This is a genomic window from Brevibacterium sp. UBA7493, from assembly GCF_002479565.1.
In the GTDB taxonomy this organism is placed as follows: Bacteria; Actinomycetota; Actinomycetes; order Actinomycetales; family Brevibacteriaceae; genus Brevibacterium; species Brevibacterium luteolum.
In genome coordinates, this window is record NZ_DLOD01000015.1 from 171,756 (window position 1) to 287,098 (window position 115,343).

The 115,343-nt window shown below is 67.0% G+C and carries 94 protein-coding genes and 2 tRNA genes (2 of these 96 cut by a window edge); 46 read left to right on the forward strand and 50 right to left on the reverse strand.

The genetic code is table 11. From position 1 onward, the window contains the following. Positions 1 to 307: the end of an HAL/PAL/TAL family ammonia-lyase gene (locus B4E96_RS09650; protein WP_286957374.1), read on the forward strand. The gene continues 1,436 nt to the left of window position 1, outside the view; only the last 307 of its 1,743 coding nucleotides appear in the window; the start codon falls outside the window, past its left edge; it ends in the stop codon at positions 305 to 307. A gap of 186 nt (positions 308 to 493) precedes the next feature. After that, positions 494 to 1,717, forward strand: a complete 1,224-nt coding sequence (locus tag B4E96_RS09655; RefSeq protein ID WP_286957375.1) for an MFS transporter — start codon at positions 494 to 496, stop codon at positions 1,715 to 1,717. A 2-nt stretch (positions 1,718 to 1,719) separates the two neighbouring features. Here B4E96_RS09655 and B4E96_RS09660 read toward each other — a convergent pair whose 3' ends face one another. After that, complete coding sequence (locus B4E96_RS09660) at positions 1,720 to 2,889, reverse strand: PDR/VanB family oxidoreductase (protein ID WP_286957376.1); 1,170 nt, start codon at positions 2,887 to 2,889, stop codon at positions 1,720 to 1,722. Positions 2,890 to 3,068: 179 nt separating this feature from the next. Here B4E96_RS09660 and B4E96_RS09665 point away from each other — a divergent pair, with 179 nt between their 5' ends. Continuing rightward, a complete protein-coding gene (locus B4E96_RS09665) occupies positions 3,069 to 4,124 on the forward strand; it encodes a nitronate monooxygenase (protein WP_286957377.1) in 1,056 nt (351 codons plus the stop codon). Between the two features lie 3 nt (positions 4,125 to 4,127). On the opposite strand, the gene B4E96_RS09670 is transcribed toward B4E96_RS09665, so the two are convergent. Further along, positions 4,128 to 6,002, reverse strand: a complete 1,875-nt coding sequence (locus B4E96_RS09670; protein ID WP_286957378.1) for a gamma-glutamyltransferase family protein — start codon at positions 6,000 to 6,002, stop codon at positions 4,128 to 4,130. 169 nt (positions 6,003 to 6,171) lie between these two features. Between B4E96_RS09670 and B4E96_RS09675 the strand changes: the two genes are divergently transcribed. After that, the gene (locus B4E96_RS09675) at positions 6,172 to 6,906 is read left to right on the forward strand and encodes an HdeD family acid-resistance protein (RefSeq protein WP_286957379.1); all 735 of its coding nucleotides are present in this window, start codon (positions 6,172 to 6,174) and stop codon (positions 6,904 to 6,906) included. A 149-nt stretch (positions 6,907 to 7,055) separates the two neighbouring features. Here B4E96_RS09675 and B4E96_RS09680 read toward each other — a convergent pair whose 3' ends face one another. Genes B4E96_RS09680 through B4E96_RS09690 form a run of 3 tightly spaced genes read right to left on the reverse strand, consistent with a single transcriptional unit; the run spans position 7,056 to position 10,917 of the window. Beyond that, complete coding sequence (locus B4E96_RS09680) at positions 7,056 to 8,591, reverse strand: sodium:solute symporter family protein (protein WP_286957380.1); 1,536 nt, start codon at positions 8,589 to 8,591, stop codon at positions 7,056 to 7,058. Positions 8,592 to 8,620: 29 nt separating this feature from the next. Next, positions 8,621 to 9,760, reverse strand: a complete 1,140-nt coding sequence (locus B4E96_RS09685; RefSeq protein WP_259800269.1) for an acyl-CoA dehydrogenase family protein — start codon at positions 9,758 to 9,760, stop codon at positions 8,621 to 8,623. A gap of 2 nt (positions 9,761 to 9,762) precedes the next feature. Further along, positions 9,763 to 10,917: a CaiB/BaiF CoA transferase family protein gene (locus B4E96_RS09690; RefSeq protein WP_286957381.1), complete on the reverse strand. Its 1,155-nt coding sequence runs from the start codon at positions 10,915 to 10,917 to the stop codon at positions 9,763 to 9,765. A 419-nt stretch (positions 10,918 to 11,336) separates the two neighbouring features. Between B4E96_RS09690 and B4E96_RS09695 the strand changes: the two genes are divergently transcribed. Next, positions 11,337 to 12,404 (forward strand): glutathione S-transferase family protein, encoded by a 1,068-nt coding sequence (locus B4E96_RS09695; RefSeq protein ID WP_286957382.1) that lies wholly within the window; start codon positions 11,337 to 11,339, stop codon positions 12,402 to 12,404. Positions 12,405 to 12,460: 56 nt separating this feature from the next. Here the strand turns inward: B4E96_RS09695 and B4E96_RS09700 are convergent, their stop codons facing one another. Genes B4E96_RS09700 through paaA form a run of 6 tightly spaced genes read right to left on the reverse strand, consistent with a single transcriptional unit; the run spans position 12,461 to position 17,406 of the window. Continuing rightward, positions 12,461 to 13,282, reverse strand: a complete 822-nt coding sequence (locus B4E96_RS09700; protein ID WP_286957383.1) for an enoyl-CoA hydratase/isomerase family protein — start codon at positions 13,280 to 13,282, stop codon at positions 12,461 to 12,463. A 60-nt stretch (positions 13,283 to 13,342) separates the two neighbouring features. Further along, positions 13,343 to 14,515 carry a 1,2-phenylacetyl-CoA epoxidase subunit PaaE gene (gene paaE / locus B4E96_RS09705; protein WP_286957384.1) on the reverse strand — a complete coding sequence of 391 codons (1,173 nt, stop codon included), beginning with the start codon at positions 14,513 to 14,515 and terminating at the stop codon, positions 13,343 to 13,345. Next, on the reverse strand, positions 14,515 to 15,078 hold the full coding sequence (gene paaD / locus B4E96_RS09710; RefSeq protein WP_286957571.1) for a 1,2-phenylacetyl-CoA epoxidase subunit PaaD: 564 nt from the start codon (positions 15,076 to 15,078) through the stop codon (positions 14,515 to 14,517). Before paaD ends, paaE begins: the two co-directional genes overlap by 1 nt. A gap of 39 nt (positions 15,079 to 15,117) precedes the next feature. Continuing rightward, positions 15,118 to 16,047 (reverse strand): 1,2-phenylacetyl-CoA epoxidase subunit PaaC, encoded by a 930-nt coding sequence (gene paaC, locus B4E96_RS09715; protein WP_286957385.1) that lies wholly within the window; start codon positions 16,045 to 16,047, stop codon positions 15,118 to 15,120. After that, complete coding sequence (gene paaB / locus B4E96_RS09720) at positions 16,044 to 16,394, reverse strand: 1,2-phenylacetyl-CoA epoxidase subunit PaaB (protein WP_102162204.1); 351 nt, start codon at positions 16,392 to 16,394, stop codon at positions 16,044 to 16,046. Before paaB ends, paaC begins: the two co-directional genes overlap by 4 nt. A 1-nt stretch (position 16,395) precedes the next feature. Continuing rightward, a complete protein-coding gene (gene paaA, locus B4E96_RS09725; RefSeq protein WP_286957387.1) occupies positions 16,396 to 17,406 on the reverse strand; it encodes a 1,2-phenylacetyl-CoA epoxidase subunit PaaA in 1,011 nt (336 codons plus the stop codon). Between the two features lie 195 nt (positions 17,407 to 17,601). Here paaA and paaI point away from each other — a divergent pair, with 195 nt between their 5' ends. The 3 genes from paaI (at position 17,602) to B4E96_RS09740 (ending at position 20,171) form a co-directional block, all read left to right on the forward strand. Further along, entirely contained in the window at positions 17,602 to 18,048 is a 447-nt protein-coding gene (paaI, locus tag B4E96_RS09730) for a hydroxyphenylacetyl-CoA thioesterase PaaI (RefSeq protein ID WP_217007477.1), read from the forward strand. 53 nt (positions 18,049 to 18,101) lie between these two features. Next, on the forward strand, positions 18,102 to 19,472 hold the full coding sequence (paaK, locus tag B4E96_RS09735) for a phenylacetate--CoA ligase PaaK (RefSeq protein ID WP_414632689.1): 1,371 nt from the start codon (positions 18,102 to 18,104) through the stop codon (positions 19,470 to 19,472). Positions 19,473 to 19,544: 72 nt separating this feature from the next. Beyond that, on the forward strand, positions 19,545 to 20,171 hold the full coding sequence (locus B4E96_RS09740; protein WP_286957389.1) for a TetR/AcrR family transcriptional regulator: 627 nt from the start codon (positions 19,545 to 19,547) through the stop codon (positions 20,169 to 20,171). Here B4E96_RS09740 and B4E96_RS09745 read toward each other — a convergent pair whose 3' ends face one another. Beyond that, positions 20,172 to 21,374: a PucR family transcriptional regulator gene (locus tag B4E96_RS09745; protein ID WP_286957390.1), complete on the reverse strand. Its 1,203-nt coding sequence runs from the start codon at positions 21,372 to 21,374 to the stop codon at positions 20,172 to 20,174. It abuts the gene before it with no gap. A 267-nt stretch (positions 21,375 to 21,641) separates the two neighbouring features. Between B4E96_RS09745 and solA the strand changes: the two genes are divergently transcribed. The 4 genes from solA (at position 21,642) to B4E96_RS09765 (ending at position 25,709) form a co-directional block, all read left to right on the forward strand. Then, a complete protein-coding gene (gene solA, locus B4E96_RS09750) occupies positions 21,642 to 22,811 on the forward strand; it encodes an N-methyl-L-tryptophan oxidase (RefSeq protein WP_286957391.1) in 1,170 nt (389 codons plus the stop codon). Then, the gene (gene dctP, locus B4E96_RS09755) at positions 22,808 to 23,830 is read left to right on the forward strand and encodes a TRAP transporter substrate-binding protein DctP (protein WP_286957392.1); all 1,023 of its coding nucleotides are present in this window, start codon (positions 22,808 to 22,810) and stop codon (positions 23,828 to 23,830) included. Before solA ends, dctP begins: the two co-directional genes overlap by 4 nt. Before the next feature lie 74 nt (positions 23,831 to 23,904). After that, positions 23,905 to 24,363, forward strand: a complete 459-nt coding sequence (locus B4E96_RS09760) for a TRAP transporter small permease (RefSeq protein WP_286957573.1) — start codon at positions 23,905 to 23,907, stop codon at positions 24,361 to 24,363. After that, complete coding sequence (locus tag B4E96_RS09765; protein ID WP_286957393.1) at positions 24,363 to 25,709, forward strand: TRAP transporter large permease; 1,347 nt, start codon at positions 24,363 to 24,365, stop codon at positions 25,707 to 25,709. The genes B4E96_RS09760 and B4E96_RS09765 overlap by 1 nt, the downstream gene beginning before the upstream one ends. Before the next feature lie 126 nt (positions 25,710 to 25,835). On the opposite strand, the gene paaZ is transcribed toward B4E96_RS09765, so the two are convergent. Beyond that, complete coding sequence (gene paaZ, locus B4E96_RS09770; protein ID WP_286957394.1) at positions 25,836 to 27,926, reverse strand: phenylacetic acid degradation bifunctional protein PaaZ; 2,091 nt, start codon at positions 27,924 to 27,926, stop codon at positions 25,836 to 25,838. Positions 27,927 to 28,061: 135 nt separating this feature from the next. On the opposite strand from paaZ, the gene B4E96_RS09775 reads away from it, so the two are divergent. The 4 genes from B4E96_RS09775 (at position 28,062) to B4E96_RS09790 (ending at position 32,440) form a co-directional block, all read left to right on the forward strand. Beyond that, positions 28,062 to 28,514, forward strand: coding sequence for an Lrp/AsnC family transcriptional regulator (locus tag B4E96_RS09775; RefSeq protein ID WP_165884162.1), 453 nt, complete (start codon positions 28,062 to 28,064; stop codon positions 28,512 to 28,514). Between the two features lie 238 nt (positions 28,515 to 28,752). Next, on the forward strand, positions 28,753 to 29,865 hold the full coding sequence (pdhA, locus tag B4E96_RS09780) for a pyruvate dehydrogenase (acetyl-transferring) E1 component subunit alpha (protein WP_259800235.1): 1,113 nt from the start codon (positions 28,753 to 28,755) through the stop codon (positions 29,863 to 29,865). Between the two features lie 8 nt (positions 29,866 to 29,873). Next, complete coding sequence (locus B4E96_RS09785; protein WP_414632695.1) at positions 29,874 to 30,923, forward strand: alpha-ketoacid dehydrogenase subunit beta; 1,050 nt, start codon at positions 29,874 to 29,876, stop codon at positions 30,921 to 30,923. Next, the gene (locus B4E96_RS09790; RefSeq protein WP_286957397.1) at positions 30,920 to 32,440 is read left to right on the forward strand and encodes a dihydrolipoamide acetyltransferase family protein; all 1,521 of its coding nucleotides are present in this window, start codon (positions 30,920 to 30,922) and stop codon (positions 32,438 to 32,440) included. Before B4E96_RS09785 ends, B4E96_RS09790 begins: the two co-directional genes overlap by 4 nt. 217 nt (positions 32,441 to 32,657) lie before the next feature. On the opposite strand, the gene selB is transcribed toward B4E96_RS09790, so the two are convergent. The 3 genes from selB to B4E96_RS09805 form a co-directional block, all read right to left on the reverse strand. Next, positions 32,658 to 34,466 carry a selenocysteine-specific translation elongation factor gene (selB, locus tag B4E96_RS09795; protein WP_286957398.1) on the reverse strand — a complete coding sequence of 603 codons (1,809 nt, stop codon included), beginning with the start codon at positions 34,464 to 34,466 and terminating at the stop codon, positions 32,658 to 32,660. Further along, positions 34,463 to 35,815, reverse strand: coding sequence for an L-seryl-tRNA(Sec) selenium transferase (gene selA, locus B4E96_RS09800; protein WP_414632696.1), 1,353 nt, complete (start codon positions 35,813 to 35,815; stop codon positions 34,463 to 34,465). The genes selB and selA overlap by 4 nt, the downstream gene beginning before the upstream one ends. A gap of 21 nt (positions 35,816 to 35,836) precedes the next feature. After that, positions 35,837 to 35,931 (reverse strand) — tRNA-Sec (locus tag B4E96_RS09805). Positions 35,932 to 35,965: 34 nt separating this feature from the next. On the opposite strand from B4E96_RS09805, the gene selD reads away from it, so the two are divergent. Together selD and recQ are read left to right on the forward strand one after the other, a co-directional pair. Next, positions 35,966 to 37,015 (forward strand): selenide, water dikinase SelD, encoded by a 1,050-nt coding sequence (gene selD / locus B4E96_RS09810; protein WP_414632690.1) that lies wholly within the window; start codon positions 35,966 to 35,968, stop codon positions 37,013 to 37,015. Positions 37,016 to 37,079: 64 nt separating this feature from the next. Continuing rightward, entirely contained in the window at positions 37,080 to 38,972 is a 1,893-nt protein-coding gene (recQ, locus tag B4E96_RS09815; RefSeq protein ID WP_286957399.1) for a DNA helicase RecQ, read from the forward strand. A gap of 107 nt (positions 38,973 to 39,079) precedes the next feature. Here recQ and nrfD read toward each other — a convergent pair whose 3' ends face one another. Genes nrfD through fdnG form a run of 3 tightly spaced genes read right to left on the reverse strand, consistent with a single transcriptional unit; the run spans position 39,080 to position 44,728 of the window. After that, positions 39,080 to 40,228 (reverse strand): NrfD/PsrC family molybdoenzyme membrane anchor subunit, encoded by a 1,149-nt coding sequence (nrfD, locus tag B4E96_RS09820; RefSeq protein WP_286957400.1) that lies wholly within the window; start codon positions 40,226 to 40,228, stop codon positions 39,080 to 39,082. Positions 40,229 to 40,238: 10 nt separating this feature from the next. Next, positions 40,239 to 41,372, reverse strand: a complete 1,134-nt coding sequence (locus B4E96_RS09825; protein WP_414632697.1) for a 4Fe-4S dicluster domain-containing protein — start codon at positions 41,370 to 41,372, stop codon at positions 40,239 to 40,241. 8 nt (positions 41,373 to 41,380) lie between these two features. Further along, positions 41,381 to 44,728, reverse strand: coding sequence for a formate dehydrogenase-N subunit alpha (fdnG, locus tag B4E96_RS09830; protein ID WP_286957402.1), 3,348 nt, complete (start codon positions 44,726 to 44,728; stop codon positions 41,381 to 41,383). 130 nt (positions 44,729 to 44,858) lie between these two features. Here fdnG and B4E96_RS09835 point away from each other — a divergent pair, with 130 nt between their 5' ends. The 3 genes from B4E96_RS09835 (at position 44,859) to B4E96_RS09845 (ending at position 49,957) form a co-directional block, all read left to right on the forward strand. Continuing rightward, entirely contained in the window at positions 44,859 to 45,287 is a 429-nt protein-coding gene (locus B4E96_RS09835) for a (deoxy)nucleoside triphosphate pyrophosphohydrolase (RefSeq protein ID WP_102162184.1), read from the forward strand. Continuing rightward, positions 45,284 to 48,484 (forward strand): DUF3427 domain-containing protein, encoded by a 3,201-nt coding sequence (locus B4E96_RS09840; RefSeq protein ID WP_286957403.1) that lies wholly within the window; start codon positions 45,284 to 45,286, stop codon positions 48,482 to 48,484. Before B4E96_RS09835 ends, B4E96_RS09840 begins: the two co-directional genes overlap by 4 nt. A gap of 222 nt (positions 48,485 to 48,706) precedes the next feature. After that, positions 48,707 to 49,957, forward strand: a complete 1,251-nt coding sequence (locus tag B4E96_RS09845; RefSeq protein ID WP_219722612.1) for an ATP-binding protein — start codon at positions 48,707 to 48,709, stop codon at positions 49,955 to 49,957. A gap of 59 nt (positions 49,958 to 50,016) precedes the next feature. On the opposite strand, the gene B4E96_RS09850 is transcribed toward B4E96_RS09845, so the two are convergent. Both B4E96_RS09850 and B4E96_RS09855 read right to left on the reverse strand, forming a co-directional pair. Beyond that, complete coding sequence (locus B4E96_RS09850) at positions 50,017 to 52,488, reverse strand: transketolase-like TK C-terminal-containing protein (protein WP_286957405.1); 2,472 nt, start codon at positions 52,486 to 52,488, stop codon at positions 50,017 to 50,019. A gap of 135 nt (positions 52,489 to 52,623) precedes the next feature. Next, a complete protein-coding gene (locus tag B4E96_RS09855; protein ID WP_286957407.1) occupies positions 52,624 to 53,643 on the reverse strand; it encodes a 1-aminocyclopropane-1-carboxylate deaminase in 1,020 nt (339 codons plus the stop codon). A 181-nt stretch (positions 53,644 to 53,824) separates the two neighbouring features. Between B4E96_RS09855 and B4E96_RS09860 the strand changes: the two genes are divergently transcribed. The 3 genes from B4E96_RS09860 to B4E96_RS09870 all read left to right on the forward strand — a co-directional run bounded on the left by B4E96_RS09860 (position 53,825) and on the right by B4E96_RS09870 (position 55,623). After that, positions 53,825 to 54,460, forward strand: coding sequence for a GntR family transcriptional regulator (locus tag B4E96_RS09860; protein ID WP_286957408.1), 636 nt, complete (start codon positions 53,825 to 53,827; stop codon positions 54,458 to 54,460). A gap of 110 nt (positions 54,461 to 54,570) precedes the next feature. Beyond that, a complete protein-coding gene (locus B4E96_RS09865; protein ID WP_102162179.1) occupies positions 54,571 to 54,780 on the forward strand; it encodes a hypothetical protein in 210 nt (69 codons plus the stop codon). Between the two features lie 93 nt (positions 54,781 to 54,873). Further along, the gene (locus B4E96_RS09870; RefSeq protein WP_165884126.1) at positions 54,874 to 55,623 is read left to right on the forward strand and encodes a sulfite exporter TauE/SafE family protein; all 750 of its coding nucleotides are present in this window, start codon (positions 54,874 to 54,876) and stop codon (positions 55,621 to 55,623) included. A gap of 102 nt (positions 55,624 to 55,725) precedes the next feature. Here the strand turns inward: B4E96_RS09870 and B4E96_RS09875 are convergent, their stop codons facing one another. The 10 genes from B4E96_RS09875 to B4E96_RS09920 all read right to left on the reverse strand — a co-directional run bounded on the left by B4E96_RS09875 (position 55,726) and on the right by B4E96_RS09920 (position 68,624). Next, on the reverse strand, positions 55,726 to 57,408 hold the full coding sequence (locus tag B4E96_RS09875; protein ID WP_286957409.1) for an alanine/glycine:cation symporter family protein: 1,683 nt from the start codon (positions 57,406 to 57,408) through the stop codon (positions 55,726 to 55,728). A 245-nt stretch (positions 57,409 to 57,653) separates the two neighbouring features. Further along, entirely contained in the window at positions 57,654 to 58,409 is a 756-nt protein-coding gene (locus B4E96_RS09880) for a type 1 glutamine amidotransferase (RefSeq protein WP_286957410.1), read from the reverse strand. A gap of 146 nt (positions 58,410 to 58,555) precedes the next feature. Beyond that, a complete protein-coding gene (locus tag B4E96_RS09885) occupies positions 58,556 to 59,932 on the reverse strand; it encodes an NAD-dependent succinate-semialdehyde dehydrogenase (protein ID WP_286957411.1) in 1,377 nt (458 codons plus the stop codon). 86 nt (positions 59,933 to 60,018) lie between these two features. Continuing rightward, positions 60,019 to 61,464: a TIGR01777 family oxidoreductase gene (locus tag B4E96_RS09890; protein WP_286957412.1), complete on the reverse strand. Its 1,446-nt coding sequence runs from the start codon at positions 61,462 to 61,464 to the stop codon at positions 60,019 to 60,021. Positions 61,465 to 61,559: 95 nt separating this feature from the next. Continuing rightward, on the reverse strand, positions 61,560 to 62,957 hold the full coding sequence (locus B4E96_RS09895) for an NAD(P)/FAD-dependent oxidoreductase (RefSeq protein WP_259857037.1): 1,398 nt from the start codon (positions 62,955 to 62,957) through the stop codon (positions 61,560 to 61,562). Between the two features lie 2 nt (positions 62,958 to 62,959). Beyond that, positions 62,960 to 63,802 carry an ABC transporter permease gene (locus B4E96_RS09900; RefSeq protein WP_170273856.1) on the reverse strand — a complete coding sequence of 281 codons (843 nt, stop codon included), beginning with the start codon at positions 63,800 to 63,802 and terminating at the stop codon, positions 62,960 to 62,962. Continuing rightward, complete coding sequence (locus B4E96_RS09905; RefSeq protein ID WP_170273855.1) at positions 63,799 to 64,728, reverse strand: ABC transporter permease; 930 nt, start codon at positions 64,726 to 64,728, stop codon at positions 63,799 to 63,801. The genes B4E96_RS09900 and B4E96_RS09905 overlap by 4 nt, the downstream gene beginning before the upstream one ends. Continuing rightward, entirely contained in the window at positions 64,725 to 65,912 is a 1,188-nt protein-coding gene (locus B4E96_RS09910) for a polyamine ABC transporter substrate-binding protein (protein WP_286957414.1), read from the reverse strand. The genes B4E96_RS09905 and B4E96_RS09910 overlap by 4 nt, the downstream gene beginning before the upstream one ends. After that, complete coding sequence (locus B4E96_RS09915) at positions 65,905 to 67,119, reverse strand: ABC transporter ATP-binding protein (RefSeq protein WP_286957416.1); 1,215 nt, start codon at positions 67,117 to 67,119, stop codon at positions 65,905 to 65,907. The genes B4E96_RS09910 and B4E96_RS09915 overlap by 8 nt, the downstream gene beginning before the upstream one ends. Further along, the gene (locus B4E96_RS09920) at positions 67,116 to 68,624 is read right to left on the reverse strand and encodes a gamma-aminobutyraldehyde dehydrogenase (protein WP_286957417.1); all 1,509 of its coding nucleotides are present in this window, start codon (positions 68,622 to 68,624) and stop codon (positions 67,116 to 67,118) included. The genes B4E96_RS09915 and B4E96_RS09920 overlap by 4 nt, the downstream gene beginning before the upstream one ends. 226 nt (positions 68,625 to 68,850) lie before the next feature. On the opposite strand from B4E96_RS09920, the gene B4E96_RS09925 reads away from it, so the two are divergent. Together B4E96_RS09925 and B4E96_RS09930 are read left to right on the forward strand one after the other, a co-directional pair. Continuing rightward, the gene (locus tag B4E96_RS09925; protein ID WP_217007433.1) at positions 68,851 to 69,321 is read left to right on the forward strand and encodes an Lrp/AsnC family transcriptional regulator; all 471 of its coding nucleotides are present in this window, start codon (positions 68,851 to 68,853) and stop codon (positions 69,319 to 69,321) included. 15 nt (positions 69,322 to 69,336) lie between these two features. Further along, positions 69,337 to 70,707, forward strand: coding sequence for an aspartate aminotransferase family protein (locus B4E96_RS09930; protein WP_414632691.1), 1,371 nt, complete (start codon positions 69,337 to 69,339; stop codon positions 70,705 to 70,707). Between the two features lie 87 nt (positions 70,708 to 70,794). Here B4E96_RS09930 and B4E96_RS09935 read toward each other — a convergent pair whose 3' ends face one another. The 5 genes from B4E96_RS09935 to B4E96_RS09955 are packed head-to-tail and all read right to left on the reverse strand — an operon-like array spanning position 70,795 to position 75,289. After that, entirely contained in the window at positions 70,795 to 71,586 is a 792-nt protein-coding gene (locus tag B4E96_RS09935) for an amino acid ABC transporter ATP-binding protein (protein ID WP_286957418.1), read from the reverse strand. After that, positions 71,579 to 72,502, reverse strand: coding sequence for an amino acid ABC transporter permease (locus B4E96_RS09940; protein WP_286957419.1), 924 nt, complete (start codon positions 72,500 to 72,502; stop codon positions 71,579 to 71,581). The genes B4E96_RS09935 and B4E96_RS09940 overlap by 8 nt, the downstream gene beginning before the upstream one ends. Positions 72,503 to 72,504: 2 nt before the next feature. Beyond that, complete coding sequence (locus B4E96_RS09945) at positions 72,505 to 73,440, reverse strand: ABC transporter substrate-binding protein (protein WP_286957420.1); 936 nt, start codon at positions 73,438 to 73,440, stop codon at positions 72,505 to 72,507. A 32-nt stretch (positions 73,441 to 73,472) separates the two neighbouring features. After that, entirely contained in the window at positions 73,473 to 74,303 is an 831-nt protein-coding gene (locus B4E96_RS09950; protein ID WP_286957421.1) for a nitrilase-related carbon-nitrogen hydrolase, read from the reverse strand. Beyond that, the gene (locus B4E96_RS09955) at positions 74,300 to 75,289 is read right to left on the reverse strand and encodes a hypothetical protein (RefSeq protein ID WP_286957422.1); all 990 of its coding nucleotides are present in this window, start codon (positions 75,287 to 75,289) and stop codon (positions 74,300 to 74,302) included. Before B4E96_RS09955 ends, B4E96_RS09950 begins: the two co-directional genes overlap by 4 nt. Positions 75,290 to 75,381: 92 nt before the next feature. Between B4E96_RS09955 and B4E96_RS09960 the strand changes: the two genes are divergently transcribed. Next, complete coding sequence (locus B4E96_RS09960) at positions 75,382 to 76,752, forward strand: aminotransferase class I/II-fold pyridoxal phosphate-dependent enzyme (protein ID WP_286957424.1); 1,371 nt, start codon at positions 75,382 to 75,384, stop codon at positions 76,750 to 76,752. A gap of 60 nt (positions 76,753 to 76,812) precedes the next feature. On the opposite strand, the gene B4E96_RS09965 is transcribed toward B4E96_RS09960, so the two are convergent. The 4 genes from B4E96_RS09965 to B4E96_RS09980 all read right to left on the reverse strand — a co-directional run bounded on the left by B4E96_RS09965 (position 76,813) and on the right by B4E96_RS09980 (position 80,093). After that, a complete protein-coding gene (locus B4E96_RS09965) occupies positions 76,813 to 78,021 on the reverse strand; it encodes a M20 metallopeptidase family protein (protein WP_286957425.1) in 1,209 nt (402 codons plus the stop codon). Further along, positions 77,984 to 78,397, reverse strand: coding sequence for a hypothetical protein (locus tag B4E96_RS09970; RefSeq protein ID WP_286957426.1), 414 nt, complete (start codon positions 78,395 to 78,397; stop codon positions 77,984 to 77,986). Before B4E96_RS09970 ends, B4E96_RS09965 begins: the two co-directional genes overlap by 38 nt. Positions 78,398 to 78,528: 131 nt before the next feature. Then, the gene (locus B4E96_RS09975) at positions 78,529 to 79,812 is read right to left on the reverse strand and encodes a metal-dependent hydrolase family protein (protein ID WP_286957428.1); all 1,284 of its coding nucleotides are present in this window, start codon (positions 79,810 to 79,812) and stop codon (positions 78,529 to 78,531) included. 197 nt (positions 79,813 to 80,009) lie between these two features. Further along, positions 80,010 to 80,093 (reverse strand) — tRNA-Leu (locus B4E96_RS09980). A 295-nt stretch (positions 80,094 to 80,388) separates the two neighbouring features. Between B4E96_RS09980 and B4E96_RS09985 the strand changes: the two genes are divergently transcribed. The 7 genes from B4E96_RS09985 to pknB are packed head-to-tail and all read left to right on the forward strand — an operon-like array spanning position 80,389 to position 90,127. Next, positions 80,389 to 81,333 (forward strand): FhaA domain-containing protein, encoded by a 945-nt coding sequence (locus B4E96_RS09985; protein WP_286957430.1) that lies wholly within the window; start codon positions 80,389 to 80,391, stop codon positions 81,331 to 81,333. Then, entirely contained in the window at positions 81,333 to 81,833 is a 501-nt protein-coding gene (locus B4E96_RS09990) for an FHA domain-containing protein FhaB/FipA (RefSeq protein WP_286957432.1), read from the forward strand. Before B4E96_RS09985 ends, B4E96_RS09990 begins: the two co-directional genes overlap by 1 nt. Continuing rightward, the gene (locus B4E96_RS09995) at positions 81,830 to 83,377 is read left to right on the forward strand and encodes a PP2C family protein-serine/threonine phosphatase (RefSeq protein ID WP_286957433.1); all 1,548 of its coding nucleotides are present in this window, start codon (positions 81,830 to 81,832) and stop codon (positions 83,375 to 83,377) included. Before B4E96_RS09990 ends, B4E96_RS09995 begins: the two co-directional genes overlap by 4 nt. A 2-nt stretch (positions 83,378 to 83,379) precedes the next feature. Beyond that, on the forward strand, positions 83,380 to 85,017 hold the full coding sequence (locus B4E96_RS10000; protein ID WP_286957434.1) for an FtsW/RodA/SpoVE family cell cycle protein: 1,638 nt from the start codon (positions 83,380 to 83,382) through the stop codon (positions 85,015 to 85,017). Next, entirely contained in the window at positions 85,014 to 86,483 is a 1,470-nt protein-coding gene (locus B4E96_RS10005; RefSeq protein ID WP_286957435.1) for a peptidoglycan D,D-transpeptidase FtsI family protein, read from the forward strand. The genes B4E96_RS10000 and B4E96_RS10005 overlap by 4 nt, the downstream gene beginning before the upstream one ends. Next, on the forward strand, positions 86,480 to 88,150 hold the full coding sequence (locus B4E96_RS10010; RefSeq protein WP_286957436.1) for a protein kinase domain-containing protein: 1,671 nt from the start codon (positions 86,480 to 86,482) through the stop codon (positions 88,148 to 88,150). The genes B4E96_RS10005 and B4E96_RS10010 overlap by 4 nt, the downstream gene beginning before the upstream one ends. Positions 88,151 to 88,168: 18 nt before the next feature. Further along, positions 88,169 to 90,127 (forward strand): Stk1 family PASTA domain-containing Ser/Thr kinase, encoded by a 1,959-nt coding sequence (gene pknB / locus B4E96_RS10015; RefSeq protein ID WP_170273844.1) that lies wholly within the window; start codon positions 88,169 to 88,171, stop codon positions 90,125 to 90,127. Between the two features lie 135 nt (positions 90,128 to 90,262). Here pknB and B4E96_RS10020 read toward each other — a convergent pair whose 3' ends face one another. From B4E96_RS10020 to B4E96_RS10035, 4 genes are read right to left on the reverse strand one after another with little or no spacing between them, the layout of a single operon-like run. Further along, complete coding sequence (locus B4E96_RS10020; RefSeq protein WP_170273843.1) at positions 90,263 to 90,907, reverse strand: anthranilate synthase component II; 645 nt, start codon at positions 90,905 to 90,907, stop codon at positions 90,263 to 90,265. Then, a complete protein-coding gene (locus B4E96_RS10025) occupies positions 90,907 to 91,137 on the reverse strand; it encodes a hypothetical protein (protein ID WP_102163227.1) in 231 nt (76 codons plus the stop codon). Before B4E96_RS10025 ends, B4E96_RS10020 begins: the two co-directional genes overlap by 1 nt. Beyond that, positions 91,137 to 92,219 (reverse strand): class E sortase, encoded by a 1,083-nt coding sequence (locus B4E96_RS10030; RefSeq protein WP_286957437.1) that lies wholly within the window; start codon positions 92,217 to 92,219, stop codon positions 91,137 to 91,139. The genes B4E96_RS10025 and B4E96_RS10030 overlap by 1 nt, the downstream gene beginning before the upstream one ends. Then, complete coding sequence (locus B4E96_RS10035; RefSeq protein WP_286957438.1) at positions 92,219 to 92,929, reverse strand: DUF881 domain-containing protein; 711 nt, start codon at positions 92,927 to 92,929, stop codon at positions 92,219 to 92,221. Before B4E96_RS10035 ends, B4E96_RS10030 begins: the two co-directional genes overlap by 1 nt. A 238-nt stretch (positions 92,930 to 93,167) precedes the next feature. On the opposite strand from B4E96_RS10035, the gene B4E96_RS10040 reads away from it, so the two are divergent. The 4 genes from B4E96_RS10040 to B4E96_RS10055 all read left to right on the forward strand — a co-directional run bounded on the left by B4E96_RS10040 (position 93,168) and on the right by B4E96_RS10055 (position 97,268). Beyond that, positions 93,168 to 94,826, forward strand: coding sequence for an HsdM family class I SAM-dependent methyltransferase (locus B4E96_RS10040; protein ID WP_286957439.1), 1,659 nt, complete (start codon positions 93,168 to 93,170; stop codon positions 94,824 to 94,826). Beyond that, positions 94,816 to 95,829: a hypothetical protein gene (locus tag B4E96_RS10045; protein ID WP_102163229.1), complete on the forward strand. Its 1,014-nt coding sequence runs from the start codon at positions 94,816 to 94,818 to the stop codon at positions 95,827 to 95,829. The genes B4E96_RS10040 and B4E96_RS10045 overlap by 11 nt, the downstream gene beginning before the upstream one ends. A gap of 151 nt (positions 95,830 to 95,980) precedes the next feature. After that, positions 95,981 to 96,610 carry a cell division protein CrgA gene (locus tag B4E96_RS10050; protein WP_257995242.1) on the forward strand — a complete coding sequence of 210 codons (630 nt, stop codon included), beginning with the start codon at positions 95,981 to 95,983 and terminating at the stop codon, positions 96,608 to 96,610. 49 nt (positions 96,611 to 96,659) lie between these two features. Beyond that, positions 96,660 to 97,268, forward strand: coding sequence for a YczE/YyaS/YitT family protein (locus B4E96_RS10055; protein WP_286957442.1), 609 nt, complete (start codon positions 96,660 to 96,662; stop codon positions 97,266 to 97,268). A 2-nt stretch (positions 97,269 to 97,270) separates the two neighbouring features. Here the strand turns inward: B4E96_RS10055 and B4E96_RS10060 are convergent, their stop codons facing one another. Together B4E96_RS10060 and B4E96_RS10065 are read right to left on the reverse strand one after the other, a co-directional pair. Further along, positions 97,271 to 98,071 (reverse strand): rhomboid family intramembrane serine protease, encoded by an 801-nt coding sequence (locus B4E96_RS10060; RefSeq protein ID WP_146004423.1) that lies wholly within the window; start codon positions 98,069 to 98,071, stop codon positions 97,271 to 97,273. Between the two features lie 81 nt (positions 98,072 to 98,152). After that, complete coding sequence (locus B4E96_RS10065) at positions 98,153 to 98,686, reverse strand: peptidylprolyl isomerase (RefSeq protein ID WP_286957443.1); 534 nt, start codon at positions 98,684 to 98,686, stop codon at positions 98,153 to 98,155. Positions 98,687 to 98,852: 166 nt separating this feature from the next. Between B4E96_RS10065 and B4E96_RS10070 the strand changes: the two genes are divergently transcribed. Together B4E96_RS10070 and B4E96_RS13340 are read left to right on the forward strand one after the other, a co-directional pair. Further along, on the forward strand, positions 98,853 to 99,776 hold the full coding sequence (locus B4E96_RS10070) for a hypothetical protein (RefSeq protein WP_146004424.1): 924 nt from the start codon (positions 98,853 to 98,855) through the stop codon (positions 99,774 to 99,776). A 184-nt stretch (positions 99,777 to 99,960) separates the two neighbouring features. Continuing rightward, complete coding sequence (locus B4E96_RS13340) at positions 99,961 to 102,300, forward strand: DapH/DapD/GlmU-related protein (RefSeq protein WP_311200229.1); 2,340 nt, start codon at positions 99,961 to 99,963, stop codon at positions 102,298 to 102,300. 81 nt (positions 102,301 to 102,381) lie between these two features. On the opposite strand, the gene B4E96_RS10085 is transcribed toward B4E96_RS13340, so the two are convergent. Further along, positions 102,382 to 103,134 (reverse strand): ABC transporter ATP-binding protein, encoded by a 753-nt coding sequence (locus B4E96_RS10085; RefSeq protein WP_286957444.1) that lies wholly within the window; start codon positions 103,132 to 103,134, stop codon positions 102,382 to 102,384. Beyond that, positions 103,134 to 104,255 (reverse strand): ABC transporter permease, encoded by a 1,122-nt coding sequence (locus tag B4E96_RS10090; RefSeq protein WP_286957445.1) that lies wholly within the window; start codon positions 104,253 to 104,255, stop codon positions 103,134 to 103,136. The genes B4E96_RS10085 and B4E96_RS10090 overlap by 1 nt, the downstream gene beginning before the upstream one ends. 109 nt (positions 104,256 to 104,364) lie before the next feature. On the opposite strand from B4E96_RS10090, the gene B4E96_RS10095 reads away from it, so the two are divergent. The 6 genes from B4E96_RS10095 to B4E96_RS10120 all read left to right on the forward strand — a co-directional run bounded on the left by B4E96_RS10095 (position 104,365) and on the right by B4E96_RS10120 (position 112,447). Beyond that, on the forward strand, positions 104,365 to 105,681 hold the full coding sequence (locus tag B4E96_RS10095; protein ID WP_259798319.1) for a sensor histidine kinase: 1,317 nt from the start codon (positions 104,365 to 104,367) through the stop codon (positions 105,679 to 105,681). Further along, positions 105,678 to 106,319 carry a response regulator gene (locus B4E96_RS10100; RefSeq protein ID WP_286957446.1) on the forward strand — a complete coding sequence of 214 codons (642 nt, stop codon included), beginning with the start codon at positions 105,678 to 105,680 and terminating at the stop codon, positions 106,317 to 106,319. Before B4E96_RS10095 ends, B4E96_RS10100 begins: the two co-directional genes overlap by 4 nt. A gap of 159 nt (positions 106,320 to 106,478) precedes the next feature. After that, positions 106,479 to 107,519, forward strand: a complete 1,041-nt coding sequence (locus B4E96_RS10105; RefSeq protein ID WP_286957447.1) for an isopenicillin N synthase family dioxygenase — start codon at positions 106,479 to 106,481, stop codon at positions 107,517 to 107,519. Beyond that, positions 107,516 to 108,502 (forward strand): methylenetetrahydrofolate reductase, encoded by a 987-nt coding sequence (locus B4E96_RS10110; protein ID WP_257995244.1) that lies wholly within the window; start codon positions 107,516 to 107,518, stop codon positions 108,500 to 108,502. The genes B4E96_RS10105 and B4E96_RS10110 overlap by 4 nt, the downstream gene beginning before the upstream one ends. Further along, positions 108,499 to 110,868 carry a 5-methyltetrahydropteroyltriglutamate--homocysteine S-methyltransferase gene (gene metE / locus B4E96_RS10115; protein ID WP_259855478.1) on the forward strand — a complete coding sequence of 790 codons (2,370 nt, stop codon included), beginning with the start codon at positions 108,499 to 108,501 and terminating at the stop codon, positions 110,866 to 110,868. Before B4E96_RS10110 ends, metE begins: the two co-directional genes overlap by 4 nt. 163 nt (positions 110,869 to 111,031) lie before the next feature. Beyond that, the gene (locus B4E96_RS10120; protein WP_102163239.1) at positions 111,032 to 112,447 is read left to right on the forward strand and encodes a flotillin family protein; all 1,416 of its coding nucleotides are present in this window, start codon (positions 111,032 to 111,034) and stop codon (positions 112,445 to 112,447) included. An 84-nt stretch (positions 112,448 to 112,531) separates the two neighbouring features. On the opposite strand, the gene B4E96_RS10125 is transcribed toward B4E96_RS10120, so the two are convergent. Both B4E96_RS10125 and B4E96_RS10130 read right to left on the reverse strand, forming a co-directional pair. Continuing rightward, positions 112,532 to 114,094, reverse strand: coding sequence for a GMC family oxidoreductase (locus tag B4E96_RS10125; protein WP_170273837.1), 1,563 nt, complete (start codon positions 114,092 to 114,094; stop codon positions 112,532 to 112,534). 9 nt (positions 114,095 to 114,103) lie between these two features. Further along, positions 114,104 to 115,343, reverse strand: the 3' portion of a protein-coding gene (locus B4E96_RS10130) for an aldehyde dehydrogenase family protein (protein WP_170273836.1). 233 nt of this gene lie beyond the right edge of the window; the window shows 1,240 of its 1,473 coding nt (coding positions 234-1,473); its start codon lies off the right edge, out of view — the gene reads right to left on this strand; it ends in the stop codon at positions 114,104 to 114,106.

The following is a 115,343-nucleotide window of genomic DNA, read 5'->3' on the forward strand; positions in this document are numbered from 1 at the left end:
GCGTCACCTGCGCCAGATCGTGGCCAATATCGAGGCCGTCGTCGGCATCGAACTCCTCATGGCCGTCCAGGCCCTCGAGCTGCGCGTAGCCGCCGGGCGCCCCGACGGCCGGCCCGTGACCCGCGAGGAGATCTCGTCTGCCGGCCGGCGCGTCATCGACATGCTGCGCTCGACGACCGACACGCAGGGCCGCACGATCGCTCACCTGACCCAGGACGTCGTGCTCTACCCGCAGGTCCGCACCGCCACTGCCCTCGTCAAGGATGGGGCTGTCGTACGCGCCGCCGATGCTCAGGCGGCACGCTGAGACCTGTGCTGAGCCCGGCATTCAGTCTCGGGCTGTCTCCTGCCAGCAGCGGGGAGCGGAATCCTCAGCTGCCAGCCTGGTGACCGGATACGATGGACTGTCGCCTGCCGCGCTGCGCACACCAGTCGCACGGCGCGCACCGGCGCACCAGAACCCACGGCTGAGAGAAGGAGCGCGCTGCCTCCAATGACCGCCCAGAGCACGCCGTTTCGCACCAGCCGGGGCCTTGATGCGCTCGCGCTGGTCTGCCTCGTGCTCATCGCCGCGAGTCTGCGCCCAGCGGCCACGTCGCTGGGCCCAGTGCTGGCCGAGGTCACCGACGCCTTCGGCCTGACGGCCTGGCAGTCCGGGCTGCTCACTGCCTTCCCCGGCCTTGTCTTCGCCGCCTGCGGACTCATCGCCTTGCCGCTGCTCGCACGGGCGGGCCTGTTCGGTGCGCTGACGATCTCATGTGCGTGCACGGCCACCGGTGTCATCGCCCGCGCCCTGTCGCACACCTGGCCGGGTTTCGCGACGCTGACGGTGCTCGCGCTCATCGGCATGGCGCTGGGCAACGTCGTCCTCCTCGTCTACGTCAAGGCCCGCTTCCCGGCCCGCGGCCAGCTCGCCGCGACCGTCTTCACCGTCTCGCTCGGTCTCGGCGCCACCCTGCCCTCGCTGCTGACCGCCCCGCTGACCGTCCAGGCCGGCACATGGCGGGTGGGCCTGGGCTTCTGGGCGGTCATCCCCGTCACTGCTCTGCTCGCCTGGCTCGTGCTCCGGGCTGCCGGCTCGGTGCCGCGCCTGGCTGGCCCTCCCGCTTTCGAGGCGGGCGGCACCCGCGTGCGCAAACGCATCGTGGCCTCGACGAAGGCCCGCTGGATGGCGCTGTTCTTCGGCTTCCAGTCCGTCAACGCCTATGTGCAGTTCGGGTGGCTGCCCCAGATCTACCGCGACGGCGGCCTCGATCCTGTCACCGCCGGGATCATGATCGGCATCGTCGCCTTCTCCGGCATCCCCGGCGGGTTCCTCGCCCCGCAGATCATCGTCCGCGACTTCTACCCGCGCACCTTCATCATCAGCTTCGCGGCCGCCTCGACCGCCGGCTACACCGGCCTGCTCATCAGCCCCGCTGCCGCACCGGTGCTGTGGGCGGTGCTGCTGGCCTACGGCGGCTTCGCCTTCCCGGCCGTGCTCGCGCTCATCACGCGGCGCACGACCGATGTCGCCGTCACCGCCTCGACCTCGGCATTCGTCCAGTCCGGCGGCTACATCCTCGCGGCCGTCTGCCCGATGCTCGTCGGTGCGCTGCTCGGCCTGACCGGCGGCTGGACGGCCCCGATCGTGTTCATGATCGGCATCAGCGTGCTCATGGGGCTGACCGGTGCTCTGGCGGCAGCGCCGGGCAGCGTCGATGAGGAGCTCATCTGACCTCAGATGTCGAGGACGAGCCGGTCGGTCTGGGCACGCGAGACGCAGATCATCATCGTCTCCTGCGCCTCCTTCTCCTCATCGCTGAGCACATGGTCACGGTGATCGGCCCGCCCCTGCAGGATCGTCGTCTCACACGTCCCGCACGTGCCCTTCTGACATGAGCTCAGCGTCCGCACCCCGGCAGCACCGAGGGCTGCGAGGATCGACTGGCCGCGGGCTACCTGCACTTCATCGCCGCTGGTGGTCTCGACGGTGAAGGCGGTGTCCGCACCCGAGGCGCCGGCCGCCTCGGCCTGACCAGTGCCGGTGGCCTCGGCTGCCGGTGGGGCGTCGTCGTCGAAGTCCTCGAAGATCACCTCGATGCCCTCAGCCTCCATCCCGGCGGCGAGCGCGCGCATGAGCGGAACCGGGCCACAGGTATAGATGACCGGGCCGCACGTGGAGACGACGGGACTGCCGCAGGTGCCCTCCGCCTCCGGCGCGGTCCCGCCGGAAGGATGCGGACCGGCGGTGGCGAACCAGTCGCGGGCCAGGGCAACGACATCGGGCCGGCCGGTCTCGGCGGTGATGCGCACATCGACACGCTCGGAGCCGTGGGAGTCGATGAGGTCGTCGGCGAAGGCCATGAGTTCGTTGCGGCGGCCGACGTAGATGAGGTGCCAGTCGAGGCCAGCGTCCTCGGCGTCGTGGATCATCGCGGAGATCGGGGTGATGCCGATCCCGCCGGCAACGAACAGCATCGGCGAGCGGCGCTGGTAGCCGAAGGTGTCGCGCGGGCCGCGGATGAGCAGGCTGGTGCAGTCGGTGAGGTGCTCGTGCAGCCAGTGGGAGCCGCCGCGGCCGGTCGGCTCGTTGAGGATGGCGACCCGCCAGCCGTGGCTGCCATCGGGTTTCGAACACAGCGAGTAGTGGCGGATCGCCGGGCCGTCGGGCAGCGGGATCGCGACTTCGAGGTGCGCGCCGGGGGTGAACGCCGCGTCAGCGCCCAGCGGCGGGGCAAAGGTGATGGACAGGATGTCGCGGGCGACGGTCGCCAGTGATTCGATGCGGGCGGGCCTGAAGCCCTGCCGGATGAGCATGTCGATGTCCGGTCCGTCGAAACTCGTGATCGACGGGCTGCCGGCCACCGGCTGCGCTGGTTCGGTGCTGGTGTCTGCGAGTGCTCTCACGCCTGTCCCCTCCTGCCGGCCGGCGGTCGCGGCGGCATCTGTGATCTGCCTCTCGGTGCTGTTCATTCTCAGCGATCCGTGCCCACGGAGGCGACGCCGGTTCCCGAGCCCTGAGAAACTCTCGTCCACCTGCACCCGAGCCCGTTCCCCCGGGCCGATTGCGCTGTTACCGTTGCGACATGACCACGCCCGACGCCGCCACCCCAGCTGTCACCGCGCTGCTGGCCACCGACCGTCCACTTGTCGGCGCACCGATGGCCGGCGGCGCCACCACACCCCGGTTGGCGGCGGCGATCGCTGCCGCAGGCGGGTTCCCGTTCCTGGCCGGCGGCTACCTCACCGCCGAGGCCCTGAGCGTCCAGATCGATGAGTTCCGCCAGCTGGCTGGTGATGTGGCTTTCGGCGTCAATCTCTTCGTGCCCGGGCAGGCTGTCGTTGATGAGGCTGCGTTCGCTGCCTATGCCGGCCGGCTCGCCCCGCTGGCCGATGAGCTCGACGCGCCGATCGACGCCCGCCCGGTGATGGACGATGACCATTTCGAGGAGAAGCTCCAGGCGCTGCTGGCCGACCCGGTTCCGGTGGTCTCGCTGACGTTCGGGCTCCCCGCGCCCGAGACGGTTGCGCGTCTGCATGCGGTCGGCACCTGCGTGCTCGCCACGGTGACGGACGCGCCTGAGGCCGAGGCGGCGGCGGGGATCGGCTGCGATGGTCTCATCGTGCAGGGCAGCCGGGCCGGCGGGCATGCCGGCACCCATGATCCGCTGCGGGCGGTGGCCGAGGTTGAGACCGCTGATCTGGTGCGCGAGGTGCGTGAGCGGGTGGATCTGCCGGTCATCGCCGCTGGTGGTGTCGACGGCCCCGAGTCGGTGGCTGCTCTGCTCGAGGCCGGTGCGCTGGCCGTGCAGGTCGGCACGCTGCTGCTGCGCACGCATGAGGCAGGCACCTCGGCGGTGCACCGGCAGGCCCTCGCCGACCCCCGTTTCACCCAGACCGCACTGACCCGGGCGTTCACCGGGCGGCTGGCCCGGGGTCTGCGCAACCGGTTCATCGACGACTACGCGGCCGCTGCTCCGCCTGCCTATCCGCAGGTCCATCACCTGACGAAGCCCATCCGCACCGCGGCGGCGAAGGCCGGCCAGTCCGACTGGGTGCACCTGTGGGCTGGGACCGGCTGGCAGTCGGCGCGCGAGGAGCCGGCTGCTGAGACGCTCGCCCGGCTGACCCCGCCGCGCTGAGGGTCACCGTCCGGCAGCGTATCCCTGCATGCCGCGCGGGTTCGCGGCCGCCTGCAGGATCCCGGTCTCCGGGTCGCAGGTGACGCAGGAGAGCCGGCCGAGTGACCAGTTTCCTGCCCGGGAGACGACGTGGCCGCGGGCGATGAGCCCGTCGATGACCTCATCGCCGAGCCGATCCTCAACCACAACGCCGCCGGGAGTCCAGGTGCGCGGCCAGAAGGAGCCGGGAAGCGCGGTCGTGTGGAACGCCGGTGCGTCGATCGCCTGCTGCGGGGTGTAGCCGCCCACGAGCATCCGCAGGATCGCCAGCAGCTGCCACTGATCCTGCTGATCTCCACCCGGCGTGCCGAGTGCCATGACCGGCTTCCCGCCGCGGCTGATGAGAGTCGGGGTCAGCGTGGTGCGCGGCCGCTTGCCGCCCTCCAGCCGGGAGGGTGAGGTCTCGTCGAGCCACATCATCTGCAGTCGGGTGCCCAGGCAGAACCCGAGAGCCGGGATGAGCGGCGAGGACTGCAGCCACCCGCCCGAAGGCGTGGCGGAGATGATGTTGCCCCACCGGTCGACGACATCGAGGTGGCACGTGTCCCCGCGGACGGCCCGCGGGGTGCCGTTCGTCTGCATCGTCGGCTCCCCGGATCCGGCTGCGGAACCGACCGAAGCACCGGCATCGGAGCCGACCGCCTCGGCCGGCAGCTCGAACTCATCACTGGTCACAAGGGGCGGGAGAAAACCAGCCTCGCCTTTGTCGCGCAGACCGGGCCGGAAGTCCAGCGAGGCCCAGTCTGTGATGAGCTCGCGCCGGCTGGCGGCGTACTCCTCGCTCAGCAGAGTCTCCAGATCGACCTCTCCATGCCCGTAGTGGGTATCGCGGTCGGCGAGCGCGAGCTTGAGGGCTTCGAGGATCGTGTGCGCACCCCGCTCGGTCGAAGGGTCGAGGTCGGCGTCGTCGAAGCCGTCGAGGATCCGCAGGGTCTGCAGCAGCACCGGTCCCTGACCCCACGGCCCGGTCTTGGCGATCGTGTGGCCGCGGAACTCGATCGACACCGGCTCCTCGTACCCGGCTGAGAACCCAGCGGTGTCCTCAACGGTGAGCACCCCGGCGTGTATGGTGCCGCTTGAGTGCATGTGGGGTTCGCGGATGAACGCGGCGGCTTCTTCGGCGACGAAGCCTTCGCGCCACTGGCGCCTCACCGCCTCGATGCGGGCCACCCACACGTCGCTATCAGCCCCGCCATCACCAACAGCCCTGGCCTCATCGGCAGCCACGAGCAGCCGCCTGAGCGTCCTCGCATATCCGGGCATCCTCACGAGGTCACCGGGTTCGGGGACCTGGCCTCCGGGCAGCCACTGCTCGGCTGAGCTGGGCCAATGCGCCCGGAACATCTCAGCGGCCGAGGCGATCGCAGCGCAGGTGCCGGCATGGATCGGGTGGCCGTTCTCGGCGTAGCCGATCGCGTATGCGAGGACCTCGGCGATGTCCCAGCTGCCGTGATCGCGCAGCAGCACCAGCCACGCATCGACCGCACCCGGTACGGCCGCAGCGAGCGCCCCGGCGCCGGGGACCATGTCGAGGCCCTCGGCACGGAGGTGCTCGAGCGTCGCACCGGCCGGGGCTGGGCCCTGACCCATGAGCACCTGCGGCATCGGCACCTCGGCGGTGGCGAACAGGCCGGTCATGTCCCCGCCGGGACCGTTGAGGTGGGGTTCGACGACGTGGAGGACGAACCCTGCCGCGACCGATGCGTCGAAGGCGTTGCCGCCGCGTTCGAGCACCGCCTGCGCGGTCTGGGTGGCCAGCCAGTGGGTCGAGGCGCTCATGCCGAAGGTGCCCTGCAGCGTGGGGCGAGTGGTGGGATCCGGCGGCGGGGTGAACGTCACGGCAGCTCCTTCGCATCGGCTGCCTTCAGCCTACCGGTCACACAACCGCACCGCTTCGAGCTGCCTGGCAGCCGTCCCATCAGGGAATACTCCCGACACCTGCATCGTTTTCCCGTGCAGGAGAACCGTCGGCCGCAGTCCCTCACCGGCCGGAGAACAGGAGCAGCCCGTGACTCGCCACTCCGCTGACAGCCACAGCAACCCGCTGGCCGCCCTGCAGCGCCGCGCCCGCAACGGCCTCGTCATCCAGGGAGTTCTCGCCCTGCTCACTGGCGTCATCATGATCGTCTGGCCGGGCGCCAGTCTGCAGGTCTTCGCCTGGCTCATGGCCGCCTGGCTCATCATCAACGGCATTCTGGGACTCGGTGCCTGGCTGCGCGGGCGCGCCACCGGCGTCCGCAGCGGCGGGACGCTGGCCTTTGCCGGAGCCCTCTCCCTCGTGCTGGGCATCATCGTCGGGCTGCTGCCGGAGACCGCAGTGGTCGCGATCGTGGTGTTCATCGCCTTCTGGGCGCTTGTGCTCGGACTCATGCAGGTCTTCGGCGCATTTGCCTTCCGGCGCATGGGCGCGCCCAGCTGGTGGGTCATGCTCATCAGCGGCATCGCAGGCCTTGCGATCGGTCTTTTGCTCGTCATCAACCCCATCGCCGGCGCGGTCTCGCTGCTGTGGCTCATCGCCGCATTCCTCATACTCGCCGGCGTCATTGCGATCGTTCTCGGTGTGCGCATCGGCCGCGCCACCCTGCCGACTGCTTCCGCCGGGTTCGGCCCGGCAGGCTTCGGTGCGGCAGGCTTCGGCCGCAGTGGAGGTTTCGGTGCCAGCGGCCCAGTCGTGCAGTCCGAAACCGTTGACCCCGATGACGAGGATCGCGAGGACCCCGGCACCCCGCCTCAGCTGAGGTGACCCTCCCCGGCCCAGGTGACCGGAGCCTCCGGCACGGTCAGCGCGAACGCCGCCGCAGAAAGATTCCTGCGGCGGCGTTCGCCATCTCACGTCCGCGTGCTGCGATCCGCGCCCGAGGCGATGGACCCGGTTCCCGCAGCCGGTCCGGTTCAGCTGGTGCGGCCGTTGCGGGACTTGCGTGCAGCCTCAGCAGCAGCATCGTCAGCGGCCTCGTGCTCGGCCACGATCTGCTCGGCGGACTCGTCGGTGCCGTAGCGCGACTGGTGCATGAAGCGCTCGATGCGCTCGGTGTCCGGCTTGGTCATGAGCGAGACGACGACGTAGAAGATGAAGCTCAGGCCCAGGCCGATGAAGATCCGGGTCGGTCCGTCGTTGGGCCAGAAGTAGGGTAGCGGCAGGCCGAGCTCGACGAGGAATCCGTAGATCGTGAAGCTCGATCCGGCGATGATGCCGGCGACTGCGCCCTTCTGGGTGGCCCGGCGCCAGAACATGCCCATGATCATCGGGAAGAACATGCCGGCTGCCAGGATCTCGCTGGCCAGGCCGAGCAGGATGAGCGCTTCGGGCAACTGGATGGCGATAAGGAAGCCGAGCACCGAGGCGATGAGGGTGCCGATCATTCCCACGCGCACCTTCTGCTTATCGGAGACGTTGTTGCGCTTGATCTTCGTGTACAGCTCAGTCATGTACAGCGACGACAGGTTGAGCGTCGTACAGATCGTCGACATGATCGCTGCGGCGATGCCGATGAAGACGAGCACACCGAAGATCGGCCAGAAGCGCTCACCGGCGAGGGTGGCGACGACGCCGTTCTCCGGAACTTCGGGGAACACGCCGATCGAGGCGATGCCGGCGGCCACGACGAGGAAGTACAGCGGAATGAAGTACGACAGCGCAAAGCCGGCGGTCTTGCGCGCGTCACGCGGAGTGCGCCCGGCCTGCATGCGCTGCCAGGCCGCACCCTCGATGAGGAAGGCGAGAGCGAAGCTGACGACGAAGGCGATGTTCGGAGTGAAGCCGGCGAACAGGTTGAAGAAGTCATCGGGCCGCTCGGTCGCTGCGCGCTCCATCACCGGGTCGATGCCGCCGGAGAGGATGAGCGCGCCGACGAGCGTGATGATGAGGCCGAGCAGCAGCAGCCCGAACTGGATGGTCTCGGTGAGCACAACGGCGCGGAAGCCGCCGATGGTGGCGTAGAAGATCGCGACGACGATGCCGATGAGCACCGCGAGGACGAAGTTGATGCCGAAGAACGCGGCGAAGAACTTGCCCAGCGCCACCATCTGGGAAGCGCCCCAGACGACCATGTAGATGCCCATGACGAGCGAGAGCAGCGTGCCGGTCAGCCGCCCGTAGCGCATGTTCATGACGCCGTCCTGGCTCAGCACACCGATGCGGCGGATGATCGGGCCGATGAAGATGAGGGCGACGACTGCGATGACCGTCGGGCCACCGAGCACCCACCAGGAGCCCATGCCCTGCGAATTGGCTTCATCGATGGAGATGAGCGCGGAGTTGCCGCCGTACCAGGAGGCGGCAAAAGCCATAGCGAGCATCCAAGCGGGCATAGTCCGCCCGCCGAGGAAGTAGTCCGTGCCGGAGTCGGCGCGCCGACGGTAGAACGACAAGGCGATGAGCACGCCGAAATAGACGAGCAGTGCGAGGACGAACCAGATCGGATTCATCAGTTGTTCCTTTCAGAGCCGGTGCCCGGCTACTTTGCCAGGGCCCGGGAGATGATCGTGCGCTGGATCTCGGAGGAGCCCTCGTAGATCCGGTAGATGCGCACGTCGCGCGCATAGCGCTCAAGCGGGAAGTCACGGGTGAACCCGTAGCCTCCGTGGATCTGCAGCGCTTCATCGGTGATGAAGCCGGCAGCTTCGCTGGCGACGAGCTTCGCAGTGGCCGATTCCAGGGTGAAGTCCTCCCCGGAATCGCGCACCGCTGCGGCCTCCATCGTCAGCAGCCAGGCAGCACGGTACTTGGCATGCATATCGGCGAGCTTGAAGGCGATGCCCTGCAGCCGGTTGATCGGCTTGCCGCCGATCTTGCGCTCCTTGGCCCAGGCGATTGCGGCGTCAAGTGCCGCACGGCTGATGCCCAGGCTCATCGCGGCGACTTCGATGCGGCCTCGGTCGAGCACCCGCATCGCCGTGGCGAATCCCTGCCCTTCCTCGCCGAGGAGGGCCTCGGCGGGCAGTTCTGCGTCGATGACGAATTCGTAGATCGGGCTGCCGCGCAGGCCCATCGTCTTCTCCGGCGGGTTGAAGCTGATCGCCTCGCCGAGTTCAGCCGGCTTGACGAGGAAAGCGGAGATGCCGCGGTGGGCGGCCTCAGGGTCGGTGATGGCGAAGACGACGATGAAGTCGGCGAAGCCAGCGTTGGTGATGAAGTGCTTGGTTCCCTTGAGGTGCCAGCCGGTTTCGGTGCGCACGGCACGGGTCGACATCTCCGCGGGGTTGGAGCCGGCGCCGGGCTCGGTCAGTCCGAAGGCGCCGATGAGCTTGCCTTCGGCTGCAGCGGGCAGGATCTCCTCGCGCTGGGCTTCGGTGCCGCCGAGCAGCACGGCATCGGTGGCGAGGTACTGGGCGGTGATGATCGAGGCGGTCGATCCGCAGCCCTCGGCGACGGCGGCGACCATGTGGCTCATCGCCACCGAGCCGACACCGGGCCCGCCGTACTCTTCGGGCAGGTTGAGACCGAGCACCCCAACCTCGCCGAGGGTGGCGATGACGTCATCTGAGACCCGCTCATTCGCGTCAGCCTCGGCGGCCTGCGGGGCGAGCACGTCGCGCGAGACGGCACGTACAGCGTCGATGAGCTCCTGTTCATCAGCGGTGGGTTCGAGGTTCATCCTCACTCCTCGTCAGTCGGGTTCGCGGCAGCGGTCAGGGCGTCGTTGTGCTCGCCGAGCTGCGGGACCGGCAGGTCGGTCGCCGCTCTGGTTCCGTCGACAAGCAGGGGGTGGGCGATGAAGCCGTGCCCGAGGCGGGGGTCGCGGGCGTGCAGATCGCGTTCGGTTCCGAGGTCGCTGGTCAGTGCTTCGGCCATGTTCCACACTGGGGAGGCCGGCACGCCTGCGGCGTCGAGCAGCGCGCACATGTCTGCGACAGTGCGCGAGGCGGAGACCCCTTCGATCTCGTTGCGCAGAGCCTCATCATTGGCGCTGCGGTCGGCGTCGGTGGCGAAGCGGGGGTCGGCGGCGAGTTCGGGCTTGCCGAGTGCCTCGGCGAGCACGGCGAAGAGCCGGTCATTGGCCACCGCGATGACGAACAGGCCGTCGCTGGCTTCATAGGTGTCGAAGGGCGCCGACACCGGGTGCCGGTTGCCCACCCGCGTGGGGGCGGTGTTCGTGGCGGCGTACATGGCGGAGTTCGTCGGCTGCATGGCGAGCATGACGTCGAACATCGGGATGTCGATGTGGGCTGGCGCGCCGGTGCGCTCACGGCGCACAAGGGCTGCGGAGATGCCGAAGGCGGCGAAGACGCCGGCGGAGACATCGGCGATCGATTCGCCGACGCGGGTCGGCGGCCCGTCGGCGAAGCCGGTGGTGGCCATGAGTCCGGAGAGCGCTTGGATCACGGTGTCGTAGGCCGGACGCTTCGTCTGGCTGCCCGTCTGGCCGAACCCGGAGATCGAAGCGTAGACGATATCGGGTTTGATCGCTGCGACGTCGTCGTAGGACAGGCCGAGCTTGGCGGCGACGCCGGGCCGGAAGTTCTCAACGACGACGTCACAGGTTGTGATGAAGGCGCGCAGCCGCTCAAGGCTTTCGGGGTCTTTGAGGTCGGCTTCGATGCTGTGCTTGCCGTGATTGAGGCCGGAGAAATAGGTGCTCTGCCCGTCGATGAACGGACCAAGATGCCGGGAGTCATCACCACGGCCGGGCATTTCGATCTTGAACACCTCGGCGCCGTGGTCGGCGAGCATGCGGGTGCAGTACGGGCCTGCCAGCACGCGGGAGAAGTCGGCGATTCGAATGCCGTCGAGAAGCGGAGGTGATGCAGTCATAGGCATATGCTGACCGGCGCACACAAAGCCTGGGAAGACATACCTGCGGTGAATAGTCCAGCATGTCGGACACGCAGTGGTCGACGCCACATATGCCACTCAAGCCCGCAGACCTCGCCAGCAAAATCCCCAAGCTGCAAATGGCCGCCCGGCCATGACGGGCCGCCCGCCGGAAGCAGGCCGCCCGCTGCGGGCGGAGCCGCCGGCGGCAGCAGAGAGGCACCGCCGCAGACAGAGATGCACCAGGGAAACCCATGCCGGAGTAGCGAAATGCATGGGCTTCCCTGGTGCGGCAACCTCACTCCACGATCCACTCTAGCACCTAAGGTTAGGCTTACCTATAGCGCTGAGAAGAAAACGTCGTGATGTCAGTCATCATATGATTTAAATTTAAATTATATGATGGTAACGTCGGGTGTATGTCTGAGAACCCCACCCCCCGCAATCACGACGGCACCCAGCCCGACGAGAATCCCGAGCATTCGACTGCCGGCGTTTATGTCTCCAAGGGCAAGGCATTCACCCGGGACATGAACTACATCGACGACCGCATTGTCGCTGACCCGCAGACAGCTGAGAAGTCCCACGCCGATCAGCAGCTGTGGCCCGTTGAGGCCGGCCGCTACCGGCTGGCGGCCGCCCGGGCCTGCCCGTGGGCCAACCGCACGCTCATCGTCCGGCGGCTGCTCGGCCTCGAGGACGCGCTCTCGCTCGCCTTGGCAGGACCCACCCATGACGAGCGATCGTGGACCTTCGACCTTGACCCTGGCGGAGTGGACCCGGTGCTCGGCATCGAGCGCCTTCAGCAGGCCTACTTCGCCCGCTGCCCAGACTACCCGCGCGGCATCACGGTGCCGGCGATCGTCGAAATCGAAAGCGGCCAGGTCGTGACCAATGACTTCAACCAGATGACCCTCGACTTCTCGACCGAGTGGACCGCCCACCACCGCGAGGGCGCCCCCGACCTGTACCCGGAGGCGCAGCGGGAGGAGATGGACGAGCTCATGCAGTGGGTGTTCACCGAGGTCAACAACGGCGTCTACCGGTGCGGGTTCGCAGGATCCCAGGAGGCCTATGACGAGGCCTTCGAGCGGTTGTTCTCCGCACTCGACACGCTTGAAGCCCGCCTGCAGGACCAGCGGTTCCTCATGGGCGCAGCCATCACCGAGGCCGATGTCCGCCTGTTCACCACGCTCGCCCGTTTCGACGTCGTGTACTACTCGCACTTCAAGTGCAACCGCCAGCAGCTGCGCGACTTCCCGAACCTGTGGGCCTACGCCCGCGACCTGTTCCAGATGCCCGGCTTCGGCGACACGGTCGACTTCCAGCAGATCAAGGACCACTACTACATCGTCCAGACGTCGGTGAACCCGACCGGCATCGTCCCGCTCGGCCCCGATACCTCCGGCTGGCACACCGCCCACGGCCGCGAATCGCTCAGCGACCGTCCGTGGGGTGAGGGCACCGCCCCCGAACCGATCAGCTGAGGCAGTCGCTCGGCTGAGGCGAGCCCTGAGCTGCGGCAGTCCCTGAGCTGAGCCGCTCAGCCGAACGTCGGCTTGCGGCGCTCCTGGAAGGCGGTGAATCCCTCGCGATAGTCATCGCTGGTGCGGGCGCGCTCCTGCAAGAACGCCTCGGTGTCCCACACCTGGCCCAGGCGGGTGCGCTCATCGGCGAGGTTCTGGGTGAAGTGCTTCTCCATCCGGAACGTCTCGGCAGGACCTGTGGCCATCTTCGCGGCCTTGGCGCGGGCGAAGTCGAGCAGCTCACCGGCGGGGACCGCACGTGAGACGACCCCGGTGGCCGCCGCCTCGGTGCCGGTCATGAAGTCGCCGGTGAGGATCAAGTCCATGGTGCGGTGGTAGCCGAGCCGGTCGAGGAACACGGCGTGGGCGCCGGAGTCGAGGATCGCGCCGATCGCGGCGAACGGCGAGCCGAACTTCGCATCCTCAGCCGCGTAGATGACATCGGCAGCTGCAGCCAGCCCGTAGCCCAGACCCAGGGCTGCGCCCTGCACGACGGCGATGACCGGGATCTCGAGCGAGCGGATGGTGTCGAAGACCGGCCAGAAGTCGCTGTTGAGGAACTCGTAGGCGTCATCGGTCTCGACGTCGACGCCTGCGATGTCACGGCCGGAGCAGAACACCGTGCCCTCTCCGCGCAGGATGAGCGCGCGCACGGCCCCTTCGTCGATGAGCGGCAGCAGCGCCTCGACGTGGTCGAGCAGCGCACCGAGGGCATCGGCATCAAGCGCGTTGCGCGAGGCGGCGCCGTCAAGCACGATCTCAGCGACCGGCCCGATGGCTTCGGCCGGCGCGCTCGTCGTGTCCTCGGGGTTGGAGTGGGTTGAGGTGATGGTCGTCATCGGGTTCCTTTCAGCCCTGCGGGGATCTGCCTGCGGCGCCCGTTCCAGCCGCCGGTGCTCTCACTGGTCGTAGTCGACTTCGACGCTGTCGCTGGTGGGCACCGACTGGCAGGTGAGCACATAACCGGCATCAAGCTCATCGGGTTCGAGCGCGTAGTTATCGGCCATGTCGACGGTGCCGGTGATGAGCTTGGCCTTGCAGGTGCCGCACACCCCGCCGGCGCACGCGTACGGCACGTCGGGCCGGGTGGTGAGTGCGGTCGAAAGGATCGTGTCGGGGTTGTCCTGCGGGGTGGTGGCCTTGCCGGTGCGGCCGTCGAGGGTGAAGGTCACGGTGCGCACCGGTCCCGAGGTGGTGGTCGGCCTGCGCGGCCGGCGCGGGCCTGCGCGCCCCTCGCCCTCCTTGCCGGTGGTGAAGAGCTCGAAGTGGATCCTCGAGCGGTCGACGTCGTGGGCGTCAAGCGTGGTGCGGGCCATGTCGACCAGGGGCAGGGGGCCGCAGAGGAACCATTCGTCGACGGTCTCAGGCGGGATGACGAGTTCGAGCAGCCGCTTGAGCTTGTCCTCATCGATCCGCCCGGAGTACAGCTCGGCGCTGCGCCCTTCGCCGGAGAGGAAGTGGTGGACGTCGAAGCGGCCCATGTGGGCGTCTTTGAGGTCGGCGAGGTCTTCTAAGAACATGACGTCGGTGCTCGTGCGGTTGCCGTAGATGAGCGTGAAGTGCACTCCCGGGTGGGTGCGCAGCACCGAGGCGGCCAGCGACATCACCGGGGTGATGCCTGAGCCTGCGGCGATCGCGACGATGCGGCCGGTGTCGGTCTTCGTCAGCCGGGAGGTGAAGCTGCCCTGCGGGTTCATCACTGCGATCGTGTCGCCGATGGCCAGGTCGTTGCGCACGTGGGTGGAGAACAGTCCGTCGGCGACTTCCTTGACGCCGATGCGCAGGGTCTTGCCGTCCGGGGGCGCGCAGAGTGAGTAACTGCGGCGGATCTCGGTGCCGTCGATGGTGGTGCGCAGTGCGATGTGCTGGCCGGGGATGTAGGAGAACTCATCGGCGAGCTCTTCGGGCACGGCGAAGCTGACTTCGACGGCGGTGGAGGTGAGTTCGCGGATGCCGTTGACCTTGAGGTCGTGGAAGCGCAGCCGCTGCCGAGGCGGGGCCGCGGTCTCAGGGGCCGGTGCGGTGGTGTTCTCGGCTGGGCTGGTGGTCTGGGTGTCAGAGGCTGCGGTCATCAGTGCACCTTGAAGTAGTCGAAGGGCTCGAGGCAGTCACTGCAGCGGTAGAGCGCTTTGCAGGCTGTCGAGCCGAAACGGGAGAGTTCGGTGGTGTTGAGCGAGTGGCACAGCGGGCACTTGACAGCCATGCTCAGCCCGATCGGGCCGGCAGCGGCCTTGCCGGTCGGCGGAGCGATGCCGTAGGCGTCGAGTTTGGCCTTGCCCTCCTCGCTCATCCAGTCGGTCGTCCAGGCCGGTGAGAAGACGAGTTCGACATCGACCTCGGCAGCACCGGCGGCGCGCGCGGCGCGCTGCACGTCGGCTCGGATCGTCTCCATCGCCGGGCAGCCGGAGTAGGTCGGGGTGATGACGACGTGGGCGCGCAGACCGGCGTCCTCGCCAGTCCCCTGGCCTTCGCCGGTCTCCTGGCTCTCGCCGGTCTCGTTCGCCTCGCCGGCGGATTCGACCTCAACGGAGCGCAGGATCCCAAGATCCTCAATCGTCAGCACCGGGATCTCCGGATCGCACACGGCGCGCACAGCGCGCACGATCGCCTCGGCGGTCTGGGCCGGTTCGGTCATCGGGGCGGCGGTGTCTGTGGCCATCACGATCGGTCCTCCTCACCAGGTGGCGCCGGGATGCTGGCGGGCGAGCACCTGCATCTCGGCGAGGATGTAGCCCAGGTGCGGTGAGTGCAGACCGAAGCGTCCCTGCCCGCGCGCTGGCGGGATCTCCGGGACGCTCAGCGTCGCGGTCTCAAGGATCTCGGCCAGCCGGGCGTCGAACTCCTCTCGCAGGCCAGCCGCACTCACGGCCACTCCGGAGTCGATGAGGTCGGCGAACGGGCTGTCGTCGAACAGCTCGTCGACATACGGCCACATCATCTCCAGGCCGGCCTGCATGCGGCGGTGGGATTCCTCGGTGCCATCCCCCAGGCGCACGGTCCACATGCTGGCGTGTTCGACGTGGTAGTCGACTTCCTTGATCGACTTCGCCGCCACTGCGGCGAGGAACTCGTCGGTCGAGTCGAGCAGGCCGCGGTAGAGCAGCTGCTGGTACAGGCTGGTGAGCAGCACCTTGGCGATCGTCTGCCCGAAGTCGCCGTTGGGCTGTTCGACGAGAGCGCAGGAGCGGAACTCGGCTTCGTCGCGGAAGTAGGCGAGCTCGTCCTCGGTCCTGTCCAGGCCGTGGCCGGCGTACTGCAGGAACATGCGCGCAGCCCCGAGCTGGTCGAGCGCGATGTTCGTCAGCGCGATGTCCTCTTCGAGTTCAGGTCCCTTGGCGACGAGCTCGCCGAGGCGCTGGGCGGTGATGAGCGCGTCGTCGCCGAGCATGAGGGCGTAGCGGGCGACGTCCTCACTCGGCACGGAGGTGATCGTCGCCGTCAGCGGGACGCCGGCGCCAGGCAGCAGCGGGTCGACTTCGAGTTCGTCGCCGACAGTCGGCATGCCGTGGGCTGCAGGCTGGACAGGCGGTGCCGGTTCGACTGTCTCGTAGTCCTCCGGCGCGTGCGCTTCGGCCTCAGGAGTGGGGTTGGTCTCGGTGCTCACAGGTGCGGCACCCCCTCGGCGCGGGTGTAGAAGGTCGGGTGGCGGTAGACCTTGTCGGCAGCCGGTTCGAAGTAGGAGTCCTTCGAGTCCGGTTCCGAGGCGGTGATCTGCTCGCTCGGAACGACCCACAGGGACACGCCTTCGCTGCGGCGGGTGTAGAGGTCGCGCGCGTTGGCCAGGGCCATGCGCGCATCGGCGGCGTGCAGGGAGCCGGCGTGGACGTGGGAGAGCCCGCGGTTGGAGCGGATGAAGACCTCCCACAGCGGCCAGCCGCCGGTCGGCGTGCTGCCTGCCGGGGAGCCGTTGGTGGTGTTCTCCGTGCCCGAGGCGGTGGTCGGGTTGGTCATATCAGCTGGCCTCCTGGTAGGCGTCGGCGGCGCGACGGGACTGCTTGGCGACATATGCGGTGGCGGCTTCGCGCACCCATGCGCCGCCTTCATGGGCGGCTTTGCGGTTGGCGATCCGCAGGTGGTTGCACGGTCCGCGGCCCTTGAGGACCTCCTTGAACTCCGTCCAGTCGATCTCGCCGAAGTCGTAGTGGCCGCGCTCGTCGTTCCACTTCAGGTCCGGATCCGGCAGGGTCAGGCCGAGGACCTCGGACTGCGGGACGGTCATGTCGACGAACCGCTGGCGCAGCTCGTCGTTGGAGAAGCGCTTGATCTTCCACGCCATCGACTGTGCCGAGTTCGGCGAGTCGGCATCGGGTGGGCCGAACATCATGAGCGAGGGCCACCACCAGCGGTTGACGGCGTCCTGGGCCATGGCCTTCTGCTCCTCGGTGCCGTGGGAGAGTTCGTAGAGGATCTCGAAGCCCTGGCGCTGGTGGAAGGACTCTTCCTTGCAGATCCGCACCATCGATCGGGCGTACGGGCCGTAGGAGGCGCGGCACAGCGGCACCTGGTTGCAGATCGCGGCACCGTCGACGAGCCAGCCGATCGCACCCATGTCCGCCCAGGTGGGGGTGGGGTAGTTGAAGATCGAGGAGTATCGGGCGGTGCCTTCGATGAGCTGCTCGGTCATGGTGTCGCGGTCGATGCCGAGGGTCTCGGCGGCCGAGTAGAGGTACAACCCGTGGCCGGCTTCGTCCTGGACTTTGGCCATGAGGATCGACTTGCGCTTGAGGCTGGGCGCGCGGGTGATCCAGTTGCCTTCCGGCTGCATGCCGATGATCTCGGAGTGGGCGTGCTGGCCGATCTGCCTGATGAGGGTCTTGCGGTAGGCGTCGGGCATCCAGTCGCGCGGCTCGATCCGGCCTTCGGCGGCGATCCGGGCGTCGAATTCGGCCTGTGCCTCGGTGGTGTCGGGCTGGCCGTCCTGGGTGGGTACGGCTGTCGGTGCCGGGCGGTCTGCGGTGTGCATCGTTGCTCCTCTGCAGATCAGAATTACTGACCATTTGTTCAGATAATAGTAACCGGTGTGACGTGGGCCTCGCAAGAAGAAAATCTGTGCGCATTCCGAGATGTTCGGTCAGTGTGGTTGACAGCACAGTCCTCGAGGGTGGACATTTAATGACCAAATGGTCGTTTAATCGCCGCGTGCTCAAGGAGGAGCCCCATGACCGACACCCAGCCCGCTTCCCACCTCATCGGCGGTCAGGAGCACACCGGCCCCGAGGCGATGTACGCCAACGATCTGGCCTCCCGCCACCTCGGGATCACCCTTGACGACCACGGCGACGGGCACGCGACGTGCTCGATGACGGTGACCGAGACGATGGTCAACGGCCACGGCATCACCCACGGCGGCTATGTCTTCCTCTTTGCCGACACGACCTTCGCGATGGCCTGCAACTCCATCGGCTCGGTGACCGTCGCCTCGGGCGGGGACATCACCTTCCTGCGCCCGAGCCGCACCGGTGACACGCTCACCGCCCATGGCAGACGGGTGGCCGCCACCGGACGCTCGGGCATCTACGACGTCGAGGTGTTCCGCGGCGAGGAGCTCATCGCCGTCTACCGCGGCCGCTCCCGCACCCTGCCGGCACCGCCGACCGGCCGCTGACCTCTCCCCACCGACCCGCTCCCCTGCCGCTGAGACGAAGGAGTCCTCACCTCATGGCCGACCCCACCGCCCCCTCCACGACCACCGCCTCGGGAACGGGTGCCCAGCGGCACCTCGGGCAGACACCGGACCCGCAGACCCTCGATCCCGAGGAGCGCATGGGCCTTGACGAGCTGCGCGCCCTGCAGCTCGAACGGCTCAAGGCCAGTGTTCGCCACGCCTATGAGAACGTGGAGCACTATCGGCGCTCGTTCGCCGCGGCCGATGTGCACCCCGATGACATCCAGAGCCTGGAGGACCTGCAGAAGCTGCCCTTCACCCGCAAGTCCGACCTGCGCGACAACTACCCCTTCGGGATGTTCGCTGTGCCCCGCGACCAGGTCGCCCGCATCCACGCATCCTCGGGCACCACCGGCAAGCCGACGGTCGTGGGCTACACGAACGACGACATCAACTGCTGGTCGGCGCTCATGGGCCGGTCGCTGCGGGCCGCCGGCGCCCGGCCGGGCCAGATGCTGCACAACGCCTATGGCTACGGCCTGTTCACCGGCGGGCTCGGGGTGCACACCGGTGCGGAGCGCTCCGGTTACACCGTCGTGCCGATCTCCGGCGGGCAGACCCCGCGCCAGGTGCAGCTCATCCAGGACTTCCAGCCCGAGATCATCACCTCGACGCCGACCTACCTGCTCACGATCGCCGACGAGTTCGCCCGGCAAGGCATCGACCCGGCCGAGACCTCGCTCAGGACCGCGGTGTGCGGTGCCGAACCGTGGACCGATGGGATGCGCCGGGAGATTGAGCGGACCTTCGGCCTCGACGCCGTCGACATCTACGGCCTGTCCGAGGTGATGGGCCCAGGTGTGGCGATGGAGTGCGCGGAGACGAAGGACGGCCCGACGATCTGGGAGGACCACTTCTACCCGGAGATCGTCGATCCGTTCACCGGCGAGGTGCTGCCCGACGGCACCGAAGGCGAGCTCGTCTTCACCTCGCTGACCAAGCAGGCCACCCCGATCATCCGCTACCGCACCCACGATCTGGCCAGCCTGCTGCCGGGCACCGCGCGGCCGGCATTCCGGAGGATGTCGCGGATCACCGGACGCTCCGATGACCTCATCATCATCCGCGGCGTCAACCTCTACCCGGCACAGGTCGAAGAGGTCATCTTCGACTTCGAGCAGCTCAGCCCGCACTTCCAGCTCGTCCTCACCCGCCCGGGCCGGATGGACGAGCTCACCATCGAGGTCGAGGCGCGCCCGGACCTGCCGACGAGCGCCTGGCAGGCACTCGAGCGTCAGCTCGCCGCGCGGCTCAAGGAGACGGTCGGGGTGACCTCGACGGTCATCATCGTCCACCCCGATACGCTGCAGCGCTCGGTCGGCAAGCTCAAGCGCATCATCGACCGTCGCGAGGACATCCGATAGGCAGATGCGGCAGGGCGGTCGCGGTGTGCTCGCTGCGGCCGCGCGGCTGCTCTTTCGCCCTAAGATGGTGGGATGACTGTGCACGATGATGGGGTGACTGTGCAGACGGGGACACCGCGACGCCGCGGCCGGCCCGGATACGACCGCGAAACGCTCATCGAGCGCTCCATCGAGATCTTCAACAAGCGCGGTTATCACGGCACCTCGATGGATGCGCTCGCCCGGGAGCTCGGAATCACAAAATCGGCGATCTACCATCATGTCGGCTCGAAGGAAGACCTCCTGGAGCAGGCCATCGCCCAGGGCCTCAATCAGCTCTTCGCCGTCATCGACACCCAGGACGCCCGCACCGAGATCTCTGCTGAAGAGCGGCTGCGGGCGGTCATCCGCGGCAGCGTCGAGGTGCTCATCACCTACCGCGACTCCGTCGCCCTGCTGCTGCGGGTGCGCGGCACCTCGACCGTTGAACGCCGCGCACTTGAGAAGCGCCGCGAAATCGATGAGCGTACCCGCGCACTCGTCGAAGCTGCGATAGCCGAGGGGTCCCTGCGCAGCGACATCGATCCCGGACTCATCACCCGCCTGCTCTTCGGCATGGTCAACTCGCTCACTGAGTGGTACCGGCCGCGCCCGGACCGCGACGCCGAAACCGTTGCCGACGCTGTGGCGACGATTGCGTTCGAGGGGCTGCGGGCGTAGTTAAGCCAATCCGAGTTTGCGCCGGTACAACCACACGTGGAGTAGCAAGCGATCTTGGCCGTTGGCCAAGTCTATCCCTGACTGTTCCTCAAAGCGCTTTAAACGGTAATACACAGTCGCACGGTGTAAATGCAAGCGGTCAGCCGTTGAAGCAGCGCTTCCAGCACAGTCCAAGTAGACAAGTACAGTTTCCAGTGTTTCACGGTCGGTCTTGGCTTCCAAGGCTCCCAAAGCTACCGGCAAAAGACGTGAAGACACCCCCGATTTCCCGTCCGCCATCAAATAGCATTCAAGCGGCCTATCGCACCATCTGACTGCGGGCAGGCGACCAGCTTCCGCCACTGACGCCGCGACCCTTGCTTGCTCGACGGACACAAATACGTCCGCTAGTTTCGTCGGGTCGCCCATACCAACGTGGATCCGTTGCTTGAGCTTCACCCCCATCGTCCTGAGCTGTCTGACAACTCCCGCTTCAACTCGCCGAGCATCGACCACATCTCCAGACGAAAAGCGCTCACTAATCCCAACGAACTCGACTGGAGAGAAAGCAATACCGACCCGTTTCCTGTCCGTTCGAAACGAGCGATGCCATGCTTCAGACAACCGTTTGAAGTCTCCCATAGTCGGGCCAGCATCCCCGCCAAAAAGCCGAATAACAGAGGTATCCACCAAGCCATCAGCGGGAAGAATGTTGAACTCACCGAGAGTTCGGGCTCCATCCAATCTAGGCGCGGATGATTCGTCTAGCAGCTGACGAACCCATCTTTCAATCTCGCTTTTCGAGGGCGTTCTCTGGACAGTCCGGCCTTCTAGCATAGATCCAAGCTCTTGCGTCGCCGCTACGCAATCGGCTTGGTCCGCACGCGACATCTCGTCGTCGGCGATGATCCATAATACGCCTAGGAGGCGACCACGGTTCCTAATAGGAAACGCTACACGGTCGTTATCGAAACCGTATTCGTTTAGTGCAGGAACCCTCACCGGGCCGAACCAGTTCTCCATATCCAGCGATTTCACGTAGTCGCGAACAGGCTCGTGGAGCCGCCGCTCGGCAAGAGATCGAAGCCGAATCAGGTCTTCATCTCCAAAACTATGATCACTGTGGCCGATGTAATTGAGATCGGCGTCATCGATGGCCACGCTGCGCTGAATAAGGGTCGCAAGTCGTTGCGCCACAACCAACACGGGATCTTCATCGAACATGCCCCCAGACTATAGGCGCTCTTGCAGAGGTCTCGAGCGGCAATCTCGCAGTTACATCTAGCCCGCGCCTACCAACTCCCAAATATCCACCCACTCAATCGCCCGCCACCGCCGCTAGTCGAGCGAAGCAAGGCCTCGGTCCACCTAGATTCAACATTTGTCGAGTTACCTGGCGGCGATCCTAAACACCCATATAGTGCGAACCAGCCGCAGGCATGGTGACATAGACCACATCTAGACGCGAGAGAACGAAGGGGTGGACATTCCATGGCGCAACCAACAGTCGCGGTAGTCGGCGCGGGGTCAATGGGGAGCATGACGATGTGGCAGCTCGCGAACGCGGGAGCCAAGGTGCTCGGATTTGAGCAGTACGGCATCGCCCATGACCGATCCGCTGCCGGCGGAGAATCACGAATGTTCCGAACCGCCTACATGGAGGGAGCAAACTACGTGCCCCTCCTTCAGCGGGCCGAGGCACTCTGGCGGGCGTTGGAGCTCGAGACTGGCGCACAGCTGCTGACGATGACTGGTGGCCTCATGATCGGGGGCCACAGTTCTGAAAAGATCCACAACGTCTTGCAGTCAATTCACGAGTTCGACCTGCCGCACGAGGTGCTCGATCCGGAACAGGCCAGCCGACGCTTCCCCCAACACAGCTTCGATCGTGACGAAGCCATAATATTGGATAAGGCGGCCGGAATGCTTCGGCCAGAATACGCTGTCTTCACCGCTGTCAGCCGAGCTGTAGAGCTAGGGGCAGAGTTACACACCTACACGCCAGTCCTCGGCGTCGAGTCCTCAGGTGACAAAGTCAAGGTCGCGACGCCGAAGCAAAATTACGAGGTGGACTACGCGGTCATCACCACCGGCCCGTGGTTCGATAAGCTCGTGCCAAGCGCCGCAGGCACCGTGACCCCAAGAAGAATCCTGATGAGCTGGTTCGCCTCAAAGAATCCGGCCGCGTTCAAGCAAGACAGGTTCCCAGTCTTCGCAAGACTCTCCGACGAAGCAGATATCTTCGGTATTCCAACCCTCGACGGCACACTTACAAAGGTCGCTAGTATCGCAACGTTCGGCGACGTTGAAGACGCAGACCATCTCGATCACAACACCGACCATAAAGATTTCGAGGAACTAAACAGCATCGTTAACCGAACACTTAACGGTCTGGCAACAACCCCATCACGGATATCAGTCCACATGGATGGTTACACACCAACAGGAACGCCCATAGTCGACCGCTCCCCGGAATCGGACCGAGTCTTCTGTATGGGCGGGTTCTCTGGGCACGGCTTTAAACTCGCACCAGTTATGGGTCAATTGGCGACGGAGTACATTTACGGTAACACTTCGCACCTACCTAGAGAACATATGACATTCGCAACCCCCGAACGGTTGGGCTCAAGTCACGCCGCAGAACAAGGAGACACGACGTGAAAAAGATTAGCATCCAGGCGACAGCGATAGTATGCGCCGGAGTACTCCTAGCACTCACAGGTTGCAGCGGCGACGGCAACGGTGCAGCAACCACTCTGAGAGTCGCAGGACAAAATAACCCGGACCATCCGAACACTACCGAACTCAAGACCATGGCCGAAACGGTAGAGAAAGCTACCGACGGGCGCGTCAAACTTGAAATATACCCGAACAACCAGCTCGGAGATTACACGCTGATGTACGAAGAAATCAGCAGGGGAAGTGTGGACATGGGCCTCATATCCACGCCAACCCACCTTGACAACCGCCTAGAGATCCAGTACCTGCCCTACCTGTTCACTACCTATGACGACGTCAACGAGAACTTCACAATTGACTCGGTCCTCGGCGAGAAACTAGGCGAGATCCACGAGCAGCAAGGCATAACCCTGCTTGGTTTGTTTGCAGAAGGCTTCGGGGGTATCGGTTCAGGAAAACCCGTGAATGATCCTGCCAACCCCGGCACGTCGAAGGGAGTGCGTTGCCGCGTACCCGACATAACGATCACGGCCACAAATACGAAGGACCTCGGGTTCCAAACCGTGTCTCTCCCATACGCCGAGGTGTATCAAGGCATGCAAACGGGCAATGTGGAAGCATGGACTGGCGGTCACCCGCTCGTTAACTATTTGCAGTTCCGAGACGTCATCAACTATTACTACCAGTACAACAACAACTTTGAGTCGACGCATCTTTTGATAAATAGCGATGCTCTTAATAGCCTGTCCGAAGACGACCAGAACGTATTGCGCGAAGCTGGCGTCACTCTGACAGAAAATAGCTATAGACTCGCCGAGCAACAGGACGAGGAATACCGTAAGAAAATGGCGGAGAGCGGAATAGAGGTAACGGAGTTTTCGCAGGATGAGCTTGAACGGCTAGCGGAATATTCGCGAGAAAAGTCGTGGTCCGTCCTTGACGATCCCAAGCAGAAGGAAATGATTGCTGAGGTTGCAAAGAGTCTCAACATCCAGCTATAACTTCCTTCGCAACTTAGGAGAGTCCCTTGTCGCAATTACGGTACGCCTGGAACATACTTCTGAAAACGCAAGAAGTGATAGTCGCTCTAAGTTTCGCGGCAATCATACTAGGCCTCGGTGCGGAAGTCGTCTCCCGATACGCTTTGGGTAAAAGCCTATTCGGCATGAGTGAGATTCTGGTCATCCCGATGTTCTGGCTGTACTTTCTAGGAGCGTCGTTAAGCAGCCACGACGGCGGTCACATTTCAGCTAATATCCTGGATACATACCTAAAAAAGGAAAGACCGCGTCTACTTTTAGAGTCGATTGTCGCCATCGTCACTCTTGCGATAAGCGTGGTCCTCACTTACTGGGCGGTCCTATACTTTATAGACGCGGTACAGCGTGACGGTCGTTCAAATGTGCTAGGCATCCCGCTCACCATACCTCAATCAGCCGTGCTCATAGGATTCTGCCTAATGGCGTTCTACACCGCGGTGCGCGCAACACAAGCGGTACTCAAGCTCACTAAGCATTCGGAGACTGAGAACTAATGTACTTAGCCGTCGGCATATTATTACTTATCCTTTTGCTGATAGTCGGTGTACCCGTCTTCTGGACCTTCCTGGCTGTCACCATCTTTTTGATATTCAGTCTGGGATATGATCCAGTATTCCTGTTACCGTACGGCTATAGCCAGCTGAACTCTCCGCTGCTGCTCGCCATCCCAATGTTCATTGTTGCGGGTAAAGTAATCGAACGAGGCGGCATTGGCGACGCCATTGTGAACTGGACTGAGACGATCGTTGGTAAATTCAAGGGCGGCCTAGGAGTCACTACTGTCGTAGCGTGTGCGATATTTGGATCCATTTCGGGCAGTGCGTTGGCAGCGCTCTCCACCATTGGCTCCATCATGTTCGGAAAGCTCGAACGTGACGGTTATGATCGTGGGTTCTCGGCGTCGCTAGTCGCAAGTTCGTCTATTCTTGGCTTGTTGATTCCTCCAAGCGGAATCATGATTTTATACGCCTGGATGGCAAATGTTTCCGTCCTCGCAAGCTTTTTGTCGACTCTTATTCCGGGCCTAATTCTCGTTACGCTTTTTAGCATCATCAATATAGTTTATATTCGCCGCTACGGCAACACGTTGAAGCCGTTGCCTAGTGTTCCTTTCACCAATACCAGCTCCGGCCCAGTTCACACTCCCCCGCCTCTCAACTTTCCACGTGCGACGCTCCGGGCTCTTCCTGCGCTGGCGCTTCCAGTCATAGTATTAGGTGGCATCTATAGCGGTATTGTTACGACCGTGGAGGCAGCCGTACTAGCCTCGTTGTACGCTATCCCCGTCGGCGTGCTCATCTATCGGAAGCTTCGTCTTTCCGAGTTACCTTCGGTCTTTATTGACGCCGGTAAAACCACCGGAGTGGTTATGGTGATGGCATTCTCAATGATGATCTTGAGCCGCGTATTCACCATGGAGAGTCTACCCAATAGTATTAGCCTGGTTCTGACTAGCGTGTCCGATAACCCGGTCCTGGTGCTTCTCTTGATTAACCTGTTCGTGATCGTAATGGGTATGCTGATTGACGACGTGAGCGGAATCTTACTCTTGACTCCCATTTTGCTTCCGCTTGCAACTTCAGTTGGCGTCGACCCAATTCATTTTGCGGCGATCCTTGGCGTGAATCTTGGGCTGGCCAACATCACTCCTCCGACCGCACCTCTTTTATACTTTGGCGGCCAGGTTGGAAAAGCCTCTATTCGTTCAATGCTGAAACCTACTTTCGTTCTCATCCTTCTGGCATGGGTTCCAGTTCTGCTGCTCACAACATACGTACCGTCGCTGTCTCTCTGGCTGCCGGAGTTGATTTTGGATTATCAGCCGGTGGGAGCGTTCTAGTTGCCACTCACCTGAAAGGTTCTTTTACTTATTAATGGCCCGAGTAGGGTGTCTCAATGATGGGGCTACATCCATGTATGGCAACCTATTGCTCGTTGCTCGGCGCTCTGATCCAGACGCGGGCACTCAGCTCTTGCTCTTCCCTGCTTCGTTCTCGACCAAAGTGAGCACGTCGTAGGTGGCGACGATGTCGTCGTTCTGGTTCGTCACGAGCGCATCCCAGCGGACTTCGCCGTACTCATCGGTTTCGCGCGGCGTGATCTGCTTGGCCGTCAGCGTCACGGTCAGTGAATCACCCGGTGAAACCGGGGTGATGAAGCGCAGGTTCTCCAAGCCGTAGTTCGCGAGCACCGGGCCGGGCTCGGGCTTGACGAACAGGCCGGCGGCGAACGAGACGACGAGGTAGCCATGCGCCACACGTCCGGGGAAGAACGGGTTGGCAGCTGCGGCCTCTTCATCGGTGTGGGCGTAGAAGGTGTCGCCGGTGAATTCGGCGAAGTGCTCGACGTCTTCCAGGGTCACCTCGCGCGGGCCGCCGACGATCGTGTCGCCGATGCGCAGCTGGCTTAAGTCCTTGCCGAAGGGGTGACCGCCCTCAGTCCGGCGGGCGGCTTCAGGAGTCCAGGTGCCGGTGATCGCAGTGAGCATATCGGGTGAGGCCTGGATGGCGGTGCGCTGCATGTAGTGCAGCACCGAGCGGATGCCGCCGAGCTCCTCTCCCCCGCCGGCGCGGCCGGGCCCGCCGTGCACCAGGGTGGGCAGCGGTGAGCCGTGGCCGGTCGATTCCTTGGCGTCGTCGCGGTCGAGGACGAGGATGCGGCCGTGCCAGGGCGCGGTGCCGAGGACGACCTCGCGGACGACCTCGGGGTCGTGGCTGACGATCGAGCCGACGAGCGAACCCCGGCCGCGGGCAGCGATCTCAACAGCCTCGGAAAGCGAGCTGTAGGGCACGAGCGTGGCGACCGGGCCGAAGGCCTCGACGTCGTGGACGGCATCGACGTCAGCGGTGGCCTTGAGCAGAGTCGGGGGCACGAACGCACGTGAAGCCGACCCCTCCCCCGATGCGCCGGCCGCCTCGCCGCCGCACACCACCTCGGCGCCGGCGGCTGTCAGGGTGCCGATCGCCTCACGCACATCGTCAGCCTGGTCAGCGGAGACGAGCGGGCCCATGCGGGTCGCCTCGTCGTGCGGGCTGCCGACGGTGATTCCGGCGAGCTTGCCGACCACCGCCTCGGCGACGGCGTCGAGGTGCTCGGCGGGCACGAGCGCACGGCGGATGGCGGTGCACTTCTGGCCGGCCTTGGCGGTCATCTCGGTGACAAGCTGGCGGACGTAGAGGTCGAACTCCTCGCTGCCGGGACCGGCGTCGGGACCGAGGAGGGAGAAGTTGAGCGAGTCGGCTTCGGCGAAGAAGCGGGTGCCGCGCTCGGTCACGCAGGCATGGGAGGCGAGCGTCCGGGCGGTGGTCGCCGAGCCGGTGAAGGCGATGGTGTCCTGTTCGCTGAGGTGGTCGAAGAGGTCGCCGGTCGACCCGCAGATGAGCTGCAGCGCGCCTTCGGGCAGCAGGCCGGATTCGATGATGTCGGTGACAACGGCGTGGGTGAGCTGGGCGCCGTTGGTGGCCGGCTTGACGATGACCGGCTGGCCGGCGGCGAACATCGGCCCGAACTTCTCCAGCATCCCCCAGACTGGGAAGTTGAAGGCGTTGATCTGCACGGACACTCCCGGACGGGCGGTGCAGATGTGCTGGCCGGCGAAGGTCTGGCGCTTCGACAGGCGCTCGACGCCGCCGTCAAGGTAGACGGTCGAGTTCGGCATCTGCCGGCGGGCGACCGAGGAGTAGGAGAACAGCGTCGAGATGCCGCCGTCGATGTCGATGAGGCCATCGCGAGCGGTCGCGCCGGTGGTCAGCGAGATCGCGTGGTAGCGCTCGCGGCGCTCGTTGAGGTAGACGGCCAGGGCCTTGAGGATGACGCCGCGCTGGTGGAAGGTCAGCGCGCGCACGGCCGGCCCGCCGGTGTCGCGGGCGTGGGCGACGACGGCTGCGAAGTCGATGCCCGCAGACGACACGCCGGCCAGTGCGGTGCCGGTGGCCGGGTCGCAGATCGTGCGTACGTGCGGCTGAGATCCTTGCGGAGTGTCGTCGGCCGTCCCCGAGATGTCGGCGGCGGGGGCAGTCCATGTCCCGCAGACGTAGGAGGTGAGGATTTCGGTCATGGCGGCTCCTAAGATCGACGTCGTCGTCGTGCCCGCTGCTGGGGTGCGCGGGCAGCGCTTTTCATACTAACCGTTCGGTCAGTTATTGTCATGGGTACTAAGCTGTTGGCCAATCCGGACGGGAGGAGTCTGCACATGGCGCGTGACATCGATGACATCGACCGCCGGATCATCGCCGCCCTCGTCGCCGACTCCCGCTCGTCGATCCGGCAGCTGGCCGAGCGCGTGCACATCTCCCGCTCCGCCGCCCATTCCCGGCTCAACGCCCTCATCGAATCCGGTGCCATCCGCCGCTTCACCGCCGATATCGACAAGGCCGCCCTCGGCATGACCGTCTCAGCTGTCGTCGTCGTCAAGATCGGCGAGCGCCCGTGGCCAGATGTCCGCGATGACCTGGCCGCCCTGCCGTTCGTCGAGAAGGTCCAGGCCGTCAGCGGTGACATCGACGCGCTGCTGACCGTCAACGCACCCTCGAACACTGAGCTGTCCCAGGTGATCCTGCGGCAGGTGCACGAGATTCCCGGCATCGTCTCGACCCGCTCGCTGCTCGTCCTCGACGAAGTCGACGGGCACCGCCCCGGCAGCTGAGCGGACTTTTCACACCACCCCGCGGTCACCGCCGACCGGGCCCGCTTGACCCATCATGTTGAAAGCGCCCCGGTTCCGTTGCAGCCGTACGCAAACCGCCTCGGGCACGGTGGACGAATGTCCCAGCAGCCGTGAGCTCGCACACGCGATCGTCCGATATTGCACAGACGCGCGGCCACCCGTCTGGCAGTGGCCCGATCTGCTGGTGCGGTGATCGCGATCACAGGACGATGGTTGCATGACTATCGACATTCCACGCTCTGCCGACGCCGCCAGGGAGGTGCCGTCGCTGCACCCGATCAGCTTCATCGACGAAGCCGGCCAGGTCACCGACGCCTCAGCACCCGACGGTCTGCGCATGCCCTCGGCTGACATGCTGCTCAAACTCTACCGCCGGATGGTCATCGCCCGGCGCTTCGAAGCCCAGGTCACCGCGCTCACCCGCCAGGGACGTCTGGCGACCTACCCGTCAGCCGCCGGCCAGGAGGCCTGCGAGATCGGCGCGGTGTCGGCGCTGACGGACACCGACTGGCTGTTCCCGACCTACCGCGACTCCGCCGCCCTGCTCACCCGCGGGATCCCGGTGCCGGAGATCCTCGCGGCTTTCCGCGGCGACTGGCACTGCGGCTTCGACCCCAACGCCTACTGCACCGCACCGGCGGCCACGCCGCTGGCCACCCAGGGCCTGCACGCCGCCGGCTTCGGCATGGCCGCCAAGCTGCGGGGTGAGGACACCGCGACGCTGACGTTCATGGGCGACGGCGCCACCAGCGAGGGCGATGCGCACGAGGCATTCAACTTCGCTGCCGTGTGGCAGACCCCGACGGTGTTCTTCATCCAGAACAACCAGTACGCGATCTCGGTGCCGCTGCGCGAGCAGACGAACGCGACCCTGCTGGCGGACAAGGCGATCGGCTACGGCATGCCCGGCTACTGCGTCGACGGCAATGACGTCGCCGCCGTCTACGCCGTCGTCACCGCCGCGATCGACCGCGCCCGTGCCGGTAACGGCCCGACTCTCATCGAGGGCCTGACCTACCGCATCGAGGCGCACACGAACTCCGATGACCCGACCCGCTACCGCGACGGCGCGGAGGTTGACATCTGGAAGCGCCGGGATCCGATCGTGCGCCTGGAGTCCTACCTGCGCCAGACAGGTGCACTCGACGACGGCTCGGTCGAGGCGATCGCCGCCGATGCCGAGGAGTTCGCCGCCGAGGTCCGTGAGGCGATGAACACCGAAGCCGAGCGCAACCCGCTCGAGATCTTCGACCACGTCTACGCCCACGCCCGCCCGGCTCTGGCCGAGCAGCGCGCCCTGCTGGCTGCCGAGCTGGAAGAGGTGTCATGACTGCTGAGATGACCTCCGGCACCCAGGCGAGCACCGGCACTCAGGCTAACGCCGCCTCGGGCGAGGCGACCGCGGCGGCCGCGCGCCCGGTGTCGATGACGACCGCGCTCAACACCGCGCTGCGCGATGCGCTGGCAGCCGATGACTCCGTCGTCGTCTACGGCGAGGACGTCGGCCGGCTCGGCGGTGTCTTCCGCGTCACCGACGGGCTGCGCGAGGAGTTCGGCGCTGAGCGCGTATGGGACTCCCCGCTGGCCGAATCCGGGATCATCGGCACCGCTGTCGGCATGGCGATGGCCGGGATGCGCCCGGTCGTCGAGATGCAGTTCGACGCCTTCTCCTACCCGGCGTTCGAGCAGATCGTGTCGCATGTGGCCAAGATGCGCAATCGCACCCGCGGGCAGGTCGAGCTGCCGATCGTCATCCGCATCCCGTGTGCTGGCGACATCGGCGGTGTCGAACACCACTCGGACTCCTCGGAAGCCTACTGGTGCGCCACCCCGGGTCTGACTGTCGTCACCCCGTCGAACCCAGCTGATGCGTATTCGATGCTGCGGGAGGCGATCGACAGCCCGGATCCGATCATCTTCATGGAGCCGAAGTCCCGCTACTGGTCGAAGGACACACTGACCCTGCCGGTGCAGACCGCCTCCATGTATAAGGCGCAGGTCGTGCGTGAGGGCACCGATGTCACGCTGCTGTCCTACGGCCCCACCGTTCGCACCGCGCTCGCCACCGCTGAGGCCGGTGCCGAGGAGGGCGTATCGATCGAGGTCATCGACCTGCGCAGCCTCTCCCCCTTCGACGATGCCACCGTCGCCGCCTCAGTTGCGAAGACCTCACGCGCTGCTGTCCTGCATGAGGCCGCCCAATTCTGCGGTTATGGTGCCGAGGTGGCCGCCCGGGTGACCGAACGCTGCTTCACCGCGCTGGCCGCCCCGGTGCTGCGCATCACCGGCTTCGACGTGCCGTTCCCGGCCCCGAAGCTCGAGGAGTTCTACCTGCCGACACCCGACCGCATCCTCGATGCCCTGGACACCTGGGAGTGGGAGCTGTGACCGCCACACACACGAGCACCGGCCAGGACTTCATCCTCCCGGATTTGGGCGAGGGGCTGACCGAGGCCGAGGTGGTGAGCTGGAAGGTCGAAGTCGGTGACACTGTCGCCATCGACGAGATCGTCGCCGAAGTCGAATCCGCCAAAAGCGTCGTCGACCTTCCCTGCCCCTATGCCGGTGTCGTCACCGCCCTGCACTTCGCTGAGGGCGACACCGTCCACGCCGGCCAGGCGATCCTGACGATCGGCGGCGAACACGGCAACGCTGGAGGCGGCGCCGCGGACAGCGCTGGGGGCGGCGCCGCGGATGGCGATGCTGCTGACGGTGCGGGGCCAGCCGGCGGCGAGGACGTCGTGCCCGGCACGGCACTGCGCTCCACCGACGGCGATGACGCGCCTCCCGGTCCCGGCGAGGAGAGCGAAGGCTCCGGTGCTGTGCTCATCGGCTACGGCACCAGGGAGGTCTCCGGTGCCAAGCGCTCCGGCCGCCGCAGCTTCGGCAGGAAGACCGGCCAGCAGGCCGCCCAGCCGCAGCCAGCCGCCCAAGCCCCGGCCGCGCTGGACACCGCACCTGCTCCGGCCGCGCCGAAAGCCGCACCCGCCTCGGCTGAGGCAACCGCCGCCTCGGGCGCGGGGAAGTTCTCCCGCGTCGTCTCACCGCTGGTGCGCAAGATGGCCGCCGCCAACGGCTTCGTCGCCAAAGAGCTCACCGGCTCCGGACCCGGTGGCATGGTCATGCGCCGCGATGTCATGGACGAGATCGCCCGCCGCTCCCACACCGACACACAGGCAGACCACGCCGCGGCACCAGCAGCCACCGCCTCGGGTGCGGACACGGTCATCCCGCTGACCGGGCTGCGCAAGGTCGTCGCGGAACGGCTGTCCCGCTCGCGCCAGGAGGTCCCGGAGGCCACGATTTGGCTCGACGTCGACGCCACCGAGCTGCTGGCTGCCAAGAAGCAGCTCGAAGCCAAGCACGGCGAGAAGTTCTCGGTCATGTCGCTCGTCGCCCGGTTCGTCACTGCTGGCCTGCAGAAGTGGCCGATCCTCAACTCTTCTGTCGATGAGGCCGCCGGTGAGATCCGCGTGCACGCAGACGTCAACCTCGGACTGGCCGCCGACACCCCGCGTGGGCTTATGGTCCCGGTCGTCCACGGTGCTGGCGGGATGACACTGCGGCAGCTGCGCGATGCGATCGGGGACAAGGTCGACAAGGCCTCAACCGGGCGCTTCGACCCCTCCGAGCTGAGCGGCGGAACGTTCACGCTGAACAACTACGGTGTGTTCGGCGTCGACGGATCGGCACCGATCATCAACCTGCCCGAAGTCGCGATGCTCGGCCTGGGCCGGATCAAGGAGCGGCCGTGGGTGATCGACGGTGAGCTGACGGTGCGCAAGGTGATGTACCTGTCGTTCGTGTTCGACCACCGGGTGTGCGATGGCCGTGAACCCAGCGAGTTCATCACCTTCATCGCCGACTGCATCGAGAATCCCATCAGCTTCCTCGCCGATATCTGAGCCCGACCGGCCGCCAGCCCGCAGGCAAGGCGCCGGCCGCAGGTCGTAGCGTGCCCGCGCGCATAGGGGCACGGCTGGGCCCCGGTCCGAGATCCATGCGTTCTCCGGCCGGGGCCTTGTGCTGGCAAGATCTGCGCGGCACCCTGGCGCAGCGATCTCTTTCGGGCATGGTGGGACACCCAGCTGTGCATTGCTGGGGTCGGCAGCCGTTGTCGGCTCAGCGCACGGCTTCGCGCAGGTTCCCGTCCAGCCGGCGGGTCCAGCCGCGGGAGTCGAGGTGTTCGAGCAGCGGGATTGCGACCCGGCGGGTGGTGCCGAGTGCCTGCCGGGCCTGGCTGGCGGTGAAGGGCTGGTCGAGTGCGGCCAGCACGCGCATCGCCTGCGCCGGTGCACTCGGCAGCAGCACCACGCCCTCAGAGATGCGGATGAGCCGGCCGATCCGTTCGGCAGCCGCGAGCTCCCTGGAACCCAGGTTCAGCCGAGCCAGATCGTCGGCTTCCGGAGCGCTGAAGGGGCTGGCGGCCAGCTGCCGTTCGAGTGCGGCGATGCTCTTCTCCGCCCGGCCCAGATCCGCCCGCTGCTGCAGCGGGCGGATGAGCCCGTCGCGCTGCCGGAGCCTGGCGGCTTCGATGACGGCATCGAGCAGCTCTGTGTTCGGCAGTTCGAGAGCATGCGCGGCAGCCTGGCGGCTGAGGCCTGGTGAGAGCGCATCGGTTCTGAGGTGGGCGGCGAGCAGCTCCCGCAGGCGAGACGCCCAGGTGCGCACCGCCTCGGCGGTGGCCAGCCAGCCGCCGATCGCAACGACGCCTGCCGGCAGCCGGGCCCCAGCAAGCGCACCGGTGTCGAAACCGAAGCGCCGCAGCGTCTCCACGCGCACTGCCCGCCGGCGGGCGACCTCCGCCGCCAGCGACCCGCCAGCCGGCAGTTCGGCCAACGCCTCGGCACGCCTGCGCCCGGCCCCGCGGCGGGTCAGGGTCGGCGGGTCGAGGTCGAGGACCTGCACGCCGGCAACCACCATCTTCGCCCCGGAGTCGCGCAGCACCATTCGATCCCCAAGCTGCAGGGGCAGCGGCTGGCTCAGCTGCAGGCGCGCATGATCGGCATCGAAGGGCCGCAGCCTGGCCCCGACCGCAGCAGTGCCGATGTGGACGGTGATGTGCTCGCTGCCCTCATCGAATGCCCCGCCTGAAGCCCAGCGCACATCGACGGTGTCGGTGATCCACCAGTCGGCGGAGATGAGCGCGTCCCCGCGGTGCACTTCGGCTGCCGGGATGCCGCGCAGGTTCAGTGCCGCCCGGCTCACCGGTTCGAGCACCTCCGACGGCTCCCCGCGGGACTGCACCCCGCGGACGGTGATCTCGCGCAGCCCGCCGGTCTCCTGCCCGAGGAGCTGCAGCCGCTCACCTGCCCGCACCGTGCCGCCGGCGAGCGTGCCGGTGACGACGGTGCCCGACCCTGCGATCGTGAACGCCCGATCGATCCACAGGCGCAGCCGGGTGTGAGGATCCGGTTCCGGCAGCCCGGCAAGCACTCCGTCAAGAGCCCCGCGCACCTCGTCGAGTCCTTCACCGGTGACACCGGAGCAGGCGACGATCGGAGCGGCTGCCAATCCGGTGCCGCGCAGTTCGGCACGCGCCCGGGCCGTCACCTCCGGCACGGCGTCCGGGGCGCGGTCGCGGCGGGTGATGACGATCAGGCCAGCAGTGATGCCGAGAGCTGCAATCGCATCGCGGTGCTCGCTCGACTGCGCCTGCCAGCCCTCATCGGCGGCGATGACGAAGCAGACGACGGGGACGGGTCCGAGCCCTGCGAGCATATTGCCGACGTAGCGTTCGTGGCCGGGCACGTCGACGAAGGCGACCTGGCGGCCCGACGGCAGGGTCGTCCACGCGAAACCGAGGTCGATCGTCAGCCCGCGTTCGCGCTCCTCAGCCCACCGGTCGGGTTCGATTCCGGTCAGCGCACGCACGAGCGTCGATTTGCCGTGGTCGACGTGCCCGGCGGTGGCGATGACGAAGCCGCTCATCTGCCGTTCCCGAGGCGGTGACCGGCAGCAGTGATGGCATTCGCGAGTGCAGGGTCCTGGTCTGTGGGGATGCAGCGCAGGTCGATGAGGCAGCTGCCGTCATGCACGCGCGGCAGGACTGCCGGGTCGCCGGTACGCAGGACCGCAGCGAAGCTTTCGGGCAGAGCGAGCGCCCAGCCCGGCAGCGGCACGCCGGTGCCGCCACCGCCTCCCACCCGACCGTCATGTGCCACGACGGTGCCGCCGACCTGCGCTGCGAGCGCGTCGGTGCGGCGGCGAAGCTCAGCGGGGTCAGCGTGCAGCATCGCATGAACTGGGCTGGCACCGGCACGCAGCGTGGCTTCGATGGCGGCGAGTGTGAGCTTGTCGGCACGCACCGCGCGAGCCAGCGGATGGCGAGCGAGCCGCGCGATCGTCTCGCCGGTGCCGAGGATGAGGCCAGCCTGCGGGCCGCCGAGGAGTTTGTCGCCGGATGCGATGACAGCATCGGCTCCGGCGGCCAGAGCCGCATCGATGCTCGGCTCATCGGGCAGGACGGGGTCGGCTTCCAGCAGCCCGGAGCCGACGTCGACGATGAGCGGCACCGCATACTCCCGGCACAGTGCGGCCAGCTCACCGGTGGCCACACTGGCGGTGAAGCCGGTGAGGGCGAAGTTCGAGGGATGGACCTTGAGCACGCAGCCGGCACCGGCAGCCAGGGCCTGGGCGTAGTCCTCTGGATGGGTGCGATTCGTGGTGCCGACTTCGCGCAGCTGTGTGCCGGCTGCGGTGATGAGGTCGGAGAGCCGGAATCCGGCACCGATCTCGATGAACTCCCCGCGGCTGATGACGATCCCGCCGTGGCTGCAGTGATGATGGCCGTCGGTGACCGCTGCTGGTCCCCCGCCCAGTGCGGTGGCGGCCAGCAGCAGGGCGGCTGCGCCGTTGTTGACGATGAGGGCGTCATCGGCGTGCCGGCAGCGTGCCAGCAGCGCCGCCCGTGCGGCGGCCCCGCGACGAGAGCGGGCGCCGGAGGGCAGATCGAGTTCGACGTCGACGTATCCTGCGGCATCGGCAAGAGCCTGCCGGGCGGGTTCGCTCAGGGGTGCGCGGCCGAGGTTGGTGTGGATGATGACGCCGGTGGCGTTGAGCACCGGGGTCAGAGAGGAGGCCCGCTGGGAGCCAGCAGCTTCGAGCACGGCGTCGACCACCTCGGCGGCGGAGATCTCCCCGCGGCGGGCACGGTCCTGGGCGGCGCGCACGAGCCCGAGCACAACGCTGCGGCCGAGCGTCCGGCTGGCGGCGATGAGCTGCGGATGCTCCATCAGCCGGTCGGTGCGCGGGATGGCGCGGCGCGGGTCCTCCACGATCCTCCTTGATTCTCCAGCCTGTGGCGGAGGCGGACGGGAATCGAACCCGCCAGACCGAGATGCTCGGTCTCACCGGTTTTGAAGACCGGGGGGCCCACCAGGACCCGGACGCCTCCGCGCTCCAACCTACCACCGCCTATACTTGCGTCCATGGCAGAGATGGTTGCGCACTCGTCCTCACCTCGACTGACATCGCTGGCCGCCGGCGGCGGCTGTGCGTGCAAGATCCCGCCCGGCGAGCTCGAAGACGCACTCGCAGCGCTCACCGGACAGACCGGCCCTGATGTGCTCGTCGGCCTCGATGACGGCGATGATGCCGCAGCCGTGCAGATCCGCGGGGATCTGGCGGTGCTCTCTACAGCTGATTTCTTCACCCCGGTCGTCGACTCCGCCTACGACTGGGGGCGGATCGCTGCGGCGAATGCGCTCTCGGACATCTACGCGATGGGCGGGGTGCCGGTCGTGGCGATCAACCTCATCGGCTGGCCGCGCGAGGTGCTGCCGATGGAGCTCATGAGCGAGGTGCTCGCCGGCGGGGTCGCGGTCGCCGAGGAGGTCGGCTGCCCGGTCATCGGCGGGCATTCGATCACCGCACCTGAACCGATCTACGGAATGGCTGTCACCGGGACCGCAGACCCGTCCCGGCTGCTGCGCAATGACGCCGCCGAGGCGGGTCTGCCGATCACGTTGACGAAACCGCTGGGTGTGGGAGTGCTGAACAATCGGCACAAGGCCACCGGCGAGGTGTTCGATGAGGCGATCGAGACGATGACGACACTCAATGCCACCGCCTCGGCTGCCGCACTCGAGGCCGGGGTCACCGCCGCGACCGATGTCACCGGGTTCGGGCTGCTCGGGCATCTGCACAAGATGTGCCGGGCTTCCGGCATCGGCGCGGAGATCGACATGGCCGCCGTGCCGGTGCTCGATGCCGCGGTGCGCAGTCTGGCCGAGGGGTTTGTGCCCGGTGGGACGAGGCGCAATCTCGACTGGGTGCGCACGGAGCTCGACGGCTCCCCTGCTGCCGACGGTTCCCGTTCGGTCGGCACACTCGAGGTGGGTGCCGGGGTGAGCGAGAAGGACGTGCTCATGCTCGCCGATGCGCAGACCTCCGGTGGGCTGCTCGTCGTCGGTGAGCTGCCCGGCCACCCGGTCATCGGCGTCACCCGCGCCGAGCCTGGCATCAGCATCCGGCGGTAGTGCGCACAGCCTGAGTGCCGCTGGAGTCCGAGCGCATCAGGGGCGTCGGCGATAGGTTGGACAGGTGAGCGAATCAGACATCCGTACCAGCCGATCCACAATCACCCGCAGCGCGCAGGAGATCCTCGAAGGGGTCTTCGGCTTTGACGCCTTCCGTGGGGATCAGGCCGAGATCGTCGAGCATGTCAGCGCCGGCGGCGATGCGGTCGTGCTCATGCCCACCGGTGGTGGGAAGTCGCTGTGCTACCAGGTGCCGGCTCTCGTGCGCGACGGCACTGGGGTGGTGATCTCACCGCTCATCGCGCTCATGGAGGATCAGGTCGCAGCGCTGCGCGCCAACGGCGTCCAGGCGGCCTTTCTCAACTCGACGCTGAGCTGGGAGGATGTCCAGCAGGTCGAGGCGGCGCTGCTCGCCGGTGAACTCGACCTGCTCTATCTGGCACCTGAGCGTCTCGTCCAGGAGCGCACGCTGGCCGTGCTGGAGCGCGCACGGATCTCGCTGTTCGCCATTGATGAGGCGCACTGCGTCTCTCAGTGGGGCCACGATTTCCGCACCGACTATCTGGGCTTGGCGGTGCTGGCAGACCGGTTCCCTGGGGTTCCGCGCATCGCGCTGACGGCCACCGCGACGCAGGCCACGCACGCCGAGCTGACCGAACGCCTCCGGCTCGGCGAAGCCCGGCATTTCGTTGCGAGCTTCGACCGGCCCAACATCCAGTACCGCATCGAACCGAAATCCCGGGCGCGTCAGCAGCTGCTGCGGTTTCTGCGCACCGAGCACGCCGGGGATGCCGGGATCGTCTACTGCCTCTCCCGCCGCAGCGTCGAGCAGACAGCGGAGTTCCTGCGCGGCGAGGGCTTGGCCGTGCTGCCCTATCATGCGGGTCTGAGTGAGGTGGAGCGGGCGGAGAATCAGCGCCGGTTCCTCCGCGAGGAGGGCATCATCATGGTCGCCACGATCGCCTTCGGGATGGGGATCGACAAACCCGATGTGCGCTTCGTCGCCCATCTCGACCTGCCGAAGTCTGTGGAGGGCTACTACCAGGAGACGGGACGGGCCGGTCGTGACGGGCTGCCGTCGACGGCGTGGATGGCCTATGGTCTCGGCGATGTCGTGCAGCTGGGCAGGATGATCGACCAGTCGGAGGGTTCGGCGGCGCACCGCCGGCGCCAGCGCGAACACCTTGAGGCGATGCTCGCCTTATGTGAGACGGTCGAATGCCGCAGGGTGCAGATTCTGCGCTACTTCGGCCAAGACGCCAGGCCCTGCGGCAACTGCGATACGTGTCTGCAGCCGCCCCGCACCTGGGATGCGACAGTGCCGGTGCAGAAGCTCATGTCAGCGGTCATCCGCCTCGACCGCCAGCGCGGGGAGCGCTTTGGGGCCGGGCAGATCATCGATGTGCTGCGCGGACGGGTCAGTGACCGTTCGACTGCTTCACGGCATGAGGAGCTGAGCGTGTGGGGCATCGGCGCCGATCTCACCCCGGCGCTCTGGCGTTCGATCGTCCGCCAGCTGCTGGCCCGCGGGCTGCTGCAGGCCCTCGGCGATTACGGGGTGCTCGTCGTCCCGGAGGCGGCTGGTCCGGTGCTGCGCGGTGAGGAGTCTGTGCTGTTGCGCGAGGATGTGCAGAATCCCGGCGGCCGGACTCCTCGGTCGGGCGACGGCGCATCTGCTGGGCCCGGTCGCAGCCGGCACAGCCGAAGCGCTGCAGCAGAGCTGACTGGTGCTGATGCCCAGCTGTTCGAAACCCTGCGCTCCTGGCGCACCCGGGAAGCCTCAAGCCAGGGGGTGCCGCCCTATGTGGTGTTCTCCGATGCGACCCTGGTGGGAATCGTACGCGCCCGGCCCACCGGCTCAGCCGCCCTCAACGAGGTCAGCGGCGTGGGTGCGACGAAACTCGACCGCTACGGTGACGCCGTCCTGGGCATCGTCGCCGAGGCGGCAGCTGACTGAGCTGCCCGGTTTGCCAGGTGCCGTCAGCACAGCCTCCGGGTGCCGGCGGCTCCGAAGGTGGCGGTGACAATCGGGCCTTCCAGCTGCCTCACGGATCGGCAGCCGGTTCACCCGGCTGTCGTGATCGAGTCGTCGGTGATGCCGGCCGCCTGCCGGGCAGCGAGACGGTCCTTCTGCGGTTCGATGACGTGCTTGGGGTCCTTCGTCGACTCCAGGCCAGCTTCGAGCACCCCGAACCGAGTCAGCGCCGAGGCGGCAATGAGCGCCGTTCCCGAGGCGGCGGCGACGAGCCGGTTGCCGGCGAACAGCGTGCCGATGCCGCCGGCGATCGCCAGGCGCTCAGCCCATGTGAGCTTGGCACCCGGCTTGCCGGTCTCCAGCGGCTCTGCTTCGGCCGGGTGCATGTGGTCCTTCATGACGTGCATGGCGACGACATCGCCGACCACACCGAGGGCCGCGAGCGCCCGCGCTGGGGCGGTCTGAGCAGCGGGGGTCGTCACCATCGCAGCGCCGCCGGCAGCAAGACTGGCCGAGGAGACGAACACATACGGCAGATGCTTGCGGGCTCCATGCCAGGTCGGCACGGCGGTGTCGGAGAGCAGCACGGCGGTGTAGGCGGCCAGGGGTGCCGCGAGCACTGCGGCTGCCAGCCCGGACGGCCCTTCAACTCCCCGCAGCACCGGACGCAGCGGGCCCAGCGGCAGCTTCTCACCGGTGAGGCGGTCGATCTCAGAGGCTGCGGCGATTCCCATCGGCGTGGAGAAGCCGGCGAGGATCCAGGAGCCCAGGCTCATCGGCGAGGTGACTTTGACGGTGCGCATCATGTTGAGGAACCGTTCGGGCCGGCCGAGGTCCATGATGAGGGCGGCCGCGCCAGCGCTGACAGCTCCGAGGGCCGTCAGCCGCGTATTGCGGCGCAGCAGCTCCCGGCCGGTCAGCTGCGCGCCGAGAGCCAGCAGCCCGGAACCGCCGGCGAGCCCGCCGAGGAACAGGTAGGTCGAGATCTCATGCCCCCACGGCGGGGCCTTGACGATGGGCCGGCCGTAATACGAGGTGAACTGCGCCTCGGCGACCATCGGCATCTCCCGCGAGCCATCCGCCCCACCGCCTCGGCGGCGGCCGCCGCCGGGACCGGCACCTCGGGCGCGGCCGCGGCCCTGAGCACCGTCGTCGCTGCGGGAGCGGCGGAACAGGTCGCGCCTGCGCCTCCGCGGCGGCTCGGGCGGGCGGTAGGAGTCGAATTCGCTGGTCGTCACGCGCTCTGCCTCACTTCCGGCCCCCGAGGAAGGCGAGCGCGGTCGCCGCGATCATCCCGGCGGCGGCGATGCCGGCGGTTTTGAACATCTGCGGCAGGTCCTTCGTCGCCACGCGCGGGTCCGGCGGCAGGCCGTAGACCTCGGGCTCGTCGAGCAGCAGGAACACCGAGCCGGTGCCGCCGACGCCGTCATTGGGATTGGCGCCGTAGAGGCGGGCTTCGGTCATGCCCTGCGCGTGGAGGTCGCGGACGCGCTGTTCGGCAGTGGCGACCATGTCGGCGCGGTCGCCGAATTTGATCGAGGTCGTCGGGCAGGTCTTCGCGCACGCTGGCTGGTCGCCGGCGACAAGCCGGTCGTAGCACAGGGTGCATTTGTTCGCCGTGCCCGGGTGCGGCACGTCCTGTTCGATCGGCGTGCCGGCGGCGGGGCTTTCGCGTTCGGTCGGGGGGTTGATGGTGCCGTCGTCGCGGCGTTCGATGACGCCGAACGGGCAGCCGGCCACACATGTGCCGCAGCCGTTGCACACATCGGCCTGGACGACGACGGTGCCGAACTCGGTGCGGAACAGCGCGCCGGTCGGGCACACGTCGAGGCAGCCGGCGTGCGTGCAGTGCTTGCACACGTCTGAGGCCATAAGCCACCGGAACTCCGGGGTGTCCGGCGGGGTGAGGTCAGTGTCCCCGATCGTCTCAGCGGCGGCGAGCGCATCGACCTGCCGACCGCCGGCAGCCGACTCAGCGGCAGCCGGTCCACCCGCTGTGGCAGCACCGGGGGTGGGGGTGTCGTTGCCACGGGTGCGCACGGTCGGCATGCCGAGGTTGACGAGCCTGCGGCCGGATTCGCGGGCGGCGGCGATCTGTTCGGCGTCCTGTTCGATGAAGGCGACGTGGCGCCACGTGTTCGCCCCGAGCCCGCCGGTGTTGTCGTAGGAGGAGCCGAGGAGTTCGAGGTTGCCGTCAGCGGGGTTGCGGTTCCATTCCTTGCATGCGACTTCGCAGGCCTTGCAGCCGATGCAGATCGAGGTGTCGGTGAAGAAGCCCTTGCGTTCGTGGGTGTGCTCCCACCCGGTGGCGACGGCAGGGTCGGCGGTGTCGGCCGGAACACTGGTCGCAGCGTTGTGATGCTGTTCGGCCGGTGCCGTCATCGGTGCGCTCATGACGAGCCCTCCTCCTTCTCAGGTTCGTGGAAGCTGTCTGCGGCATCGGCGCCGCCTCCGTCTTCATGGGTGTAGACACCCTGCTGGGCTTCCGGCGCAGTGTCCCACGGGTCGCCGGGTCGGTCATCCTGGTGTGCCTTGTCGGTCATGCGGCCTGCGGCGTCGATGAGGCCGGCGCGGCGCCGGTAGTCGTCGACGAGCTCTTCAAGCTCGGGGCCGCGTGGGCGCCGGCCCGGGATGATGTCGCAGGCACCGGTCTTCGAATCCTGGATGAGGACGTTGGGGTCGAGTGTGATGCCGAGCAGATCGTTGACGGCGTCGCCGACGATGTGCGCCTGGGCCCCGACACCCCAGTGATACGGCAGCCCGATCTGGTGGACGGTGCGCTGGCTGCCGGCTGCTGCACTGCCGACGCTCATCGGAGTCACGCGCTCGGTGACGAGCAGCCGGACTTCGATCGCGGCACGCGGGGAGATGATCGTCGCCCAGCCATAGGGTTCAAGCCCGCGTTCGGCTGCCAGTTCCGGGGACACCTCGGCGAACAGCTCGGGCTGCAGCTCTGAGAGATAGGGCAGCCACCGGCTCATACCGCCGGCGGTGTGATGTTCGGTGAGCCGATAGGTGGTGAAGATGAAGGGGTAGACGCCTGCACCTGCCTGCCCGGGCAGCGGAGCCATGAGGTTGTCCCTGCGGTCGAACATCACTTGGGCCGGGCTGTGCTGCTGGGCGTAGAGCGGATTGGGCACCGGGGATTCCTGCGCCTCGTAATGGGTCGGCAGGGGCCCGTCGACGACTCCGGTCGGCGCGTAGAGCCAACCCTTGCCGTCGGGCTGCATGACGAACGCGTCGGCGCCGGTCAGTGCCGCCGGCCCGCCCTGGGCCCGTTCGGGTACGGCATCTGGTGCCCGGTCGGCTGGGAAGTCGGGGACGTCCTGGCCTGTCCAGCGACCGGCCTCCTCATCCCACCACACGAGCTTCTTGCGCTCACTCCACGGCTTGCCCTGCGCATCGGCAGAGGCGCGGTTGTACAGGATGCGGCGGTTGGCCGGCCACGCCCACGCCCAGTCGGCGGCGATCTCGTCCTGCGCGCTGCCGGGCACACGCTTGTTGGCGTGGTTGATGCCATCGGCGTAGATGCCGGTGTAGAGCCAGCAGCCACCGGCGGTCGAACCGTCGGCCTTCATCTCCAGGTAGGAGCTCAGCGGCGTGCCGGTTTCCGGGCCCGAGGTGTGGAAGCCGTTGATCTCGGCGAGGACCGCCTCGGCGGAGGGGTCGCCGTGCTCATCGACCGGGTAGTCCCAGGTCAGGTCGAGCAGCGGCCGGTCGCGCGGGTCGGTGGAGTCGGCGAGCTTCTCCCGCAGCCGGCAGCCGAGTTCGTAGAAGAACTGCAGTTCGCTCTGCGCATCCCCTGGCGGGTGGACGGCCTGTTCGCGCCACTGCACGAGCCGCTGCGTCTGGGTGAAGGTCCCGGACTTCTCGGTGTGGTTGGCAGCCGGGAGGAAGAACACCTCGGTCTCGATGTCCTCGGTCTTGAGTTCACCGGAGGCGATCTCCGGTCCGTCCTTCCACCAGGTCGCCGATTCGATGAGCTGGAAGTCGCGTACGACGAGCCATTTGAGGTGCGACATGCCCAGGCGCTGCATGCGGCCGTTGGCCGAGCCGACGGCCGGGTTCTGGCCGAGGATGAAGTAACCGTCGACCTCATCTTTCAGCATGCTCATGACGGTCTGGTAGGTGCCGTGTGCACCGGTGAGGCGGGGCAGGTAGTCGTAGGCGAAGTCGTTGTCCGCGGTGGCGGCCTCACCCCACCAGGCCTTGAGCAGGCTGATCATGTAGGTATCAGCATTGGCCCAGTAGCTCTTCTGCTCCTTCGAGCCGATGACGGCCAGGTAGTCATCGAGAGTGTCATGGGTGCCAGCTTTGGGCATCGGCAGGTAGCCGGGCAGCAGGTTGAACAGGGTCGGGATGTCAGTCGAGCCCTGGATGGAAGCGTGCCCGCGCAGCGCCATGATGCCTGAGCCTGGCCGGCCGACGTTGCCGAGCAGCAGCTGCAGCGCAGCGGCGGTGCGGATGTACTGCGCGCCCTGGGAGTGCTGGGTCCAGCCGACGGCGTAGGCGAAGCAGGTGGTGCGCTCGCGTCCGGAGTTCTGCGTGATGGCATCGGCGAGGTAGGCGAAGTCGGCAGCGGAGATGCCGCAGACCTCTTCGACCATCTCCGGGGTGTAGCGGGAGTAGTGACGTTTGAGCACCTGGAAGACGCATCGCGGGTCCTGCAGGGTCGGGTCCTGCTCGGCCGGTTGGGTCGGCGGCACGCCTCGGCGCGACCCATCGGCATCGGCATATGCCCAGGTCTGGGTGTCGTACGTGCCGGTGTCCGGGTCGTAGCCGGAGAACAGTCCGTCGAGATCCTCGGTGTCGGCGAAGTCGTCGCCGAGGATGGTGGAGGCGTTGGTGAACGTCCGGACGTATTCGTCGAAGTACAGGTCGTTTTCCAGTACATGCCGGATCAGTCCGCCGAGCAGCACGATGTCAGAGCCGACCCGGATCGGGACATGCTTGTCTGCGACTGCCGTGGTGCGCGTGAAACGCGGGTCGACGTGGATGACCTTCGCTCCACGGGCCTTGGCTTCAGTGACCCACTGGAACCCGACGGGATGGCATTCGGCCATGTTCGAGCCCTGAATGACGATGCAGTCGGCATTGGCCATGTCCTGCAGGGACTGGGTCGCGCCGCCGCGTCCGAACGAAGCTCCCAGACCGGGAACTGTGGCGGAGTGTCATATGCGGGCCTGGTTCTCGATCTGGATCGCGCCGGCTGCGGTGAACAGCTTCTTGATGAGGTAGTTCTCCTCATTGTCCAGCGTCGCCCCGCCCAGGGAGGCCACACCCATGGTGCGCCGCAGGTGCCGGCCTTCGGAGTCTTTGTCCTGCCAGTGGTTGCGGCGGGCTTCGAGGAACCTCTCGGCGATCATGTCGAGGGCGGTGTCGAGATCGAGTGTCGTCCACTCCTTGGCCTTCGGAGCCCGGTAGAGGACTTCGGTGATGCGCCCGGAGGCGTTGACGAGCTGTTCGCTGGCCGAGCCCTTGGGGCACAGCCGACCGCGGGAGATCGGCGAGTCCGGATCGCCTTCGATCTGGATGACCTTGTTGTCCTTGGCGTAGACAAGCTGGCCGCAGCCCACCGCACAGTAGGGGCACACGCTGCGCGCAACGGTGTCGGCGTCTTCGGTGCGCGGGCGCATGTCCTTCGTCTGTTGGGACGTCACAGCCGGGCCGCGCCCGGTGGTGTCACCGGAGCGGAACTGCCGGAACACCGGCCAGTCGAGGAAGCTGATGCGCGCCATGGCTCAAGACTACCATCGCCGTGCTGCCGCCGACAGCCGCACGCGGCTGCATCGTCTGAGGTCAGGAAGACGATTGAGTGCCTCAGCACGCCTATTGAGCGCAGCTGCCGGGTGGGGTTGAATGAGCAGCATGAACGACACGATCACTGTCGTCGGTGCGATCTTCTCCCGCGGGGAGCAGATACTGGCCTGCCGGCGCGCACCGCACAAGGCTGCGGCTGGCAAGTGGGAGTTCCCCGGCGGCAAAGTCGAAGAGGATGAGACGCCGACAGCCGCACTCGCCCGTGAACTGCGCGAAGAACTCAGCGTCGAAGTCACCGTCGGCGACCTGCTCGTCCGCGAGACGACCCCCGCCTCAGGCGCGGCCCACAGCGACGGCCCGGCAATCGACTTGGCCTGCTATTGGGTGAGCGCCGCCGAGATGCCTGCCGCCAGCGCTGATCATGACGCACTTGTGTGGGTACGTCGCGAGGAGCTCGACAGTCTTGACTGGGCGGCCCCTGATCTTCCGGCGGTCGCGCTGCTGCGCGGCGGTGCGAGCGCAGGTGCGCGCCGATGACCGTCGGAGATCCCCGATCTGGCACCGGTGCCGGATCCCCGGATGGCCTCGTCATCGGTCTGCATGAGCGGGTGCTCGAACGCCGGCTGCAGGAGCTCATCGACCACCGGGCTGATGCCCGCGCAGTCATCGAAGCTGTCGATGAAGCCGATGCACCGCATGTGCTCAGCCGGCATGTCGCGGGCCACCTCGCCTCGGCTCTTGCCGACGCCGAGGAGGACGACCGCGTCGACCTCGTCAACCGGATTCTGCGCCTGCTGCCGGAGAACCCCGACGTCGTACTCGACGGTCCGCACCAGCTGCTGTCCTTCTACCCATCGGACGCTGAGACACCCAGCCGGCCAACGACGCCGCTGTCGGATGTCGCACTCCTGACGAACTCGCCGCGAGATCCGCAGCTGGGCACTGAGCTCAAACGCGAACTGGCAAGCGCGGACCGGGTCGACCTGCTGTGCGCATTCGTCAAATGGAGCGGTATCCGCCTCCTCGAACGCGAACTGGCGCAGCTGCGTGATCGCGGAGTGCCCCTGCGGATCCTCACGACGACCTACATCGGGGCCACGGACCGAAAGGCCCTCGACCGGCTTGCCGATGAGTACGGCGCTGAGATCCGCATCAACTACGAAACCCGGTCCACTCGCCTGCATGCCAAGGCCTGGCTGTTCTATCGCGAGACCGGCTTCGACACCGGGTACGTCGGCAGCTCGAACCTCAGCCGGGCCGCCCTCGTCGACGGGCTCGAATGGAATGTGCGGATATCGCGGTCGGCCACGCCGAGCCTGGTGGAGAAGTTCACGGCAACATTCGACTCCTACTGGAACGCACCGGAATTCGCACCCTACGATCCGCAGCGGGATGCGACCCGGCTCGATGCCGCCCTGCGCGAGGCGCGCGGTGGCCCCGCCGGCGCTGCAGCCGGCACCTCGGCGGGGGACATCGACACGACGCTGCTCGATGTGCGGCCCTATCCGCATCAGCAGATCATGCTCAATGATCTCGCTGCTGAACGGGAGACGCACGATCGGCACCGCAATCTGCTCGTGGCCGCAACCGGCACCGGCAAGACCGTCATCGCCGCTCTCGACTACGCTCGCCTCGCCGGCGCTGACCGCCGGGGGCGCGGCAGTCGTCCCAGCCTGCTGTTCGTCGTCCACCGAGCGGAAATCCTCAAGCAGGCGCTGCATACGTATCGCGATGTGCTCAAAGACGGCAGCTTCGGCGAGCTCTTCGTCGATGGTCATCGACCGACCGACGGAACTCACATCTTCGCGTCGATCCAGTCGATCGGCCGCTCGGCGCAGCTCCAACAGTGGGCCCGGGACCACTTCGACATCATCGTCATCGATGAGTTCCACCACGCCGAAGCACCGAGCTACCGCCGGCTGCTCGACTGGTTCGAACCGCGCGAGCTCCTCGGACTCACCGCCACACCCGAACGCACCGACGGTGTCGATGTGGCGGCAGAGTTCTTCTCCGGGCGCACGGCCAGTGAGCTGCGTCTGTGGGATGCCCTGGAGGCCGACCTGCTCGTGCCGTTCCACTACTTCGGCATCGCCGACAACACCGACTTGAGCTCGATCACGTTCCAGCGCGGGAGCTACGACACCACGGAACTCAGCAAGCTCTACACCGGCAATGACGCCCGCACCCGCATGATCATCGCGGCACTGACCGACACGGTTGTCGATGTCAGCACGATCCGAGCGCTCGGGTTCTGCGTCAGCATCGCCCATGCCGTGTACATGGCGCGGAAGTTCACCGAGGTCGGCATCGTCTCGTACGCGATCACGAGTGAGACGAGCAGAGCGGACCGAGCAGAGCTTCTCAATCGGTTCAGGGCAGGCGAGATCCGCTGCCTGTTCACCGTCGACATCTTCAACGAAGGCGTCGACATCCCTGCCGTCGACACGGTGCTCATGCTCCGCCCCACCCAGTCGGCGACGATCTTCCTCCAACAGCTCGGCCGCGGACTCCGACGCGCGCCGGACAAGTCCGTGCTCACCGTGCTCGACTTCGTCGGCCATCAGAACGCGCAGTTCCGCTTCGACCTCAAGCTGCGCGCACTGACAGGCGCATCGCGTCGGCGGCTCCAACGCGATGTGCAGCAGGGCTTTCCGTTTTTGCCGGCCGGCTCGCAGATCGTGCTGGACAAGGTCGCTGAGGAGGAGATCCTCTCCAGTCTGAAGTCGACACTCAATCTCTCCACCCGCGATCTCGTGCGCGATGTGGCGAACCACAAGCCGGCGGACACCTCGGCGGCCGAATACAGTCTGGCAGCGTATCTGCATGAGGCCGATCGCGGCCTGGCTGACATCTACGGAGGATCCGGGCCCCGGGCCTTCGGCGGTCAGCAGCGGGCCCGCTCGTGGTCGGCACTCAAGGACTGGTCGTTCCCGCAGGCTCGACTTGCGCTGGGTGACGACGAGGTCGCCCTGCTGAGTCGGATGCGGGCGTTCACGCACATCGATGACAATGAGCGGATCGACCGCTATCGCGAACTGCTCGACGGCACGCTGCCCTCCGATGACGCGCTCGCTGCCGACCCGTATGCGGCGATGCTCTTCTATCAGCTGCGACCCACCGCACCGGCAGGCGAAATCGCCGACACGATCAGACGGGTGCGCCGCATGCCGGCGATCGCGTCTGAGCTGCGTGATCTCCTCGAGGTCTGCGAGCAGCAGGCACGCACACTCCCGCAGCCGCTCGCGGGCCTGGAACGCGTTCCTGTCCGCAGCCACTCCCGCTACACACGCGAGGAGCTGCTGGCCGGGTTCGGTCTCGGCACGACGCAACAGGGCATCGCGCCGGGCAACATGCGCGAGGGAGTCAAGTGGATCCCGGCCGCCCAGACCGACGTGCTGCTCGTGACGCTGAAGAAGTCCGAAAGCGACTACTCGCCGACCACGCTCTATCGCGACTACGCGATCTCTGAGACGCTCTTCCACTGGGAATCGCAGAATGCGACGAGCCCCGAAAGTCCCACCGGGCAGCGCTACATCCACCACCGGCAGCAGGGCTCACACGTTGTGCTCTTCGTCCGCGCAGCGAAAGAGGGAGACCTCGGCACGGAGCCCTACATCTGTCTGGGCACCGTTGATTACGTACAGCACTCCGGGTCGCGGCCCATGCAGATCGAGTGGAAGCTCGAGCGGGCGATGCCAGCCGAGATGCTCGTCGCTGCCCGGGCGGTGGCCTGATTGACAGTCGCCTCACCCGACCCGCGCCGGTGCACCGCTGGCCCGTAGCTTTGCCATCGTTACCCGTGCAGGATAGTTGATGAGATCGTTGCAGGATAGATGATGGGAGCGTTGCAGAATAGACGATAGAATCGTTGCAGAATAGATGATCGATCCATATGGTCGTCGTCGACCGAGGCGCAGCAGCCTCAGCAAGACGGCCGCCTCAAGCAGGGGAACGAAGTGTATAAGCAACGGGCCGTTGACCACATCCTCGCTGAGCTGATCAAAGGAATGGGAGCGGTGCTCATCGAGGGCCCGCGCGGCTGCGGCAAGACATCGACGGGTCTCCACCATTCGCGAAGCTCGATTCGCCTTGACCGCTCACCCGAGCTCATCCAGTTGGCCGAACTCAACCCAACGGCACTGCTCGAAGGAGACAGTCCGCGCCTCATCGACGAATGGCAGCTTGCACCAAGCCTGTGGAATGCGATGCGTCATGAAATCGACGACCGACAGCAACAGGGTCAGTTCATCCTTTCCGGATCAGCGCAGCCGGCCTCCGACATCACCCGGCATTCAGGGGCGGGTCGATTCGGGCGACTGCGCATGCGGCCGATGGCACTCGCCGAAAGCGAAGCCTCCTCGTCAGACATCTCCCTCTCAGCGCTCAAGGGTGCGAATACTGTGTCAGCGCGGTCGCCACTGAGCTATCAGGCGCTGGCGGAACAGGCAGTGCGCGGCGGCTGGCCCGGTCTGCTCGGTGTTCCAACACGACAGGCCGTGCTGTTCAATCGGTCGTATTGTGATGATCTCTGTGACTCAGATATCCCTGCCGCTGTCGGCGTTCGCCATGACCCATCTCGGATGCGGAGGGTACTGCAGTCGATCGCTCGAAACATCGCTACCGAAGCGAGCGCACAAAGTCTTCGACGAGATGTGTCGGGCGCCGACGCACCGCTGAACTACGGGACTGTCAACGCCTACCTTGACTCGCTGGAGACAGTGTTCGCGCTGGACAATCTTCCCGCCTGGAGCGTCAATCTCCGTTCGAAGTCGCGATTGCGAACGGCACCCAAGCTCCAACTGGCCGACCCGGCCCTGGCATGTGCAGTACTGGGCATTGGGCCGGATCGGCTGGCCAAGAGTCCTGAATACTTCGGCCAGGTCTTCGAGGCGATGGTCATCAGAGATCTCCGGGCACTCTCAAGCGCAGAATCCGGTCAGGTCTACCACTATCGCGACAACACCGGTCTCGAGATCGACGCCATCATCGAGTATCCCGACGACGGCGCTTGGGGTGCCTGCGAAGTCAAGCTCGGACGGTCACAAGTCGAGGCCGCTGAACGCAATCTCATCAAGCTGCGCGATGAGCGCGTGGATCTCGATCGCATCGGCGAGCCGGCATTCCTCGCGGTCGTGACCGGCACAGAATTCGCTTACACACTGCCGAGCGGCGTGCACGTCATCCCGCTCGGCACACTGGGAATCTGACGTCCCCACACGTCCCCGCGGGGACGCCGATCCTGCCGCTGAGCGTCCCCACGAAGACGTCACCGGCCCAGCAGATCGAGAGCAGCCGAGGCGATCGAGGCGGTGTCGATGCCGTGGATCGCATAGGCCTCCGACACCGAGGACGCCTGACCGAATTCGGTGACGCCGAGGTTGCGGGCACGATCCCCGCGCACGCCAGCGAGGAACGACAGCGTGTGCGGATGCCCGTCCATGACGGTGACGAGCGGAGCGGGGTGTTCGGCGGGGAGGAGCACGTCGACGATGCTCGTCGCACCCATTCCGGTCTGCGCACCGCCGAGCCGTCCGCGGGCCTGCAGTGAGCGGAACACGAGGCTCGGGCTCGTGATGCACACGACGCCGGCCTTGAATCCGCGCTCCCTGAGATACTCTGCGGCTTGGCACACCTCGGTCATGATCGCCCCGGCGCCCACGAGGGTGATGTCGTCCTCAGCCGCCGGGTGAGGGCTGAGCCGGTAGCCGCCGGAGATGACCTGCTGGCGGCGGCGCTCACGCTCGATCTCATCGCCGGGCACCCGGGCGAGTCCCTGGTCGACCGGTCGGGTCGACAGCCGGAAGTACGCCGAGTGGCCGTCGTGCCGGCCGATGTGGCGCATCGCTTCGAGCAGCGTCCATTCGAAGTCCTGCGCGAACGCCGGCTCCCAGCTCGTCAGCCCCGGGATCTCCAGCGTCACCGACGGGGTGTTGAACGACTGATGCGCCCCACCCTCAGGCGCCAGCGTCACACCGGAGGGCGTGCCGACCATGATCGACTGCCCACCGGCATATAGGCCGAAGGTCCACGGTTCGAGTGCCCGGTTGATGAACGGGTCGTAGATCGTCGCAACCGGGATGAGCGGCTGACCCCAGCGCGAGAAGGTTGAGCCGAGCTCTCCTGCCAGGGAGACGAGGTTGACCTCGGCGATGCCGAGTTCGATGTGCTGGCCGCTGAAGGCCTCCTGCCAGCGCAGCACCCGCTCACGGTCATCGGCGAACCAGTCCTGCCGGCCGGCGATCGACCACACGCCGGTCTTGTTGATCCAGCCGCCGAGGTTCGTCGACGTCGCCACGTCGGGGCTGAGGGTCACGACCCTCTCCGCGAGCTCGGGTTCGGCCCGCTTGAGATCCGAAAGCACCCGGCCGAGTGTCGCCTGCGTCGAAGTGACGGCCTTGTGCGCATACCCGAGTTCGGCCGGCACCTGGCCCACCTCGTGCACGGGTGCCGGCGGGCGGGTGAGCCGCTGTGCGGTCGAGCGGCACACCTCGGCGGCGGCCGAATCGGGGGCGAAGCGCACCCACGGATCCTCCAGCGAGGTGCCCGAGAGCTCGGCGAGCTCGCGCATCTGGCTTTCGGTCAGCTGGGCGGCGTGGTTGTTCGGATGTCCCTCGGTGGCCAGCCCGCGGCCCTTGATGGTGTAGGCGAAGATGACGGTCGGGCGGGTGTCGTCGATCTGCCGGAACGTGTCGATGAGCGCGGGGATGTCGTGGCCGGCCAGGTCGCGGATGACCTCGGCGAGCGCGCGCGGGCTGAGTGAGTCGAGCAGGTCGCGCAGCACTGCGGCCTCGTCGGCAGCGAGCCCGGTGAGCATGCGTTCGTGCAGCTCATCGGGGTGGCTGCGCAGCAGCCGCTGGTACTCCTCGTTGGGCATCTGCTCCATGCGGCGGGCGAAGACCTCCCCGCCCGAGGCGGTGAACAGCTTCTGGATGCGGGTGCCCCATTTGCACGTGAGCACCTGCCAGTCGGCGGCGGCGAACATGCCCTGCAGGCGCTGGATCTGCACATCGGGGATGACGCGGTCGAGTGACTGGCGGTTGAGGTCGACGATCCACACGACGTTGCCGAGTCCACGCACCTCCGGGTCGATGATCGCCTCCCAGACCGCGCCTTCGTCCATCTCGGCATCACCGAGCAGGGAGATGAAGCGGCCGGCCTCCGGGGTGTCGGGGAACCGGTCGCGCAGGTAGCGGTGCGACAGGGCCGCCCAGATCGGGGCGGTCGCACCGATGCCGACCGAGCCGGTGGAGAAGTCGACGGTGTCGGGGTCCTTCGACCGCGACGGGTAGGGCTGCAGGCCGCCCTTGGCGCGCAGCGAGGTGAGGTAGCGTTCGTCGAGGTCGCCGAGCAGGTAGTTGATGGCGTGCAGCACCGGGGAGGCGTGCGGTTTGACCGAGACGCGATCGGCTGCGGTGAGCTCGCGGAACCACAGCGCGGTCATGATGCCGACCATCGAGGCCGACGACGCCTGATGCCCGCCGACTTTGACGCCGTCGGTGTTCTCACGGCCCCGGTTGGCCGCGTCGATCATCGCGGTTGAGAGCCACAGCACCCGCTGGGCGATCTCGTCGAGGACGGACGCGCCGGTGGCCGAGGCGGAGGCAGAGAGCGGGCGGGAGTTCACGCTCGGCGGGTCGAGCTGGGTGGAGGTCTCGAACTGCTGACGGTCCTCAGCCTGATCGTCGGCGGGGTTGTACTGGGCGCCTGCGGCCTGGGGGTTGTCGGGGTTGGGCTGCATTGCATCTGTCCTTCGCTCGGCGGCGATGTCTCGTCTACGGTAGAGACTACCCGCCGGGTGGGTGGCATCAGCCACATGGGACAACGGCAGGCGGGTGTGCCCCTTCCTGGCGTTTCCGCACCGGCTGTGCTGGGATCAGTCGAAGATCGAGCTGTAGGCGTTGAGGGCGAGCTGCCCGCCGAGGTGGGCGTAGAGGACGGTGGAGTCCTCGGCGAACTCCCCGGCCTCGGCCAGGCCGATGAGGCCGGCCATCGACTTGCCTTCGTAGACGGGGTCGAGGATGACGCCTTCGAGTTCGGCGGTCGTACGGATCGCAGCGATCGTCGAATCGTCTGGGATGCCGTAGGCCGGGCCCTCCCAGCCGGTGCGGATGTCGATATCGTCATCGCGCAGCTCGCGGTCGAGGTCGATGAGACCGGCGGTGTGGCGGGCGATCCGACCGACCTGGTCGCGGGTCTTGTCGATTGTGGCCGAGGCGTCGATGCCGATGACCTTCCGCTTGACGCCGGTCTGCTCCTCCAGTAGCGCGAACCCTGCGATCATCCCGGCATGTGTCGAGCCGGTGACGGTGCACACGACGATGGTGTCGAAGACGATGCCGAGCTCCTTCTCCTGTTCGGCGACTTCGAAGGCCCAGTTGGCGAACCCGAGTCCGCCCAGCGGGTGCTCGGAGGCACCGGCCGGGATCGCATAGGGCTTGCGGCCGTCGGCTTCGAGTTCGGCGATCGCGTTCTCCCAGCTCGACCGGATGCCGATGTCGAAGCCGGCCGGGTCGAGGCGCACATCGGCACCGAGGATGCGGGAGAGCTCGATGTTGCCGACCTTGTCGTTGACCGGATCATCCCAGTCGACCCACTTCTCCTGCACGAGCCGGGCCTGCAGGCCCAGGTGCGCGGCGATGGCGGCGACCTGGCGGGTGTGGTTGGACTGGTAGCCACCGATCGAGACGAGCGTGTCGGCCCCGGAGGCGAGGATGTCGGGGACGATGTACTCCATCTTCCGCGTCTTGTTCCCGCCGAAGGCGAGTCCGGAGTTGACGTCTTCGCGTTTGGCCCAGATCCTGCCGGCGCCGAGGTGGTCGCTGAGTCGCTGCAGCTGGTGCACCGGGCTCGGTCCGAAGGTGAGGGGGTACCGCTCGTAGTCACTGAGTGCCATAGCCTGGGATCCTTCCGTTCGGCGGCCGCTTCTCCCGCCGGTCCGGCACATCGGTGTGCTGGCACCAGCAGGTCAATATGCAATATATTGCATATCCAAAGGGGGTAGGATGTCAACTGGTGAGCAGGGAATGCTGCCGATGTGAAGGGAATCTCCAGCTGGTGGAGGTGAGAGGGTGCCGGTGCCGGCGACGCAGGGGCTGCCGCGGCGTGCGCTGCTGCGCGATGACGTCTACCAGGCGATCCGCGATGCGATCGTGCGCGGGGAGCTGCAACCCGGTGAGCAGTTGCGCGACACCGAGCTCTCCGCCTGGCTCGGCGTCTCCCGCACCCCCATCCGCGAGGCGCTGCTGCGCCTGAGCCGCGCCGGTCTCGTCACCGCTGAACCCGGTCGCGCCACCCGCGTCACCGCTGAGGATCCGGCCGCGATCGCCGATGCCCAAGCTGTCGCCGCCGCCTTGCAGGCGCTGGCAATGTCACTGGCCGCGCCCCGCCTCGGGCCCGGTGAGATCAGCCGCATGGAGACCGCCAACGGCGAGCTCACCGCAGCCCTGGCGGCAGGCGATGCCGAGGCGGCGATCGCTGCCGATGACGCTTTCCACGCCGTGGCGATCGAGCAGGCGGCCAACCCGATCCTCGCCGAGCACCTCGAGAGTGTGACGCTCATGCTCCGCCGCGCTGAGTTCCTGCACTTCGATGCGATGAGTGACGCCTCGGTCCAGCAGCATGCGCGCATCGTCGCAGCCCTGCGCGGTGGGGATGCTGAGGCCGCTGTCGAGCTCACCCGACTGAACTGGCTGACGATCATCACCGCCTGAAGCCGTCTCATCCACAGTCCGGTAGGTGAACGCATTCTTGCCCCCGCGCTGGTGAGAGGCGCTTAATGGACGGACATAAGTGTGCATCGAGTTCTGCCAGGAGGTGCGTCATGATCGTCATCGCCATCATCATTCTGGGTCTTCCGTGCGTCGGCCTGTATTTCCTCCTCGGACGATTCATCTGCCCGCGCCGTGAGCGCCTGCCTTTGAACCGCATGGATTCGACCGCGCTCGCCCAGACGATCACCCGCGGCTGGAACGCCATCCCGGTCGGACCGGCCGCCTCGATCGGCTTCACACCAGTGCTGCCGCAGCGCTGAGGCCCGCGCCGAGGCACACGGCCGGCCCACTGGCCGTTGCCTGCGCGCCGGTGCCCGCCGCATCGGTCCCGGGGCCGGAGCTAGGATTGCCGCATGACCTTGGGCATCGTGGCAGCCACCCTCGCAGCCGTCTTCCTCGGCGCGACCCTCCAGCGGCTCTCAGGCACCGGTGTCGGCCTCGTCGTCGCCCCGGTGCTCGCACTTCTCATGGGCCCAGCACTCGGGGTGTTCATGGCCAACGCCACGACGATGCTCTCCGGCACCATCATCATGCTCGCGGTCCTCCGCGACGTCGACTGGCGGCGCTACCTCATCTTCCTGCCCGCCGGCATCCTCGGCGCGATTCCGGCCGCACTGCTCGTCCGCGCGCTGTCTGCGGCCTGGCTCAACATCGTCATCGGCCTCGTCGTGCTCGCAGCCCTTGCCCTGACCTTCGGCACCCCACGCGTCCCGCACATCCGCTCACCGTGGCTCGCCGCCGCCGGCGGGGCGGCCGGGGCGTTCCTCAACACCTCGGCCGGGGTCGCCGCACCCGGAATGGTCATCTACGCTAAGTTTGCTCGCTGGTCGCAGCGCTCGTTCGCCGCCACGATGCAGCCGACGTTCGCGACCTTCGGGGCCCTGTCGGTCGGTTCGAAGCTCGCAGTCGGGGCGATGACGATCGACCAGCTGCCGCCGTGGTGGCTCTTCCCGGTCATCTTCGCCGCTGTGGGCCTGGGCATCATCGCCGGCGGGAAGCTCGCGAAGCTCGTAACCGCCGAGGCAGCCCGCAGGCTGGCGATCACGCTCGCCGGCGCCGGGGCTGTAGTCGCGCTGGTACGCGGGCTCGTCATGCTCAGCTGACCCACCGTGCCCGAGGCGGTGGGCACCGGTGCGTGAAAGCCGCGAGGCGGGCAGACGATCCCTCGTCTGCCCGCCTGGTGCGTGGTGTCAGCTGAGTGCGGCTCAGATCTTCCGGTCGGGGTCGTCGAGCGCGTCGACGTCGACACCGCGCTTGCGCTGGGCGCTGCGGAAGCCCGAGCGCACGCGCTTGCGGTGCTCGCGGGCCTTGTGGCGGCGGGTCTTCTCCCGCTCGACCTGCTCAGGGGTGGGCTCGTGGTCGCGCAGACCGACCTGCAGATCCTCGGGCACCTCGCTCATCGTGCCGACGGCGACCTTCGTCTTGTGCCGGATGATCTCCATCCGCACGATCTTCGACAGGAAGTACAGACCCAGCAGGTTCGGCACTGCCATGAGGAACAGGGTGGCATCGGAGAAGGCGACGACGCTGTCGAGCGAGACAGCCGAGCCGACGACCACGGCGGCGACCCACACGAACTGGAAGATCTTCTCAGCCACGACCGAGTTCTTCGTCAGGTATCCCAGTGCCTTCTGTCCGTAGTAGGCATAGGAGAGCACCGTCGAGAAGCCGAAGAGCACCACGGCAACGGTCAGCAGGTAAGGGAACCAGGCAGAGACGGTCGCGAACGCCTGGCTCGTCAGGGCCACACCGGCGCCGGTCGAGCCGTCGCCGGCATCAGCCTGGTACAGGCCGGTGGTGATGATCGCCAGGGCGGTGAGCGTACAGATGATGACGGAGTCGACCAGCGGCTCCCACATCGCGGTGAAGCCCTCGGTGGCCGGTTCATCGGTCTTGACTGCCGCGTGGGCCATACCGGCGGTGCCGACACCGCCGACGTTGGAGAACAGCGCACGCTGGATGCCGACGATCGCCACGCCGACGATGCCGCCGGCCACGCCCTCCCCGGTGAACGCGCCTTCGATCATGAGCCAGAAGGCGTGCGGGATGTTGGTGATGTTCATCGCGAGGATGATGAGCACAGACACGGTGTAGAGGATCGCCATCGCCGGGGTGATCGCCGAGGTCCATTCGGCGATCTTCTTGATGCCGCCGATGATGACGAAGCCGGCCACGAGCGCCATAACGAGGCCGATGAGCCACAGCTTGTCGGCCAGGAAGCTCGAGTCACCGCCGGTGGAGTCGACGATGATCGCTGCGACCTGGTTGGCCTGGAACAGATTTCCAGCGCCGAACACGCCGATGAGGGTGGTGAGGGCGTAGAACACGGCGAGGAACTTGCCCAGCCGCGGCCAGCCGACCTCAGCCAGGCCCTCACGCAGGTAGTACATCGGCCCACCGGAGGTCTTGCCGTCGCCGGTGATCTGGCGATACTTCACACCCAGGGTCGCCTCGGCCATCTTCATCGACATGGCCAGCAGGCCGAAGATGATGATCCACAGTGCCGCGCCCGGTCCGCCGATCGTGATCGCGACTGCGACACCGGCGATGTTGCCCAGGCCCACGGTGCCGGAGAGCTCGGTGGCCAGCGCCTGGAAGGACGAAACCTCACCGGGGTCGGTCTTGCGGGTGAACTTGCCGCGGATGACGCGCAGCGAGTGCTTCAAGCCGGTGATCGGCTGGAAGCGCAGGAAGACGGTGAGGAAGATCGCTCCGACCATGAGCCAGACGACGATGAGCGGCAGACCGACTCCGAAGATCGGGATCTCGAAGAAGACGATGAATGACAGCCATTCGGCGAATGGGGCGAAGAGACCGTCGATGAACTGGTCAACGGAGGAGCTGGACTGGTCAGCCGCTCCGGCGAGAACGGCAGGTGGAGCAATCATATTCATGTTGTCGGGCGCGTGGTAGACGTACGGCCAAAGGGTCGGTTCGGCTGCGGCGCCAGTGTGCAGAGTAGCAACTCAGGCATTGCCAATCCAATGCTCAGGCTGGAAACGACGCCTATTCGTGACGCGGAATGCGGCAGTTTCAGGACTGGCCGGGTTCATCTGCGGCGTTCCGCTGGACCCGTCACCCCCGCCGTTCCACCGCTGCGGCAGCACCGCCGTCATCGGCTGCGCAGCGGTGATCACCTGCGCAGATAGTCGACGAACGCCGCCGCCAGCGGAGCCATTGCGGCCTCCACCTCGGGCTCGGCGTTCGCGATCTCCGCAAGCACCTGCTCGCGTTCCCTGCCGCACCACACCGGCATCGACACATCGGCTCCCCACCCCCGCGCCTGCTCTGCTGTGGTCTCGGGATGGAACTGGGTGCCCCACGCCTGACCGATCCGGAACGCCTGCACAGGTGCGTCGGTGCCGTCGACGAGGTGGACCGCGCCCGGCGGCAGGCCCATCTCCTCCTGGTGCCACAGCACCGCAGGCGCCGAGGCGGGCATCGCTGAGAAGACCGGGTCGCCTGCGGCTTCGGGCCGGGCGGCGACGATGTACGCCCCGACCTGCGGGACGCGGCGGCGGCGCAGCTGCCCGCCGGTGGCTGCGGCGAGCAGCTCGCCGCCTAAGCAGATGTTGAAGCTGGGGAATGCACCCTCGGCTGAGGCAGCGAGCAGGCTGCGCACATGCGGGAACCACGGGTTGTCCTCATCATCGAGCGGGCCGGCGGCTCCGCCGAGGACGATGAGGGCGTCGTAGGCGGCGCACAGCGCAGCGGCATCGGCAGGCAGCGGCGGGCCGGGGTCGCCATGTTCGGACCCGGGGTCGGCATGTTCGGACCCGAGGTAGGGGCGGGCGACGATGAGCTCGGCACCTGCGCGTTCGAGCCAGTCGCCGAAGCGCCGGGCATCCGTGCCGGCTTCGTGTTCGATGACGAGGATCCGCAGTGACATGTCTCCACAGTAGCGCCCGGGGCAGCATTCATCGGCAGGTCGTGGGCACCCTTCTGACGTCAGCCGGCCGGCAGGCGCAGACGGGGCTCTCCTCCAGATGAAGGGGAGCCCCGCTGGCAGTTCAGCTCAGCGCTGTGCCGCAGAGATCAGTCGGCGACGTAATACATGCGCTTGTTGACGAACTCGTCCATGCCCAGCGGGCCGAGTTCGCGGCCGAAGCCGGAGCGCTTGACGCCGCCGAAGGGCACCTCGGCGCCCTCCCCGGCTGGGGTGTTGACGTTCGACATGCCGACGTCGAGCTGCTGGGCGATCTTCTCCGCCCGGGCCTTGTCCTTGGAGAACACCGCGCCGCCGAGCCCGAAGTCGGTATGGTTGGCCAGCGTGAGCGCCTCCTCATCAGAGGACACCTTGTACACGACGGCGACGGGTCCGAAGAGCTCCTCGCGGTAGGCCTCCATGTCGCTGGTGACATCGGTGATGACGGTCGGTGCGTAGTAGGCGCCGTCGCCGCGCGTGCCGCCGGCGCGCAGCGTCGCGCCGTCCTTGACGGCCTGCTGGACCTGCGCATCGAGCCGATCAGCGGCCTCCTTCGACGACAGCGGCGTGTAGGTTGTCTCGTAGTCATCGCCCGGCCCGCCGGGTCTCATGCCCTCAGCGAGGCTCGTGAGCTCGGAGACGAACTCGTCGTAGATGTCGTCCATGACGATCATCCGCTTGTTCGAGTTGCAGGCCTGGCCGGTGTTGTACATCCGGGTCTCCCAGGCGGTCTTCGCCGCTTCCTTGACGTCATCGGTGTCGAGGATGACGTACGGGTCGGAACCGCCGAGTTCGAGCACGGCCTTCTTCAGGTGCTTGCCGGCCAGCGCACCGACGACGGAGCCGGCCCGTTCGGAGCCGGTCAGCGAGACGCCCTGCACGCGCGGGTCGGCGATGATCTCTGCGATCTGGTCGTGGCTGGCGAAGAGGTTGTTGTACACGCCTGCCGGCACGCCAGCGTCGTCCATGATCTGCTGGATCGCCTGGGCTGAGCGCGGGCAGATCTCGGCGTGTTTGAGGATGATGGTGTTGCCGAGCATGAAGTTCGGGGCGGCGAAGCGGGCGACCTGGTAGTAGGGGAAGTTCCAGGGCATGATGCCCAGCAGCACACCGATCGGGCGGCGTTCGACGTAGGCCTTGCCCTCGGAGAAGGTCGGGATCTCCTGGTCAGCGGCCAGCGTGGGACCGTTGTCGGCGAAGTAGTTGAAGATGTCGGTGCAGTATTCGGCTTCCTCAACCCCTTCGGGCAACGGCTTGCCCATCTCGTCGGCGATGATCTGGGCGAGCTCGTCCTTGCGCTCGGTGAAGAGCTCGGCAACGCGCTTGACGATTTTCCCGCGCTCCTCGATCGGCATCTCCCGCCACGACTGGTAGGCGGTGTGGGCGCGGTCGAGGGCGGTGTCGACGTCGGCCTGGCTGGCGGTGTCGAAGGTCTCGACGATCTCGCCGGAGGCGGGGTTCTGCACGCGGTATCCTGCGCTGCTCATGGGGTGTCCTTTCGGTTCGGCCGCGCCCGAGGTGGTGGGCGCGTGGATCTGTCAGGGTCGGGTGAAATGGGCTGAAGGTGGTCGAGTCAAGTGCCGGTGTGATCGGTGTCGGGGAAGCCGAGGGCGTCGGCCATCGCCTGCCGGATCTCCGGGTACCGGAACCGGTAGCCGAGCTCGCCGAGCCGGGTGGGCACCACCCGCTGGTCGGCGAGCACGAGTTCCTGGGCCGCCTGCTTGCCCAGCAGCATCTCGGGACCCAGGCGCGGGGTCTGCACGAATGCCGGCATCGAGGCCAGCCCGGCGAGCGCCTGAGCGAACTCGGCCTGGCGCACCGGCTGTGGGGCCGCGGCGTTGACCGGCCCGCTCATGGTCGGGTCGACGGCGGCACGGGCGTAGATGCGGGCGATGTCGTCGAGCGAGATCCACGACATCCACTGCTGGCCGGTGCCGATCCGCCCGCCGAGGCCGGAGAGGTACAGCGGCAGCTGCAGGCGCAGCGGTCCTGACAGGGCGGTGAGCACCTGGGCGGTGCGCACCGACACCCAGCGCACGCCGAGCGCTTCGGCCTTCGCAGCCTCTTCTTCCCAGGCGCGGCACACCTCGGCGAGGAACCCGCCGCCGGAACCGGCGTCTTCGTTGAGCTCTTCGTCGCCGCGGTCGTAGCCGTAGTAGCCGATCGCCGAGGCGCAGATGAACGCCTCGGGTCGGCGGGTCTCCGACAGCTGCTCCATGGTGAGCACGATGAGCTTCGTCGAATCGCGCCGCGAGCGCATGATCCGATCCTTGGCCGCCGGTGAGAAGCGGGTGCCGATGGTCGCGCCGCCTAGGTGGATGACGACATCGGCCCAGGCGAGTGCGTTGGGGTCGAGGATGCCGAGGTCGGGGTTCCATTTGACCTCGGAGTCCTTCCACGGGGTGTCGCGCACCAGTGTGCGCACCTCGTGTCCACCGGTCGACAGGAGGGCGGCGACGTGTGAGCCGACGGTGCCTGAGGCACCAGCAATGAGGACCTTCTTCCGCTCCGGCCCGCCGATCGCGGTGAGCTCATCCTGGTAGGCGAGATCGGCGAGCAGCCGTTCGCTGCGGGCGTTGAGGATCGCCCGCAGCGTCGGTTCCATCGCGGCCGCGTCGATCTCGGTCGCGCCGGGCAGGATGCCGGGAGCGAAGCTGTAGTCGATGTGGTCGTCGATCCGGGTGAAGGCCGAGCCGACGGATTCAGCGCCGGTCACCTCGGTGAAGGTGTGGGTGTGCTCCCAGGAGCTCAGCGGACCCCGCACCTGCCGGTCGATGAAGGAGTGCTCACTCGGCCCGGCGGCGTGTTCGACGGAGAAGGGGGTGCGCACGAGCCCGTGCGTGCCGGGCAGGGTGATCTTCATCGACGCCTGCGAGCCCGGCGTCAGGGGCTCGGCCTCCTGTTCGATCTGCATCGCCCATTCCGGGCTCAGCCGGGTCAGCGCCCCGGGCCGTCGATGCCAATCGAAGACGGTGTGCAGAGGATGCGGAACGACCAGCGAACTCGTGAAGACTGCCATAGTCCTACTCTCTCAGGAGAACCTGGCAGCCAGCACAGTCCCGGCGGACCCAGCCGCGGCGGACCCCGCCGTGGCCGACCCAGTCGCGGCGGATGCTATGAGTCAAAGCCGACCCCGAATGCGTCGAGCGTCTTGAGCAGCGGGCCGCGCCTGCCTTCGTTCTCGTCGGACTTGATGAGCGCGCGGGTCGTCATCTTCGCTCCGGCCCACATGAACGGCTCAGGTGGGAACGGCAGCGGCTTCTTCTTCACCATCTCCAGTTCGGTCAGCTCCGTCGGCGCGCCTTCGAGCAGATCGAGCATGACGGTGCCGGCGAACCGGGAGGCCCCGACGCCGAGGCCGGTGAACCCGGCGGCGTAGGCGACCTTGCCGGCGTAGGCGGTGTCGAAGAAGGAGAAGAACCGGGTGCAGGTGTCGATCGCCCCGCCCCAGGCGTGGGTGAAGCGGATGCCGGTGGCCTGCGGGAAGGTCTCGAAGAAGTGCCGGGCGAGAGTTTCGAAGGTCTCCTGCCGGGTGTCGAACCTGCTGGAGACGCGCCGGCCGTAGTAGTAGACGGCGTCCCAGCCGCCGAACAGGATCCGGCCGTCGACGGTGCGCCGGTAGTAGTGGAACCGGTTGGCCGAGTCGGCCAGGCCCTCCCTGCCGTTCCAGCCGATCGCCGACCACTGCTCATCGCTGAGCGGTTCGGTCATGAGTGCGTAGTCGTATACCGGTGCGGTGTGCCATTTGACCCGCTTGAGCAGTGCGGGGAACGCGTTCGTGCCGAGTGCTGCGCGCCCGGCGGTGAGTGTGCCGGCGTCAGTGGTCAGCGTGACGGTGTCCCCGCTGTCGGTGAGCCTGCGCACGATGGTGTTCTCGTACACTTCGACGCCGAGCTCACGGCAGACGCGCAGCAGCTCCCAGCACAGTCTGGCCGGGTTGATGATCGCGCACTCCCGATCAAGCCGCAGCCCGCCCAGATAGGTCGGGGAGTCGATGCGCTCGCGCAGCTCCTCGCCGTCGAGGTAGACCTCGCCTTCTTCCGGATTGTGCGCCTGACGCAGGCTGGGGATCTGGTAGTCCTCGGTGGCGATCTGGATGAGCCCGGTGCGCTCGAAGTCGCAGTCGAGCCCGTAGCGGGCGACAGCGTCTTCGATCGCGTCGAGGTTCTCGTAGCCGAGCCGGCTGAGCTCGTCGTTCTCCTCCGGCAGGTGCTTGACGCCGTTCTCGTGGCCATGGGTGAGGCTGGCTTCGCAGAACCCGCCGTTGCGCCCGGAGGCGGCCCAGCCGATACGGCCGCCTTCCAGCAACACGACGTGCCGACCGGGGTCGCGCTCCTTGGCCTGCAGGGCCGTCCACAGACCGGTGAACCCGCCGCCGACGACGGCGAGATCGCAGGTGCGGTCTCCGACTAGGGCGGGGCCCGCCTCGGGCCTGGCGGGGTCATCGAGCCAGTATGGGACGTGCGAGACGCCGGCGAGGCTCGAGGAGATCATCTCAGGGGTGATGGACATGGCTACCTCACGATGGTTTTGACGATGTCGGTGGATGATTCGCCCGAGCGGCGCAGCACGAGGCCGACAAGTGCGAGGGCGATGAGGGTCAGCAGCAGCATCACCGTCGAGATCGCGGCGACCTCTGGGCGCAGCGCCACGCGCACGGCGGAGAAGATGTAGACCGGCCAGGGCGTGTAGCCGGGCTGCTGGACGAAGCTGGAGAGGATCGTGTTGTCGAGGCTGAGGGTGAACGACATGAGCGCACCGGCCATCACGCCGGGGGCGGCGATCGGCAGGGTGACCCGGCGGAAGGTCGTCCACGGGGTCGCCCCGAGGTCGGCGCTGGCCTCCTGCAGGGAGGTGTCGACGCCGGCCATGCGGGCGCGGACGATGAAGGTCACGACGGCCACGGAGAACATCGCATGGGACACGATGAGGCGCACAAGCCCGTTGTTGAACCAGGTGAGGTCCGCGTCCACGCCGAGGGTGACGAACCACGGCAGGAACGAGATGCCGTCGACGATCTCCGGAGTCACGAGTGTCGTGGCGAGCAGTCCGGTCAGGCCGAGGGCCCACCAGGTGCCGAGCCTGGCGCGGGCGAGCGCGATGCCGCCGAGGGTGCCGAGCACGGTGGCCAGCAGCGCAGAGCCGACGGCGGCCTGCAGGCTGGTGATGACCGAGGAGACGATGACGTCGTTGTTGATGCCCGAGATGTAGGCGTCGAAGCCGAATCCCTGCCAGGAGGCGAGGATGCGCCCGGTGTTGAAGGAGTAGGCGACGATGACGGCGATCGGGGCGAAGAGGTAGATGAAGACGAGCACACCCCACAGGGTGAACCCGAGGTCGCGGGCCTGACGTCTCATGCGCGGCTCCCTTCGCTCACGGCCGGCTCGGGCGGGGTGATGCGCACCGAGTTCAGCCTCTCCATCAGTGAGCGCAGCCCCCACAGCAGCAGCCCGCCGAGCGCGACGACGATAAGGGTGGCGAGCATGAGGATGACGGCCATCGCCGCGCCGAGTGCCCAGTTCTGGGCGGTGTTGAACTGGTTGGCGATAAGCTGGCCGGCCATCGAGCCGCTCGCTCCGCCGAGCACGGTGGCGGTGACGTAGTCGCCGTTGAGCGGGATGAACACGAGCAGGCAGCCGGAGACCACGCCGGGCATGGCCAGCGGCAGGGTGACGGTGAAGAAGGTCTTCCAGGGTCCGGCGCCGAGGTCGTAGCTGGCTTCGCGCAGGTGCCGTCCGGCTGCGTCCATGGCCACGAACAGCGGCAGGATCATGAGCGGCAGGTAGTTGTAGACCACGCCGATCTGCACGGCGGTGCGGGTGTAGAGGATGTCGAGGCCTCCGTCGGATAAGCCGATGGCCTGGAGGGTCTTGGAGACGAAGCCCTCGTTGGAGAGCATGATCTGCCAGCCGAGGGTGCGCACGAGGAAGTTCGTCCAGAACGGCACCATCACCAGCGCCAGCAGCAGTCCGCGCCGTTCGGGCCGGACTTTGACGGCCAGCCAGTAGGCGAACGGGATGGAGATGAGCAGGCAGATGATGGTGCCGACGATCGAGATCCGCAAAGTGGCGAGGAACGTCGCCAGGGATGAGGAGGTCAAGGCTTCGGAGTAGCGGTCGAAGCTCAGCTGCTCCATCGACACGGTGGTGAATTCGTCGGGCTTGTACCCGAAGCTGTACCAGAGTACGAGGGCGACGGGGATGACGAAGAAGAACACGACGTAGGCCCAGGTGGGGAACGCGAGCGCTCCGGGGCCGAGGATGCGGGCGGCGAAGCGCTTCATGCTGAACTCCTCGTCTGTGCGGCGGTGTAGATCTCAACCCGCGGCTGGATGCCGGCCCCTTCTTCGGAGGGCACGAGCCGGTCGAGGATCTCCTGTTCGGGGAAGATGATGTCGGGGAAGTCGAAGTCGGCGGCTTCCTCCTTCAGGCCCTGGGTGCCGACGTGGTAGCCGATGTAGTCGACGTTGCGCAGCGCGGCGTCAGGGCTGATCATGTGGTTGATGAAGGCGTAGGCGGCATCCGGGTGCGGGGCGCCGGTGGCCAGGCACCAGTTGTCCATCCACAGGTTGGCGACCGGGGTCGGGAAGACGAACTGCCAGCGGTCCGGGTCATCGGATTCGAGCAGTCCCTGCCGGGCGTCGCCGTTGAAGGCGTGCAGCAGGCTCAGCCCGCCCTGGGTCATGCCCTGGGCGGCGTTGCCCATATAGGCGCGCACATGCGGGGCGATGTCGTCGACGACGATCGTGTTGGCTTTCTCCAGGATCGCCTCGTCGACGGTGTTGACGTCCTCGCCCATCGAGGCGAGGGCGATCGCGGTGAGCTCCCAGGGGTCTTCGAGGATCGCGGTCGAGCCGGAGGCCTCCTTGCCGGCGGCGTCGATGAAGTCCTGCCAGCTGGTCAGCTCCCGGTCGATGACGGTGCGGTCGTAGACGTAGCCGGTGGTGCCCCAGGCCTTGCAGATCGAGTACCGGTTCTCCGGGTCGAACTCCTGGTGGATGAAGTTCGGATCCATGTTCCTAAAGTTCGGGATCCGCTCAAGGTCCAGCGGCTGGATGAGGTCGTGTTCGATCATCTGCTGCACCCGTGAGCCGGTCGGCACGACGATGTCGTAGCCGGAGGTGCCGCGGGTGCCGGCGAGTTTGGCCATCAGCTCGTCGTTCGAGCCGTAGGAGTCGACCTGCACGCGCACGCCGGCGGTGTCGCTGAATTCGCTGATGATCTCGGGGTCGTCGTAGTCGCCCCATGAGTACAGGTTGAGCTTCGCCTCGATCTCGCCGTCGGCAGGCGGGGAGCTGGCCATCCGGCCGGTCTGCCCGCAGGCGCTGAGCCCGGCCAGCCCGGCCAGTCCCACACCGGTGAGGAAGGCCCGCCGGCTCGGCCCGGCAGTGGTCAGCAGCTGCCGGCGGATGCGCGGGGCCTCGGAGCGGGGTGCGAGGAAGCGCACCCGGTGATTGCGTTCAGCCATCGCAGAACACCTGCGCCTGGTTGCGTCCCCATGACAGCCGCACCCGGGCGCCGGGCCCGAGGTGGTCGCTCTCAAGGGCCGGGACGCGGGCGAGGACTTCATGGCCGTCGCGCAGCCTGACGATGTACTGCACGACGTCGCCGAGGAAGGACACCCCGACGACCTCGCCGTCGACTGCGTCGGTCAGCTGCCCGCCGGCGGCTGGCTCGGAACCGGCCCCCGCCTCGGGAGCGGCACCCGTGCCCGAGGCTGAGGTGACGGTGATGACCTCCGGGCGGACCGCCGCCTCGACCCGGCTGCCGTTCCGGATGCCGGCCGGCAGTGCTGCGGCCGGCACGGTGATAAGGGAGCGGGCGGTGCGCAGCAGCACGGAGTCGCCGTCGCGGCCCTCGACGGTGGCGGCGACGAAGTTCTGCTTGCCGATGAAGCCTGCGACGAACCGGTTGGCCGGCCGCGAGTAGATCTCCTCGGCGGTGCCGACCTGCTGGATCTTGCCGGCGTTGAGCACGACGATCCGGTCGCTCATCGCCAGGGCTTCTTCCTGGTCGTGGGTGACGAACACGAAGGTCATGCCGAGTTCGGCGTGCAGTCGCTTGAGCTCGATCTGCATCTCCTCGCGCAGCTTGCGATCGAGTGCCGACATCGGCTCATCGAGCAGCAGGACCTGCGGCCGGTTGACCAGTGCCCGGGCAAGCGCGACGCGCTGCTGCTGGCCGCCGGAGAGCTGGTCGGGCTTGCGGTCGGCGAACCCGTCCATCTGCACAAGCCGCAGCGCCTCGATGACGCGTTCGCGGATCTCGGCCTTGGGCACCCGCTTCTGCTTGAGCCCGTAGGCGACGTTGTCGGACACGCTCATGTGCGGGAAAAGCGCATATGACTGGAAGACGGTGTTGACCGGCCGGCGGTGGGCCGGCACGCCGACGAGATCCTGGTCAGACAGCAGGATGTGCCCGGTGGTCGGCTCTTCGAAACCTGCGATCATGCCCAGCAGTGTCGTCTTGCCGCAGCCAGAGGGCCCGAGCAGGGACAGGAACTCTCCAGCCTCGACGGTGAGGTCGAGTTCGCTCAGGGCGGTGTGGCTGCCGAAGCGCTTGGTGACCCCGCGGATCTCCAGCTGCCCGGGGCTCTCGCCGCTGTGGCGGGTGCCCGCGGTGCCGGCCCTGGTGCCGGGAGGCTGTGCGGCGGTGGTCTCGGTGTGCGCACTCATGCCCGCTCCTTGTCGGTGGTGAAGATGATGTCCTGCCATTCGCGGTGGGCGTCGGGGCTTTCGTCGATGAGGACGTGCTTGACCTGCGTGTACTCTTCGAACGAGTACTGCGACATGTCCTTGCCGAAGCCAGAGGCCTTGTATCCGCCGTGCGGCATCTCGGAGATGATCGGGATGTGCTCGTTGATCCACACGCAGCCGGCCTCGATCTCGGCTGCCGCGCGCAGCGCCCGGCGGGTCGTGGTCGTCCAGGCGCTGGCGGCCAGCCCGTAGACGGTGTCGTTGGCCAGTGCGATCGCCTCGTCATCGTCGTCGAAAGGCATGGCGACGAGCACGGGACCGAAGATCTCCTCGCGCCACACCTCGGCGTCGGTATTGATGCCGGTGATGAGGGTCGGGGCGTAGTAGGCGCTGTCCTGCGTGCCCGTGGTGTCCGTTCCCGAGGTGCCAGTCGCCGGGATCGCACCACCGCACCGGATCTGCGCGCCGGAGGCGCGGGCGCGCTCAACGAAGCCGGCGACCCGGTCGCGGTGTTCGGCGCTGATGAGAGAGCCGAGGTCGGTGGCCGCATCGGCGGGATCGCCGATGACGACGCCGTTCATGAGCTCGGTGACGCGCGTGCAGAAGTCCTCGAAGATGCTGCGGTGGACGATCGCGCGGGTGGCGGCGGTGCAGTCCTGGCCGCCGTTGATGAGGGAGCCGGCGACTGCGCCGCGGGCTGCGGCTTCGACATCGGCGTCGTCGAAGACGACGAACGGGGCCTTGCCGCCGAGTTCGAGGTGGACGCGCGCGCCCTTGGCCGCGCACATCTCCATGACCTTCCGGCCGACCGCGGTCGAGCCGGTGAAGGAGGTCATGACGACTCGCGCGTCGCGCACGAGCGCCTCACCAGCGGTCTGGCCGTCGCCTGCGATGACGTTGATGACGCCGGGCGGGAAGCCGACCTCGGCGGCGACCTCGGCGAGGATGAGCGAGGTGCCCGGTGTCAGCTCTGAGGTCTTGAGCACGATCGTGTTGCCGGCGGCCACGGCGGGGAAGATCTTCCAGGCCGCCATCTGCAGCGGGTAGTTCCACGGGGCGATCGAGCCGATGACGCCGATCGGCTCCCGCCGGGTCATCGACGTGGAGTTCGGCCAGTAGGAGCCTGCGGCCAGTCCGGTGAGCTGGCGGGCGGCGCCGGCGAAGAAGCGGGCGTTGTCGATGCTGCCGGGCACATCGAACTCGGTGGCCAGGCGGATCGATTTGCCGGTCTGGGCTGATTCGAGCTCAGCAAGTTCGCTCGCCCGGGCGTCGAGTCCCTCGGCGAGGGCGAAGAGCAGATCGGAGCGCTCTCCGGGCGTGGTGTTCTTCCAGCCGGGGAAGGCCTCGGCTGCCGCGGTGACGGCGGTGTCGACGTCGGCGGGGCTGGCCAGGCGGTAGCGGGCGACTTCTGCGCCGGTGGCCGGCGAGCGGCGGACGAACTCCGGTCCTGTGCCGGGGGTGCGCTGCCCGTTGATGACGTGCATGGGTCTTCGAACCTCCGTGTCGGTGGTGCTGAACGTGGGGTCCTGCCCCGGCACAGGTGGTGCCGTGGTGTGAGGCGAGGCACATCAGCGTTTCACCAGGGTAACGAGACCACCTCGCGTTGTCTACTGATTTCGTAAATTCACTCTCTCTTGCAAACTGTTTTCGTAATCAGATATGGTCAAAACCACTGATTACATTGTTACGGTGAGTTCTGAAGGAGGCGTCATGGCCGGTGAGACCTCTGCGCCGGATACGGAGCTCGATGCCAAGTCGAAGGCGATCATCGAGGCCCTCCAGCAGGATGGCAGGCGCAGCTACGCAGAGATCGGCCGCGACATCGGTATGTCCGAGGCGGCCGTGCGCCAGCGGGTTTCCAAGCTCACCGCCGCCGGGGTCATGCAGATCGTGGCCGTCACCTCTCCCCTGCAGCTGGGCTTCAACCGGCAGGCGATGATCGGGGTGAAGGTCAGCGGAGACATCACTGAGACCGCCGAGATCCTCAGCCAGCTCCCGCAGGTCGACTACACCGTCGTGACCGCCGGGGTCTACGACATCCTCATCGAAGTCGTCTGCGCTGATGACGATGAGCTGCTGGGCCTGCTGCGGCAGCTGCGCTCGATCGAGCATGTCGAATCAACCGAGACGATGATGTACCTCAAGCTCTGGGACCAGAAGTACAACTGGGGCACACGCTAGGAAGTGGAGAACCACGTGGAACAGCACAACCTTCAAACCGGCATCCGCGATCACGTGTGGATGCACATGGCCAATCACAAGCACCTCTTCGAGGGCGGCCGCACCCCGGTCATCACCCACGGCGAGGGCCACCACATCTTCGACGATACCGGCAGAAAGCTCATTGACGGGCTTGCCGGCCTGTTCGTCGTCCAAGTCGGCCATGGCCGTGAGGAACTCGCCCAGGCCGCCTACGACCAGACGAAGAAGCTCGGCTTCTTCCCGCTGTGGTCCTACACCCACGAACCGGCCATCCAGCTCTCCGAGCGCCTGGCCGGCTACGCCCCGGGTGACCTCAACCGCGTGTTCCTCACCTCCGGCGGCGGCGACTCGGTTGAGTCAGCGCTCAAGCTGGCGAAGAACTACTTCCGGCTCACCGGCAAGCCTGGCAAGCACAAGGTCATCTCCCGTGCCACCGCCTACCACGGCACTCCGCACGGCGCGCTGAGCGTCACTTCCCTGCCGGATCTGCGCAATCAGTTCGCTCCGCTCGTGCCCGGTGCCCACAAGGTGCCGAACACCAACTTCTACCGCGCCGACGACCGCTTCGCCGGCGATGAGAAGGCCTTCGGCCAGTGGGCCGCCGACCGCATCGAGGAGGCCATCGAGTTCGAGGGCGCCGATTCGGTGGCAGCCGTGTTCCTCGAGCCGGTGCAGAACTCCGGCGGCTGCTTCCCGCCGCCGCCCGGTTACTTCGAGCGGGTGCGCGAGATCTGCGATGAGCACGACGTGCTGCTCGTGTCCGATGAGACGATCTGCGCCTTCGGCCGCATCGGTTCGATGTTCGCCTGCAACGACTTCGACTTCGTCCCCGACATCATCACCTGTGCCAAGGGCATCACCTCCGGCTATGCGCCGCTGGGTGCGATGATCGCCTCGGATCGTCTGTTCGAGCCCTTCGGCAAGGGCGGAGAGACTTTCTACCATGGATACACCTTCGGCGGTCACCCTGTTGCCTGCCATGTCGCGATGGCCAACCTCGACATCTTCGAAAGCGAAGAGCTCAACACCCGGGTCGCCACGAACGCACCGACGTTCCGCAAGACCCTGGAGAAGCTGCGCGACCTTCCGATCGTCGGCGATGTGCGCGGCGAGGGCTATTTCTACGGCATCGAGCTGGTCAAGGATCAGGCGACGAAGGAGACCTTCAGCGCTGAGGAGTGCGAGCGCGTCCTCAAGGGCTTCGTCTCCTCCGCACTGTACGAGCGTGGGCTGTACTGCCGCGCCGATGACCGCGGCGAACCGGTCATCCAGCTCTCCCCGCCGCTGACCTGCGGTCCGGAGGACTTCGAGGAGATGGAGCAGATCATCCGCTCGGTGCTCACCGACGCGTGGGAGATGATCTGAAGCGCAGATACGAAAGGGTCGGGGCAGCTGCAGAAGCTGCCCCGACCGTCATGACGAGCAGAGTGATTCTGCCGATGACGTCTGAGTTCACAGGAACCGAGCGAGGAACTCCCGAGTCCTGGCGTGCTGGGGGCGATCAAGCACATCTTCAGGTGGCCCCTGCTCAACGATGACACCGCCGTCGATGAAGATCACGCGATCTGCCGCTTCTCTGGCGAACGAGATCTCATGGGTGACGACCACCATCGTCAGCCCTCCGTCGGCTAGCGTGCGCATCGTCGAGAGCACCTCGCCAACGAGTTCGGGGTCGAGAGCGGAGGTCGGCTCGTCGAAGAGCACGAGTGCTGGGTCCATCGCCAATGCGCGCGCGATCGCAACCCGTTGCTGCTGTCCTCCCGACAGCTGCTCCGGATAGGCCTTCTCTCGCCCAGCCAGCCCGACCAGATCAAGCAACTCCGCAGCACGCCGGTTCGCGGCGCTGCGCTTATGACCCAGGACGCCGACAGGACCTTCAGTGATGTTCTCCAACACCGTCATGTGCGTGAACAGGTTAAACTGCTGAAACACCATGCCGATTCGGGCGCGCCTCCGTGCCAGTTCTCGCGGAGGGAGCTGATGCAATCGATCCCGTTTGACCGTGTAGCCTACGTCCTCACCCTTAACCAGGATCCGCCCGCCGTCAGGCTGCTCCAACAGATTGATGCAACGCAGGAAGGTGGATTTTCCCGACCCGGATGGCCCGAGGATGACGACTGATTCTCCTTCGGCAACGGTCAGATCAATCCCCTTGAGCACAGCCGCTTCGCCGAAGCTCTTCTCTACGCCGATCGCTTCCAACACTGGTGGTGTCGAGCTGCCCTTCTTGGAATTCTCAGTCACCGGCGATCACTCCTTTCCGTCGGCTGAAGACTCGCCCGAGTCGGCCTCCCCAGCTCGTCGAGCCGATCGGAAGATCGGATTTGCCATAATGTCGTTCGATGAAGTGCTGGCCGACGTTGAGCACCGACGTGACGACGAGGTACCAGATGCAGGCAACGATCAGCAGCGGAATGGTCTCGAAGTTTCGGTTGTAGATCGCTTGGGCCGAATAGAGCAGATCTGCCAAAGCAATGACGCTGACCAAAGCAGTGCTCTTGACCATGGAGATGACCTGGTTGCCTGTCGGCGGGATGATAAAGCGCATCGCCTGTGGCAGCACGATCCGAGTGAAACTCCTCAGTGGTGGCATCCCGATCGCCGCAGCAGCCTCTCTCTGGCCCTTCTTCACCGACAGGAGCCCTCCGCGGATGATCTCCGCCATGAGTGCGGCTTCGTTGAGTCCGAGACACAGGATTGCCGCGAGAAACGCCGTGACGATTCGGTTGGTCGGAGCTTCTGCGAAGACTGGGCCGCCGAATGGAACGCCCACGGCCAACACCGGGAACAGAGCGGAGAGATTGTAGAAGAAGATCAGCTGAATGAGCGTCGGCGTTCCGCGGAAGAACCAGATGTAGAAGGCTGCCAGCGGCTTGAGCACCGGGTTATCAGACATTCTGCAGAGGGCGAGGATCACGCCGAGAACGATGCCGATCGTCATTGCGATGACCGTCAGCAGCAATGTCATACCCAAGCCGCGCATGATCGACTTCTCGAAGAGATACGTTCCTACGACACTCCACCCGAAATTCGGAGTTGTGAAGAGGAGGTAGACGACCTGCGCCGCCAGGGTCAATGCGATAACCGCACCCACGATCTGCCACGGATGCTTCGTCCGGTTGGCGTTGCGGATGTCGAGGTGCTCAGCGCGCTCAGCCATTATCACTTCGCCAGATTGATGCCGGGGGTATCGAGCTTGTTAGCGTCAAGATCCCATTTGCCCATGATCGCGTCGTAGGTGCCATTGTCGTGGAGCTCTTCGAGAACAGCCAGGACGATGTCGGTCATCTCGGAGTCCTTCGGCACCATGATCCCCTGATAGAGGTCGTCGAAGCCGTTGTCGTCTTCGGTGCCTACCAGCTCGAGCTTGCCGTCCGAGTCATTGACAAAGTAGGTCAGCGGAGCCCGGGAGGAGAAGAATGCATCGGCCCGTCCGGACTGCACGGAGAGGATCGCGCTCGGCTGATCCTTGTAGGACTGCACCTCGATGGCATCATCACCATCGTCTTCGCACGTCGACGACTGCTCCTTGATGACCGCTTCAGCAGATCCGCCGGCCTGCACCGCGATCCTCTTACCGCACGTGGTGTCCAGACCATCGATATCCTGAGGATTGCCTGCCTGTACCGCGAAGACGACATACTCCTGCACCCAGTCGATGAACGTTGCCTGCTCCTGGCGCTCCGGGAAGTCCCCAGTCGGGCCGATGCTGAGGTCGTAACGTCCCGCGTCCATCCCCGTGAGCACACTGGCCAGACCGTCGACAGTCTCGTGTTCGATCTCGATCCCGAGCATCTGGCCCATGGCTTCAGCGAGATCAGCACTAGCGCCGGTCACGTTGTTCTCCCCGTCGACGATGGTGTAGGGAGGGAAAGATCCGGTGTTCACTGAAGTGATGGACCCTGCGTCCTTGATGTCGTCGGGAAGCTGGTCATGGAGCTCCTGGTTGAGTTCCTGCTCCTGCACCTCAGGCACTTCGCCCTCGGTCGCTGTGCCTTCCCCTGATTCGTCAACGGTGCATCCCGCGGTCAGCAAGAGAGCCGCACCCGCTGCTGCGGCTGTCCAGAACCGCTTCCTGGCAATAGTTGAAGTGATCATTGGATTCTTCTCCTTCTTTCCCGGCACTGCTTTCAACCGGCGAACTCTGAGGGCTGGAACGACAAAGCGAAGCGACGATGGTGAAGCACAGGCAGGCTGGAGCGACACGTTTCGAGGTGCGCTCGATCCAGTTGCGCGATCGCAAGATCGGTCTCCTGCGAGCACATGGCCAGCAGCGAGCCCAGCGGGTCGACGATCCGCGACCCGCCAATGCACGACCCGCCTGATTCTCCCGAGGCCGCAACGAACACTGTGGCATCCAGGGCTCGGGCCGACACCAGCGTCGACCACTGGAATTCCTTCGTGCGGCCAGCCGCCCAGGCCGCAGGCAGTGCAATCACCTCCGCACCGCGGTCAGCCAGGTCCCGAGCGAGCTCTGGGAACCGCACGTCATAGCAGGTCATCAATCCGACGGCGAACCCAGAAACGTTCACTATCGGTGGCCGTTCACGTCCGGGCCGGACATCGTCGGATTCGACGGCGGCGAAGGCGTCGTATAGGTGAAGCTTGCGATACACGGCGATCACCTCACCGCGGCGCAGCGCAACGAGCGTATTGAACGGACGCGGGTCGTCGGAACGTTCATGCATGCCGAAGACCACAGTCGCATCGCTGTCGCGGCTGTGCTCGCGCATAGCTGCGACGAAGGGACCGTCCAAAGACTGCGCGGCAGCTCGGATCTGATCCTTGCGGCCGATGAACCGAGTCATGATGCCCTCCGGCAAAACGAGCAGATCCACGCCATGTCGATCGGCCTCGGCGATGAGCCGCCCGGCTGTCGCGGCGTTCGCCTCCCAATCTTCGGCGACGGCGAATTGGGCTACGGCTGTTCGCAAAGCAGTGCTGGGTGTGTCCGACATCATGAAAGACCTGCCTCAGTCAAATCGAAGGGGAAGAGTTCGGAAAGCGGCGGCACATCATCGACGAGTCCCTGGTACCGCATATGACCGATAAAATCGGACAGCATCTGGGCGTTGGCGTCCAAGCCAACCGGATTCGGGTCGAGGACACCGGCCGCATCGAACAACTCAACGGCCATGTTGAGCCACGGCGTAACGTCGAGCAGCTTTCGATGGCGCACGGCAGCCAGCTGCTCGGATTCACGGAACATGCGTCCGAGATCGGCAGGCAGCGCGGAGTCGGTCTCTGCAGCTTCTGCTCGGACTGCCAAGATATGGATCCCCGGGATATACCCCTGTGTGCTGAGGAAGCGCTGTTCCTCGCCAGTGACGTCGTCGAAAAGCCGACGCATTCCGCTGCCCGGGTCCGAGAAGCCGGGTGGCATGAACGGAGTGAAGACTGCATCGAGCTCACCCTCGTTCAGAAGTTCAACCATCGGCGTTGAACAGATTCTGACCTCATAATCGTGCCGTGGGACGACACCGTCGAGCCGGTCAACATCCGGGTGATCTGCCGTCAGTCGCCCAACGGTCCAGCTGATCGCCGTTAAGTCGACACCTGCGTCGACAAGAAGCGCCCGCGTCCACGTATTGCCTGAATCCGGCCAGCCGGTCACACCGATCCTGGCGCCATTCAGATCGCTCAAGCTGTGCGCTTCGGAATCACTGCGCACAATGATGCAGCGGTGCCGAAATCCGCGCATCAGGAAGATCGGCAGCCCTATGACACTGTCGTCGCCGGCAGCCCGGCGCCTCACGTACCTGCTCAGCGACGTCTCCCCTGCCGTCAGATTCCTCTCCTCCCACAGATCAGGGGTGTGGTCTAAGCGGACAAGGTCGACGCGCCGCCCTGCGGTCGAACTGATATCGCCCATCGCAATGGGGAACACATGATCCCATTGACGGGTTCCGACTCTGACTCGCTCCAGCAACACATCACCTTCCGACATGACACGCACCTCTTGCGCGATGTAGCTAACATTAAGTTCAGGCGACAGGAGAAACAATCAAAGCTATTGATTCTGAACAAATGGAGGCGGTCGTGCCGTCAGTTCCACAGTCAGCAGTCAGCGCAGAAGCTATCGCTGCGGCAACCGACGAAGCCTCCGCCGCAGGCATCGCGACAGCCGTGGCACGGCTCGTTCGCGATGGGGCCATCTCCACCGGCACGCGCTTACCGAAAGTCCGCGACCTCGCTGATACCCTGCACGTCAGCAGCGCAACTGTGTCGGCGGCATGGAAGAATCTCCGATCCCGCGGCCTCCTGGAGGGTGCTGGCAGACAGGGGGCGTGGATTTCGTCATCAGCGCCGCAGGTCGGCCCGCGGAGATTCGACCACATCTCCAGCTACTGGCCAGAGGGGACCGCTGATCTGACGTACGCGACACCTGACCCGGCTCTGCTTCCAAGCCTTGAGCCGGCGCTTGCGTACGCCCTGAGCATCGACCCGAATCTGCACAGTTACGCCAGACAGAGCATCACCCCTGCACTCAAATCTTCGATTGGGTCCTGCTGGCCGTTCCCAGCCCAGCACTGGCTCGCCGTCAGCGGCGGTTATGAGGGCCTGCATCTCCTCATGCAGGGCATCTCTACGCCAGGGGAACGATATGCGGTCGCCGATCCCGCCTCTCCGCGAACTCTCGATATCCTCGACCGGTGCGCGCTGCGGCCGGTGCCGGTATCCACCGACGCTCAGGGTCCGCTGCCCGCCTCGGTCGAGGATGTGCTGTCGACTGGCGCTGCGGGTTTCATTTACGAGCCACGCTGCAGTGCTCTGCTCGGGGTCTCCATGACACCCGAGCGCCGGGAAGAGCTGTCCGCAGTGCTCGCCCGGCATGATGTCCTCATCATCGAAGACGACGGGACCGGCGACATCTCAGAACGACCGCTTCTGAGTCTGGGTGAGCAGCTGCCGGAGCAGACCATCCTGATCCGAAGCTTCTCCAAGTCCCACGGTCCCGACCTGCGCATCGCCGTGATCGGCAGCCACCTCCAGCGCCCCATCGAGCTCGCCCGGAGCACCTTGAATTACGGAGCTGGCTGGGTGAGCCGCATTCTGCAGAACTCTTCGGCCTTCCTCTTGAATGACTCTGCGACATGCGCCGCAGTCACAGCAGCGCGCGAAACATACGCTGCGCGGCGCACAGTGCTGGCTGAGGCCCTAGCGGCACATGGGATCTTCCCTCTGTCACATGACGGATTGGTAATGGCCATACCCGTTCGAGATGACGCCGGAGCACAACTCGTCCTCGCTGCACACGGCTACGCCGTCACCTCATCAGAGCTGGCTCGGATCAAACGCCTGCAGCCATTCATACGCGTCACCGTCGGTGCGCTCGAGGACGATCAGATTCCACACTTGGCAAGCGCCATAGCAGTGGCAGCCAACGCCCCCAGCCCCCATCTGCCGTAGAGCATCAGCAGGCTCTGGACCCGCACTTCTCCCGGTAAGGATAGGGGGTCGCTGAACCGCTCACACCCGTCCGCGCAGCCACGCGGCATTCGCCAGGAACTCCGCGACGTCGTCGAGGGCGGTGTCGCCGAAGGAGGCGCGCGGCGAATGGTTCGTCTCATCGGCGTCGCCATACGGCTCCGTGCCGACGAGTGCATAGGCACCGGGCACCTCGGCGAGCACATGCGAGAAGTCCTCGGAGCCGGTCAGCGGCTCGGACATCTCCGTCCAGGATCCCGCGCCGAAGACGGTGTCGATGACCCGGCAGACGTAGGCGGTCTCAGTCTCGTCATTGACGGTGACCGGGTAGTCGGGCATGACCTCGATCTCGGCGGTCATCTGGTGGGCCTCGGCGATCGAGGTGGCCAGCTGCCGGACGTCGGCGAGCAGCCGCTTCTTCGTCTCCGGGGTGAAGGAGCGCAGCGAGATCTTCATCTCCGCGGTCTCAGGGATGATGACCGAATCAGTGCCGGCCTGCAGCGATCCCAGGGTCGCGACGACCGGTTCGAAGGGACCGAAGCGGCGGGCGACGAGCGTGTTGAGGCCGATGCCGATCTCGCAGGCCACCGGCACCGGATCGAGGGCGAGGTGCGGCACGGAACCGTGCCCGCCTCGGCCGCGGATGACGATACGCAGTTCGTCACAGCCGGCCATGAGAGTGCCCGGGCGCAGATGCCAGGTGCGCGGGGCGAACATCCCGGAGTAGACGTGGGCGCCGAATGCCGCCTCGATCGGCTTGCCTCCTGCCTCCAACAGCCCGTCTTCGATCATCCACTTCGCTCCGACGTAGGCCTCTTCGGCCGGCTGGAACATGAACAGCACATCGCAGGACAGTTCGCTGCGGCGCTTATGCAGCATCCGCAGCGCGCCGACCAGGCCAGCGGTGTGAATGTCATGGCCGCAGGCGTGCATGCGACCGTGGATCTTCGATGCCCACGGAATGTCGACATTCTCCTCGACCGGCAGCCCGTCCATATCTCCGCGCAGCAGCACCAGCGGGGTATCAGCACTCGAGTCCGGAGCCCGCAGGATGACGATGATCGAAGACTGGCGCTCACCGGTGGTGATCTCCAAGCCGTCGAGATCGCTGATCGCTTCGAGCACCTTCGCCTGAGTGCGCGGCAGTTCAGTGCCGAGCTCGGGATGCTCATGCAGGTCATGGCGCAGATCGCGCATGAGATCGCGCAATTCCTCATCGACGGTCAGCGGTGCGGCAGGTGATTGGGACATGGAAACTCCTGTCAGTTCGACTGTGGTGGGCAGGACGTAGGTGCGCATGTCCGATCCCGTCTGCGCACAGTGAGCGAATAGTGGCAAGCACATGCTGCAGCGACGCTGCGCACAGCGTACTCACCAACACGGAGGCAACGACGACCGATCCTGTCGTCACGGTCACGAAGCCTCCGATCAGCATCGGCGGGAACATTTCCGCCAGCAATTCCCGTGTCTCGGACGTGGTTCGGCCAATGGAGGTGGCAACTTCCTTGCAGATGATGAAGTCACCCGGAAAGCCGAACAGCGCAGTGAGCGCTACCGGCGTCGCCAGGTTGCGATCCAGCTTCAGCAATCGGGCCATGAGCGCACCGCCGAGCGCGACTTTGTGCATACTCCTGTCAGCCTGTCTCCGATCGAAAGGCCGGGACAATGCAGATTCTCAGCCGACGGGAGCGCAGCACAGATCACAACTGGGAGAGCAGGGGATGCCGACACACCGCTGAGCCTGGGCGCCGGAAGGTCTCAGCGCACGCGCACACCGGCCTGCCACACACCGATGGTGTGCTGGCGGATCTTCTCGGCTCCGCCGTCACGCAGGTCGGTGTTGAAGAGCACGAGGTCAGCTGTCTGACCGGGTGCGATCCGCCCGATGTTCGCGTCATCGAGCAGGCGTGCCGCGACCGAGGTGGCGGAGGCGAGCGCATCGACAGGAGCCATGCCGTTTGCGATCATCAGCTCGATCTCCTCGAGATTCTGCCCGTGCTCGCCGACTCCGGCATCGGTGCCCATCGCGATCTGCACACCGGCCTCGTAGGCGGCGGCGATCGAAGCGGCGTGCGTCTCAGCGACCCGCCGGGCCTTGTCGACGACAGCTGGCGGCAGGGGTGCACCGGCATCGGCGGCGGCGATGACGGACATCGGGGCCTGCAGAGTCGGAACGAGGAAGGTGCCGGCCTCGAGCATCATCTCGATCGACTCGTCGTCGAGGTAGATGCCGTGTTCGATCGAACGAACCCCAGCCCGCAGCGCGTTCTTGATCCCCTCGGTCCCCTGGGCATGGGACATGACATAGGAGCCCTGGGCGTGCGCCTCGGAGACGATGACGGCGATCTCCTCCTCGGTGAACTGTGAGTGCCGGGGATCGTCAGTCGGCGACAGCACCCCGCCGGTCGAGCAGATCTTGATCTGATCGGCGCCAGCGCGCAGGATCTCTCGCACCTTCCGCAGCACCCCCTCAGGCCCGTCGGCGACACCGTCGGGTCGGCCGGGATGGCTGGTGAGCATCGGCATCGAGCAGCCTGAGAGCATCTGCCCGTCACCGTGCCCGCCGGTCTGGGACATGATCGAGATCGCCAGGCGGAGGTCGGGACCGCTGATGAGCCCGGTCTGCAGAGCGTGACGCACTCCGGCGTCGGCGCCGCCGGCATCACGGGCAGTGGTGACCCCGGCCTGCAGGGTGCGCTGCAGGTGGACGACGGACTTGTAGAACTGCAGTGAGAACGGTTCGGTGAAGGCGGTCAGCGATCCCGCATCGGAGAAGCACACATGGACGTGGCAGTCGATGATGCCCGGGGTGAGGGTGTGGCCGTAGGCGTCGATGACCTCGAGGTCGCCGCTGGCAGCATCCGCGCCTGAGGCGGCCGGTGAATCCGCTTCCGCTGCCGAGGCCTCGGTCGCGGTGAGCGACTCGATCACCCCGTCGGTAACGCGCACGTCCTGCAGCTGGGGGAGGAAGTCCTCCCCATCGAACACCCGCACTCCGCGCAGCAGCGCCCTGCCCGTCACCGACGCGGACTTCTCCACCATGCGGCACCTCTTTCATCAGCAGACATCGTTGTCATGGTTGCTCACACGCTATCGGGGTGCGTCGCGTGCGGCAAAGAGGATTCTCAGCAGCACGGGACGGACGCGCAGCAGCACGGCGCGCGGAACACGGACCGCCGACGATGCGAAACAGCCCCCCACCGAGGTGTTTCGCCTGGTGAGGGGCTGTTTTCCCAACGTGCGCGAGGGGGGACTTGAACCCCCACGATCTTGCGATCACTGGCACCTGAAGCCAGCGCGTCTACCAATTCCGCCACTCGCGCGAGCAGCACCTGGAAACTCTAACACCCCGCCCCCGGCAGCGCCAATCCGGTGGCGCAGGACACAGCTGAGACCGCCCTGCGGCGGTGACCGGGACAACCGGTGAGAACCGCGGAAGCCTGCCTCAGGCGCGGCAGCGGTATGGCATTCTGGGCAGACATTCAGCCCAATCGGCATGTGATCGACAAGGTATCGCGTTAGCATGGAGTGTTGACAGCTCGCACGCTGACCCTTTCAGCGTGCGAGCAGAACCGACCGCACGACCCGTTGCCGCAACCGGCAGGAGAGGAGGCACCGATGGGCGTACTCGATCGCTTCGAACGCCGCATCGAACGCGTCGTCAACGGCGCCTTCGCCAAAGCCTTCCGCTCCCAGGTCGAGCCCGTCGAACTCGCCGGCGCACTGCGCACCGAGTCCGACAACCGCGCAGCCGTCGTCTCCCGCGGCCGCACGCTGACAGCCAACAGCTACACCATCGAACTGTCGGCGTCTGACTATGAGCGCCTCGAGCCGATCCAAGCCGAGCTGCGCCGCGACCTGCGCCAGGTCGTCGGCGACCACGCCGTCGAACAGGGCTACAGCTTCGTCGGCCCCATCAACGTCGGCTTCGAATGCGCCGAAGACCTCGACACCGGCATCTACCGGGTCCGCTCGAACACCCTGCGCCCCGACGGCTCGCCTGCCGCGCAGCCGCCCAACCGCGGCGGCTACGACCCCGAGAGCCGCGCCAACCCCATCGTCGCCGAGGAATGGGAGCAGCGCTCCGGCCACACCTCCTCGCGCCCCAACCCGCAGGTCGCCCCGCAGGCCACCGGTTACGAACAAGCTCCCGCCTACGCCGGCGCCCCGGCCCCAGCGATGGGCCGCCCCCGAGGCGCCGCCCGCCCTGGTGCCGCAGCTCCGGGAGGCGCCGGATCCAGTGCCGCCGGCCATCCGCGACCGGGTTCGAACATCCAGTGCAGCGCTGAGATCGACGGCCGCAGCTACCGCCTCGGCGAGGGCACGACCGTCTTCGGCCGCTCGTCGAACAGCGCCGACATCGTCCTCGACGACTCCGGCGTCTCGCGCCGGCACTTCGAGATCACCGTGCGCGACGGCCACGCCACTGCCACCGACCTCGGGTCGACGAACGGCACGCTGCTCGACGGCCGCCGCATCACCTCCGTCACACTCACCGACGGCGCCCGGCTCACCGCCGGCGACACCGAGGTGCTCTTCAGGCACAGGGAAATGGGAGGCTGATGAGCGAGTTCACCGTCCTGGTGCTGCGGTTGGCATTCTTCGTTCTGCTGTGGCTCTTCGTCTTCCTCATCGCCGGTGTCCTGCGCCAAGACCTCTTCGGCCCGCGCCGCAGCAGGAACCGCGCCGCCAAGCGCGGTGGCCGCTCCCCCGCTGCTGCGCCGGGCCCGGCCCCGCAGTCGGCGGCAGCCAGCCCGCCGCCGACAGCCAGCCCGCCGCACTCACTCGTCATCACCTCGGGAGCCATGCAGGGCATGGTCATCGCACTCGGGACCGCACCGATCACTCTCGGCCGCTCCGGTGACAACACCGTCGTCCTCGAAGACGACTTCGCCTCAGGCCACCACGCCCGGTTCGTCCCCTCCGGCGGCCGCTGGTACGTCGAGGATCTCGGATCCACCAACGGCACCTTCATCGGCGAACAGCGCCTGTCCAGCCCTGTCCCCGTCTCCCCCGGCACCGCCGTGACCGTCGGCCACACCACCATGGAGCTACGTTCGTGAGCAGTCCCCACCCCATCATGCTGCGCTCAGCCGCTCGCTCCCACGTCGGCGCGGTGCGCAAGAACAACCAGGACTCCGGCTATGCCGGGCCGAACTTCCTGCTCATCGCCGACGGCATGGGCGGTCACGCCGGAGGTGACGTCGCCTCGGCGATCACCGTCGCCCGGCTCTCCGAACTCGATGCAGACGATCACGAACACGACGCCTCAGAGGCCCTGCGCACCGCGATCCTCGACGCCAATGAGCGCATCACCAACTCGGTGGCCGAGAAGCCCGAACTCGCCGGCATGGGCACCACCGTCACCGCGCTGCTGCGCGCCGGCTCGAAGCTGGCCCTGGCCCACATCGGCGACTCCCGCGGCTACCTGCTGCGCGACGGCGAACTCGACCTCGTCACCCACGACCACACCTTCGTGCAGATGCTCGTCGACGAAGGCCGCATCACCGCCGAAGAGGCCGAACACCATCCGCAGCGCTCGGTCGTCATGCGCGTGCTCGGCGATGTCGGCGCGGCCCCCGAACTCGACATGTCGATCCGCGAGGCCCGCCTCGGCGACCGCTGGATGCTGTGCTCCGACGGTCTGACCGGCTTCGCCGACATCGACGAGATCAAGCACACGCTGGCCACCGTCGATGACCCCGGCGCCTGCTGCGACCGGCTCGTCGAGATGGCCCTCGAGGGCGGCGGCGCGGACAACATCACCGTCGTCATCGGCGATGTCGTCGAGGCCGACGACAGCGCTGAGACCACCAGCGGCGAATCCGTCGGCTCGGTGCGCGACAACCCCCAGTTCGCGCTGCTGGGCCAGAAGGACACCCCCACCGAACTCATCGACACCGGCCAGTTCGACACCATCGGCGAAGACAACACCGACACCCGCCCACTCGACGTCGTCGACCGGCCCGACAACGGCGCATCTGCCGCGACGCGCGGCGCCTCCGGTTCGGACGCCGGCCTCGCCGGAGCCACCGCCGCCGGGGCCACCGGCTCGGCTGCCCGTGGTCGCCGCACGCGCACCGCGACCGCCGCTGAGACCCAGGAGATCGACCGCCGCGACGAGGACTGGGATGACGACGACCGGCCGCGGCGCCGCCCGCTGCTCGGCATCATCATCACCATCGCCGTGCTCGCAGCCCTCGTACTCGCAGGTGTCGTCGGATACACCTTCATCCGCGGGCAGTACTACGTCGCCGCCGATGCCGGCAACGTCGCCGTCTACCGCGGCATCGCCCAGAAGCTCGGGCCGATCGAGCTCTCCGAACTCGACGAGACCACCGAAGTGCGCGTCGATGACCTCTCGGCGTACTCGCAGCGCCGCATCGAGCAGACCATCCCGGCCAGCTCACGCGCCGATGCCGACAGACTCGTCGGCAACCTGCGCGATGAGGCCGAGCAGAACGCCGCGAAGAAGATGGGCGCCGGCGCCGCCGACGCCTCAACCGACCCGGCACCGCCGCCGGAGAAGACCGGCGAAGCGAACCCGGACAGCACCGACCAGCAGGGCCAGAGCGTGCCCGAACGGCCCTCGGGCGCGGGCGGGTGAGCATGAGCTACGCACCTGACGCTCCCCCACTCTCCCCGGCCGGGACGACGTCCCAGCGGCACCGGAGCCCGCAGGCGCTGCGGATCTCCGAGCTGCTGCTGACCGGGCTGGCCGTCGTCATCTCCGCCGGCGCCTACGCACTCGTCGGCCTCGGCAGCGAGCACACCGTGCCGGCCAACGTCTACCAGTACGCCGGCTGGCTGGCAGCCCTCGCCCTCGCCCTCCACCTCATCGTGTGGTGGCGGGCCCGCTACGCCGACCCGGTTCTCGTGCCGCTGGCCGTGCTGCTCAACGGACTCGGCCTGGCGATGATCTACCGCATCGACGTCGCCAAGACCGCCGCCGGACGCGAATCGAATGCCGCCGTCTCCCAGCTCATCTGGATGACTCTCGGGATCATCCTGTGCGCCCTCGTCATCGCGTTCCTGCGCGATCACCGGATGTTGCGCCGCTACACCTACCTCACCGGCTTAGCCGCCCTCGTGCTGCTCATGCTGCCGCTCGTGCCCGGCCTCGGCAAGACCATCAACGGCGCCCGCATCTGGATCGGCATCGGCGGCATGTCCTTCCAGCCCGGTGAGATCGCCAAGATCTGCCTGGCGATCTTCTTCGCCGGCTACCTCGTCAGCTTCCGCGACCAGCTCGTGCTCGCCGGACCCAAATTCCTCGGCATGCAGTTCCCGCGCCCACGCGACCTCGGGCCGATCATCATCGCCTGGGTCGCCAGCGTCGGCATCCTCGTCCTGCAGCGCGACCTCGGCACCTCGCTGCTGTTCTTCGGCCTCTTCGTCGCCGTCCTCTACGTCGGCACCGGCAAGAAGGCCTGGATCTTCCTCGGCCTGGGCATGTTCACCGCCGGTGCGCTCATCGCCTCGCGCATCTTCAGCCACGTCCAACAGCGCCTCGACGGCTGGCTCGATGCGCTCAACCCGGACATGTACAACCGTGAGATCGGCGGGTCCTACCAGCTGGTGCAGGGCCTGTTCGGCATGGCCAAAGGCGGACTGACCGGCGCGGGCCTGGGCAACGGCCGGCCCCACATCGTGCCCTATGCCGAATCCGACTTCATCTACGCCTCCCTCGGCGAGGAGCTCGGGCTCGTCGGCCTGTTCGCGATCCTGCTGCTCTACGTGGTCCTCTTCGAACGCGGCATGAAGATCGCCCAGCAGCTGCGCGACGGCTTCGGCACCCTGCTGGCCACCGGCCTGTCCTTCACCATCGCTCTGCAGTGCTTCATCGTCATCGGCGGCGTCACCCGGCTCATCCCGCTCACCGGCCTGACCACCCCGTTCCTGGCCTACGGCGGCTCCTCGCTCATCGCGAACTGGATCATCATCGGCCTGATGCTGCGCATGAGCGACAACGCCCGCCGGCCGGCCGAGGAGTTCCAAACCGGAGTGCTCACCATCCAGAAGCCCGTCGACGAGGACGAGGCCCACGAATCCGCGCTGGCCTCCACGCTCGGCCGGCTGCGCTCCAAGCGCAAGGTCCGCCGTCCCGGTGACGACGCCACGACCCCGGAACCCGGTCCCGAGGTGTACGTGACCGGCGAGCAGAACCGCACCCCCGCCTCGGGAGCGGGGATCGACGCCGATGACACCCCGACGACGAACTTCCAGCGCGGAGGTGAGAGCCAGTGAAGAATCCGCTCAAGCACCTGGCCGTCGTCGGCTTCGTGATGTTCGCACTCCTGTTCGGCTCAACAAGCTACGTACAGTACTTCGCCGCGCAGTCGCTGAAGGACAATCCGCTGAATAACCGCACGCTGCTCGACGAGCTCTCTCGTGACCGCGGGCCTATCCTCGTCGACGGCACCCCGATCGCCTACTCAGAACCCGTCGACGACCCGTACAAGTTCCAGCGCAAGTACGGCGCTGAGGGGATGTCGGCGGAGATGTACGCCAGCCTCACCGGCTACTTCTCCATCACCTCGGGCACCTCCGGGCTCGAGCGCACCGAGAACGGGCTGCTCTCAGGCACCGACGACGCGCTGTTCTACGACAAGGTCTCCAACCTGCTCACCGGCCAGCAGCCGGCCGGTGCCGCCGTCGAACTGACCATCAACCCGAAGGCCCAGAAGGCCGCCTGGGACGGTCTGAGCGGCCAGCGCGGCGCCGCCGTGGCACTTGACCCGAAGACCGGCAAGGTCCTCGCAATGGTCTCGACACCGGGCTGGGATCCGAACTCGCTGGCCACCCACAACCGGGATGCCGCCCTCGATGCGTACAATTCGCTCATCGACAACGACGCCAACCCGGCCTACAACCGGGCGATCGGCGGCAACCTCTACCCGCCGGGCTCGACGTTCAAGCTCGTCACCGCTGCTGCCGCGCTCGAATCCGGGCAGTACACCAAGGACTCCGAGCTGCCCTCGCCGACCGTGCTCGACCTGCCGCAGACCTCGGCGACGATCCGCAACGCCGGCGGCGCCTCCTGCGGCAACGGCAGCACCGCCAGCCTCGACCATGCGCTGACGAAGTCGTGCAACACGACCTTCGCGCAGCTGGGCATGGACCTGGGAGCGGATGCGATGAATGAGCAGGCGAAGAAGTTCGGCTTCGGGGAGAGCTTCGACATGCCACTGGCGGTCACCGCCTCGTCGTTCCCCTCCGATGTCAACGAACCGCAGCTCGCCCAGTCGTCCCTCGGCCAGTTCGAAGTGCGCGCCACCCCCATCCAGATGGCGATGGTCGCCTCGGCGATCGCCAACGACGGAGAGCTCATGCAGCCCCAGCTCATCTCCCAGATCCGCAATGCCCGCACCCTCGATCTCATCGAGGAGCCGCGGCCGCGGACCTTCTCCAACCCGATCAGCAGCGACACCGCCGGTCAGCTGACGGACATGATGGTCAACGTCGTCGACGGGGGAACCGGCACAGCCGCGAAGATCCCCGGTGTCGATGTCGCAGCGAAGACCGGCACGGCACAGCACGCGAAGGGCAGGGCACCACACGCATGGTTCACCTCCTTCGCCCCGGCAGACGACCCGCAGGTCGCCGTGGCAGTCGTCGTCGAAAGCGGCGGCAATGCCGGCAATGAGGCCTCCGGTGGACGCGTCGCCGGCCCGATCGCAAAATCAGTCATGGAAGCGGTGATGGATTCATGAGGCCAGAACCAGGCACGCTGCTCGGCGGCCGTTACGAACTCACCAGCCGGATCGCCGTCGGCGGCATGGGCGAAGTGTGGCGCGGACGCGACACCGTCCTCGAACGCGAGGTCGCAGCGAAGATCATGAAGGACGAGTACCTGTCCGATCAGGGATTCCTCGCCCGCTTCCGTGCCGAGGCGCGCTCGATGGGCGCCGTCTCCGATCCCGGCATCGCCGGTGTCTACGACTACGGCGAGGAGAACGGCTCACCGTACCTCGTCATGGAGTTCGTGCCCGGTGAGTCGCTGGCCGCCCTGCTCGACCGCGGCCCGATGAGCGAGGCCGATACGCTCTCGATCATCGCGCAGGCTGCGCAGGCGCTGCATGCTGCGCACATGTCCGGGGTCGTCCACCGCGACGTCAAGCCCGGCAACCTGCTCATCACCCCGGATTTCCGGGTCAAGATCACCGACTTCGGCATCGCCCGGGTCGCTGACCAGGCACCGCTGACGAAGACCGGCCAGGTGATGGGCACCGCCCAGTATCTGGCTCCCGAGCAGGCGACGGGCAAGGGTTCGACACCGAAGTCGGACCTGTATTCGCTCGGCATCATCGCCTACGAGGCGCTGGCCGGCAATCGCCCGTTCACCGGGGATTCGCAGGTCGAGATCGCCATCGCGCAGGTCAACCGCCAGCACCCGCCGCTGCCGGAGACGGTCTCCGAACCGGTCCGCCGGCTGGTCGACTCGCTGCTGTCGAAGCAGCCGGAGAAGCGCCCGGCCTCCGGTGCCGCTCTCGCGACTGCAGCGCGTGCTCTCATGAACGGCGATGTGCCCGCAGCCGAGGCGGCGGTGCCGCAGATGCTCGCCGCTGGGGCGGCTGCCGCAACCGCTTCCGAGGCGGTCACCCGCGTGTTCAGCCAGCCTGAGGACTCCTCGACTCGCGTCATGCCGGCCACCCAGCAGACCCGCGCCTATCAGCCGGGCAGCCCCACTGGTGCGGCTGCCGTCGCCCCGTACGGGTCCGATGGCCAGCTGGCCGAGGACACGGAGGCCGAGGAGAACGGGAAGAAGTCGAAGGCCTCGGCGGTCATCATCACGATCCTGGTGATCCTGCTGCTGGCCGGTCTCGCCTGGATCGGCTGGCTGTTCTTCGGCCCCAAGGACGATGAACCGGATCCTGCTCCGACGGCGACGGCCACGCCGACGCAGGAGGAGATCACCATCAAGCCCAGCGACTACATCGGCCTCTCCGAAGCCTCGGCGACCTCGAACCTCGAGCAGCTGGGACTGAAGGTCAGGTCGACGATGGTGGCCTCGAACGAGCCTGCCGGCACGGTCGTCGATGTCCGCGAGGGCAGCAACGGCTACACTTTTGCCCCTGGTGACACCGTCACGATCGAAGTGTCGGAAGGACCGCAGCGCCAGGAGCCGACCCGCGCCCCGGAGCCGACGCGGGAAGGTGAGCCCACGCGCAACCCGCAGCCGACGCAGGAACCCGAACCTGAGCCCACCCAGCCACCGGACGACGGCGGTGATGATGGTGGCGACGGCGGCGATGATGGCGGTGGCAACGGCAACGGCGGTGGCAACAACGGCAACGGCAACGGCGGTGGCAACGGCAACGGCGGTGGCAGCAACAACGGCAGCGGACCGGGCCAGAACTCCGGCCGCGGCGGAAACTGACAGACGAGAAGGAACAGCATGAGCGAACCGCGGATACTCTCCGGCCGATACGAAGTGCATCGGCTGCTGGGACGTGGCGGCATGGCCGAGGTCCATGAGGGCCTCGACACCCGCCTGGGCCGTCGTGTTGCCATCAAGCTGCTGCGCTCTGACCTCGCCCGTGACCCGTCGTTCCACGCCCGCCTCAAGCGTGAAGCGCAGGCGGCCGCGGGTCTCAACCACCCCGGCATCGTCGCCGTCTACGACTCCGGTGAGGAGGTCTTCTCCGAATCCGGCGGCTCGACCGTGCAGGTGCCCTTCATCGTCATGGAGTACGTCGAGGGGCACACGCTGCGCGAGGTCATCTCCACCCATGGCAGCCTGACGATCCGCGAGGCCCTCGACGTCACCGCAGGTGTGCTCGGCCCGCTGGAGTACAGCCACCGCAACGGCATCGTCCACCGCGACATCAAACCCGCCAACGTCATGCTCACCCCTGAGGGCGACATCAAGGTGATGGACTTCGGCATCGCCCGCGCCCTGGAGGACACCGGCAGCCTGACCCAGACCCAGTCGGTCGTCGGCACCGCCCAGTACCTCTCACCCGAGCAGGCGCGCGGCGAGATCGTCGACGCCCGCTCCGACCTGTACTCCACCGCCTGCCTGCTGTACGAACTCGTCGCCGGCCGGCCGCCGTTCCAGGGCGATTCGCAGCTCGCGGTCGCCTACCAGCACGTCGGCGAACGACCGAAGGCTCCCTCGGAGTTCAATCCCGAGGTGCCGCCTGCTCTCGACCGGCTGCTCATGCACGCCCTGGAGAAGGACCGCGACATCCGCTACCAGGATGCCTTCACCTTCCGCGAGGACGTGCTTGCCGTGCGCGACGGCCGACCGACTTCGCTCGACGGCGATGCCGATGACGCCACCCAGATGTTCAGACCACCGGCGGCTCTGGCCGGTGCCGGGCTAGGGGCGGCCGCAGCCGGCATCGGCACTCCGCAGCCGGCCTACGCCACCGGTGTGCCGACCCAGGCGATGAACACCGCGCCGATGACGAATGCCGTCGCCACCGTGCCGGAGGATGAGGACGGTGTCGATGAGGAGAAGGAGCGCAAGCGCAAGACCTGGATGTGGATCGGTGCTGCGCTTGTCGCCGTCGTGCTCGCCGGGCTCGGTCTGTGGGTCTACAACGCCACCAAGGAACGGGAGCCGGTGACCTTCGAGCTGGCGGATCTGCGCGACCGCTCAGCCGATAATGCCGACAGCTACCTCATCAACCAGAACCTCACACCTGATCGTGAGCCGATCGCCGATGATGAGATCAAGGAGGGCAATGTCGTCAAGACCGATCCTCCGGCCGGCTCCCAGGTCAAACACGGCGACACCATCAAGGTCTACGTCTCCACCGGCCCCGACGTGGTCTCCGTGCCCGATGTGTCCGGGGAGACCGAGTCGCTGGCCCGCCAGCGCATCAACGATGCCGACCTCAAGGCCGGCAACAACATCGACGAGAACTCACCCGACGTCGAAGCCGGCACGGTCATCGAGACGCGCCCGAAGGCCGGCACCGAGGTCGACAAGGACTCCAACGTCGACTTGGTGCTCTCGACCGGACGGATCGATGTGCCCGATGTGCTCGGCAAGACCGAGCAGGAGGCCTGCGACGCGCTCAAGAGCGACGACTACCAGCTGGAGTGCGACGTCAGGGAAGAGGAGACCGCCGATCACGAAGAGGGCAAGGTCTTCAAGCAGAGCACTGATGCCGGTGAGGAGGTCGAGCAGCACGCCACCATCACCATCACGATCGCCAAGGCCCCGCCGGAGCCGACCGAGACCCCGACTCCGTCGCCGACACCGACCGAGGACGATGACGATGGCGACGGCGGTGGCATCGAATGGCCGTGGCCGGACAACACCTTCGACCCGGGCAACCGGCTCGACGAAGTCGCAGACGACGCCCTGAACCGCATGCGCGGACGCTTCGGCTTCACCAGCTGAGCTGTGCGAGACGACTGACCGGCCGGGAATCCCTCGGCCGGTCAGTGCATTCACGGCTCAGCGCATTCCGGACTCACCCCAATGCGTGGTGGTCCCAGCCCAGTGCGTGGTGGGACCGGGCTCAGCTGCGGCGCCTCAGCTGCGGGCCGACAGCAGCGGGGCGCGATAGCGGGCGGCCTCAGCTGCTTCAGGCATCCCGCAAGCGGCGAGGAAGTTGCCGATCATCTGGTACCCGCATTCGGTCAGCACCGACTCGGGATGGAACTGCACGCCGAACACCGGCGCGCTTCGGTGCTCGATGCCCATGATGACTCCGTCGGCGGTCTGCGCGGTGACGGCGAAGACGTCCGCGGGCAGGGTCTCGTCGACGATCGCCAAGGAGTGATAGCGGGTGACGGTCAGCGGGCTCGGGCAGCCGGCGAACAGGCCGGTGCCGGTGTGGGTGATCTGCGAGGTCTTGCCGTGCATGAGCACCGGCGAGTGCGACACCGTCGCCCCGAACACCTCGCCCATCGCCTGATGGCCCAGGCACACGCCGAGGACCGGCAGACCGATGTCCGCGCAGTGGGCGATGACCTGCGGGCACACACCGGCATCGGCTGGGGCTCCGGGACCCGGGGAGATGAGCACCCCGTCGTACTCTGCCAGGGTGCCCGCCACCTCGGGCGCGGTGAGATCGTCGTTGCGGATCACCGTCGTCTCGGCACCGAGCTCGCGGACGTAGCTCACCAGGGTGTAGACGAAGCTGTCGTAGTTGTCGATGACGAGGATGCGCGCCATCAGCCGCCCTGTCCGGGCTCTTCGACGCCGGGTTCGCCGCCCTCACCGGGCCGGGCCGGGGCGTGGTCGCCCTCCTCCTCGATCGTCGCCTCGTTGAACGGCATGTACGGGGCGACGATGGGGAACACGAACTGCATGAGCAGGTAGCACGCCCCGGCGATGAGGCCGAGGGACAGAATGAGCTTGGAGAACCAGTTGCCGGGCAGGATCCGCCAGATGAGTTCGTACATCAGTCAGTCGCACCTGCCTTCTTGTATGCCGAGGAGTCCTTGATGGAGTCCGGCGGGCCCTCGCTCGCGTGCCGCCAGTCGGTGAGCTCGAAGTAGCCGATGTAGCGCTCCCGGGCCGAGAACATCGGGTTGCAGGCCGTGAGCGTCATGATCCGGTCCTTGCCCTTGTAGTCCGGCATGTCCGGTACGGGGGCGAGCACCTCGGTCTGGTCCGGCAGCACGATGTCGAAGTTGACGAAGGTGTAGGTGTAGTAGCCGTCGGCCGTCTGCACGATCGCCTCGTCACCGGGCCGGATCTCGGCGATGAGGTTGAGCGGCTTGCCGTAGGTCACGCGGTGGCCGGCCATCGCGAAGTTGCCGACTTCTCCGGGCATCGCGGCGTTCGGGTAGCGGCCCAGGCCCATCCGGTTGAGCACCGGCTCGAGTGAGACGCCCTCGGCGATCGTGCGGTAGTAGTCCTCGCCGAAGCGGGGGATGTACATGATGCCGAAGGCAGAGTTGAGATCGGCCGGATCGCCGACGTAGGGCGTGTCGGGATCGTCAGGCAGCTCGTTGCGCGGGTTGTCCTGCCACTGCGTGGTCAGCTCGTTTGCGAGGTTGCGGTTGTCCTCGTTGGCCGCGATGTCGGTCCACCACAGCTGCCAGACGACGAACAGGATGAGGATGAGACCGGCGGTGATGCACAGCTCGCCGAATGCGCGGATGGTGCCGCGCACCGGGCCGAGCGGCTCGCGTTCGGGCTTGGGTTTGCGGGCTGTGCGGTTGTGCGACGGCTCATCGCCGAAGACGACGGTGTCGAAGTCAGCGTGCCGATTGGCAGTCGGCATCGGTTCGGTCTGCGGAGCATCGGCCCCGTAGGCCTGCGCCGAGGCGACGCTCGGAGTGCCGTAGCTGTACTCAAAGTGGCGAGAGGCGGATTTGATGACAGGCCGCGGGCCGGTGGGGGTTACCCCGCTCGTCGGTGCCCCTGCAGTGCCGGAGGCGGCTGCGGTTCCGCTGTCACCGGCGCCATCGCCGGTCTGCCGAGCTGCGGCAGCGCGCTCCTGCGCGATGCGCTCACGGCGCGACATCGGTTGATCCACTACTGCTTCACCTTTGCTTGGGAGAGGTCGAACGCGCCCTCATACGCATCGAGGGTCAGCGTTCCGGTCTCGACTTTCCACCCTAATCCTAAGCGCTCGGCGTACTGCTGATAGACCTGCACAGCTGGAGAGTCGCTGAGTGCCCGGCGCAGCGCGTCGGGGTCGCCGACGGCTTCGATGACATACGGCGGGGAGTACACCTGGGAGCTGACCCGGAGAGTGTTGCCGACGCACTGGACCGAGGAGGTCGCAACGATGCGCTGGCCCTGGACGGACATGCCCTCTGCACCGCCGGCCCACAGCGCGTTCATCACGCCTTCGAGGTCCTGCTGGTGGATGACGAGGTCGTTGACGGACACGCCCGGCAGGTTCATCGATTCCCGCGGCGCGTCATCGAGGGTGACGGTGACACCCTCGCCTGTGAGTTCGGCTGCCCGGGCCTCGGCGGCGAGCGCATCGGCGAACTTCTGCGCTTCATCGGCTTCGTCGGAGCCGGAGCGGCGCTGCAGCTCCTCGACGGTGCGGCGCTGCTCGGCCACGCTCTCTTCGAGCTTGCGGCCCTGGTCGGAGCGCTCCTTGACGATGTCGGGCAGTGTTGAGGCCTCGGTGCGCAGCCGGGTGCCGTCGGAGGTCTTCGCCGAGGTGGCCATGAGCAGCCCGCAGATGAGCAGCACGATGAATACCATCGGGTGTCCGAAGAGTCTCTTCACTTCTGCTGTGCTCCGCCCTCTGCACCGCCTGCCGGCGCAGTGTCGTGTGTGCTTTCCAATGTACCCAGCGCGTCGACAGGCGGCCAAGTGACGACCGCGCCGTGACGGCGTGCGACAGCGCCCGGGTGTCGATGTCAGTGCCGAGGTGTTGACTGGGAGGCGATCCCACCGGCAGGCAGCACACGCCGCGGGGTCGGGATTTCGAAGCGCGATGATCGATAATGGAGAGGTGACGTCCATGCCCGCAGCCTCGCCGGCTGACACTTCCGCCCTGCGCAAGGCCCGCGGTGCGTTCTTCACGCCTGCCGACATCACCGAGTTCATCGCCGCCTGGGCGGTCCGCTCCCCGGATGACCGGGTGCTCGAGCCCTCTGCCGGAGATGCCGCGTTCCTGCTCTCAGCCCACCGGCGGCTGACGGCCCTCGATCCGGCCCGCGCCAGCACCCCGACCGTTCACGGGGTGGAGATCCATCCCGAGAGCGCGGAGATCGGCCGTGCCCGCGTCACCGCTGCCGGGGGCCGGGCCGATATCGAGGTCAGCGACTTCTTCCGCCTGCCGCCGACCGGTGACTATGACACCGTCATCGGCAATCCGCCGTTCATCCGCTATCAGGGGTTCACCGGTGAGAGCCGGGCTCGCGCCCGGGAGGCCGCGCTGCGCGGCGGGGTCGCCCTGTCCGGGCTGGCCTCCAGCTGGGCGGCCTTCACCATCCACTCCGCTCTGTTCCTGCGGTCCGGCGGCCGGCTGGGCCTCGTGCTGCCGGCCGAGCTGCTGACCGTCAACTATGCCGCCCCGGTGCGCACCTTCCTGTTCGAGAGCTTCCGCAGCGTCGAACTCGTCCTCTTCGAAGAGCAGGTCTTCCCAGGTGCTGAGACCGAGGTCGTCCTGCTGCTGGCCGACGGCTACCAGGAGGGCCCGAGCGCCCATGCGACGATCCGGCAGGCCCGTGCGGCTTCAGAGCTCACTGCCCTGGCGCCCGGTCAGCAGTGGACGCCGGTCGACCCGGCGGCCAAGTGGATCGACAGCCTCGTCAGCCCCGCAGCGACTACCGCCCTGCAGACGCAGATGGAGGCCGGGCGGTTCTGCGATCTGGAGACCTGGGGGGATACGACGCTGGGCACGGTGACCGGCAACAACAAGTACTTCACGCTCTCGACCTCCCGTGCCGCCGAACTCGGGCTGACCTCCCGTGATCTCATGCGCGTCTCTCCGCCCGGCAGCTCGCATCTGCGCGGGCTCTCCCTCACCCCTGCACAGCTGCGCCGGCTGGCAGGCGAGGGTCAGGCAACGCAGCTGTTCTATCCGCGCGAACCGCTCTCTGCTGCGGCGGCGGCCTACATCGAGGCCGGTGAGCGCACCGGTGTGCACGAGGCCTACAAGTGCCGGGTGCGCCGCACCTGGTACCGGGTGCCGCTGCTGGAGCCTGCCGATCTGCTGCTGACGTGCATGAACGCCGACACTCCCCGCCTGACGACGAACAGCGCCCGCGCCCGGCACCTCAACTCCGTGCACGGGGTGTATCTGCGCGAGGAGCACCGTGAGGTCGGCAGTGAGCTGCTGCCGCTGGCCAGCCTCAACGCCGTGACGATGCTGCACGCTGAGATCGTCGGCCGCAGCTACGGCGGGGGCATCCTCAAACTCGAACCCAAGGAAGCCGACCGCTGGGCAGTCCCCTCCCCTGCGCTCATCGCCTCCGCCGCCGAGGCGCTGGCCGCCATCCGCCCGCGCGTCGCCCGGCTGCTGCGCACCGGCCGGCTGGCCGAGGCATCCGCACTCGTTGATGCCGTGCTGCTGTCTGAGCCCGAGCACCTGAGCGCACGAGAGCTCGACGACGTGCGACAGGCCAGAGATGAGATGGTGCGCCGACGGACCGTCAGGGGTGCCAGTGGCCGCTGAGACGAGTGCGAAGGAACGCGCCTGGCTGCTCTTCGACCACATCATCGCCCAGGCCGCACCTGACGGTGAGCACGCCGATCCGTGGACGACGACCGATGACGGCAGGCTGCGGTTCTCCCCCGACGTCCCGACCTTGGAGCGGCTGCTCGGCGTGCCGCTGCTGCTGCGGGCCGGCAGCCAGACCGGTGTGCCTGCCCTGGCATTGGATGTGTGGCTGTCCTATGAGCTGCGCCGCGCCGGCTTCGACCCCGATGCCGTGTGGCCGCGGGCGACCCATCCGCGGATCCTGCCGACCCCGATCGCCAAGCTGCTCGCCGGCCTGCCGGCAGCCGAACGCGACGCCCTCACCGCCCGGCTGGCCCAGCGCACCGCGATTCCCGGTGCGACGGCGGCGAGTGCGAACATCCTCGGCAAGCACTACCTCAAACAGGTCGATGTCATGATGACCGACTGGGCGACCGGGCCCGAGCTGCTCATCTCGACGAAGCGGATGGACTCCTCCTATGGCAAGAACGCCGCCAACCGCGTCGAGGAGTCCTACGGAGATGCGAAGAACCTGCGGCTGCGCCACCCCTTGGCCGCCCTCGGCTTCGTGCTCGGACTGCGCTCGGACATCCTGGAGACGGCTCCGGCGACTGCCGACTGGCTCTTCGACCTCGTCGGCAAGCTCGGGCAGGAGGACGATGCCTACCACGCCACCAGCATCATCATCTTCGACTACACCGACCCGAGAGCCAGCGGCACCCTGTTCGACGACGCCGCACAGCTGGCACCCGGCGGGGACCTCGATGCGATCATCGACCGCCTGCCTGAGGCCCGCGTCCGCGACGATGTCGTCGCCGACTGGCTCTCCCCTGGCCGGTTCCTCACCGTCATGGTCAACCGGGTGCTCGACGCCACCCCGGTGACATTCCACCCGGAGGCGCGCCGGCGGCGCAGCGCGGCCCGGAACAGTGCGGCCCGGCTCGGGTCGGTCATCACCGACGACGGCCGCATCCTCTGATCGAGCACCCCCGCACAACTGCTGGCTTTCGGGCAATGTGCACAGCAGTGCTCCTCGAGTAGACTTTGGTTGTTGTCCAACCCCCACATGCACCCAGGGACAGCATCCGCAGGCCCCTCGCCGGGCCTGGTCTGTCCACCGGAGGAGAAACGTGTCCAAGTCGAGCCGTAACCGCAAAGCGCACCGCACCTCGCGCCACACGGAGAGCCCCAAGGCCGCCGAGACGACCGAAGAGACTCTGAACGACGAGACTCTCGACATCGACGACACCGCTGAGGCCACCGACGTCGACACTGCAGACACTGCAGACGAGAAGGACACGCCGCCCAAGAAGGACACGGCACCGGCGAAGAGCACCGCAGCGAAGAAGAAGTCCACCGGTTCTAAGCCGGCCGGCGCGACCGCTGCCGGCAAGAAGACCTCGAAGAAGGCTGACGCCGACGACGACGCCAAGGACGAGAAGTCCGGTAAGGCCGCCCGCTCCGGCAACCCCGCCAAGCGCAGCAAGGCGCGTACCAGCCGGTCGACCTCCCGGTCCACCTCGCGGTCGACCGGCCGCACCACCTCGACCTACGACGGCACCACCTCGACGGTGGCCAAGCCGAACCCGCGCTGGTTCGTGCCCGTCATGGTCGGCATCCTGCTGTTCGGTCTCGCCTGGCTCGTCGTCTTCTACCTTTCCCAGGGCGCCTGGCCCGTTGAGGCCTGGGGCAACTGGAACCTCGTCGCAGGCTTCTCGATCCTCGTCGCCGGGCTTCTGATGTCGACACGATGGCGCTGAGGGAATGGCGAAACCGGCCGGATACTTCCGTCTTCTAGCTCACCACCCATTGCCCATCCGCCTGGCGGCACTGTACGTCGGGTTGTTCCTCTACGGGTTCTCCGCCGGGCTCATGCTGCGGTCGACGCTGGGCAATATGCCCTGGGATGTGCTCCACGAGGGCCTGTCGAAGCTGACCGGCATCTCGATCGGCCTCATCGTCGTGATCCTGTCGTTCCTCCTGCTGCTGCTGTGGATCCCGCTCAAGCAGCGCCCGGGTCTGGGCACCCTGTCGAATGCACTGCTGGTGGGCCTGTTCATCGACCTGACTCTGTTCATCGTCCCGGCACCGGAGCAGCTGTGGCTGCGCATCGTCTTCGTCGCCCTCGCCATCCTCATCAATGCCGTGGCCACGGTGCTCTACATCATTCCGAACTTCGGACCGGGCCCGCGCGACGGGCTCATGACCGGCCTCGTCCTCAAGACCGGCGGCTCGGTCGCGGTCGTGCGCGCCTCCATCGAGATCGCCGTCATGCTCATCGGCTGGCTGCTCGGCGGCACCCTGTTCATCGCCACGATCGTCTTCGCCGTGGTGATCGGGCCGGTGACCCACTACATCCTGCACCTGGCGATCAAGCTGTTCGGGCCCGGCGACCCGATGGTCTCCGAGGACACCTGACCCTAAACAGTCACCGGCACCAAGACGAGTGCCGCGAACCCGACTGCGGCCACCACCACTGTCAGAATCAGCAGGCCGAGGGCGCGCAGCCGCTGCGGAGTGAAGAAGTACACGCAGCCGAAGACGAAGCCGGTGAGGAATCCGCCGAGGTGGGCCTGCCAGGAGATGTTGGGCACCAGCCAGATGAGCACGGCGTTGATCGCGACGAACCCGAGCACACCGGTGAGGTTCCGGTCGAGGCGCCGGGTGGGGGTGGCGACGAATCCGACTAAGCCGAACAACGCTCCCGAGGCGCCGATGTGCACCGTGACCAGGGCCTGCGGGCTGCCGTCGGCGAGCGCGAGGAAGAAGACGGCCAGTGAGCCGCCGAGTGCGCTGAAGAGGTACAGCAGCGCGAACCAGCCTGAGCCGACGTAGCGCTCGAGGAACGTGCCGAAGAAGTACAGCCCGATCATGTTGAACATGATGTGCATGCTGCCGCCGTGGATGAAGGCCGTGGTGAGCGCGGTGTAGGGCTCGGGCGCTGCCCAGTAGGCGGCGAAGCCGAACATCCGCGGGATCCAGTCACCGGTCAGCAGCTGCAGCAGCCACACGACCACGCACGCCCCGATGAGCGCATACGTCACCGGAGTCGACGGCAGCCTGCGGGCGTTCCTGCCCGGCATGCCCTGCGGCGGACCCGGCGCCGAGGGGCCCGGCGCGAACGGACCGGGGTGGCCAGACCCAGGCTGGGGAGAGCCCGGCCCGCTGCCTCCGAGGCGCGGGTTGCCGGGCTCCGGCGACTCATGCGGTGGAACTGACATGACCACATCCTATGGACGGCAGTGAACGGGACCGGCCCCTGGTCCACAGGGGATCAGGGGCCGGTGAGAGGCGAACTGGGATCAGCGGATCTCGACGGATTCGATGACGACCGGCTCGGTCGGGCGGTCGGCCTGACCGGTCGGGACGGCCTCGATGGCGTCGACGACCTTCTTCGACTCCGCGTCGGCGACCTCACCGAAGATCGTGTGCTTGCCGTTGAGCCACGGGGTCTCCACGGTCGAGATGAAGAACTGCGAGCCGTTGGTGCCGCGGCCCATCTGCTTGCCGGCGTTGGCCATGGCCAGCAGGTAGGGCTTGTTGAACTGCAGTTCGGGGTGGATCTCGTCGTCGAAGACGTAGCCGGGGCCGCCGGTGCCGGTGCCCAGCGGGCAGCCGCCCTGGATCATGAACTGCTTGATGATGCGGTGGAAGCCGAGTCCGTCGTAGAACGGACGGGTGACCTGCTGACCGGACTGCGGATCGGTGAACTCGCGCTTGCCCTCGGCGAGCTCGACGAAGTTCGCCACGGTCTTCGGGGCGTGGTTGCCGAAGAGGTCGATGACGATGTCACCCTTGTTCGTGTGCAGGACTGCCTGCTGCGTTGCAATACTCATAGACGTCATTCTGTCACGAACGCACGCACGCGCCCACCGCCTCGGGAGCGGAGCGCCCACCGTCACCGGCGGGAATCCTAGGCGAATTGTCAGCGTTCAGACGCCCACCCGGGCGCCGCACTGATTAGCTCAGCCTCTAGACTGGGGGTAACGTTGAAGTCACAGAATGAATCCACCGATTCCGGAGGGTGAGATGTTCAAGAAGAAGACCCAGCCCACGTCCCAGCGCCTGCTCCACGAGGTCAGCGATGTTGCCGTCGCGGTCGGTGATGCGGTGCGCGCAGGATCTGCGCAGGCCATCGAAGCCTCCGGACCGGCACTGGAGAAGGCCAACGCCTTTGTCGGCGGCGGTGCGGCGAAGAATGCGCCGAAGCTGCGTCGAGTGTCGAAGAAGCTCAAGGAGGCTGCTGACCAAGTGCGACCCGATGTGAACCATTTCGAGAAGGATCTCCGCCCCCGCCTGGAGAAGCTGGGCAAGGACGGCCGCAAGCAGTTCGGCGCCGTCGCTGACCAGGTGGCCGACCAGTTCGATTCGCTCAGCGCAGACAGCCGCGAGCGCCTGGCCACCGCCAAGAAGCGCGTGGCCGATGACTGGGCTCCCGACGCCACCCAGCGCGCAGGCGCCCTGGCCGCCGGTGCTGCCGGAGCCCTGGCTTCGGCCCAGACCCCGAAGGCCATCGAGGACATCGCCACCAAGCTCACCGGCGACAAGAAGGCCGTGAAGAAGGCCAAGAAGGCCCTGAAGAAGGCCGGCAAGGACATCGAGAAGCGGACCACGAAGTCCGGCATGGGCACCGGCACCAAGGTGTTCCTGTGGATGCTCGTGCTCGTCGGCCTGGCCGGTGTCGCCTACTTCGTGTGGCGCAAGGCCCAGCCGGTCGAAGACCCCTGGTCGACGCCGCTGGAGGGCAACCGCCCCGCCGACGCCCGCCCGGTCGGCACCACCCCGGCATCCCGCCAGACCCCGGTCACCGAGGTCTCCGAGACTCCGGTCCCGGCAGCCAAGGTCGAGGACGTCGACGCTGATGCTGAGGAAGAGGGCATCGACGAGTTCGGCAACCCGCGCGCCAAAGATCCGGACAACTTCTGATCTCCCCGCTCCCGAGGTGAGCCTCGGGTGAGGACACCAGCGCCCCTGCTCGTGATGAGCAGGGGCGCTGCGCTGTCTCGGGCTGCTGCTGGATGTCGAACGGGTTACGCTGAGGGCGAGTGCCGCAGCCGGTGGGCGCTGCCGGCCTCACGGTGAGCAGATCGTCCCAGCAGAGAGACCGCGCATGTCCGAAACCGCCTCTGGCCTCCACCCTCCAACCCAGACGAACGACACCGGCCCGCGTGTGCTCGGTGAGCCGCATGATGCCTCCACTGCCGAGGCGGTGGTGCTGCGCCGCCTGCGCGAGCAGCTGCCGGAGGAGGTCACAGTCATCTGCGGGCAGCGGATCACCAGCGCAGACCTCGACGTCGAGATCGACATGCTCATCCTGTGGCCAGGTCTGGGCATCGTCGTCCTCGAGGTCAAAGGCGGGCAGGTGTCGATGCGCGAGGGCCGGTGGTGCACCGCCGGCCGGCACGGGTCTGCCCAGCTGCAGATCTCGCCGCTGGAGCAGGCGATGCGTGCCAAGCACGCGCTCGGCCGGTGGCTGCGCAACCGGCTGAGCACCGGTGCAGGTCGGATGGTGCAGATGGCCAGCCTGCCGTTCAGCAGCCTGCGGGACTGGACGAGTGTGCCCGATGCCCCGCGCGATCTGCTCATCGACGGGCAGGATCTCGGCAGCATCGGCGCGCGCATCGAAGCCGCCCTGCGCACCTACTACAGCGAGACTGCGCCGCTGTCTGCCCAGCAGCTGGAGCTGCTGTCTCGCCAGTTGCGCCAGACTCATCAGGCGGCTGAGACCTCCCGGCTGCGTGCGGCTGAACTCGACAGCCGCTCGAATGCGCTGACAGCCGAACAGGAGCGGATCCTGTCGGTGCTGCGCTACCAGACGCGGGCTGAGCTCAGCGGGGGCCCCGGCTCGGGCAAGACGCACCTGGCGCTGCTCAAGGCTCGCCAGCTCACACGGGAGGGGCTACGTGTGGCAGTGATGTGCTATTCGCGTGGCCTGGCCCGGTTCATGCAGCTCACGATCGCCCAGTGGGCGCCGCCTGAGCGCCCGGCATATGTCGGCCTGTTCCATGACCTGCCGCTGCAGTGGGGCGCGCAGCCGGGTGCCGATGACGACTCGCACTACTGGGAGGTCGCGCTGCCTCAGCGGCTGCGCAAACTCGCCGGTGAACGTGATCCTGCCGACCTGTTCGATGCGATCATCGTCGACGAGGGCCAGGATTTCTCTGACATCTGGTGGCAGGCTGTCGAGTCGTGCCTGCGCGCACCGGCGACCGGCATTCTCTACGCCTTCACTGACGAACATCAGCGGATCTTCGACCGGGACGGCGCGGCACCGATCACCATGAACCCGTTCTATCTGGGTGAGAATCTGCGCAATGCCGACACGATCGTCGAGTCGATCGCCGGGCTCGCCTCCGAACCCCAGATCGTGCGGCTGCACGGCGGTGAGCGCGTCGAGTTCGTCGACGTGCCCACAGACGCGGCGCTCGAGACCGCCGACGATGTGCTCGCCCGGATTGCCGACTCGGGGGACTGGGAGCTGAACCAGATCGCACTGCTGACGACCGGTCCGAGGCATCCGGTGCAGCGCGAGGTCGTCGCAATCGAGGGCTTCGCCGCCTACTGGGATGCGTTCTTCGCCGGCACGGACGCCTTCTACGGTCACGTGCTCGGCTTCAAGGGCCTCGACCGCGAGGTCGTCGTGCTGTGCGCCAACGGTTTCCGCGACCCGCAGCGGGCCAGGGAGATGATGTACGTCGGTATGTCCCGTGCCCGGTTCAAGCTCGTCGTCGTCGGCGATATGGCCGAGTTGGCGGAACTCACCAGCGGTGACGTCGATGCCGCTGCTCACTCTGCGACCGGGGCCCGCAACCAGACCGCCGATTCTGCCTCCTCCCCCGCTGGCGGGCCCGCACCCGAGGTGGCGGTCGCCTCGTCTCGGGCAGCTGAGGCGGTGCTGCCGGCTGCCACCGGTTGGTACATCGCAGCCGACAACCCAGCATTGGCCAGCAGTCACCGGACCGCGACCGGGCGGGCGCACGCCTACGCGGAGGCGTTCTATTCCGGCGCCGAGGTCGATGCGCGCCTCGTGCGCACGCGCCTGGAGGCTGTGTTCGGCACCGTCGGTGCTGACGTCGAGGTGCGCCCGCCGTTCACCATCGACTACGGCAGCAACATCAGCATCGGCGAGCGCACGTACATCGGCGCGCAGCTGACTGCCCTGGACGTCGCGCCGATCAGCATCGGTGCCGACTGCCAGATCGGGCCGAACGTCCAGCTTCTCACCCCGATCCATCCGCTGGAACCCGGCGCGCGGCGGACCGGGCGCGAATCAGCTGAGCCGATCTCGATCGGCGACAACGTGTGGCTCGGCGGCGGAGTGACCATCTGCCCGGGCGTGACGATCGGCAATGATGCCGTGATCGGCGCCGGTGCCGTCGTCACTGAGGATGTCCCCGCCGGTGCACTCGCAGCCGGAGTTCCGGCCCGGGTCATCCGGCAGCTCGGCTGACAGATCGCTCTGCTTCAGCCCAGTCGGGCTGCCGCCGCTGGGTCAGCGCCGGGGCCGCCTCAGGCTGCAGTGCCGACCGGGTCAGCACGCTGCAGCGGCAGCGCACTCCGGCTCCGAGAGCTTGCCGTCGCGCATCGTGGCCACGACATCGGTCTTCGGCAGGAACTCGGTGTCATGGGTGACGATGACGGTGGCGACGCTGAACTCCTTCGTCATCTGACACAGCAGGTCCATGATCGCCTCCGACCGGTCGTGGTCGAGAGCAGCGGTCGGCTCATCGACGAGCAGCACGCTCGGATCGCCCATGAGCGCTCGGGCGATGTTGACGCGCTGCCGTTGACCGCCGGAGAGCTGGTGCGGCCGGCGCTTGGCGGCATCGGCTAAGCCGACGCGTTCGAGCAGTGCCTCAGCCCGCTTGCGGGTGTCATCCCCGCCGCCCTTGCCGCGCAGCTTGTCGGTGATGATGAGCTGCTCGACGGCGGTCAGCGACTCCAGCAGGTTCGGCTGCTGGAAGACGATGCCGATCTTCTCGCGGCGCAGCCGGCTGCGCTCGGACTCCTTGAGGCGTCCGACGTCGGTGCCGTCGATGCGCACCACGCCGGAGGTCGGGGTCACCAGTGTCGAGCCGACCGCGAGCAGGCTGGACTTGCCCGAGCCGGACGGGCCGACGATCGCGGTGACAGTGCCCGGGGTCAGGGTCAGGTTCACGTCATCGAGGGCGGTGACGGTGCCGGTGCCGTCCGGGTAGGTGAGCGTGATGCGCCCCAGCTCTAGCGCAGGAGCGCTGGCGGCGGCGGTGGTCTGGGTGTTCGTGGTCTGCAGGATGGTGGTCATCAGTTTCCTCCCAATGCGAGAAGCGGGTCGACGCGGGTGACACGGCGGACGGCGAAGGCGTCGGCGATGAGGCCGATTCCGATGACGCCTGCCATCGGCAGCAGCGTGGTCGCCGGGCTGACGGTGAACGGTGCGACCGAGGACAGAGCCAGGCCCGCTGCGATGCCGATGATGCCGCCGGCGATGACCCCGATGCCGAGCACGATGAGCGCCTGGCCGAGAGCGTCGCCGAGCACATAGCGGGTGGAGCCGCCGAGTGCCTTGACGACGGCGATCTCACGGGTCCGCTGGATCGTCCACACGCTGAGGAACGCGGCGACCACGAGGGCGGAGATGCCGTAGAGGAACGCCTGGATGAGGGTCAGTGAGCCGTTCTCCGAGCTGTATGAGGCCAGCGCGGAGAAGCTCTCCTTCGGCGTCATCGACACGGTGTTGGCTCGGTCGTCGGCGTCGGCCCGGACGTCATCGACGTCGGTTCCGGCGGCTTGGCTGCCGACTGAGGCGACCGAGGTGTCGGTGACGGTGGCGAGCACCACGGTGCCGGCCACCTCGGGGTCGGAGATATGGGTGATGGACTTCCAGGTCGCCAGGTCGACCCAGGCGACCGGGGTGTGGGAGTACCACTGGTCGGGGATCGTGCCGGCAACTTCGAGCTCGGTGCCACCGAAGGTGACGATGTCACCGGTCGTGGCGGACAGCTCGGTCGCGAGCTCCTCGCTCAGCACGATGGTCTCAGCGCGCAGCGCTTCCGGGGCGATGCCCGAACCGGGTTCGGCGGCGAAGCCGGCAGCCTGGGTGGAGGTGTCGAGTTCGAGGCGGGACTGCACGATGCCCAGCGGTTCGGCATCGGACACACCCGCCGTCGACTGCCAGGTCTCAACCTGCTCGGCGGTGACGCGGGACTGGGTGTAGGACGGGTCGTCGGCCACCTCATCGTCGCTGCCCGATCCGAAGGCCACCATCGACGCCGGCAGCTCGGCGATTGCCGAGGTGGACTGGCGGGCCAGGCCGGCGGTGAGCCCGGAGAGCATGATGAGCAGCACGCTGATGAGCGCGACGACTGCGGCCATAAGGGCGAAGCGGCCCTTGGCGAATCTGATCTCACGAAATGCTAGGAACATACCTCCACCATCGCGTCGTGCGCGCTTGCGCACATCGGGAGGACGGTGGGACTCTGCCTCAGCCATTCGATTGATGGCCGGGTCCGAGCCGCCCAGCTAGAGTTGGACTATGCCCGAACCCGACAGTCGTGTTCCGCTGGTGCTGAGCGCCATGCGCGTGACCCTGCATGTCGGGTTCGCCCTTCTCCTGGGCATCGGCATCATCCGGGCGCTCATCGAGATCGGCCCGCACGGCATCGGATGGATCGTCCTGGCACTGTCGGTCATTCTGGCCGGGACCTACGTCTTCGGCACGGTGCGCGAGAAGCATCACAGCGAACACGTCGGCATCGACGGCCGGCTCGCCGGGCTGCCGCAGCGCATGGCGATGCTGTGGCTGGCCGCTGTCACCGTCCAGTGGCTGTGCCTCGTCTCGCTGAGCGAGCACTTCACGTGGCTGGCCTTCCCCCTGTTCTTCCTGCACCTGCACATCCTCCGTACCCGACATGCGATCTTCGCGGTCATCGTGCTCGCCTGCTCGGTCGGCGTCATCCAATGGGCCCACTCCGGTCAGCTGCAGCCGGCGCTCATCGTCGGCCCGCTGCTCGGCGCCGGCGTGGCGATCATCATGTCGCTGGTCTACCAGGCTCTGTACACCGAAAGCGAGCATCAGCGCCGCGCGGTCGCCGAGCTCATCCGCACCCGCAGCGAACTCGCCGCCGCCCAGCATGAGGCCGGCCAGCTGGCCGAACGTGAGCGGCTCGCCCAGGAGATCCACGACACCCTGGCGCAGGGGCTCTCCAGCATCGTCCTCGTCTCCCGCGCCGCCCGAGATGCACAGGTCGGAGGCAGGGCTGAGGCCGCGGTGGACTACATCGACATCATCGAGCGCACCGCCTCTGAGAACCTCGCCGAGGCCCGCGCCTTCGTCCGCGATCTGGCTGCCGGGCAGACACCGCGCCAGCAGCGCACCACCCGGCTGCTCCAGCGCCTGCCGCAGCTGTGCGCTGACACGCAGGAGCGCGTCCAGGCTGCTGGGCAGGACCTGAGGTGCACGTTCGCCGTCGAGGGCGACCCGGTTCCGGTTTCAGCCGCGACCGAGGCGGCACTCGTGCGGTCTGTGCAGTCGCTGCTGTCGAACGTCGCCGCCCACGCACACGCCTCGGCAGCCCGGGTGACGCTGGCGTTCTTCGACGACACCGTCACCATCGACGTCTTCGACAACGGCAGCGGTTTCGACCCCGACACCGTGCTGCCGGCAGACCCGGCCGACGGGGTCGGTGCCGACTCCGGTTACGGACTGCGCCTGCTGCGTGAGCGCATCAGCCGGGCCGGCGGCCATGTCACCGTCGAATCAGCTCCCGGCAAGGGCACCGTCGTCGGCGTCAGCCTGCCGCTGCCACCCGGCAGCGATCACCCACCCGAGCCACTGGAGACAACCGCATGAGGGAGATCCGCCTGCTCATCGTCGATGACCACCCGGTGGTGCGCACCGGGCTCATCGCCATGCTCAACGGGTTCGCCGAGTTCGAAGTCGCCGCCGAGGCCTCCGACGGCATGCAGGCCATCAAGGCCGTCGAGCGGGCCGAGACGTTGGGCGAACCGGTCGACGTCGTGCTCATGGACCTGCAGATGGCCGGGATGGACGGGGTGAGTGCGACCCGCAGGCTCAAGGAGTCCCGCCCCGGCCTGCCGGTGCTGATCCTCACCACCTACGACTCCGACTCCGACATCGTCGCAGCGATTGAGGCCGGTGCGGCAGGCTACATGCTCAAGGATGCCGACCCGGAGAAGATCCGCCAGGCCGTCACCGAGGCCGCCGCCGGGCGCACCGCCCTGGCCCCGGAGATCGCCGCCCGGCTCTTCGACCGGATGCGCAGCCCGGGCATCTCGCTGTCGAACCGGGAGATCGAGATCCTGCAGTTGCTGGCCACCGGGACATCGAACCGCGACATCGCCCGCGCGCTGTGCATCTCCGAGGCGACCGTCAAGACCCACCTCAACCACATCTACTCCAAGCTCGGCGTCTCCAACCGCACCGCGGCGATCGCCGCCGCCCGCGAGCAGCGCATCGTGCGCGACTGAGAACCTGTGCGTCGGCAGATGACGCCGGATGTCGCCTTCATGACGCTGCATGGCAGGTATATGACGGCATAAGGCCTGCCGTGACAGCCCCACCGGCTCCGGTCACAGCGCGGGTCTAGCGTGAGCTCCACATCCGCCCCCGCAGACCCAGGAGCCATCATGCCGCTGATCCGCCTGCCGATCCTCGACCTGTCGCGTGCCGACGATCCGCAGCTGGCCGCTGACTTCCGCCGCCAGCTGCGCGAGGTCACCCACTCGGTCGGGTTCTTCTACCTCACCGGTCACGGCATCCCCGCCGCAGACTTCACCGCCCTGCTTGAGACCGCTGAGCGTTTCTTCGCCCTGCCCGAGGCGGACAAGCTCGCCATCGAGAACATCCGCTCCCCGCACTTCCGCGGCTACACCCGCACCGGCGGCGAGCGCACCCAGGGTCTGGTCGACTGGCGCGAGCAGATCGACATCGGCCCGCACCGCGCACCGGTCACCGAGCGGCAGCACGCCTACGACCGGCTCACCGGCCCGAACCTCTACCCGGCCGCGCTGCCGGAGCTCAAGACCGTCACCGACGCCTGGCATGCTCAGCTGAGCGCGGTCGCCGCCCGGCTGCTGTCCGAATGGGCGCTGAGCCTCGGCCAGCCCGCCGACTTCTTCGCCCCGGCCTTCGCCGAAGACCCCGAGTCGTTCCTCAAGATCGTCCGCTACCCGGCACCTGAGCCGGCCACCGCCTCGGGCACGGCCACCGAGGACATCACCCAGGGCGTCGGCGCGCACCGCGACGGCGGGGTGCTCACCCTGCTGTACCCGCAGCCGGGGACCACCGGGCTGCAGGTGCTGCATGAGGACCGGTGGATCGATGTCGAACCGATCGAGAACACCTTCGTCGTCAACATCGGCAAGCTGCTCGAAGTCGCCACGGGCGGCTACCTGCGCGCCACCGTCCACCGCGTGCTGCCGACCGCACCGGGTGCGGACCGGATCTCGGTGCCGTTCTTCTACAACCCCGCCCTGCGCGCCAGCCTGCCCGAGGTGACCCTGCCTGCTGAACTGGCCCCATCCGCGCGCGGGGTGAGCGCTGATGAGCGCGACACGCTGCACGCTGTCTACGGGGAGAACGCGCTGGCCTCTCGACTGCGCTCCCACCCCGACGTCGCCGCACTCCACCACCCCGATCTGCTGACTGCCTCGCCGGAAGCCCAGTGAGCACGATCTCCGCCTCAGCACCCCTCGATGCCTGGTCGCCGGCCGCCGCACCGGAGGCCGGCGTGGCCGCAGGGACGTCCGGGACCCGTTTGGCGCTGTCCTTCGAAGTCATGCCCCCGCGCAGTGCCGCCCAGCAGCAGCGCTCCGGTGCGCTGCTGGAGCTGCTGGCCTCCTACGACCCCGACTACCTCGCCGTCACCTCAGCGGTGGGCACCGGCTGGTCGGCGGGGACGGCGGCCTTCATCGAGCAGCTGGCCGCGACCACCCGGCTGCGGCCGCTGGCCCACCTGACGTGCACCGCAGCCCCGCGCAGCGAGCTGATCGAGTGGATCGAGTGGTTCATCGACGCCGGGGTGCGCGGATTCCTCGCCGTCCGCGGGGATCTGGCAGCCGGGCAGTCGGCTCCCCCGCGCGGGCACCTCGCGCACGCCGATGCGCTCGTAGCACTGCTGCGCGAGGTCGAGCAGGGCCATGTCGCCCGGCTGTGCGGCGGCAGGCTGGCGATCGGGGTGGCGGCCTACCCGAGCGGGCATCCCGAGTCACGGCATCCGGCGGAGGACATCGACGTGCTGGCCGCCAAGCAGCGCAACGGCGCCGACTTCGCCATCACACAGCTGTTCTTCGACTCCGCCCTCATCACCGCTGTTGCCGAGCGTGCTCGGCTGGCCGGCGTCACCCTGCCGATCATCCCGGGGATCATGCCGATCACCGGCACCGCGCGCCTGCAGCGGATGTGTCGGCTCTCCGGGCTCACGCCACCGCCGCGCATTTCCCAGACGCTGGCCGCAGCCCGCAGCCCAGCCGAGGAGTACGACATCGGCCTGGACCTCACCGCCGGTTTCGTCGACGAGCTCATCGCCGCCGGGGTGCCGGGCCTGCACTTCTACACCTTCAACGACCCGACGACCATCACCGAACTGCTCTCCCGCCTGCGACCAGCCACCCTCGCCCGGCTGATCGTCGACCGAAAGGACTTCCCTTGACCGCCTCACAGAAGTGTGCGTTCCCGCCTGCAACCGTCACCGGGCTGCCGCGCATCGGCCCGCGCCGCGAACTCAAGCGCGCCCTCGAAGCACTGTGGGCCGGCACCATCGACGAAGCCTCTTATGCCGATGCCGCCCACAGTCTGCGAGTGACCGCCTATGAGCGGCAGCGCGAGCTCGGCCTGGCCGCCGACTACGCGATCCCCGGCGACTTCTCCGCCTACGACCAGGTCCTCGACGCTGCCATCACCACCGGCATCGTCGGCGAGGATCCGTCCGGCACCGCCCTGGGTGAGTACTTCGCTCTGGCCCGCGGCACCGCAGAGCGTCCGCCGCTGGAGATGACGAAGTGGTTCGACACGAACTACCACTACCTGGTGCCTGAAGTCGCCGATGAGCGCACCTTCACCGCCCGCCCGCAGCGTCTCCTCGACCTCGTCGCCGAGGCGCGGCAGGCCGGGCATCGGATCCGTCCGGTGCTGGTGGGTCCGGTGACCCTGCTGGCGCTGTCGAAGCCGGCGGCCGGAGCAGAGCACGCGCCGCTGGAGCGGCTCGATGAGCTCGTCGAGGTCTACGCCGAACTTCTGGCTGCCCTCCATGCCGCCGGAGTCGAGTGGGTGCAGCTCGATGAGCCGATCCTGGTGACCGACCTCGACGCGATCAGCGATGCCGACCTGGCCGCCTGCGCCGGTGACGCGCACGCCCGTCTGCTGTCAGCCGGTGAGCGCCCGCAGGTGCTCATCACCGCGCCATATGGTGCGCTGCGGGCAGGACTTGAGACCCTGCTGGCCGCCGGGCCCGAGGCGCTGGGCGTCGATGTCTCGCCCGCCACCCGAGCCGTGGACCCTGGTTGGCTGGCCCGCCTGCAGACAGCGGACTTCGGCGCCACCCGGCTGGTGGCAGGGGTGGTCGACGGCCGAAACATCTGGGCTGCCGACCTGGCTGCCGAGCTCGAGGTGCTCACCGGGCTGCAGGACCGTGGCCGCGACGTCTCGGTCTCCACCTCGACCTCGCTGCTGCATGTCCCCTACACAGTGGCCGCCGAGACCCGGCTGCCGGTTGATGTGGCCGGCTGGCTGTCCTTCGCCGCTGAGAAGCTCACCGAGGTCGAGGCGCTCGCGGCGGCACTGGGGGCCCGCGGCAGCGGTGCTGCCGACCCGGCCGGTGTCCGTAAGCCCGTCTTCGACCGGTCGGCCCGGGCGGTGCGCACCCGCGCAGAGTCCGACCGCGTACTCAACCCCGAGGTGCGTGCCCGCACCGCTGCCATCGGTGAGCGTCGGGTGCGCGCTGGCAGCCTCGAAGAGCGCCGGCGGGCCCAGGAGGCGCTCAGCCTGCCGGTGCTGCCGACGACGACGATCGGCTCGTTCCCGCAGACGCCCGAGGTGCGCCGCGCCCGAGCCGCGCTGCGCGATGAGCGCATCACCGAGGTGCAGTACCAGGCGACGATGCGGGCCGAGATCGCCGAGGTGGTGCGCCTGCAGGAGGAGCTCGGCTTCGATGTCATCGTCCACGGTGAGCCCGAGCGCAACGACATGGTGCAGTACTTCGCCGAGCACCTGGCCGGTTTCGCGGTCACCGATCACGGCTGGGTGCAGTCCTACGGCACCCGCTGCACCCGCCCGCCGATCCTGTTCGGCGACGTGCACCGGCCGGCTCCGATCACGGTGCCGTGGTCGACCTTTGCCGCCAGCCTGACCGACACACCGGTCAAGGGAATGCTCACCGGCCCGGTGACGATCCTGTCGTGGTCCTTCGTACGCGATGACGTGCCGCTGTCGACTGCTGCTGAGCAGATCGGCCTGGCGCTCTCCGACGAAGTTGCCGAACTGGAGGCCGCCGGCATCCGGATCATCCAGATCGATGAGCCGGCTCTGCGTGAGCTGCTGCCGCTGCGCGCCGATGCCCGGAACGCCTATCTGGACTGGGCGGTCGATGCCTTCCGGTTGGCCAGCATCGGCGTGGAGCCGGGCACCCAGATCCACACGCATCTGTGCTATTCGGAGTTCGAGCAGGTCATCGACGCCATCGATGCCCTCGATGCCGATGTCACGAGCATCGAAGCCGCCCGTTCGCGGATGGAGCTGCTCGACAGCCTCGACCCCGCCGAGTTCGACCGCAGCGTCGGCCCAGGCGTTTACGATATCCACTCCCCGCGGGTGCCCTCGGTCGATGAGCTCGTTGGCCTGCTGGAGGCAGCCCTGACCCACGTGCCGCGCCATCGCCTGTGGGTGAATCCTGACTGCGGACTCAAAACCCGCCGGTACGAGGAGGTCCGTCCGGCATTGGAGAACCTCATCGCCGCCCGTGACGCAGTGCGCGTTCGCGCCGCCGAGGAAGTTCCTGCGGCCACTGGTGCAGCCTTCTGACCTAGGACGACGACCCTGTCCCTGGTTTCGCAGCGGGCCGGCAGCCGCAGGTGCCGGCCCGCTGCGAGCTGACGGTGCCGCGCCTCAGATTCTTCGGATAGTCTGCCAGTGACCTATTCGGCACTGCCAGCAGCCCCGCGCTGTCACTTTCAGGAGAATCCCCATGTTCGATCCCACACTGGTGACCGGTATCGGCGCGATCCTCGCCGTCGTCTTCATCATCGGCATCATCGGTTTCATCATGTTCCGCCGCGCCTACCGCGTCGCTGCGCCCAATGAGGCGCTCGTCATCACCGGCCGCGCACCCACCCGCAGCAAGGGCGGGGACGTCGACCTCGAAAGCGGCACCCGCGTCGTGGTCGGCGGTCGCGCGATCGTCAGGCCGCTGTTCGACCGCGCGCACACGATCTCGCTGTCCTCGCGCCAGATCAGCATCGAGATCGAGGGCTACTCGTCGAACAACATCTTCCTCCGGCTGCGCGGTGTCGCCCAGATCAAAGTCGGCGAATCGGTTGCCGACATCCGCAAGGCAGCCCAGCGGTTCCTCGATCAGCAGAAGGCCATCGACAACTACTGCCAGGAGATCCTCTCCGGTACGCTGCGCGCGGTCATCGGCACGCTGACGGTCGAGCAGGTGCTGCGCGACCGCGCCGAGTTCGCCGCGCAGGTGCGGGCCGATGCCGCGGATTCGATGAACAACCAGGGCCTGGTCATCGACACCTTCCAGATCATCTCGATCGAAGACGATGACGGCTATCTCAAGGATCTCGGCCGGCCCGAGGCGGCACTCGTCGCCGAGCGCGCCGCGATCGCCGAATCGGAGTCGCGCCGCAAGGCGACCGAGGCCTCGAACGCCGATGCCCAGCGGGTGGCCGAGTCCCAGAAGGACCTCGAGCTGCGCCAGGCCGCGATCCAGCGTGAGACCGCTGCCGAGAAGGCGCAGGCGGCTGCCGCTGAGGAGCTGGCCCGTGCGGAGCAGGAGCAGCGCATCCTGGATGAGAAGCAGAAGATCGCCGACCGCAACAACGAGCTGCGTGAGCGCGAACTCATCGGTGAGGTGCAGAAGCCAGCCGATGCCAAGAAGTACGCCGCCGAACGCGACGCCGATGCCGATCACTACCGGCGCGAGCGCGCCTCGGCAGCGGCACTGGTCGAAGCGCAGAACGACGCTGCGGCCGCTGAGACGCGCGGTCGGGCCGAGGCCGCTGCGGTGGCCGCTCGCGGTGAGGCCGAGGCACGGGCGATCGAGGCCGCCGCCGAGGCATACGCCTCCTACAACGATGCCGCGCGCCTGGCCGAGATCCTCAAGGTGCTGCCGGAGATGGCCGGCCGACTGGCTGAGCCCTACGGCAGCATCGACAGGCTCTCGATCATCTCCTCCGATGGGGAAGGGAAGCTCAGCGAGAACATCGGCGTCAACCTCGCCAAAGTGCTGCAGGTCGTCGATGAGACCACCGGAGTCGACCTCCGGACCCTTCTGCACACAGCCGCAGACTCTGAGACTTCCGCATCTCAGCCCGCTCCGGGTGCCGGGGCATCTCAGCCGCCAGCCACCACCGAGGCGGAGGAGACGTCCTGATCTGAGGTCACCGAGCCGATGACCAACAGGGGGCGGGCAGCGAATCATCGCTGCCCGCCCCCTTTCTGGGTGAGTCTGTCAGGCTCAGCTGTCCTGCTTGATGAGCTCGGCGCACTTCTCGCCGATCATCATGACGGTGATGTTCGGGTTGACAGCGGTGATGAGCGGCATGACCGAAGCGTCGGCCACGCGCAGGCCCGTGACGCCCTTGACCTTGAGATCGGGGGTCAGCGGCGATTCGCTGTCGTCCGCCGGGCCCATCCGGACGGTGCCGGCCGGGTGGTAGACAGTGTTGTGGGTGCGGACGATGTAGTCTTCAATCTGCTCATCGGTCTGCACGTCGTCTCCCGGGTAGAGTTCGCGGCCGGCCCATTCGGCCAGCGCCGGCTGGGAGACGATCTCGCGGGCCTTCTTGATGCCCTCGACCATGATGTGCATGTCATAGCCCTCGGGGTCGGTGAAGTAGCGCGGATCGACCTTCGGCTTGTCCCGGTAGTCGAGGCTGCGCAGGCGCACGGTGCCCCGCGAGCGGGCGTGCGGGACGTTGGGGGTCAGGCAGAAGGCGTTCTCCGAGGTCGGATAGCCCTGGCGCAGGGTGTGCATGTCGAAGGGCACCGAACCGTAGTGCATCATGAGGTCGGGCACGTCGCCCTCGCCGTCGATGCGGGTGAAGATGCCGATCTCCCACCACTGGGTCGATTCAGTGACCATCGGCTTCTTCGCCTCCCACTGGATGACCGCCTCGGGGTGGTCCTGCAGGTTGGAGCCCACACCCGGGGCGTCGACGCGCACGTCGACGCCGACCTCCTTAAGGTGGGCGGCCGGGCCGATGCCCGAGAGCATGAGCAGCTTCGGGGTGTCGATCGCGCCGGCGGAGACGATGACCTCGCGGTTGGCTGCGATCCGCTGGGTGGTGCCGAAGGCGTTGTTGACGACATGGACGCCGGTGCAGGTGTTGCTGTCGTCGAACTCGAGTTCGCGCACCCACGTGTCGGTGAGGATCGTGAGGTTCTCACGCTTCAGGTTCGGGTGCAGGTACGACACCGAGGACGACGCGCGGGTGCCGTCGGCCCTGCGGTTGATCTGGAAGAAGTTCGCGCCGTTGACGACGGTCTCACCGGTGTTGAACTGCGCGCGCGGGATGCCAGCCTGTTCACAGGCGTCGAGCACGGCCACACCGCAGGGGTCCTTCGGCGGGACGTTCATGAGCTCGACCGGGCCGTCGTAGCCGTGCAGCGGGCCGTCGTCCTCATTGGTCTCGAGCTTGGTGAACAGCGGGAAGGTCTTCTCCGCCTCCCAGCCGGTCGCACCGTAGGTGTGCGCCCAGGCGTCGAGGTCCTCCTTCGGCGCCCAGAAGGCGATGCAGGAGTTGTGCGAGGAGCAGCCGCCGAGCACCTTGGCGCGGGCATGGCGCATGAACGAGTTGCCGTTGGCCTGCTCTTCGATCGGGTAGTCCCAGTCGTAGCCGGATTCGAGCAGCTCCATCCACCGGTTGAGGGTGAGGACCACGTCGAGGTCCTCATCACTCGGGCCGGCCTCGAGCAGTCCGACGGTGACGGTGGGGTCCTCGCTCAGGCGGGCAGCGACGGCCGCACCGGCCGAACCGCCGCCGACGACGATGTAGTCGAAAGTGTGGGTGGTCTCCATGGCTCCCTCTCAGTGCTCGGGAAACCAGCCGGTGACGGCCGGTTCGAGATTCTGGTAGATGTGCTTGGCTTCCTGGTATTCGGCCAGACCGGTGGGCCCGAGTTCGCGGCCGAATCCGGACTGCTTGTATCCGCCCCATTCGGCCTGCGGCAGGTAGGGGTGGAAGTCGTTGATCCAGATGGTGCCGTGACGCAGCCGGCCGGCGACCCGCTGGCACTTGCCGGCGTCCTGCGTCCACACTGCGCCGGCCAGGCCGTAGTGGGTGTCGTTGGCCAGCGCGACCGCCTCATCTTCGGTGGAGAACGTCTCAACGGTCACGACCGGGCCGAAGGCCTCGTCGCGCAGCACCGACATGCCCGGCTTGACCTGGTCGATGACGGTCGGCAGGTAGTAGAAGCCGGATTCGAGCTCTCCGGTGCCCCACCTACCACCGCAGCGCACGCGGGCACCTTCCTGCCTGCCGGCCTCGACATAGGCAGTGACCTTGTCGCGGTGCTCCGCGGAGATGAGCGGGCCGGTCTCGGCGTTCTCGTCGAAGGGCCCGCCGAGGCGGATCTTCTCGGCCCGGGCGACGAGCTCGTCGACGAACTCCTCGGCGATCGACTCCTCGACGATGAGCCGGGCACCGGCAGAGCACACCTGGCCGGAGTGCACGAAAGCGGCGTTGAGCGCATTGTCGAGCGCGGCTGCGCGATCAGCGTCGGCGAAGATGACGTTCGGGTTCTTGCCGCCGAGCTCGAGGGCGATCTTCTTGACCGTCTCGGCTGCGTTGCGGGCGATGAGCCGGCCGGTGACCAGACCGCCGGTGAACGAGACCATGTCGACATCCGCATGCGTTGACAACGGGGCTCCCGCCTCGGCGCCGGCGCCCAGGATGAGGTTGCCGACACCGGCGGGCAGGCCGAGCTCGTCGAGGACCTGCATCGTCAGGATCGCGGTGTGCGGGGTGAGTTCGGCCGGCTTGAGCACGAAGCTGTTGCCGGCGGCGATACACGGGGCGATCTTCCAGGCCGCCTGCAGCAGCGGGTAGTTCCACGGGGTGATGAGCGCGCACACGCCCACCGGTTCGTGGACGATGCGGGAGACGACGGTGCTGTCGCCGGCGTCGACGACGCGACCGGGATCAGCGTCGGCGATGCGGCCGAAGTAGTCGAAGCAGGCGGCGATGTCGTCCATGTCCATCTCGGATTCGATCAGCCGTTTACCGGTGTCGAGGGACTCGGCGCGGGCGAACTCATCCTTGCGCTCC

What these genes read in the sequence shown, in the direction of transcription:
- B4E96_RS10070 (WP_146004424.1), top strand. Translation starts at nt 98,853, where the DNA reads ATGAATCCACCGATTCCGGAGGGTGAGATGTTCAAGAAGAAGACCCAG.
- B4E96_RS09690 (WP_286957381.1), bottom strand. Translation starts at nt 10,917, where the DNA reads ATGACTGCATCACCTCCGCTTCTCGACGGCATTCGAATCGCCGACTTC.
- paaB (WP_102162204.1), bottom strand. Translation starts at nt 16,394, where the DNA reads ATGACCAACCCGACCACCGCCTCGGGCACGGAGAACACCACCAACGGC.
- B4E96_RS09785 (WP_414632695.1), top strand. Translation starts at nt 29,874, where the DNA reads ATGACCTCCGGCACCCAGGCGAGCACCGGCACTCAGGCTAACGCCGCC.
- B4E96_RS09955 (WP_286957422.1), bottom strand. Translation starts at nt 75,289, where the DNA reads ATGTCGGAAGGTGATGTGTTGCTGGAGCGAGTCAGAGTCGGAACCCGT.
- B4E96_RS09835 (WP_102162184.1), top strand. Translation starts at nt 44,859, where the DNA reads ATGAACGACACGATCACTGTCGTCGGTGCGATCTTCTCCCGCGGGGAG.
- B4E96_RS09945 (WP_286957420.1), bottom strand. Translation starts at nt 73,440, where the DNA reads ATGATCACTTCAACTATTGCCAGGAAGCGGTTCTGGACAGCCGCAGCA.
- selD (WP_414632690.1), top strand. Translation starts at nt 35,966, where the DNA reads ATGGCAGAGATGGTTGCGCACTCGTCCTCACCTCGACTGACATCGCTG.
- B4E96_RS09740 (WP_286957389.1), top strand. Translation starts at nt 19,545, where the DNA reads ATGACTGTGCACGATGATGGGGTGACTGTGCAGACGGGGACACCGCGA.
- B4E96_RS10020 (WP_170273843.1), bottom strand. Translation starts at nt 90,907, where the DNA reads ATGGCGCGCATCCTCGTCATCGACAACTACGACAGCTTCGTCTACACC.
- selB (WP_286957398.1), bottom strand. Translation starts at nt 34,466, where the DNA reads ATGAGCGGCTTCGTCATCGCCACCGCCGGGCACGTCGACCACGGCAAA.
- paaA (WP_286957387.1), bottom strand. Translation starts at nt 17,406, where the DNA reads ATGCACACCGCAGACCGCCCGGCACCGACAGCCGTACCCACCCAGGAC.
- paaE (WP_286957384.1), bottom strand. Translation starts at nt 14,515, where the DNA reads ATGACCGCAGCCTCTGACACCCAGACCACCAGCCCAGCCGAGAACACC.
- B4E96_RS09745 (WP_286957390.1), bottom strand. Translation starts at nt 21,374, where the DNA reads ATGTTCGATGAAGATCCCGTGTTGGTTGTGGCGCAACGACTTGCGACC.
- paaK (WP_414632689.1), top strand. Translation starts at nt 18,102, where the DNA reads ATGGCCGACCCCACCGCCCCCTCCACGACCACCGCCTCGGGAACGGGT.
- B4E96_RS09985 (WP_286957430.1), top strand. Translation starts at nt 80,389, where the DNA reads ATGGGCGTACTCGATCGCTTCGAACGCCGCATCGAACGCGTCGTCAAC.
- B4E96_RS09665 (WP_286957377.1), top strand. Translation starts at nt 3,069, where the DNA reads ATGACCACGCCCGACGCCGCCACCCCAGCTGTCACCGCGCTGCTGGCC.
- B4E96_RS10025 (WP_102163227.1), bottom strand. Translation starts at nt 91,137, where the DNA reads ATGTACGAACTCATCTGGCGGATCCTGCCCGGCAACTGGTTCTCCAAG.
- pdhA (WP_259800235.1), top strand. Translation starts at nt 28,753, where the DNA reads ATGACTATCGACATTCCACGCTCTGCCGACGCCGCCAGGGAGGTGCCG.
- B4E96_RS09685 (WP_259800269.1), bottom strand. Translation starts at nt 9,760, where the DNA reads ATGAACCTCGAACCCACCGCTGATGAACAGGAGCTCATCGACGCTGTA.
- B4E96_RS09990 (WP_286957432.1), top strand. Translation starts at nt 81,333, where the DNA reads ATGAGCGAGTTCACCGTCCTGGTGCTGCGGTTGGCATTCTTCGTTCTG.
- B4E96_RS09910 (WP_286957414.1), bottom strand. Translation starts at nt 65,912, where the DNA reads ATGGCTGAACGCAATCACCGGGTGCGCTTCCTCGCACCCCGCTCCGAG.
- B4E96_RS09970 (WP_286957426.1), bottom strand. Translation starts at nt 78,397, where the DNA reads ATGCACAAAGTCGCGCTCGGCGGTGCGCTCATGGCCCGATTGCTGAAG.
- B4E96_RS09695 (WP_286957382.1), top strand. Translation starts at nt 11,337, where the DNA reads ATGTCTGAGAACCCCACCCCCCGCAATCACGACGGCACCCAGCCCGAC.
- B4E96_RS13340 (WP_311200229.1), top strand. Translation starts at nt 99,961, where the DNA reads ATGTCCGAAACCGCCTCTGGCCTCCACCCTCCAACCCAGACGAACGAC.
- B4E96_RS10000 (WP_286957434.1), top strand. Translation starts at nt 83,380, where the DNA reads ATGAGCTACGCACCTGACGCTCCCCCACTCTCCCCGGCCGGGACGACG.
- pknB (WP_170273844.1), top strand. Translation starts at nt 88,169, where the DNA reads ATGAGCGAACCGCGGATACTCTCCGGCCGATACGAAGTGCATCGGCTG.
- paaZ (WP_286957394.1), bottom strand. Translation starts at nt 27,926, where the DNA reads ATGACCGAAATCCTCACCTCCTACGTCTGCGGGACATGGACTGCCCCC.
- B4E96_RS09825 (WP_414632697.1), bottom strand. Translation starts at nt 41,372, where the DNA reads ATGACGGCACCGGCCGAACAGCATCACAACGCTGCGACCAGTGTTCCG.
- B4E96_RS10090 (WP_286957445.1), bottom strand. Translation starts at nt 104,255, where the DNA reads ATGTTCCTAGCATTTCGTGAGATCAGATTCGCCAAGGGCCGCTTCGCC.
- B4E96_RS09885 (WP_286957411.1), bottom strand. Translation starts at nt 59,932, where the DNA reads ATGAGCAGCGCAGGATACCGCGTGCAGAACCCCGCCTCCGGCGAGATC.
- B4E96_RS09895 (WP_259857037.1), bottom strand. Translation starts at nt 62,957, where the DNA reads ATGTCCATCACCCCTGAGATGATCTCCTCGAGCCTCGCCGGCGTCTCG.
- B4E96_RS09915 (WP_286957416.1), bottom strand. Translation starts at nt 67,119, where the DNA reads ATGAGTGCGCACACCGAGACCACCGCCGCACAGCCTCCCGGCACCAGG.
- B4E96_RS10095 (WP_259798319.1), top strand. Translation starts at nt 104,365, where the DNA reads ATGCCCGAACCCGACAGTCGTGTTCCGCTGGTGCTGAGCGCCATGCGC.
- B4E96_RS09950 (WP_286957421.1), bottom strand. Translation starts at nt 74,303, where the DNA reads ATGATGTCGGACACACCCAGCACTGCTTTGCGAACAGCCGTAGCCCAA.
- B4E96_RS09850 (WP_286957405.1), bottom strand. Translation starts at nt 52,488, where the DNA reads ATGCAGCCCAACCCCGACAACCCCCAGGCCGCAGGCGCCCAGTACAAC.
- B4E96_RS10105 (WP_286957447.1), top strand. Translation starts at nt 106,479, where the DNA reads ATGCCGCTGATCCGCCTGCCGATCCTCGACCTGTCGCGTGCCGACGAT.
- B4E96_RS09765 (WP_286957393.1), top strand. Translation starts at nt 24,363, where the DNA reads ATGTACTTAGCCGTCGGCATATTATTACTTATCCTTTTGCTGATAGTC.
- B4E96_RS10040 (WP_286957439.1), top strand. Translation starts at nt 93,168, where the DNA reads ATGCCCGCAGCCTCGCCGGCTGACACTTCCGCCCTGCGCAAGGCCCGC.
- B4E96_RS09870 (WP_165884126.1), top strand. Translation starts at nt 54,874, where the DNA reads ATGACCTTGGGCATCGTGGCAGCCACCCTCGCAGCCGTCTTCCTCGGC.
- B4E96_RS10060 (WP_146004423.1), bottom strand. Translation starts at nt 98,071, where the DNA reads ATGTCAGTTCCACCGCATGAGTCGCCGGAGCCCGGCAACCCGCGCCTC.
- B4E96_RS09900 (WP_170273856.1), bottom strand. Translation starts at nt 63,802, where the DNA reads ATGAGACGTCAGGCCCGCGACCTCGGGTTCACCCTGTGGGGTGTGCTC.
- B4E96_RS09925 (WP_217007433.1), top strand. Translation starts at nt 68,851, where the DNA reads ATGGCCGGTGAGACCTCTGCGCCGGATACGGAGCTCGATGCCAAGTCG.
- B4E96_RS10010 (WP_286957436.1), top strand. Translation starts at nt 86,480, where the DNA reads ATGAGGCCAGAACCAGGCACGCTGCTCGGCGGCCGTTACGAACTCACC.
- B4E96_RS09905 (WP_170273855.1), bottom strand. Translation starts at nt 64,728, where the DNA reads ATGAAGCGCTTCGCCGCCCGCATCCTCGGCCCCGGAGCGCTCGCGTTC.
- B4E96_RS09940 (WP_286957419.1), bottom strand. Translation starts at nt 72,502, where the DNA reads ATGGCTGAGCGCGCTGAGCACCTCGACATCCGCAACGCCAACCGGACG.
- paaI (WP_217007477.1), top strand. Translation starts at nt 17,602, where the DNA reads ATGACCGACACCCAGCCCGCTTCCCACCTCATCGGCGGTCAGGAGCAC.
- B4E96_RS10065 (WP_286957443.1), bottom strand. Translation starts at nt 98,686, where the DNA reads ATGAGTATTGCAACGCAGCAGGCAGTCCTGCACACGAACAAGGGTGAC.
- B4E96_RS09655 (WP_286957375.1), top strand. Translation starts at nt 494, where the DNA reads ATGACCGCCCAGAGCACGCCGTTTCGCACCAGCCGGGGCCTTGATGCG.
- B4E96_RS10085 (WP_286957444.1), bottom strand. Translation starts at nt 103,134, where the DNA reads ATGACCACCATCCTGCAGACCACGAACACCCAGACCACCGCCGCCGCC.
- B4E96_RS09855 (WP_286957407.1), bottom strand. Translation starts at nt 53,643, where the DNA reads ATGGCACTCAGTGACTACGAGCGGTACCCCCTCACCTTCGGACCGAGC.
- B4E96_RS10120 (WP_102163239.1), top strand. Translation starts at nt 111,032, where the DNA reads ATGTTCGATCCCACACTGGTGACCGGTATCGGCGCGATCCTCGCCGTC.
- B4E96_RS09975 (WP_286957428.1), bottom strand. Translation starts at nt 79,812, where the DNA reads ATGGTGGAGAAGTCCGCGTCGGTGACGGGCAGGGCGCTGCTGCGCGGA.
- B4E96_RS09920 (WP_286957417.1), bottom strand. Translation starts at nt 68,624, where the DNA reads ATGCACGTCATCAACGGGCAGCGCACCCCCGGCACAGGACCGGAGTTC.
- B4E96_RS09840 (WP_286957403.1), top strand. Translation starts at nt 45,284, where the DNA reads ATGACCGTCGGAGATCCCCGATCTGGCACCGGTGCCGGATCCCCGGAT.
- B4E96_RS09875 (WP_286957409.1), bottom strand. Translation starts at nt 57,408, where the DNA reads ATGATTGCTCCACCTGCCGTTCTCGCCGGAGCGGCTGACCAGTCCAGC.
- B4E96_RS09775 (WP_165884162.1), top strand. Translation starts at nt 28,062, where the DNA reads ATGGCGCGTGACATCGATGACATCGACCGCCGGATCATCGCCGCCCTC.
- solA (WP_286957391.1), top strand. Translation starts at nt 21,642, where the DNA reads ATGGCGCAACCAACAGTCGCGGTAGTCGGCGCGGGGTCAATGGGGAGC.
- B4E96_RS09880 (WP_286957410.1), bottom strand. Translation starts at nt 58,409, where the DNA reads ATGTCACTGCGGATCCTCGTCATCGAACACGAAGCCGGCACGGATGCC.
- B4E96_RS09965 (WP_286957425.1), bottom strand. Translation starts at nt 78,021, where the DNA reads ATGTCCCAATCACCTGCCGCACCGCTGACCGTCGATGAGGAATTGCGC.
- B4E96_RS09865 (WP_102162179.1), top strand. Translation starts at nt 54,571, where the DNA reads ATGATCGTCATCGCCATCATCATTCTGGGTCTTCCGTGCGTCGGCCTG.
- B4E96_RS10100 (WP_286957446.1), top strand. Translation starts at nt 105,678, where the DNA reads ATGAGGGAGATCCGCCTGCTCATCGTCGATGACCACCCGGTGGTGCGC.
- B4E96_RS09890 (WP_286957412.1), bottom strand. Translation starts at nt 61,464, where the DNA reads ATGGCAGTCTTCACGAGTTCGCTGGTCGTTCCGCATCCTCTGCACACC.
- paaD (WP_286957571.1), bottom strand. Translation starts at nt 15,078, where the DNA reads ATGACCGAACCGGCCCAGACCGCCGAGGCGATCGTGCGCGCTGTGCGC.
- B4E96_RS09700 (WP_286957383.1), bottom strand. Translation starts at nt 13,282, where the DNA reads ATGACGACCATCACCTCAACCCACTCCAACCCCGAGGACACGACGAGC.
- B4E96_RS10125 (WP_170273837.1), bottom strand. Translation starts at nt 114,094, where the DNA reads ATGGAGACCACCCACACTTTCGACTACATCGTCGTCGGCGGCGGTTCG.
- B4E96_RS09680 (WP_286957380.1), bottom strand. Translation starts at nt 8,591, where the DNA reads ATGAATCCGATCTGGTTCGTCCTCGCACTGCTCGTCTATTTCGGCGTG.